The sequence below is a fragment of the Rhodopirellula europaea 6C genome (assembly GCF_000338295.1).
GTDB lineage: Bacteria > Planctomycetota > Planctomycetia > Pirellulales > Pirellulaceae > Rhodopirellula > Rhodopirellula europaea.
This window is the reverse complement of the sequence record NZ_ANMO01000116.1, coordinates 57,672-150,190: the sequence shown is the minus strand read 5'-3', so window position 1 is coordinate 150,190 and position 92,519 is coordinate 57,672. Positions and strand designations below refer to the sequence as shown.

The following is a 92,519-nucleotide window of genomic DNA, read 5'->3' as shown; positions in this document are numbered from 1 at the left end:
CTGCACGACCTCCGCAGTCGGAGTAGAGCGATATACTAGGTGACTAAACTAGTAACAGCTCAAAACCCGATTGGCAGCAGTCGATCAATAATCGGTCGCGGCGCCGCCGGATTCGGCGATCGACACGGTGCTACCTTTGACGGCCTGGCGGACCTGACGCGTCTCGACTTCTTTTTGCAGACGCGCGATCGCCTCCTTGATAGGCATCGATCCGAGGTCGCCTTCGATTCGGTCACGCAGCGCGACCTGGCCCGACTCGGCTTCCTTCGGCCCCACGACGGCCATGTAGTTGACCAAGTCGATTTGGGCGTTGCGAATCTTTGCTTGGACCTTTCCGTCAGATGCATCGACGGTGACTTTGAACCCGGCTTCGTCAAATTGCTTGGCCACCGCGGTCGCGTATTCGACGGACTTGTCCGACAAAGGCAATACGCGAATTTGCTCGGGCGACAACCACATCGGGAACGCGCCAGCAAAGTGCTCGATCAACATCCCGGTGAATCGCTCCAGCGAACCAAACGGTGCCCGGTGGATCATCACCGGTCGGTGAGTTGCGTTGTCGTTGCCTTTGTATTCCAGCTTGAAGCGTTCGGGCAGGTTGTAATCCAACTGCACCGTTCCCAACTGCCACGAACGACCGATGCAGTCACGAACCATGAAGTCCGCCTTCGGACCATAGAACGCCGCTTCACCGGGTTCTTCGTTGAATGACAAACCGGATTGCTCCAGCACGCCTCGCAGAGCACCTTCGGCGTGATCCCAGTTCTCTTCGCTGCCGACGTACTTGCTGCTGTCCGGATCCCGCAGCGACAATTGCACGCGGTAATCGTCCAGCCCAACGGACTCGAGCACGAACTTGGTCAACTCGATCGTTGCCCGGAATTCCTCTTCGACTTGATCAGCGGTGCAGAAGATGTGCGCGTCATCTTGGGTCAGACCACGCACCCGCATCATCCCGTTCAGTTCGCCGGTTTGCTCGTGACGATAGACGGTTCCGAACTCGAACAACCGCAGAGGCAACTGACGATACGATCGTGGCTGGGCACCAAAGATCTGACAGTGGTGCGGGCAGTTCATTGGCTTGAGCAGATAACGCTCGTGATTCAATTGCCAGCGATGCAGCACGTCCTTTTTCGCGTCATTGGATGCCGACGGTTTGTATTCGGGCAGTTTGACGCCAAAGACTTCCGCCGCGGCGATCAACTTGTCTTCGTCGTCCTTGGACAAATCATCTTTGTCCAGTCGAGTGCTCCACGCATCCAACAACCCGCCGACTTCGCTGCCGAACAACGGAGCAAACTGGCTGTCGCGATAGTAGGGGAAGTGGCCGCTGGTTTCGTACATTTCCACACGACCGATGTGCGGACTGTACACCGGGTCGTAACCACGCGAAAGCAATTCGCGACGCAAGAAATCTTCCAGCGTGACGCGAACACGAGCTCCCTTGGGCAACCACAAACACAAACCTTGGCCGACTTCGGGATTGATCGCGAACAGGCCGTGTTGTTTGCCGAGCACGCGGTGATCGCGGCGTTTGGCTTCTTCGATCTGCTCCAGGTAACTGGCCAACTCTTTCTTGTCAAAGAAAGCCGTGCCGTAAACGCGTTGCAACTGACGTCCCGAAGCGTCGCCTTTCCAGTACGCGCCTGCAACGCTCAGCAGTTTGATCGCTTTAATCATTCCGGCGTGAGGAATGTGGGGTCCGCGGCAAAGGTCGACGAACTCACCCTGACGATAAAAGCTGACCGTGGCTTGGTCGCCCAAACCGGTTTCGATGTGCTCGACCTTCAGGTCTTGATCGAGGTCATCGCAAAGTTTGCGGGCTTCATCACGATCCAGCACAAAGCGTTCGAACGGCTCTTTGGCTTTGATGATCTTTTTGATTTCCGCTTCGATCTTCGGAAAATCGTCTTCGCTGATTTTCTCTGGCATGTCGAAGTCGTAATAGAAACCACCCGAGGTGGTCGGTCCGAACGCCAGCGAAACGCCTTTGTAGATTCGCATGATCGCGCGAGCCATCACGTGGGCGGCCGAGTGACGCAGCACATCAAGAGCCGATTCATCACGCGTGGTCAGCAAACGAAGCGGAACCACGTTTTCATCATCGGCGATCTCACCGAGCGGACGGAACGAATCGACAATCGTGCCGTCGACTTCGGCGGCCACGACGCTGCGGGCAAGGCCTTCGCTGATCTCTTTCGCGACGTCCATCGCGGTGGCGTCAGCGGGTTGGGGTTTCAGCGAGCCGTCCGGCAGTCGGACTTGAACTTCGGCGGCCTGGGAAGAAGCGGGGGACGAAGGGGAATCAGCGGACATCAGACAAATTTCTTTCTGAACAAGGATGGGTCGCGAGATACGAAGTCGCGAATCGATTGCCAAGAATAGCGGTTCAGGGGGGGACAGTAGAAGTTCAGTTCGAGTTCGCCTCGGGTTTCACGGCTCTTTCCCAGGCAAAAACACGCGTGACGCGACGCGACGAAGCAAAGTCGCGACATTCCTTCGCACTTCGCAACACATCCAGCTCTATTCAGTTGCGATGCCCCCGAAGGTGGACCAAAATGGAACTCGCCCTCCAAATTGCTCCTCGACCACCCCCGCCTCGCGAATGCCTGCGTCCTTTTCCCCCGTGGTTTCCACCGCGATGAGTCCGATTTCACTCGGTTTTAGCGTTCTCACGCTCCTTCTCGCTTGGATCCTGCCAGCAAACGCGGACGAGGTTTCTTTCCAAGAAGACGTGCGGCCGATTCTTTCGAACCATTGCTTTGCCTGTCACGGTCCCGATGAAAACAACAACGCAGCGGGATTCCGGCTGGACGTCGAGGGCGAAGCCGACCTGGACGAGGTGCTGGTCCGGATCGAATCCGAAGATCCCGATTCGATCATGCCGCCGCCGGACATGCACAAACCGCTGAAGCCCGAGCAGATCAAAATTCTGAAACAGTGGATCGAGCAGGGTGCCCCCTACGAAACCCATTGGGCATTTGTCACACCGAGCAAACCATCCTTGCCCGATTTGGCGCACGACGAGTGGGATGCTCCGATCGATCGATTTGTGCGTTCCAAAATGGAATCCAAAGGGCTGACGCCGCGTCCCCGAGCCGACCGTCGAACGCTGATCCGTCGTCTGTCACTGGACCTGACCGGGTTACCGCCGACAGCAGAAGAGATCGACGCGTTCCTGAACGACGATTCAGAAACCGCTTACCAAGACCTCGTGGATCGCGTCATCGCGAAACCTGCCTTCGGTGAGCACATGGCGCGTTACTGGTTGGACCTCGTCCGGTTCGCCGACACCAACGGGATGCACCACGACCACTACCGCGAGATGACACCGTATCGCGACTGGGTGATTCGGTCGTTCAACGAGAACTTGCCGTTTGACCAATTCATCGTTGACCAAATCGCCGGCGATCTGCACCCCGATCCCAGCGTCGATCAACTGACCGCGTCAGGATTCAATCGATTGCACTTGATCATTGACCGTGGGACAGCATTGCCAGAAGAAAGCTTCGTCAAGAATGTCGTTGATCGAGTTTCCGCGGTCGGCACCGCGTTCATGGGCCTGACCCTGCAGTGTGCCGTTTGCCACGATCACAAATACGATCCCATCTCGCAGAAGGACTTCTATTCGCTCTACGCGTTCTTCAACAACTTTGATGGAGCCCCCGAAACGGGAGGACGTCGAGGCACCGATTTTCTACGCGGACTTCAACCGCCGTACATCGAATTCCCGACGGAAGAACAATCCCAAACACTGGCACGATTGAACGCCGAGATCGCTCGTTTGCAAACGGAAGCGAAAGATCTACAACCCAAGCCGGAACCACCCAAGAATGAAGATGCCGCTGCCTCCAATCCTCAACCTCCCACCGAGAATGTCGAGCAAAGCGAAGAGAAGGCCGAGCCAGAATCATCACCGGAAGAACGCAAGCAGAAACTGCAACAAGTTCAAGCCACGATCGCAAAACTGAACAAGGAACGCGACGGTGTTTTGGTCAACGTTCCCGCAACCCTGGTGATGAAAGAGCGAGCGGAAATCCGCCCGGCTCACATCCTGATTCGCGGTGCCTACGACGCCCCCGGTGAAGTTGTCTCACGCAACACGCCTTCATTCCTGCCGCCGATGCCAGACGGCAACGATCCCGACTCTTTAAAAACACGGATGGATTTGGCTCAGTGGATGGTTGATCCATCCAACCCGCTGACCGCGCGCGTCACCGTCAATCGATTTTGGCAACAACTCTTTGGTGTTGGGCTGGTCAAGACATCCGAAGACTTTGGTGCCCAAGGACAACTGCCGTCGCATCCGCAACTGCTGGATCACCTTGCCATCGAGTTCATCGATTCCGGCTGGGACGTGCAAGGCTTGATGCGTTCGATCGTCAACACGGAAACTTATCAGCAATCCTCAATCGCTCCTCGAGAATCCTTTGTCGCTGACCCGCAGAACCGATTGCTCGCTCGCGGTTCTCGTTACCGACTCGATGCCGAAGTGATTCGCGACCAAGTCCTCTCGGTTTGTGGCCTGCTCAGCCCGACGATGTATGGACAAAGCGTCAAACCACCTCAACCGAAAGGGTTATGGACGATCGTCGCGATGCCGACCTCTTACCCGAACAGCTACGTTCCTGACTCGGGTGAGAAAGCTGTTCGGCGAAGCGTCTACACGTTTTGGAAACGTGGTTTGCCACCGCCGCAGATGACCATCTTTGACGCACCCAATCGCGACAGTTGCATTGCTCGGCGGGAACGCACCAACACGCCGCTGCAGGCTCTCATGCTGATGAACGAACCTCAGTTCTTCAGCGCATCAACGACACTGGCTAAACGATTGCTCGATGATGAATCATTGAACTCAGACGACGGGACCAATCACAAGCGTTTGGCTGCCGCGTATGAAACGATCACTTCGCGACCACCAAACGCTGACGTGCTCGAATCACTTTCGCGATCGCTGGATGGTTTTCAGTCGCTGTACGAGTCACAACCCGCCGAGGCGACCGCCCTCGTGCAACGATGCACGGATCCGTTGGTCCAGTCGGTATCGGCGGCACCCGACCAAGTCCGCTTGGCCGCATGGACAATGGTGGTTCATTCCATCTTGAATTTGGATTGTGTTCGAACGCGGGAATGACGCCACGTTCCCGACCGCAACCCGCCAACGAATTCGAACCACTCTTTCACAAATTTCGCCATGAAATCTTCGCAAAACGCCGCTTTACAAACGCTGACCAACCTATCGGGTCGACGTCAGTTCTTGCAGCAATCCGGCATGGGGCTCGGTGCCGCCGCATTGGGATCAATCGTCGCTCGGGCGCAAGCCAACGAAGCCAAGTCGATCGACAAGCAAGCCGCGGACTTGAAAGCCGGTGAGATGGAAGGTCTGCACTTTCCCGCCAAAGCCAAACGGGTGATCTTCCTGTTCATGGCGGGCGCCCCCAGCCAAATGGATTTGTTTGATTACAAACCCGAGCTCGCCAAGCAGTTCAAGCAACCACTCCCGCCCAGCGTCAGCAACGGGCAACGCGTCACCGCGATGACGCGCGGCAAAGAGCAGATCATCGCACCATCAATGTTCGAATTTTCGCGGCATGGCGAAAACGGGATCCATCTCAGCGAACTGCTCCCGCACCTTGGAACCGTCATCGATGACATTTGCTTGATTCGATCCACGCACACGGATGCAATCAATCACGATCCCGGCAAAACGCTGTTCTGCACCGGATCGGAAATCGCTGGCAAAGCAAGCTTAGGTTCGTGGCTGAGCTACGGCCTCGGTCGGATGAATGAGAACCTGCCCGATTTTATCGTTCTCAACTCAGCGTTTTGGAGCGGCGACAAAGCCAACATCCAAGCTCTCTACAGTCGATTGTGGGGATCCGGTTATTTGCCATCGAAGCACCAAGGCGTTTCCTTTCAGCCATCGGGCGATCCGGTTTTGTTCCTTTCCAATCCGGAAGGCGTAAACCGAGAAAGCCGGCAAAAGATGCTGGACCTGGTCACGGATCTGAATCGTCAACACATGCATCAAAGCGGTGATCCGGAGATCCTGACCACCATCGCTCAACAAGAGATGGCATTTCGGATGCAGGCATCGGTGCCGGAACTGACCGATCTGAGCCAAGAAACCGAAGACACGTTGGCGATGTACGGCCCGGAAGTTCACAAGAGCGGCTCGTTTGCACGCAACTGCTTGATGGCACGCCGAATGGTCGAACGCGACGTTCGATTTGTTCAACTATTCCACCGCGGTTGGGATCATCACTCGCACCTGCCCAAGAAAATTCGTGGCCAAGCGTACGATGTCGATCAACCGTGCGCCGCACTGATTCGCGATTTGCGTCAACGCGGAATGCTCGACGACACCTTGGTCGTTTTCGCGGGCGAGTTCGGACGCACGACGTATTGCCAAGGCAAACTGACGCACAAGGATTACGGTCGCGATCATCATCCTCGTTGCTTCACGACTTGGATGGCCGGCGGCGGCGTCAAAGGCGGTATCACCCACGGCGTCACCGACGACTTCAGCTACAACGTGGTTGAGAACCCGGTTCACGTGCGTGACTTCAACGCAACGATCCTGCACCAACTGGGAATCGATCACGAACGATTGACGTTCCCATTCCTTGGACTCGATCAACGTTTGACTGGCGTGGAAGAAGCCCACGTCATCCACGACATTCTAGCGTGATGCATCAGCCCGTTTCGCGAAGGGTTTGACAAGTCAAAGCGAGCCGACTTAGAACTGCGTCATGGATTTCACCGCGATCGATTTTGAAACGGCAACGCGTCGTTCGGACAGTGCCTGTCAATTGGCGGCGGTTCGCGTTCGCGGCGGGGAGATCGTTGACTCAGCTTGCTGGCTGATTCGACCGCGGCCGTTTGTCTTTTCACCCGCCAACATTCAGATCCACGGCATCACGCCCGGCATGGTGCGTGACGAATCCGAATTTGGCGAGTTGTGGCCGGAGATCCAATCCACGCTGGGCGATGATTGCTTGATCGCTCACAACGCCAGCTTTGATCTCGGCGTGTTGATGGCTTGCTTGGAATCGCACGACCATCCCGTTCCGGACATGCAATACAGTTGCACGCGAGCGATCGCTCGGCGGACTTGGCCACAACAACCTCGGTTTGGCTTGAAGCCATTGTCCGATTGGCTGGGCATTCGGTTTCGCCATCACGATGCTTTGGAAGATTCGATCGCCTGTGCCAAGATCGCTTTGGCCGCGGCGGAAGACTCCGGGGCGACCACATTGGAGGCTTTGGAATCGAAGCTTTCCTTGTCTCGGGGTAGCGCAGGTTCCTGGGGAAAGAAAGGACCGACGTCCAGGCGTGCATCGACCCGGCGAAAATCTTCCTCGCGACGCTCTTCCTCACGGACTCCCGAAGTCGCGATCGCGGGATCGACGATGGCTGGTTCCGCGATTTCGAGTTCGGCGGCTCCATCCGCCTCCTTCGCCCCCGCTCCGACTCGGCCCTGCGGGATCAGCGACAGCGGCGTGGATTTGCAGCGATTGATGATTCGTGCTGACTTCATCCGTCCGCTCGAGGGCCGAAAAGTGGTCTTCACCGGGGTGCTGCGAAAATTGCAGCGGGAGGAAGCCGAAATGCTGACCTCCCGATGTGGCGGAAAATGCCAGACCAGTGTTTCGCGAAAAACGGACTTGGTCGTCGTCGGCGATCCCGATTCGCGAACGGTTCAGGCGAGTCGCACGATGAGCGTCAAAGAAGCCACCGCTCGGCAGCTGGCCGCCGAGGGTGCCCCCGTGAAAATCATGACGGAACACGAGTTTCTGGAAATGATCATCGCGATGTGAACATTCGTCTTACCGACGAATTAGCCGCCAATCTGGGGCTGCAAGGTGGATCCTGCCAAGAGTTCTCGGCGAATCGATTTTGATCGGATCCCCGGTCCTCTGCGCCGAGGCCAAACCGTGTTATCCTTCCCGAAATTTTCACGGCAGGCGTCGTCGAACCTGAGCCCCCACAGCCGGTGGGCTCTCGACCAGATCGCCAGCCATTCGAGCCCCTCCGCCCTCTTTTGGGATCGTTTCCGTGCCGCGTCGCGACGACATCAAGAAGATTCTGCTCATTGGCAGTGGCCCGATTGTTATCGGCCAAGCTTGCGAATTCGATTACTCAGGAACCCAAGCCTGCAAAGCGTTGCGCGAAGAAGGTTATGAGGTCGTGCTGGTCAACAGCAACCCAGCGACGATCATGACCGACCCGGCGACCGCCGACGCAACGTACATCGAACCGCTGACTTGGCAGATGGTCGAAAAGGTCATCGCGAAAGAGCGTCCCGATGCACTGCTGCCGACTCTGGGTGGCCAGACCGGTCTGAACGTCGCGATGGACCTGGACGCCAACGGCGTGCTCGAAAAATACGGCGTCGAAATGATCGCCGCCAACGCCAAGGTCATCGCCAAAGCTGAAGAGCGCGACCAGTTCAAAAAGGCGATGGAAAAGATTGGGCTGGATGTTTGCAAAGGCTTCACCGTCCACACGCTGGCCGAAGCACGCGAAGCACTGGCGGAAGTCGGTCTGCCTGCCGTCGTTCGCCCATCATTCACGATGGGCGGCAGTGGCTCTGCCATCGCATACAACAAAGACGACTTCGATTCGCTGGTGCAAAACGGGCTGGACCAATCGCCCGTCACAGAAGTCTTGATCGAAGAATCGATCATTGGTTGGAAAGAATACGAGATGGAAGTGATGCGTGACCGCGACGACAACGTCGTGATCATTTGCGCCATCGAAAACTTCGACCCGATGGGCGTCCACACGGGAGACTCCATCACCGTCGCCCCCGCACAAACGCTGTCAGACAAAGAATACCAGCGGATGCGTGACGCATCGTTGGCCGTCATTCGCGAGATCGGTGTCGAAACCGGAGGCAGTAACATTCAATTCGCGATCGAGCCTGACACGGGCCGGATGATCGTGATTGAAATGAACCCGCGAGTCAGTCGCAGTTCGGCCCTGGCCAGTAAAGCGACCGGTTTCCCGATTGCAAAGATCGCTGCGAAATTGGCGGTCGGATATCGTTTGTGGGAATTGCCCAACGACATCACGCAAAAAACCAAAGCCTGCTTCGAGCCGACGATCGATTACGTCGTCACCAAAATGCCTCGATTCGCATTCGAGAAATTCCCCGAAGCTGACGCAACGCTGACCACACAAATGAAGTCGGTCGGCGAAACCATGTCGATTGGACGGACGTTTCAAGAATCGTTCCAAAAAGCCCTGCGTGGTTTGGAAGTCGGCGCGTTCGGATTTGGTAGTGACCCAAAGGATCTTTGGGGAACCGAAGATCAACCAAACCGCGACGAAATCCGTGCGAAGTTGTCGACTCCCGGTTCCGAGCGAGTCTTCTACATCCGCTACGCATTCAAAGACGGAATGACGGCGGCGGAGATTCATTCGCTGACCAACATCGACCCGTGGTTCTTGGATCACCTGCAACAACTGATCGAAACCGAAGACAATCTTCGTGCGATCGGCAAGTTGGACGGGATCGACGCGGACACGATGCGAGACGCCAAACGTCGCGGATTCTCGGATCGCCAAATTGCAACGATCACGTCGAAAACGGAATCTCAAGTCCGAGCAAAACGCTTGGAAATGGGCATCCGTCCGGTCTACAAAAGTGTCGACACGTGTGCGGCTGAATTCGAAGCCTTCACGCCGTACTACTACAGCACCTACGAAACCGAAACCGAAGTCCCCGCCAAGGGCGACAAGAAACGGGTCGTCATTTTGGGTGGTGGCCCCAACCGAATCGGCCAGGGCATCGAGTTCGATTATTGCTGCTGCCACGCTTCGTTTGCCCTGCAAGAAATCGGCATCGAATCGATCATGGTCAACAGCAACCCGGAAACGGTCAGCACCGACTACGACACATCGGACATCTTGTTCTTCGAACCGTTGACGATCGAAGACGTGCTGAACATCTGCGATGCGATGCAGCCCGATGGTGTGATCGTTCAGTTCGGTGGCCAAACGCCGCTCAACTTGGCTCGTGGTTTGGAACAAGCCGGCGTGCCGATCATCGGCACCAGCGTCGACACGATCGACACCGCCGAAGACCGTGAATTGTTCAGCAGCCTGATCGACGAACTCGGACTGCGACAACCGCCGTCGGGTATCGCTCGCAACATGGACGAAGCGCGAGTCGAAGCCAAACGCATCGGCTATCCGGCACTTGTTCGCCCCAGCTTTGTGCTCGGCGGCCGCGCGATGGAAATCTGCTACGACCATTCCCAATTCGCTCGCTACGTTGCCGAGGCATTCATCGTCGCCGACGGGCAACCTGTGTTGATCGATCGGTTCCTCGAAGACGCCACCGAAGTCGATGTCGACGCGATCAGCGATGGCAACGATTGCGTGATCATGGGGATCATGGAACACATCGAAGAAGCCGGTGTTCACTCCGGCGACTCGGCGTGCTGCATCCCGCCGTTCAGCCTGACTCAACCGGTTCTGGCCGAAATTCGCGATGCGACCAGAAAGCTGGCCGCACGCTTGAATGTGGTCGGGCTGATGAACATTCAGTTCGCCGTCAAAATGGAAGGCACCCAGCCAACGCTTTACATTTTGGAAGTGAACCCACGAGCCAGCCGCACGGTGCCGTTCGTCGCCAAAGCAACCGGCGTCCCGGTCGCAAACATCGCAACGAAAGTGATGGCGGGCGAAACGCTGCAAAAACTGAACGTCACGGAAGAACCGATTCCACGCCACGTTTCGATCAAAGAGAGCGTGTTGCCGTTCCGGAAATTTGCCGGCGTCGACATTGTGCTCGGCCCCGAGATGCGGAGCACCGGCGAAGTCATGGGCGTCAGCGAATTGTTCTCGATCGCGTTTGCCAAAAGCCAACTCGCGGCGGGAACCGTTCTGCCGGAATCTGGCAAGATCTTCTTGTCGCTCTCCGCCAACCACAAAGAATCCGCCGAATCACTCGGCAAGTCTTTGATCGAATTGGGCTTCGAACTGCTGGCCACCGAGGGCACCGCGGTCCGTTTGGAAGAATCCGGCGTCGCGGTGACCCGAGTGAAGAAGCTGTCCGAAGGTCACCCCAACCTGATCGACTACCTGAAAAACGACGACGTTCAGTTGATCTTGAACACTCCATCGGGCAAGGGAGCTCGGACGGACGAAGGCAAGATCCGAGCCGCCGGTGTGCAACATGGCGTGCCCTGCATCACCACTTTGGCCGCCGCTGAAGCCGCCGTTCGAGCGATGGTCGCCATGCGTGACACACCGATGGAAGTCGAATCGCTGCAACGCCGGTACGCACAAAACGCCTGATTTCAGTGTGAACGTTTCAAGAAACAGCCGCCATTGAGCGGCTGTTTCCGTTCACAGAGGATGCGTCGAGTCATTAACATGGGGGTCTTCTACTCCCATTTTCTCAGGCGACGACGACATGACTCATCGATTGAATGGTTCGTTGACCCTCCTGGTCGGCATGCTGTTATTTGGCATGGCAACATGCGACTCATTGCTGACCACGTCTTCTGCCTCAGCAGCTGAACCGGTTCGTTTCAGCTCGAAGGTTGGCGAAACGGTCACCTACAAAATCAACATTCAGATCGGCATCGGTAAGGACGCTGGCAAGTACCCCGGCACGTTGACTTATCACGTCAAATCCGCCACGCCGGAATTGATCCAACTGAACGTGACGGGAGACCTGCAGGGCAAACACTCCCGCTCCCACTCATTCTTTCGCAGTAGCAGCGACTCGCCTTTGCCGACTCTCGAATCAGTTTCATGCCGGGGAGCCTTGTTGGGCATCACCCCGAGTGGCAAAGTCGAGGTGGTACAACGAGACGAGATGATAGGCCTTCTACTGGGAACGCTTGGGCAACTCGCTATCGCTCCATTGCCTCCAGCCGATGCGGCTCCCGTCAATCAACGCGCAGCCGACAACGGTGCCGATGTTGCAGTGACTTGGGATGAATCCGACACAACCACCATCGCACGCGTCAGCAGCCCCTTTGGAATGACACCGTCGTTCGCCAGCCACGCGGGTCTGAACAACAAAAAGCTTTCCATCGCGACTGAGAAGTGGAAGTACGTCGCTCATCCAGCGGTTCGCAACCGGATGAAGATTGACCACCAATACGAGTTATCCGCTCCTGAATCCGATCCACCGCTGAAGATGCAGGGTGAAGGCATCGCGTTCTTCAACTTGGACGATGGCTTCTATGAACAACTGCAAATCAATCGGGTGATCTTCCAAGCTGAGGATGGTGTGGAAGTGAAGGTTCCCGTTTCCATTTCGCTTGTTCGTGAAACGGAACAGGAACGCGCCGCCAAAATCGCTGCGGCGAAAGAAGCGACTCTCAAACGCACGCGTCCATTCACGGACGCGGAACGCAAGCAGTGGCTGCAAGCGTTGGCCCCGGGTTCGTCTGTCGCTGAGGCTCACCGTGCCATGTCAGAACTGAATTCCAGGAATCAACGACAAGACCCCGAGCTCGCACAAGCACTTTTGAAACGGGCAGAAATCTCCGACAACAACCTGAAATACTTTTACTATTCGGCGGCGGCTCGCTACGACGAATCGATCAAGCAGATGGCGGAAGACCGTCGCGATTACAGCCGCGGGATTGGAACGGTGAAGCGGACCGGTGGCCCGGTCACAACGGCCAGCCGTTTGGTTGTCGGTCAGATTTTGGCCAAATCACGAGAACGGTTCAGCGGCTACGAAGCGGTGGAAGTGAAAGAGATCCACGAACGCAACGAAGTCTCGGTGCAGTCCGTTGGCGGGAATGGCCGCGTCGAACGCGTCAATGTTTCGCTGCTGCGTTACCCGCCCGACACAGTTCAGCAGCCTGTCAACACACGGCCGGTCCCGCGAACTCGGCGTGCCGCTCCGAAACCCAAGGTTGTGGTGAATGAACCGGAAGAGATGGAAGAAGCTGATTCCGAATCTGAAATGGATGCGATCCGAACTTGGACGGACAAAACCGGGAAGTTCAAAATCGAGGCGTCCTTCCTAGCGATCAAGGACGGCAAGCTTCGCCTGAAATCCGCCGACAATAAAACCATCGAAGTCCCGCTGGCAGCACTCTCAGAAAAAGACGCCGACCTCGCCGAACGATTCCAAAAAGAATCCGAAGCCGCCGCCAATCCATTCCAAGTCGTAGCAGAATGACTCGCCGATTTAGGCCCAATGGTCAGGACGTCCGCGGCGAAGGCAATTGAAAAAGTTAAATTGACAATTGTAAATTTCAAATTGTTGGTTGGAGGACAGCTACTTCGGGTTCTGGAGATTTGCTTTTGCCGTCACAACAGATTTCCCAATGATGTTGCACAGTTGGATGCACTCATCGAGAAGCGGTTTGATGCGGTCATCGGAAAGCATCTCCGACTTCAAAATCAGCTTGACCCAAGTTCGCGATTCACGAAGCTCCTTCAACGCGATCCCCAGCTTGTGAACGAAGTCCTTCTTGCTTTCAGCAGCACACGCTTCGGCATAGTTGGGTGCGGGCGAAGTACCACTTCGCACCAGTTGGCCGGCAATGTGCCGCCCCAGGCGGGTCTCCGGCAACGCTTCGACCAATTTCCCGACGCGTGTCGCAAAATCCAGTAGCCGATCTTCTAAATCTTCACCACGCTGATCCATTGGGTCGCTCGCCGGCAGGAGACCAAACAAATTCACAATTTCAAATTGTCAATTTGACTTTTTCAATGACCGCAATCGGCAAGCAAAGCCATCTTCAATTTGCGTGTTGCCTCTCGCGTCTCATGGGAAGACTCCCCCGGAGCCATTGCGACGAACTCGCCCCGGATGGGGCCGTCATCAGTAGCTCAGGGTGGAAGCCCCGAGAACCGGTTTCGGAGACATGGTTCCCAGGGAACTCGACTGGCTTAGAATCTAGGCTCGCGACCGCGAAATGGGGTCGTTTTTCGTCAGCCCTTCTCGTCATCCGTCTGATTTGAATGACTTCCGATCTCACTGCCGCCACCGATTCTCCCGCCGAACCGCCGGATCGTTCGAAGTACCGTCTGTTGGTGGTCGACAATGAAGCTGCCCACGCGCGAGCGATGACGGAGAGTCTGGAGAAGGTCGGCTACGTTTGCGAAGTCGCAACCAGCGGCCCCGATGCGGCCGCCCTGATCCAGCGAGAAACGTTCGACATCATCATCACGGACATGGTGATGAACGACGTTGACGGAATGAAAATCCTCGCCCTGGCAAAGGAACGGCTGCCCGAATGCGAAGTCGTGATGGTGACCGGGCACGCGACGGTTCCGATTGCTGTCGAAGCGATGCAGCAAGGCGCGTTCAATTTCCTTGAGAAACCGATCACTCCCAGTCGCCTCCGGGCAATCGTCGAGAAGGCAGCCGAGAACGTCGAACTGCGACGAACAAACACCGAGTTGATGCAGCGACTCGATGAACGATTCGGTTTCGAAGGCATCATCTACACCAGCAAAAAAATGCAGACGGTCATCGATCGTTTGCGACGCATCGCGGCCACGGATGCTACCGTGCTGATCACCGGTGAATCCGGAACCGGCAAAGAAATGGTGGCACAAGCCATCCACCAAAACAGCCCTCGTAAAAACAAACGCATCGTCGCGCTCAACACACGGGCGGTGTCCGAGAATTTGGTCGAGAGCGAACTGTTCGGCCACGTCAAAGGATCCTTCACCGACGCTGTCTCAGACCGAGAAGGTGCGTTTGAATATGCCAACGGCGGCACGCTGTTTTTGGACGAAGTCGGCGACATGCCGATGAGCACCCAGATCAAGCTGCTGCGAGTGCTGGAAGAAAGCCAAATCACTCGCGTCGGTGGAAACAAGTCGATCAAGGTCAACGTTCGTTTGATCTCGGCCACCAACCGGCCACTCGAAGAAATGATCGACGCGGGAACATTCCGGAACGACCTTTACTTTCGACTCAAGGTGGTGACGATCGAGTTGCCGCCATTGCGGGAACGCCGTGACGATGTGATCGCGTTGATGGACCATTTTCGCAAAATGTTCTTGCGGCGGCATGGCAAATCGTCTGCCCATTTCACTCCCGCGGTGACCAAGAAATTCTTTGCCTACGATTGGCCCGGCAACATCCGCCAGCTTCGAAACTTTGTCGAAACGATGGTGGTGCTGGACACCGACGGGTCGCTCGACGAAGACGATTTGCCGCCGGAGTTGATCGACGACGCACCTCAAGAGGGCGAAGAGTCGCAAGGCCCCGCTTTGATCGAAGGCAACATGAATTTCGTCGGCAGGCCGCTGGCTGAAATTGAACGCTGGGCAATCGAAGAGACGCTGAAACTAACCGGTAACAATCGCGAAGAAGCAGCGAAAATCCTTCAAATCGGCGCTCGAACGCTCTATCGCCGACTCGACCAATACAAAAAAGATGAAGACGAAGCGGAAGCCAAATCGTAGACCATCGTCTCGACAATTCACCGCTTCTCGACCAGCAACTTCCCGTCCTTTCAATCGCTACCGGATCCAAGAATGCAACCTTTGCCTTTCCCTTCGTTGACCCTGACCGCCGAAGCCAAACTCGACCTCGCCAAAGCAGGCGTGCTGGTCCTCGGCGTCGAACCGGCCGGCGATTCAGCGGAATCATCCGACGGCAAAGCAACCGCGAAATGCGTTGCCATCTCGGCGTTGCCTGAATCGCTCGCCAAGACCGTTCAAAACGCGTGCGACTCCGGCGAAGTGAATGGCAAACCGGGTGAGCTGACCAGCTTCGCAACCGGCGACGCTCAAACACCATGGATCGTGCTCGCTGGTCTGGGCGCAAGCGACAAACGAACTCGCGGTGCCGCAATTGAACTGGGGGCCGCCGTGATTCGCAGCTTGGCCAGCAAACCTCGCCAGCAAATCACGTTCGCATTGGGCGATGGTATCACCGCCGACAATCACGATGCCGTCGTTGCCGGTGCGGTCTCCGGGTGCGAAGGCCAACACCTGTATCAACGCGAACCATCCGTCTCGGTTCCCAACGCGATCGCGTTTGTTGGTTACTCAGCCGAAGCCGTTTCGCGAGGCGAAAAGCTCGGCCAATCGATCAATCACACACGGCGTCTGGTCAACGAGCCACCGTCGATCATGAACCCAACCGGCTTCGCTCAATACGCTGAAAAGATTGCCAGCGATTGCGGACTGAAGTGCGAAGTCTGGGATGAGAAAAAACTGGAAGCTGAAAATTGCCGAGCCATCCTGGCGGTCGGTCGAGCATCCACCAGCCCACCGCGTTTGGTGATGCTGCGTCACGACGGCGGTGGCGATGAAGCCCCGCTCGTGATCGTCGGCAAAGGCGTCACATTTGATTCCGGTGGATTGTCACTCAAACCCAGCGACGGGATGGTCGACATGAAGTGCGACATGGCGGGTGCCGCGACCGTCGTTGGCGTGATGAACGCACTTGCGAAACTGAAGGTGCCACGCAACGTCATCGGACTGTGTGGGCTCGCTGAAAACATGGTCAGCGGCGACAGCTACAAACTCGGCGACGTAATCGAAACCCGCAGCGGCAAAACGATCGAGATCCTCAACACCGACGCCGAAGGCCGCGTGGTTTTGGCCGACACCCTGGACGTTGCTGTGCAACAAAAACCCCAAGCCATCGTCGACCTGGCCACGCTCACCGGTGCTTGCATGGTGGCCCTGGGAATCGATGTCGCCGGATTGATGACCAACGACCAAACCCTTTGCGACGCGGTTCAAAACGCAGCGGAATCCGAGTGCGAACCCGTTTGGCAATTGCCGATGTTCTCGCTGTACGACGACAAAGTCAAAAGCAAGGTGGCCGACATCAAGAACGTCGGCGAAGGTCGCTGGGGCGGCGCCATCACCGCCGCGAAATTCCTGGAGAACTTTGTCGCCGACGTGCCTTGGGTTCACATCGACATCGCTGGCCCAGCCTTCGTTGACTCGCCCAAGCCTCATCGTGACGCAGGTGCCACCGGCGTGATGGTACGAAGCCTCGTCCGCTGGATCGAAAACGCATCGTAAGCAGCCACGTCAATTCGTAGCCGCATTCGCCAAGAATTCGGTTCACGACACCCGTAGGCCATGTCCCACATGGCACCCACGCCGATGCTTTGGAACAAAGCGAGGCGTCATCGAAATGCCCTCGCGAGGCCAGCGTTCACCGGCCAAGAACCATCGCCAGGTGGAAACTGGCCTACAGCAGCTTCGAATTGCATAACGCGAATTTTCGCGAGACCGAAAGACTTAGCGGTGCGGCGCAAGCCGCCCGGTGAGAAACCGGAGGGCTCGCGCCCTTCCGCTACTTCCATTCACGCATTCCGCTGCCCTATCAAGCAATCAGCGGCTCAATCACCTTGCCGCCAAACTGGCTGAGCTGTTTGAAGCGGCCGGCGTGATAGTACGTCAGCTTGTTGTCATCGAGCCCCAACAACCGCAGCAACGTGACATGGAAGTCGCGAACGGGCCGCACCTCTTCGACCGCCGTCATCCCAGTCTCATCGGTCGCGCCGATCGTGTGCCCCGCGTTGACGCCTCCGCCGGCCATCCAAATCGTCATCGCGTTGGCGTTGTGATCGCGTCCGTACGCAGTCCCGCCACGAACGCCGTTGTCGGGAGAGCGTCCGAATTCACCGCACCACACGACCAAGGTGCTCTCGAGCAATCCGCGTTGTTTCAAGTCTTGGATCAAGGCTGCGATGGGTTGGTCGACACCTCGCACCAAATTCCCGTGCGCCCGTTCGATGTAATCATGGCTGTCCCAGGTTCCGTTGTACAACTGAACAAAACGCACTCCCTTCTCAACCATCTTGCGAGCCAACAAACACTTGCGTCCAAAAGCATCGGTGGCATCGTTCCCGATCCCATACATAGCGAACGTTTCCTTCGTCTCGCCGGAAAGGTCCATCGCTTCGGGAACTTCCGTCTGCATCCGAAACGCCAACTCGTAACTTTCCAGACGCGCAGACAATTCATCATGCTCGGGATGCTTGGCAGCATGTCGCTGATTCATCCGCGAAAGCAGATCCAGATTCAATCGCTGCCTCGTTCGGCTGACTCCGACCGGTGGCTGCAAATCCAAAATGGGTGACCCTTTGGCTCGCAGCGGCGTGCCTTGATAAAACGCCGGCAGATAACCATTGCTCCAATTCGCCGCTCCACCTTGTGGGTACGAAACCTCTGGCAAGACGATGAACCCAGGCAGACTCTGGTTCTCGGAACCCAGCCCATAAGTCACCCAAGCCCCGATGCCGGGATCGCCGCCGAAACGATTGCCGCAATTCATTTGATACATCGCGGTGGGATGATTGACACTGTCGACTTGGCATCCACGGTAGAAACAAAGCTCGTCCGCGACCTTTGGCAGATGCGTCCAGTTGTCCGCCATCGGCGCACCGCTCTCGCCGTGCCTCGAAAAAGAAAAGGGGCTTTGAACGAAGTAACGTTTGCCGCTTTCCATCGCGGATTTCTGTTGCCCTTGGCGAACAAACTCCTGCAAGTGCAACTGGTTGAGTTTGGGCTTGGGATCGAACGTGTCGATGTGCGACGGACCACCTTCCATCATCAAGAAAATACAGTTCTTCGCCTTGGCCGGAACATGCCCGGGCTTGGGCTGCATCGGTGCGGCTTGGCTGGCCTGATCGCGTGTGGCGTCCGCGGAGGCTTCGTCCGCCAACATCGATGCCAGCGCAATCCCGCCCAGCGACGTTCCCATCCGAAACAAACTTTCGCGTCGTGGCATCACAAACATCACATCCACCTCATCAAGGACGAACCACGCCGAATAACATCAATACACATAGACAAACTCGTTGCAATTCAGCAGCACCAAACAAACGTCCGCCAACGCCCACGTGTGGCGATCCACATCGGCCGGTTGCAAATCGGGTCGAAAGTCCACGTTGGCGTGCAAGCGTTCAACAAACTCAAACTTCTCGCCCGTGTTCTCTTCCACCGCCTTGCGAACCACTTCCAAAGGCGGCCGGGAACGTTCGGGTGGCGACGCCGGAAGAATTTCTTGCACGCGAGACCAGTGTGCCAGCATCTCATTCATTTCTTCGCGCGAAGGTGATCGAGACAACACCAGTTCAAAACACCGGGTGATCGCGTCCTCGTCCGATTCCGTTTCGCGACGCGCCCGATCCGCGAGCGCCAAAGCACGAGAGTGCGTGCTTTGCCCATTGAAGAGGCTGAAGACTTGGGGCGTGACCGTGGAGGCGGAACGTCGCTCACAGGAGAAATCGGGCGACGGCACATTGAACACTTCCAGGAACGGATCAATCAATCCGCGAAGTTTCAACACATAGATGGATCGCCGATGCCGGTCCTGGGGTTTGGGATTGGGAACCCAAGCGGCGGCAAACGTCCCCATGACTTGCCGAGGCTGCAACGCAACTTCCTGATTGATTTCGGGACGACATGGGATCCCGCCCAACACCGGGTTCAGTTCTCCGGTCACGGCCAACATCGAATCCCGCAATTCTTCGGCACTCAACCGTCGCGGCTTGAACCCTTGATAGGGCTGAGTCGATACGTTGGAACTGGAACGACAATACACGTCTGAGTTCATGATCCGGCGATGCATCGCTTTGATCGACCAGTTCTCTTCCACCAGCGTGGCCGCCAACCAATCCAGCAGCTCTGGATGCGTCGGCGGTTTTCCCGTTGCGCCAAAGTTGTTGGCGTTGCCCGCGATGGCGTCTCCGAAATGCCATTGCCACAAACGATTGACGATCACGCGAGACGTCAAAGGGTTTTCGGGTGCCGCCACCCAATTCGCAAACGCGGCCCGGCGTCCTTCAATGGCAACCGGAATGTCCGCCGAGACTTGATTCTCAATCACGCTCAGCACGCCTGGCGAAACCGCCTCGCCGGCTGAAAAGGGATCACCGCCAGTCAAGATCACGCTGGATTCCAGCTCTCCCTTCGTCCACCGATCCTTTGGCATTCGAATCGGACTCATGACCGAAGTTCGCGAAACGGTTCGTCCGCTGTAGACAGCCAAAGCATACGGCTGGTAGCGTTCTTGTTCCCAACGCAAACGTTGCAGTCCCTTTCGTGCGACGCGTTCCTTCCCAAATTGCTCCGGCGTGAACCCGACCAACTTGGGCGGGTAGTCGCTCTCAGGAACTCCCGCCGCTCGCATCGCATTGCGAGCGGATGTGAACAGCGATTTCACTTTCCCCTTGGATCGCAAACGTTTCAGTTCCTCGTTCCAAGCAGCCGGGTCCTTGCCGTTTTCCTGAAACCAAAGTTGCGAGTTATCCAAGAGCACCTGTTCGATTTCCTCAAGCGTTCGCTCGTGAATATGTTTTGAACGATCGAGATAACGTTTCTCATCAAAGCCAGCCCGGTTCTCGTCGTCTAAGAAATCAGCCTTTCGTTCGGCGAGCTGTGTCGTCGCGAAGACAGCTTGGACGGAGTAGTAATCCCGCGTCGGGATCGGATCAAACTTGTGATCGTGACAGCGAGCACACTGCAAGGAATGCCCCAAAAACGTTTCACCGACGCTGTTGGTCACATCGTCGAGGAATCGTTGACGAGCCACCTTGGCGACCTCCATCGAAGTCAACTCCCAAGGTCCCATCCGCAAAAAACCGGTGGCGATCAAACACTCGGGATCGTTGGGATCAATCTCGTCGCCCGCGATCTGTTCTCGAATGAATTGGTCGTACGGCTTGTCTTCATTGAAGGAGCGGATGACGTAGTCGCGATACCGCCACGCGTTCCCGCGTTCGAAATCATTCGCGAATCCGGAGGAGTCGGCGTAGCGAACGACATCCAACCAATCCTGAGCCATCCGCTCGCCGTAGTGAGGTGACTGCAGCAATCGTTCGAGCAACTTTTCAAATGCGACACGGTCGTCGGCCGGATCTTGGAGGAAACGTTCCACCTCCGAAGGCGTCGGCGGCAATCCGGTCAAGTCGTAAGTCGCTCGGCGAATCAGGGTTCGACGATCGGCACGCGGTGCCAGATCGGTCCCGTCAGCCAAGCCGTCTTCGATCAAGACATCGATCGGATTTCGATCCGTCTTCAACGCAGGCTTCTGCACCGGTTGATAGGCCCACAATCCGGTCGGGTCATATTTCCGGTTCGTCCAATGTTCATCAAGCCCACCGGACGTTGCGACAGCGATGCCATCTTCGGCGGACCATTCGCTTTCATAGGCCGCTTGGATCTCGGCCACGCGATCCTCGTCCGGCCAAACCGCACCGGAGGCAATCCAGTCTCGCAGCCATTCCAGTTGCTGCTCTGAAAGTTGCTCAGCTTCCTTGGGTGGCATCTCCGACCAATCATCGCTGGTTCGGGTCGATGCGAGATACAAAGGGCTGTGTTCCGGCTCACCAGGAACAACCGCGGCTTCCCCGCTGTCGCCGCCAGTGTTCAAGCCAGCGAACGAACGCAAATCCAACGAGCCTTCGATCAATTCCGGGTCCTGCCCATGACACCCCAAACACTTTTCGCGAAGCAGCGGTGCCACCCGGCGAACGAACAACGCTTCGGATTCAGACACACGCGACGATTCTGCGATGTCATCGGCAAACATGTGGCCACCCAACAAGATCGCCAGCAACAACAGCGTCAGCGGTTTTCCGAGGGTCGTCAGAATACGAACTCGCATGCGATGTTGGGCCACGGGTGAATGAATCCTTCGCGTCCTGCCAGACGCATCGGGTTTGAGTTTGGGAGGTCAACCGAACTCAACCAGGGTAACCCATGCTGACACCTGATGCTCTATGGAGCCCTGTTCAACCGACGAAAACGCCACTGAAAAACTGGCCCCATTCGACGCTTCGTAAGTTCTGTCCCACACACACGATCGGTCAAACGAGCAAACCACTTTCGCGATTCCAGCGTCACTTTGGCATCACGTTCAAACGACAAGTCCGCCTCGGGGAATACGATGGTTGACCTCGATTGCAATTGTCCCCACACCATTCCGATCATCAGCCACTCCATGCACCATCGAATTTGGATCCTCCTCGCCGCCTGCCTGACGACTTGCGTTTCTGCATCGGCTCAAAACCGCGAAAGAGTGAAAGAATCTCGCCCCAACGTGATCTTGGTTGTGACCGATGACCAGGGTTACGGCGACATGTCATGCCACGGCAACCCTTGGCTCAACACACCCAACCTGGATCGACTCGCGACGCAAAGCGTGCGACTGGAAAACTTTCATGTCGATCCGGTTTGCACACCCTCTCGAGCCGCATTGATGACGGGCCGCTACTGCACGCGAGTGGGTGCGTGGGCGGTCACCGAAGGCCGCCAGTTGCTCGATCCCGACGAAACAACCATGGCCGAAATTTTTCGCGACTCGGGCTATCGGACCGGCATGTTTGGCAAGTGGCATCTGGGTGACCCGCCGCCGTTTGCACCTCGCGAACGAGGTTTTGAAACTGTGGTTCGTCACATGGCGGGCGGCGCAGACGAGATCGGAAACCCGACCGGCAATGATTACTTCGACGACACGTATTACCGAAATGGAACGCCAGAATCGTTCGACGGATATTGCATCGACATCTGGTTCGAGGAAGTGATGGACTTCATCCAGGAGGAATTCGAACAACCGTTCTTCGTTTACCTTCCCACCAATGCGATGCACAGTCCCTACCTGGTTGCCGATCGTTATTCCGATCCATTCGAGCAGCAAGGGATCGAACCCAAGCGTTCCGCGTTCTATGGGATGATTCAAAACTTTGACGAGAACCTTGGCCGACTGCTGAAGAAGCTCGACCAAGACAACCTGCGCGACAACACGTTGCTGGTTTTCATGAGCGACAATGGCACGGCGCAAGGAGCCAGCGAACAAAATCGGAAGGACGGATTCAACGCGGGCATGCGAGGCAAGAAGGGTTCGGTCTACGAAGGCGGGCACCGCGTTCCCTGCTTTGCAAGCTGGCCTGCGAAGTGGGACGGCAATCGCCGAGTCCACCAATTGACTTGCCATCGTGACTGGTTGCCAACCCTGATCGATCTTTGTGATCTGAAGCGACCAGCCGACGTCTCCTTCGACGGGCGTTCGATGGCGGGACTGCTCGGTGGTTCTTCCCAGCAGTGGCCTGAACGAACCCTGATCATAGAACGCCAATCGGACAACGTCGTTTCGGCAACGAAGACGCAGGGCAGGGCACAGCCACCGTTCGCCGTGCTGACAAATCGATGGCGATTGGTTCGCGACGAACTGTACGACATTCGAAACGATCCCGGGCAATTCAAGAACGTCGCCGCCGAGCATCCTGAGGTGGTGCGTGAACTGCGAGCTGCGTACGACGCCTACTTTGAGGACGTTCACGGAAGCCGCAAGGACGTGGTTCGGTTCATCGTCGGAAAGGACACCACGCCCACACTGATCACGGTCCGAGACTGGCACCCGACCGAAGGGAGAGTGATCTGGAAACCGTCTCAATTGCCGGACAACGATCTGCTGATCAACGGTTTCTGGGAAATTGAAGTCGCGGAAGCGGGGCGATACAGCATTGAGCTACGCCGGTTTCCCGATGACGCGTTGGCTCCCATTCAAGCCGACCAGGCTCGCCTTCGCGTGGGTACGATCGAGCAAACACAAACGCTGAAGCCGGAAGAATCATCCGTCACCTTCGAGATCGATCTTCCCGCTGGTCCACATCGATTGCAAACCTGGTTGCGTGACGCGGCCAGCCAGAAAATTCGCGGGGCATACTTTGTGGAATTCACACGCATCAAGCCGAGCGATTTGTCTTCGCGTCGATGAAGGCAAGAGCGCGGAGTGGACGTCTGTTTTCGCCGGGCTTGGAAGCCCAGCGTACTGTTCTCGCTCGCGCCGGGCTTGGAAGCCCAGCGTACTTTGTCCGTACAACGGGCTTCCAAGCCCGTTGAATCAACTACCGACCAACTAAACTCTATCCTCCGCTGCCCCGGTTCCCTCCCCACATCCTCACGTACCCCATGCATCTGGCACCCTCCTTCTCATTTCATTCCATCCACACCCAACGCAGCAGCCGCCTGTGGATGCTCGCAACGCTCATCGCGTGCATTTCCAATCACGCGGCGCCGGCAAACGCGGAAACGCAACCCAAGCCTTCCAAACCCAATGTGCTCTTCATTGCTGTCGACGACTTGGCATCGACGCTGGGGTGCTACGGCGATGTGGTTGCCAAGACACCCAACATCGACCGATTGGCGGCGACGGGAACCTGTTTCCGCCGAGCGTACAACCAACTGCCGCTTTGCAATCCCACGCGAGCGTCGGTGATGACCGGACTGCGTCCCGATCAAATCAAAGTCTACGACCTCGACCGACATTTTCGCGATGAAGTTCCGAACGTCGTCACGTTGTCGCAAGCATTCCAACAAGCCGGTTACTTTGCCGCTCGAGTCGGCAAGATCTATCACTACAACGTGCCGGCCTCGATCGGAACGGACGGCTTTGATGACCCGCCATCGTGGAACCAAACGGTCAATCCCAAGGGACGGGACAAAGACGAAGAACACCTCATCTTCAATGCTGAACCGCACCGGAAGATCAGCGGAGCGCTGAGTTGGTTGGCGGCCGATGGCGAAGACGAAGAACAGACCGATGGCATGATCGCAACGGAGGCGATCCGGATAATGCGAGAGAAGAAGGACGAGCCATTTTTCTTGGGTGTCGGTTTCTTTCGACCACACACTCCCTATGTCGCGCCGAAGAAATACTTCGACATGTACCCGTTGGAGTCATTGCGATTGCCCTTCGCTCCCGCCGGTGATCGCGATGACATTCCTACGGCGGCGTTCGCTCACAATTGTCCGGTTCCCAACTATGGGCTCGATGAACCAACGCTATTAAAGGCGACTCAGGCTTACTACGCGTGCGTGTCGTTTGTCGACGCTCAAGTCGGACGCTTGCTCGATGCACTGGATGAACAGGGACTGGCCGACAACACGATCGTGGTGTTCTGGAGCGATCACGGTTACCACCTTGGGGAACACAACGGAGTCTGGCAGAAGCGAACGCTGTTCGAAGAAGGAGCCCAATCGCCGCTGATCATTCGCGATCCATCGCAAACGGGACACGGGTCCTGCAATCGGATTGTCGAGTTCGTGGACATCTACCCGACGCTCACCGATTTGGCTGGGATTGAGTCACCGAGCGGGCTGGCCGGTCGCAGCTTGAAACCATTGCTGAACGATCCGGTCGCCCAGTGGAACGGCACGGCGATCACGCAAGTCTTGCGTCCGGCGGATGATCGGTTGCCCGAGCAAGTGATGGGATGCAGCATTCGAACGCATCGCTACCGATACACCGAATGGGCTGAAGGCCGGCACGGGGTCGAGCTTTACGACCACCAAAGCGATCCGAACGAATTCGAGAACCTGGCCGAGAATCCGGATGAGCGAGCTCTTGCTGCCATCCGGCGATTGCGTCCTTTACTGCGAGAGAAAGCGTCGGGTGAGATCCCGACGGTTCCGGTCAATCCGGCTCGGTTGTAGAGAGCATCGAGGCAGATATCGCCGGGCTTGGAAGCCCAGCGTACGTTTTGCTGGTCGCCGGGCTTGGAAGTCCAGCGTACTCTCGCTCGCATAATGGGCTTCCAAGCCCGTTGCACTCAACAACTACCGATTCACTCGTCGGTGACGCAGCCTTCGCTGGCGCTCTTCACGCACTTGATGTACTTGTAGAGCGTTCCGCGAGTGGCTTTCAGTGGCGGTGCGGTCCACTTGGATCGACGAGCTTCCAATTCCGCCGCGTCGACTTCCAAATCCAACGAGTTCGTTTCGGCGTCAATCGTGATCGTGTCGCCATCTTCGATCAGTGCAATCGGACCACCGACTTGGGCTTCGGGGGTGATGTGGCCAACGATGAAGCCGTGGCTGCCGCCGCTGAAACGGCCGTCCGTCAGCATCGCAACGTCGCTTCCCAAACCAGCACCCATGATGGCACTGGTCGGAGTCAACATCTCGGGCATGCCGGGTCCACCCTTGGGTCCTTCGTAACGGATCACGACGACGTCGCCCTTTTGAATTTGCTTTTGCTCCAAGGCTGCAAGCATCAATTCTTCGTTGTCATAAACACGAGCCGGTCCGCTGAACTGCAGGCCTTCTTTCCCGGTGATTTTCGCGACAGCGCCTTCGGTTGCGAGCGAGCCCTTCAGGATTCGAATGTGACCTGATTTCTTGATTGGCTCTTCGACCGTCGACACGATTTTTTGGCCGGTCTTCAAACCAGGCAAATCGGCCAAGTTCTCGGCCAGAGTCTTGCCAGTGACGGTCATGTGCTCGCCTTTGATCATGCCCTTTTCGAGCAAGTACTTCATCACGGCGGGCGTGCCACCAACGCTGTGAAGGTCTTCTTGCACGAACTTGCCGCTGGGTTTCAAGTCGGCCAAGAACGGTGTGCGATCGCTAACCGATTGGAAGTCTTCGATCGTCAGTGGCACATCGACACTGCGAGCCATCGCGATCAAGTGAAGCACCGCGTTGGTGCTGCCACCGAGAGCCATCAACGTCACCATCGCGTCTTCGAATGCGCCGCGAGTCATGATGTCGCGAGGCTTGATGTCTTTCTTCAGCAGTTCCAGGATGGCTTGGCCGGCTCGTTTGCATTCCTCTTTCTTTTCAGGATGCTCAGCAGGGATGCTGGCGGAGTAGGGCAGGGCCATGCCCAAGGCTTCGATCGCGGTGGCCATGGTGTTGGCCGTGTACATGCCGCCGCAGGCTCCCGCACCGGGACAACTTCGACGAACGATTTCACTGCGTTCTTCTTCGCTGATTTGTCCGGCGATGTATTGGCCGTAACACTGGAACGCGCTGACAATGTCCAGCTTCTCGTCGCGGTAGCTGCCGGGCTTGATGGTTCCGCCGTAGACCATGATGGCGGGACGATTCAGGCGTCCCATCGCCATCAAACAACCAGGCATGTTCTTGTCGCAGCCGGGCAGGGTGATCAACGCGTCGTACCACTGAGCCCCCATGATCGTTTCGATCGAGTCGGCAATCAGATCGCGACTCTGCAACGAGAAACTCATCCCGTCGGTGCCCATCGAGATACCGTCCGAGACACCGATGGTGTTGAAACGCATGCCGACCATGCCGGCGTCGGTGACACCCGCTTTGACGTCCGCGGCAAGATCCAACAAGTGCATGTTGCAGCTGTTGCCCTCGTACCACATGCTGCCGATGCCGACTTGAGGCTTGTTCATGTCCTCGGAGGACATGCCGGTGGCGTAGAGCATTGCCTGCGACGCACCCTGGCTTTTCGGCTGGGTGATCTTGCTGCTGTACTTGTTCAGTGCATTGGAATCGGATTCAGGCTGAGACGCGGTCATGAGATCGTTTTGGCAGGGGAAAGCGGCCGGAGATGGGTGGCAACACCTTGAAAGGGTCAAAGAGTATGATCGGTGACATGAAAACTACAAAGACGGGGCAGTTCATCTCACGAACACCCCAGACAAAGTTCCCTTCTCCGCCGTTCGGAATTGAGACCGGTTTCAATTCAAAAAAGCGAATTTCGACCATGAGCACACCCCATTTGTTGTCCGCGAAAGTCTCGTTTGCTCATGTCACCACGGCGTTGATGTTGGCGGTCGTCTGGGTGGCGGCGGGGCAGGGCACTCAAGCCCAAGACCAACCCAAATTGGCGACCACGGCGGAGAAACCGAGCGAAGATCTCGGCGTCAGCGATGAAGAATTCAAAACTCGAAGCCGGTCGTTGTTTGACGGCCAAATCCTGGCGGGATTTGAGGGGGATGCTTCGTGGTTCCGGATCGAAGACGAATCGATCGTGGCAGGCCGACTCGACCAACCGATTCCCAAGAACCAGTTTCTGGCCACGACCGAGAAGTTTGACAACTTCGAATTTCGGGCTGAGATTCGAATGCGTGGCGAAGGCCGCAACGCGGGCATTCAATTCCGCTCGCGACGCCCGAAGAAAAGCGACGATGTGCCTCCGCATGAGATGATCGGGTATCAGGCCGACGCGGGTTATTCCGCTGAACGATCCATTTGGGGTGCGTTGTACGACGAATCTCGACGGCGTCGGATGCTGCAACTGCCCGAACCGCCGTTCGAGGTCGAGTGGAAACAACCGGCGGCAGGGCAGGACGCTGCAACCGAAACATCCGAACAAGCCAATCAAGGCTCACAATCAGCGACACCGGAACAAACCGACCGCCCCGAACAAACCGACTGGGTCAAGATGCGGATTGTATGCCACGGACCTCGAATCCAAATCAGCCTCAACGGTGTTCAGACGGTCGACTACATTGAAACCGAAGAAGGCATTCCACAGGTTGGCGTGATCGCGTTGCAAATCCATTCCGGAAAACCCGCGGAAGCTTGGTATCGAAATCTGCGCATTCTTGGACTGGACTGATGGCATCCGACATTCGATTTGTTTACTTCGACCTCGGGAACATCCTGGTCTCGTTTGACCGCAACCTTGCCAGCGACAATGTGGCGGACTTATTCGGTGGAACCCGCGAAGCGTCCGACGAAATCCTTCACGTTGGTGGTTTGCAAAATCAGCTGGAAACCGGACTGATCTCAGAAGAGGAGTTCGCCCAAGCGGTTCGTGATGCTTACGCGACGTTGGTGCAGCCCAATGGGATGGTCGCGACAGGCGACATCATGCGAGCGATTAGTGACATGTTCACACCGATCGAGTCGATGGTTGCCGTTCTGCAATCATTGCGTGAGGCGAAGGTGCCGATCGGAATCCTCAGCAACACGTGTGCGGCCCATTGGAACTGGGTCAACGGCCGAGGCTGGGAAATCATGAGCGGTCCATTTGACGTGCAAGTCGTCAGCTACGAGGCCCAGAGCATGAAACCGGACCGCGTCATTTATGAAACGGCGATGAAGTTGGCCAGCGAGTGCTTGGCAATGCGACCGGGCGAAGGTGACAATGCGGAATTGCGACCGGAAGAAATTCTCTTCGTCGACGATCGCGAGGAAAACGTGGAAGCCGCACTCGCTCACGGATGGAAGGCGGAAGTGTGTTTGGGCGGTGAACAGGCAATTGATGTTTTGCGACGACACGGATTCGATGTCCCTCTCGCATCCACCGCATAGGAAACCGAGTGAAGCACATGGACAATCCACTCTCTCCGCGAAGCACCGCAACGGCTCCGCACATCAACACGGCAACCTCGCACATCGCGACGCCGCCGCTGGACAGTTCGCCCAGAACCGTTGCCGCGATTGACATTGGTGCGACCAGCATCCGGATGGCCATCGCTGAAATCCTGCACGACGGCAGCGTGCGAACCCTTGAGTCATTGCTGCAACCGGTCGACTTGGGTCGCGATGCATTCGAAACGCGACGATTGTCTCGCAAAGGCATCGAACGAGCCGCGGCGGTTCTAAGACGTTTCCGCCGAGTCTTGCGGGAATACGGCATCGACTCAACAAACGACATTCGCGTTGTCGCAACCAGCGCCGTTCGCGAAGCGAGCAACCGCGTGGCATTCATTGACCGAGTTTATGTGGCGACCGGTTTGGACGTCGAACCGATCGACGAAGCCGAAGTGAACCGCATCACTTACATGGGCATCACACCCCAGTTGATGGCTTTGGCGGAAACGGCCGAAAGCAAATCGTTGGTGGTCGAAGTCGGCGGTGGCAGCACCGAGTTGCTGGTCATTCGCGGCGGCAATGTTTTGCACAGTGAGTCGTTTCGCTTGGGGTCGCTGCGATTGTTGCAAACGCTCGATGCATCGGGTGCCCGCGGCGTGCGTTGGCGAGAGTTGCTGGAAACCCACATCCGCCGAATCCTGGTTCGGATCGGTGATCAGGTTCGCACGGACACGCAGCTGCACTTGGTCGCGATCGGCGGCGACATCCGATTTGCCGCTCACCGATTGATCGAAGATTGGGACGAAACCAATCTGGCTCGCGTTCCAGTCGACAAGCTCGAAGAACTGACCCAGCAAATCCTTGAAATGGGCGAAGACGCGGTCGTCAAAAAGTTTGGCGCGACCTTTGTCGAAGCGGAAACGCTCGCCCCGGCTCTGCTGGCTTACACGATGCTGGCACGGCACTTTGACTTGAAACACATCCTGGTCAGCGACATCAATCTGCGAGACGGGTTGCTGGCCGACATCGTTCAGGGCGGCAACTGGACCAGCGAATTTCGTCAACAAATCATTCGCTCGGCGGTGTCACTCGGACGCAAATACCAAATCGACGAGATCCATTCGCGGGCCGTCGCGGAATTGGCTCGCCGTTTGTTTGAAGAGCTCGCCAAAGAACATCAGCTGGACGCTCGCTACGAAGTGCTGTTGTACGTGTCGGCATTGCTGCACGAAGTCGGTTTGTACATCAGCCTGCACAGCAACCACAAACACGCTTACTACATCATCCGAAACAGCGAACTGTTTGGGCTGTCTCAGCAAGAGTTGATGTTGGTGGCGTTGGTCGCTCGGTATCACCGCCGGGCTTCACCACAAAGCAACCACGAAGGATACGGATCGCTTGACCGACACGACCGAGTGGCGGTGGCCAAGATGGCCGCGATTTTGCGATTGGCGATCGCGTTGGATGACACGCGCAGCGGCCGAATTCGCGAAATCAATGTGACGCAAGAAGGCAAGCGATTAGTCATCTCGGCGCCGGGGGTCGACGATGTCTCGCTGGAACAAATCGCAATGCGAAGTCATTCCGGATTGTTCCAAGACATCTTCGGCAAACCCGTCCTACTGAGACCCGAGGTAAAGTGATGCCGGAGCAGCAAGTGTCCGCGAATAACGGCAAGCACTCTCGAACTGCCGCGACGTTTTCTGGCCGTGTTACTGGGATGTCCTGCGGTGCGGGGTTGGCCCATTCTCGCTTGGGATGGGTCTTCGTGTTGATGGCAATCGCAACACCCGCATGGTCACAATCACCTCGCTCTTCACAATCCTTTCTCAATCCATCTCCATCGACCAGCGACAGTTCCTTGGCTCAGCCTCCTCATTTGATTCTGGGCCAAACCGGTTCGTCACGATCTGCCCGCGAAGATCATTACGCGGCTGCACGTCGCAAACTGGTTGAAACTCGAATTCGCACCGCGGGCGTGACCAACGAAGCGGTTCTGAAATCGATTGAGACCACGCCTCGACACGAGTTTGTTCCCGCGGCCGTGCGTGACAAAGCGTACTTCGACATGGCTTTGCCCATCGGCTCGGCACAAACGATCAGCAGTCCGTTCATCGTCGCGTCGATGACCGAAACGCTTGACCCCAAACCGACCGACAAGGTGCTGGAGATCGGCACCGGCAGTGGTTATCAAGCCGCCGTACTCAGTCCCTTGGTTGCGGAAGTCTATTCGATTGAAATCGTCGACGAACTCGGCAGGCGTGCGGCGGGAGTACTCAGCAAACTGGGTTATGAAAACGTCCACACTCGCATCGGGGATGGTTTCCTTGGTTGGCCGGAAGCCTCTCCTTTCGACAAAATCATCGTGACGTGCAGCCCCGAGTCAGTGCCGGTTCCGCTGGTCGAACAACTTCGCGAAGGCGGGTCGATGATCATTCCCGTCGGCGAACGCTATCAACAAACGCTGTACCGGATGACCAAACGTGATGGTGAGTTGGTTCGCGAACCGCTGCGACCGACACTATTCGTTCCCATGACGGGCACGGCGGAGGACGCTCGCCAAACGCTGCCTGATCCCGCCAACCCCAAGGTCGTCAACCAAGATTTTTCCGATCCGCCCGGAACCGACGATCCGGAGGGATTTGTGCCGGGATGGTATTACGGTCGCCAAGTCGAACAGGTCGCACTGCCGGCAGACGGAGCGGAAGGTGCGAAGGATTCCGGGTTGGTACGGTTTGAAAACGAGACCCCCGGTTTGGGATCGCACTTGTTACAAGGCATCGCAATCGACGGAACCAAAGTTTCTTTGATTCGCCTGTCTGCCCGCCTTCGAACCGAGAAAGTCGTGAAAGGGCCTGATCCGGATGCGTGGCCAATGGTCGCGATCAGTTTCTACGACGAGCTACGGCGTGACCTGGGAACGTTTTCGATGGGTCCGTATCGAGGAACCCGCCCGTGGCGTGACGACAGCCGTTTGGTGAGGGTCCCGCGGGCAGCTCGAGAGGGAATTGTGCGAATCGGATTGTTTGGAGCGACCGGGACAGTTGAGTTTGACCACGTCTCCATCGAGAAGATTGACTGAATGTCCAACGGACAAAGCATTCATCTAGGAACAAAGTCGCTTCCGAAAACGGCTCTTTCGAGCTTTTGGCCACCACAACGCAATCCGATTATTTTACCCAGTCTTCTTGATCGGCAACGCCGGTCCGCTATCCTGGCGACGGTGACGGGCCCCCAAATTTGATGGCCCGAACCTTCAATGTGCAATTCAAGCCGTTAAGTCGCTCACATTTGTGGTGGCGACCGATCGGCATCAGCAAGAGTCGCGTCAAAAGGATGGAGAATCGTTTATGAGGTGCATGCATTTGTTGGCATGCCTCACGTTGGCGTTCAGCATGAGCGTCACGGCAGAGGCGGGTGGCTCCTACGGGAGTTACGGCAGTAGCGGTGGCAGTGGCCTGGTCTACGGCAGCAGTGGCGGTAGCAGCGGCGGCGGATTGCTCGCCGGCCTGCGTGCTCGCATCGCAGCTCGCCACGCTGGTTCTTCGGGAGGCTCCGTGGGAGCTTCCTCGGGCGGATCGTCAGGTGGATACACCGCCGCCTACGCATCCTCCGGTGGATCTTCAGGCGGTTCATCCGGCGGATACTCGCGTGGATCTTCCGGTGGTGGACTGGTCGGTCACTTGCGTCAAAAAATCGCTCGCATCAAGGCTCGCCATCACGGCAGCAGCGGCGGTTACGTTGTCAAAGCGAACTACAGCAGCGGTGGCACGTCCTACAGCAGCGGCGGACGTTCGTCCGGCGGCAGCAGTGGCGGCTACTACGCTCCTTCGGTTTCGTATTCGTCCGCTTACTCGGGTGGCAGCAGCGGAGGCAGCTCCGGCGGAGTCAGCTACGCAGCTCCGATGAGCTACGCTCCTGCGATGTCGCACAGCGTTCCAATGATCGAATCGGCTCCGATCTACTCGGCACCGATCCAAGGCGAAACCATCATCGACGGTGGAGTTCCCATGGGTGAGACCATCATCGATGGCTCGATCATCGACAGCGGTGCTTCCTACGAAACTCGCAAGCCTACCTTGGATGACGACGCTGCCTTGTTGACCGTTGCAGTCCCAGTCGAATCGGCTCGCGTGACCGTCAACGGACATGAAACAACCAGCGACGGCATGGTTCGTCAATTCATGTCGCGTGGCTTGAAAGACGGTTACCTCTACACCTACGAAGTGGTCGTGACCTACGACGTCGAAGGTGAAGAACGTACCGACAAGCGAACCATCAAACTTCGTCCCGGCGACATGGAGCGTTTGGTATTCAACCAAACCGAAGCCGCTTCGGATGAAGAAGGCGACGAAGAAGAAGACCAATTCAGCGCGGTTGAAACAACTCAACCCGAAACGGTTGTTCAGCTTCACGTTCCCGCTGATGCAAAAGTCGTTTTGGCTGGCAACGAAACCAATGGCTTCGGAACGGTTCGCACCTTCCGCACCACTCAATTGGCCGCCGGCGAAAACTGGGAAAACTACACCGTTCGCGTGTTGTTGGAATCCAACGGTCGTCAACTGAGCCAAGAGCGGACCATCAACGTTGCTGCTGGCGACACCGTTGAACTGAACTTCGAGTTCGACGACCAAGCCATCGCCATGCGATAGTTGTAGCGTCACCTGATCCATCACGAGGCCGCGTCGAAACATATCGCTTTGACGCGGCTTTTTCGTGCGCGATGCTCACCTGGCTTCCACTCACCATCCACAGGGTGGTTTGAAGACATCGCTTGTCGCAGAAGTTAAACTGGTGCTTGAATCACCCACCTCCTCACATTCGATTGCACATCATGCCAAATAATCAGTCCGACTCATCTTTGAACCGGCGAGGAATGCTCACTCGCGCAGCAGTACTCGCAGCCGGAACCACCGCCGTTACCGCCACCGCTTCGCACGCCCAAGACGCAGCCGGTTCGGCCAAAGCCACCGGAGCCGTGGATGCAAAGCAAGGCCGTTTGAACCAATCGGTTTGCAAATGGTGCTTCCCCAAGATCTCGCTGGAAGACATGGCGAAGGAAGCCGCCTCGATGGGCATGGTCGGAATCGACCTGCTGGATCCGAAGGATTTCCCGACGCTGAAGAAACACGGGTTGGTCTGCACGATGGTGCAGTCGCACTCGCTTCCCAACGGATTGTGCGACACCAAGTTCCACGACGAGTGCTTGGAAAAAATGAACGTGGCGATCGAAGCCACCGCGGCAGAAGGTTGGAAGAACGTGATCTGCTTCAGCGGCAACGCACGCGGGATCGATCGCGAAACTGGCATGAAGAATTGCGTCGACGCACTGAAGAAGATCACTCCGGTGGCTGAGAAAGAAGGTGTGACGTTGCAGATGGAATTGCTGAACAGCAAAGTCGATCACGCAGACTACATGTGCGACAACAGCACCTGGGGTGTCGAGCTGGTCAAACGAGTCGGCAGCGACAACTTCAAGTTGCTGTACGACATCTATCACATGCAAATCATGGAAGGTGACATCATCCGCACCATCCAAAACAACCATCAATACTTTGGTCACTACCACACCGCCGGCAACCCCGGCCGTCACGAACTCGACGACAATCAAGAGTTGCTGTACCCACCGATTGCAAAGGCGATTGCGGACACTGGGTACGACGGGTACTTCGCTCACGAATTCTTGCCCGTGCGTGATCCGATCGCGGGACTGCGCGACGCGGTCGCTCAGTGCATCGTGTGATTGATGCGAACGAGAGGACAGTCGCTTTCTGTCTTTCTTCACCCCGATAGGGATAAAAACGGTTGTGCCCGATCACTCCTGCCGTCGTGCTTCAAAACGGCGGGGCGACCAACGGCGATGAAGCGGTCATCCCTCGTGTCATGGCGGGTGCTTTGACCGTGCGGGCCGGTGAGTCTTTGCGGGAGTAGGTTTCCTTGACCGGTGCTGGCTTGGAAGCGGCTGGCTTTTTAGCCTGCTGCTTCAGCACGCGACTTTCATCGGGAATAATCCGCAACTCCAATCCGGCCAAGTCTTTTTCCTGCATCGCTTTCACTTCACGGGCGAGAGCAATTCGATCTCGCCGAGTGGCTTCGAACGATCGCGAAACGATCTTCTTGGGGGACGTGCCGCCTTTCTCATACAGAGCGATCCGCAATCGCCCGTCGGTCAGGTGCTCTTTGCTGGACCCGACATAAAACTGTCGCCACGATTTTGACTCTTTGTCGTAGGCGGTCAGTAAATAGCGTGAACGCTGAGTCAGCGGACGACGCAGGTATTCTTCAGGCGTGATCGGATCCGCGATCAAATCGCGAACCTCGCGAATTTGCAGGTATCGACGACGGAACGTTGTGTTGGATTCAACCAACGTGGAATCGGGATAGGTCAGCTCGATTTCTGTATCTGGTTTGAACATGGTTTGTCTCCTTCGGGACCGAGGAAGCATTGGCTCAGCAACATTGGCCTCTCAGTGCGCCTTGCATTGCATTGTTCGCGAGTGCCCTGACACGTTTGGTCAAAATGCGGGAATTTGAACGTTTCACTTGGTCACTCTGCGATTTTCGGTCCGGTTTGTTCCGCTCGCGGAAACTTTGCGGCACCTCGCCAAACGCGTTTGCTAAGATGGGCACATCCCGCCTACTCCCCCGCTTGAGTCCATCCATGATTCGCGTCTCCCGTCCCGCCGGTTTCTCCCGTCCGTCAAAATCGTTTCTTTGCTGTCTCATGACTGCAATCGTGGCGGCGGCGATCCCAACGTTTGGATTGGCTGAGTCGTGGCCGCAATTCCGAGGGCCACGAGGCGACGGAATTGTCACCGAAGGCAATCCACCGGTTCAGTTCGGCGAAGACAAGAACCTCACTTGGAAGACCGATCTGGAAGGCAAGGCGTGGTCCTCACCCGTGATCGCCGACGGAACGATTTGGTTGACCTCCGCTGTGGAAATCGTCCCCACGGAAGACGAGCGCGTTGAATTGCTAAGGAAGACCGAAAACGAAGAACGGCAATTCAAGCAACTCGCGATCGCGAAAGCCATCGAACTCAAAGTCTTCGCGGTTGATCTCGAAACTGGGAAGCTGAAACAAACGATTGAGCTGACTACCGTTGAGCAGCCCGACGCCATTCATTCGCTCAACAGCTATGCATCGCCGACACCGGTGATCGATGGCAACCGTGTGCTCTGCCACTTCGGAACCTTCGGGACGTTCTGCATTGATCGCACCAACGGCAAATTGATCTGGGAGCGGACTCTGCCGCTGAAGCATGCCGTAGGCCCGGGCAGTTCCCCCATCATTCACGACGGGAAAGTCATCCTGATTCAGGATGGTTTGGAGCGGCAATACGTGACCGCTTTGAACGCGGAGACAGGCTCGACGGAATGGGAAACCGATCGTCCGCCAATGGACGCACCCACCGGTGACCAGAAGAAGGCTTACTGCACACCCATTGTCGTCACCGACTCAAACGGTCGCGAGCAATTGCTTTGCATGGGTTCGCAGTGGATGGTTTCGTACAACGCGAAAAAGGGCGAAGAGTTTTGGCGCCTCTATCACGGCAAGGGATTCTCAGTTGTTCCCCGGCCGGTCTTTGATGGAGAAGCGGTGTACTTCTCGACCGGTTTTGGCAAACCACAACTGTGGGCGGCCAAAGTCGATGGCTCTGGCGACGTCACCGATTCTCATGTGCTGTGGACGGTGAAGAAGAGCATCCCAGCGAAACCGTCTCCAATCGCGGTCGACGGATTACTGTTTGTGGTCGACGACAACGGAGTCGCATCGTGCATCGATAGCGAAGACGGCACCAACGTTTGGTCCAAACGACTGGGCGGAAAATTTTCTGCCTCGCCGATATTGGCAAATGGTCGAATGTACTTCTGCAACCACGATGGCGAAGTGTTCGTCATCAAACCGGGCACAGAGTGTGACATCGAAGTGACCAATCAGATTGACGGGCAAATCATGGCATCCCCCGCTGTGATCGGCGACGCGTTGATTTTGCGAACCGCGACATCGCTCTACCGATTCGATAGGTAGAGCCTGGCGGGTACGTTGCTTCGTGGGACCGGTGTGCTCAGTTTGGCTTGGCGATGGGGGTGACTCGTTTTGCCTTGCAGTTGTTTTCTTCGAGGCGACGAGCCGTTTCTTCGCGATAAAGCTGGGTCGTCGTTTCGTGAGCTTCGCCCGACTCTTTCTTTCGGTTGAGCAGTTTGCTCGCGATGATGGGGTGAGTGAAACCGTGAACAGTTTGGATGAATGCAGGATTCATGGGATCGAAATCTAGGTTTGCTTTGAGACTGAAGTAGATGGTCGCCGAGAGTGCTTGTTCTCTCAGCGGTGAAAACGGTTGTGAAAAGATGCACGTCGCGTGCCGAAGACGACCAAAATGCTTGGGTATGTGACAATGAACGCGTGTGGCCAAATCATCCGCTTTGTCTTCCCGTTGAACGGGCAAAGATCCAGAGCCTGTTGGGCGCAGAATGTTTCGGTTGTATCGATGTTTCAGTTGTATCGATCAGACGAGACAAAACGGGCGGAAAGCTGCTCGGACGTCGGATCACGCCAAAATGACTCTTTGATCGCTTCGACCACGGTTTCTACGGCCTAGGAATGAGAACCGATCACGCAAAACACCAAGTTTTCGTGTTTCAATTCCTTTGCCCCATGACCCTCTGAGCTTTGAATCGCACCATGAAAACGAGATTGTTTTCACCGCGGCGATTTCAAAGGAATGCGTTTCAAATGGATGGATGAGCCATCACGCCAGGATTCGTTCGCCGAGCGTTCCCTCACACTCCTGGGCTCGTTTGAGTACCAGGTGCTTCAATTACGAACGATGAGCGACCCGATTGATGCCACTTTTCTAAGCAGGGCTCTCGCCGTCATTCAGTCCATTCGCATGGACGCGGCCGATCTAGAACGGGCGACAATCGCGGCAGAAGCTCGCGTCATCCAAACATCGTTGCAGCAGATTGCCGAACAGGAACAGTCGCCCAGACCGGAAGCGGTCCGCAAAATTTTGCGGCAAACACATCGGATGCGGCAGTTGATCGAAGCCAGCACCAACAATCCGGAACTGCCGGACGCCCCGAAAACCACCCAGAACGCCGGCACGGACAAAACACCGGCCCCCAAACGAGTCCGCCCGCAATTCACGGCCCCCCCCGCGGCCAAGCGACTCGAGGACCTGATGGGCGAAATTTTGCTCCGTCTCGATGACTGCTTGGCGGTGGAACCGAAACCGGATGATCCCGCCCCCACCGGAGACTCCGATTTGTCGTCACCTGACGATGAAGAATTGAAGATTCCCAACGACGACGTGATCGAAAAGTGAAATTCGCGGATTGATTGCGGTTCCGCCTCGTCCTCTTCGCCTAATCGGCCAGCCTTGTTTTCAGGGAGTTTTGGGGCCGAACCGGCGTCCTGAATTGCATCCCAACACCCTGTAGCGGGTCTTCTCGCGACAATCCCCCGCAATCGAACGATCGGGTCGTCAACGCCGCTTCCGAAAACATTCCGTCACGGTATGATTTTCGGACATGACTAAACACATTTTTGTTACCGGCGGCGTTGTCAGTTCTCTCGGCAAAGGCCTGACCAGTGCATCCATAGGCATGGTTCTCGAACGCCGCGGACTGCGGGTTCGAATGCAGAAACTGGATCCGTACATCAACGTTGATCCGGGGACGATGAGCCCCTACCAACACGGCGAGGTTTACGTTTTGGACGATGGGTCCGAAACCGATCTCGACCTCGGCCACTATGAACGATTCACTTCGGGCAAGCTGAATCGCGATTGCAACTACACCACCGGCCAGATCTATCTGTCGGTGATCGAAAAGGAGCGGCGTGGCCAGTTTCTTGGCAAAACCGTTCAAGTCATCCCGCACGTCACCAACGAAATCAAACGTGTCATCAAACGCATGGGCGGCGATGACGTGGACGTGGTGATCACCGAGATCGGTGGCACGGTCGGTGACATCGAGAGCCTGCCTTTTCTCGAAGCGATTCGTCAGTTCTCGCTCGATGCCGGTCGCGAAAATTGCTTGTACATGCACCTGACTTTGGTGCCGTACCTGAAGGCCGCTGACGAACTGAAGACTAAACCGACGCAGCACTCCGTTGGTCAATTGCGTGAGATCGGAATCCAACCGGACGTGCTGGTTTGCCGCTGCGAACAATCGATCAGCCGCGATGACCGGGACAAGATTGCTTTGTTCTGCAACGTCGAACCGGAAGCGGTCATCGAAGAAAAGGACAAAGACTTCTCGATCTACGAAGTCCCATTGTCGCTGGTCGATAACAAGCTCGACGAATTGATCGTCAAGAAGCTCGGCCTGACTTCGGCGGGCAGCTTGGACATGACGCCGTGGATTGACTTGCTGCATCGACTGCGAAATCCACGTCACGAAATTTCGATCGCGGTGGTCGGCAAATACGCCGAGCACAAAGACGCGTACAAATCGATCTACGAATCGCTCGATCACGCGGGCATGCACCATGACGCGCAGATTCGCATCGGGCGCATCCAAAGCAGCGACATCGAACGCGAAGGTGCCGAGCGGTTGCTGAGCGGATTCCACGGCATCCTTGTCCCGGGTGGCTTTGGCGAACGAGGCGTTGAGGGCAAGGTCCAAGCGATCCAGTTTGCTCGCGAGAGAAACGTGCCGTTCTTTGGCATTTGTTTGGGCATGCAAACCGCGGTTATCGAATACGGCCGCAATGTGTTGGGACTCGAAAAAGCACACTCAACCGAATTTGACAAAGACACACCGCATCCGGTCATCTGTTTGTTGGATGAACAACAAAACGTGATCGACTTGGGCGGCACAATGCGACTGGGCAGCCAGCCGTCTCAATTGGTCGCCGACTCAAAAGCCATCCAGGCGTACGGCCGCGAAGAGATCGAGGAACGACACCGACACCGCTACGAATTCAACAACGAGTATCGTCAAGCGTTTGAAGACGCTGGCATGCGATTCACCGGATTGAGCCCCGATGGTGGGTTGGTTGAGATCGTCGAGATCGATTCGCACCCTTGGTTCCTGGCGGCTCAGTTCCACCCGGAATTCAAAAGCAAGCCTTTGAAATCACACCCGTTGTTCACCGATTTTATCGAAGCAGCGATCAACCGTCGCAAACAACGCGTAACCGAAGAAATTGCCTCGGAGACAGAGAAGCCAACCGCTTCCTGAACCGATACAGTCTCCTCCCCCTCTTTACCTGATTTGCCATGACAAACTCTGATCCAAAAGAAAACGAAACAGACGAGTCGCCCCAAATCGTGGTGGACTCGGATTGGAAAGAACAAGTCGCCAAAGAGAAAGAAACTCTGGCCAACCAAACCGAAACTGAGTCCGACAGCGATTCTGTGGCTGAAACCAACGAAGCCGCCGCAGAATCCGCGGGATCCAAGCTTCCGCCGGCCAGTTTCGAAGTCTTGGTTTCAATGTTGTTCACTCAGGGGATGAGCTCACTGGGCCAAATCCCCGTGCCCGGCCAAGAAGAAGGCCGTGTCGACAAACCGATGGCGAAACATTCCATCGACACGCTCGAAGTGCTTTCGGAAAAGACCAAAGGCAACTTGTCCGACGACGAATCGAAAATGTTGACCGAAGCGACGCACGCGTTGAGGATGGCCTACGTCAGCACACGCGGTTAGAGTGAAACGCTGGTTTCTCGGATTCGCTTCTCGCACTCGCTATCTGCTGCCATGCCATCCACCGTTCGAACTCCGTTGTTCGGCCATTCGCGTTTCCTCCGCGTCGCTGGCTTGTTGCTAGCGATCATCGCGGCCTCGAACGGGCCGGAGCATCGCCTGGTTGCTCAGGATGAGCCCGTTGAAGATTCGGCGGCCGTTGCTCTTTATGCAGACGCAGCCAACTTCCAAACCAACGGTGCGATCGGATTGGCGGTCGACACCTGGAAGAAATTCCTGAAGGAATACCCGAGCAGCCCGCTGGCATCCAAAGCATCGCACTACTTAGGTGTTTGCTACATGCAGCAAGACACGCCCGATTTGAAGGCCGCCGCTGAAGCCTTCAAAGTCGCTTTGGAAGACACCAAGTACGACCTTCGCGAAGAAAGCTTGTCCAACCGAGGTTGGTGTCTCTACGCAGCTGCCGGGACGGGTGAAGAAGCGGATCCGAAATTGCTCCGCGAATCGATCGCGACCTACGACACGCTGATCAAGGACATCCCTGATTCACGGTTACTCGACCGGGCGTACTTCTATCGAGGCGAAGCTCAATACGCGCTCGGTGAACTGGACAAAGCCATTGAGTCCTACAACGCGATGATGAAACTGGACGACATTGTGAGTTCCGCGCTGCGATGTGACGCTTTGTACGCTCGAGGCGTCGCGTTGGAGGAACAAAAGAATTACGACCAAGCCCAATCCTCCTACCAACAGCTGCTCCAAGCATGCGCCGACTCGGACTTGGTGGTCGATGTCGAGATCCGCATGGGCGACATGCATTTGTTGCAGGGCGAAATGCAGCAAGCCGTCAAGCGTTTTGATTCGGTCGCAACCAACGCCGATGCAACCGCGGAAGACAAAGCCTACTCCTTTTTTCGCCAAGGCTACGCGTACGCCCAAGACCGTGATCCCGCGAAAGCGTCCGCGTCATACGAAAAGCTTCTGACACAATTCCCGCAATCACCCTACGCTGCCGCGGCAACGCTGGCTTCCGCTCAAACGCTCTATCAAGCGGGAGACTTAACTGGTGCCGCTTCGCGATTCCGCGACGTTTTGAAAGGGACCGACCCTGTCGCCGCGACTGAAGCGGCACACTGGCTGGCTCGAATCGATCTGGGCATCGCCAATCGCGACCCTGCCAAAACTGCGGAAGCGGCCAAATCCGCCTACGATGTCGCGTCGGAAGTGATCGCCAAAGGTCCACAAGGCAACTTTGCCGTCGCCCTCAAACTGGATGCAGCGGAAGCATTGTCGCTGCAACCTGACCGTTTGAACGACGCCTTTGAACGATACCAGTCAGTCGCAAACGAACATTCGGACCATCCCCTCGCACCACGCGCGCTCTACAACGCAGCGTTCGTCGCACTTCAACTTGGAAATACCGAACAAGCCGTGAAGCTGGCTGACACGTTTGAATCCAAGTTTTCAGATGATCCACTCGCACCGGACGCATTGTTTGTTGGTGCGGAGGCTTTGCTCGCATCCGGCGACGCGTCCTCCGCGGCCGAGCGTTACCAAACGTTGATCAGCAACACCAAACACCGCGATCATCCCCAACGTGCAACATGGATTTTGCGTGGAGCAACGGCTTGGAAAGCGGCCGGCGAACCGGCAAAGACAGCCAAGTTGGTTCGCGAAAACCTAGAGGCGATGAACACGCCGGAGCAGAAGGCGGAAGCATTGCTGCTGGCCGGCCAAGCAGAATTGTCCAGCGGAGATGCCGCTCAAGCTGCCCAAACATTCCAGGCCAGTCGAGAGGCCGCACCTCAATGGGCCCGATCGGACGAAGCCTTTCTGATGGCCGGTCAATCGCAACTGACGGCAGGAAATCGCAAAGCGGCCGAAGGCATCTGGAAAGAACTCATCCGCAGCAACGGCGAAAGTCGCATGGCCGATCAAGCCCGCTACAAACTTGGGCAATTGGCCAACGGCGAACAGGAATACGCAGCCGCCATTGAATACTTCGAACCGATTCTGACATCCAAACGAGATGCTGGCTTGCTGCCTTTTGCCCGCTATGCCAAAGGCATGGCTGAACTGCAATCGCAACAACACGAGCAAGCCGCCAAGTCTTTCTCAGAGCTGATTGATCAAAACCCCGATCACGCCCTGAGCGACGATGCGTTGCTCTCGCGAGGCATTGCCTACCGACACTTGAATCGAGACGCCGATTCGCGAAACGACTTGAACGCGTTCTTGGAAACAAAGCCAACCGGCAACAACCTCGGACACGCGCTGTACGAACTGGCGTTGCTGGATCAAAACGCATCGCAAACCGTCAAAGCAGCTGAATCCTTGCAACGGATTGTCGACGAAGTCCCTGACTATCCCGACATGGACAAGGTACTTTACGAACTCGGTTGGTCACTTCGTGAAAGTGGACAAGAGGATCAGGCTCTCACCAAGTTTGAACAACTGATCGCGAAGTACCCAGACAACGCATTGGTCGCCGACGCGGCTTACTTTGTCGGGCAAGACCACTATCGCAATTCGCAGTGGGTCGAAGCGGCGGACGCATTTCAAATCGCAGCCGACAAATCCAATGATTTGGATTTGAAAGAGAAATCGCTGTATCGGTTGGGATGGTCCTTTTACAAGCAACAGAAGTACGCCGAAGCGGAAGCCGCCTTCAAACGCCAATACGTCGAAGTGCAGCAGGGCGGTTTGCTGCTGGATTCGATGATGATGATTGGCGAATCACGTTTCAAACAGGAACAGTACGAAACCGCTCTGCGGGCTTACACCAAGGCACGCGAGAAAATCGAAGCCGACAATGATTCCGCGAAAACGGTCCGTGACAAAGCCGAACGCCAGGTTCGCGAATTGATTCTGCTGCACGGAGGCCAGAGTGCCGCCCAATTGGGTCAATATGAGGACGCGATCGGATGGTACGACGCTCTCCGAGAACGATTCCCAGCCACGACCTATCTTCCCCAAGTGTTCTACGAGATCGGATTCGCCGCCCAAAACGCAGGAGATGACGAAAAGGCATTGAAATTTTATTCCGAGGTGGCGGACAATTTCCGGAGCGAGATTGCCGCTCGAGCTCGGTTCATGATGGGTGAAATTTACTTCGCGAATAAAACGTTCGACAAAGCGATTCCAGAATTTCAGCGAGTCATGTTTGGATTTGGGGCGGACAAGGCGGACCCAGTCATCAAGAATTGGCAGGCTAAGAGCGGGTTTGAAGCGGGTCGGTGTGCGGAACTGCTCCAGCAGTCAGCGCAAACGGATGCTGCCAAAGCAAAGGCAGCCGAGTTCGCCAAGGATTTTTACCAGTACGTGATCGATCAACACCCCGGGCATGAATTGGCCACCAAGGCCAAGCAACGGGCGGAGGCACTGAAAGCACCGTGAGATTCCTTTCCAACGACCGCAGACGACGGCGCACGACATTGGTCATCGCTGTCTTGTGGGCCGCATTGTTGATCACCGCGGTACCGGAACAGTTCCAGTCACAAACCGTGTCGGCTCAAGACGCTGCGGAACCAGCCGGTGCGACAGGGGGCATCGTTGATGCTTCTGACATCCAATCCGTGATGAACGACGAACCGATCCAACAACCAGGATCTGATCAACCATCAGGGATCGACCTGCTGTCGTTGATCGCACGCGGCGGTCGGTTCATGATCCCGATCGGATTGATGAGCATGTTGGTTGTGACACTGTCGGTTGAACGAACGTTGTCGCTTCGCACGGAAAAGATTTTGCCTCGGTCGCTCGTCAACCAAATCAGCGACTTGGCCGCGACGCACGAAACGTTTCCGCCCAGTACCGCCCAAGAGATTTGCGTCGAAAACCCTTCGCCTGCCGCTCGCGTGATTTCAGCGATGCTGATGCGGACCGGCCAACCACTCGGTGACATTGAACGCACTGCCAGCGACGCTCTGCAACGCGAAGCGGATCGTTACGCCGGTCCCGTTCGTTGGCTGACACTTGCCGCTGCGGCGACACCCTTGATGGGTTTGCTTGGCACGGTGTGGGGCATGATCGTCGCCTTCCATGAGTCCAGCACACTGACCGCTGATCGCAGCCGCAGCGAACAATTGTCAGAAGGGATCTACACGGCACTCGTGACCACGCTGGCTGGACTGGCCGTTGCCATTCCCGCCGCCATCCTGGCTCAGTATCTCGAGAACCGCATCGCTAAGTTGTTTCATCGCATTGAGGAGATGGCATTCACCATCGCTCCCGGTTTGGTGCGGTTCGTCGGTCGATCCCGAATGGACGCCGAAGGACAATTGCGTCCGCTCGACAACGGTGCGCCACCGCCGATGGCCATCCATTCGCCGCCTCCCGTCACCACTTCGTGATCGATCATGGCTGTACAACTCAAACGATCCAACGTCGCCGGGACACTCAGTCTGACCCCGTTGATCGACGTGGTTTTCTTGTTGCTGATCTTCTTTCTGGTGACCAGCGAGTTTGAAGACGAGGAACGTCAGCTCGACATCGTGCTGCCCTCGGCAACAAGCGCCGTGCCGATGACCAGCAAACCTCGCGAGGTCGTGGTGGATATCAACGCGGACGGAACGGTCTTCCTCCGTGGAAAAGCTACCCCGCTGAAAGAGCTCGAACTACTGCTTCAAAAAGCCGTCGCGAGCAACCCGACCAACCAAACGGTCGTGATCCGAGCCGACCAAAACGCCAGCTTCCAACCGGTCGTGAACGTGATGGATGTGTGCAATCGTACCGGAGTGAGCGACTACTCGGTTTCCACCAAAGATGGGCCGGCAGGCTGATCCGTTGAGCAAAGATCCTACCTTCTTTGACGAGATTTCAGATCCCGATGACGAGCGCATGTGGCCGCTCGACGTCGCGTTGATTTCGTTGACCGGTTTGATCCTGTACATCATTTTGGGTTATCTGTCGTTTGACGATCCGCGTCCGATGTACAACGCATGGACCTACGTGATCGCGGTGCCGCTAATTGGCGCCGTATCCGCGTTCACGCTCCATCAAATCGCTTCGAAGTACGTTCAGAAGTCATTCCAGCTCGGCTTCCTCTTCAGCATCTTCATCCACTTGCTGCTGGTCGTCTTGGCAGTGCAGTGGATGATCTTTCCGCACTACTTTCCGGAGGCATTTGCCGGGGTCAAACCGGACCGATCACCGATTCGCAAAACGGTTCCCGAATACCTGTTTCAAAAGCCCGACGAGTCCAATGCGGTGACACCGGATTGGTCGCAGCCCGTCGACGCAGAGACAACGTCGCAGGTCATCCCTCTCGAACAACGACAGATGCCGCCGGTGAAACGCTCGGCACCTCGACTGGAAGTTCCGCGCCCCAACGTTGAGCAACCACGAGAACCAGAAAAGTTTTTGATGGAACGCGTGCAGCCAGAAATGGCAAAGCCGCAACCATCCGATTCGCCATCTCGATTGGCTCGACGTCGCCAACCAACCGAGCCTGCTCCTCAATCGCAATCGGCACCGCAAGCACCCGAAATAGATACGTCTGTCGCGCCGTCGGCGGATCAATCACCGGCAGAAAAATCAACGTCCGCGGCGGCGAAGCGACAACGCAGCGGAGCGTCCATCGCCATGTCGGCCGACATGGCACCAACACCCAGCCGCGACCCCGCCCCGGCACCCGTGCCGACGATGCGTGCGATGGCGGAGTCGTTGCCAACTGTTGGTTCGGCAGGGCTGGCTCGCGAACGAAGCCAACGACAAAGACCGACCAGACAATCCGCGGCGGGAGCCGCTCCAACTCCGCCGACCGTTTCCATCGCGAAGATCGAGGTCGACGCTGAGCGGATGCTGACACCAGAACTTGCACCTGTTCAGCGAACCAGCCAAGCGGTGGGCGCAAATGTGACTTTGTCGCCCGGTGAATCCGCGATGGCGGCACTCGACAACGCTCCCACCACGGGGCAGGGCGATCTACCGCAAGCGGCCCGCTTGGCCACGATGGCCGGAATTCCGGACGCGACCAACCAAGCACTCAGCCGTCCTCGATCCGCCAAACGACGCAGCGTCGGACAACGCAGTGGTTCAACAGGACCGGGTCCTGATTCGGGGGCAATCGCAGCGATGCTCGCCGATGCCTCCGCCGACAACACCGAAGGAGAAGCATCTGACGCGGCGACGGATCGCGATCTCAGCGACGATCGTCGTTCGCGCGACTCAGCCCGCGCTACAGAGTCTTCGCTGAACGAATTGGCGATGACCGCCGATCCGGTGTTCGACCTGAACGCTCCGGAGGGTCCGGCTGGGCTATCGGTCGAACGCGCCGAAAAGGCCGGTATCGTCCCATCCGATGAACCGGTGGAAATCGCGGCTTTGGACCTCACCCGTGGTCCACGCCAACGACGTGACGTCGGCGGCCCGGTCACGCCAGCAGGAATGTCCATCGCGGCTGTGGAACAATTCAGCCGGCGAGTCCAACGTACCAACGGTGGCGCCGCACCAGCTCCCGCCGGGATGGTCGGCCCGGCCACCGAAGAAGCAATCGAACTTGGCCTCGCGTATCTCGCTTCCTTGCAAAACGAAGACGGCAGTTGGTCACTTCAAGGGCACGGCGAAGCGGTAATGCTGCAGTCGGACACCGCCGCGACGGGCATGTGCTTGCTCGCGTATCAAGGTGCCGGCTACACGCACCGCCAACATCAATACGCACCGGTTGTCGCCAAGGGACTGAAATTTCTAATCGACAATCAACGCACCAATGGTGATTTGTATCGTCGCGAGAACCCACTGAGCGATCAAAACGTCGCGTTCTATTCTCACGGCATCGCGTCGTTGGCGATGTGCGAAGCGTATGGCATGACGCAAGACAGCGAACTGCGTGAACCGGCTCAGATGTGCCTCAATTACATCGAAGCAACTCAGCACAAACAACGCGGTGGCTGGCGATACACGCCTCAGGTCAGCAGCGACACGAGCGTCACCGGTTGGATGATGATGGCACTCAAAAGCGGCGAATTGTCTGGCCTTGAAGTTGAGCCGGATACCTATGCCGGAATCAATCGTTGGCTTGAACTGGCCAAAGCCAGCCCAACCGAACGCGACCGATACCGATACAACCCGTTCGCTCCCAACACTCCCGCGCAGGCCCACGGACGACGCCCATCGCCCACCATGACTGCGGTTGGCATTTTGATGCGGATGTACTCGGGATGGAGCCGCGAGAACGAAGACATGCAGTCAGCGGCCGACTACATCGCCAAGTTCCCGCCCAGTATTGGGACCAATCGGGCTCCACAAAGAGACACGTACTACTGGTACTACGCCACTCAAGTCATGTTCCACATGGGCGGCGAGCACTGGGACAACTGGAACCAATACCTCAATCCAGTCTTGATCGACAGCCAGATCAAACAGGGACCGGAAGCGGGCAGCTGGGATCCTGAACTGCCCGTGCCGGATCGATGGAGTGCTCATGGCGGACGCTTGTACGTCACTGCCATGAACCTACTGAATCTTGAAGTTTACTACCGGCACTTGCCTATCTACGAAGAAACCGGCGCTCAACCAGAGCTGTAAAACTCAGCGTGATGCGGGTCGTCCACCGCGTCCGCGATTCTTCTTTGAACCGCCGGACTTGCCCGCTTCGCTGCCGGCTGACTTGCGTCCCACGGTGCTTCCGCGGCCGCTGACGCTGCCTTCGGCTCGCCCGCGACGGCGACGACCACCGGGTTTGGCTCCGCCACCTGAACCACCTTGTGCTCCCGTGCCGGAACGCGAGCGACCACCGCCGCTTCGTCCGCCACCACCGGATCGACCACCCGAACGTGAGCCTGCTTTGTCACCGGATCCTGGGTCTTGCAACGGTCGCGGTTGGCAACCGGGCAACCCCGTCGCGACAGGAATCTGCAGTTTGATTTCACGCTCAATCGCGATGAAGAATTTGGTCTCATGACCGCCGCAAAACATCACCGTCTCGCCTTCGCGTCCCGCCCGTCCCGTCCGACCAATCCGGTGAACGTAGGCTTCGGGGGTGTTGGGCGTGTCGTAGTTGATCACGGTTTGGATGCCATCGATGTCGATCCCGCGAGCGGCCACATCGGTTGCCACCAACACATCGAGTTCATCGTTTTTGAATTTATTCAGCGTTCGAACGCGGTTGGCTTGAGTCTTGTTGCCATGAATCGCTGCGGCCTTCACTCCGGCTTTGACCAATCGCCTGGCAACCGCATCGGCACCGTGTTTGGTGCGAGTGAACACCAAAGTCGAGCCGGTAGCCTTGGTTTCGACAAAGTGACTCAGCAATCGCGGCTTGTCAGCTTGAGCGACAAAGCAGATTGATTGTTCGATCCGTTCGACAGTGGGTTTTTGCGGGGCGATTTGAATCGTGACCGGCTCGACCAAAATTTCGTCGGCCAACTTTCGAATCGGTCCCGGCATGGTCGCCGAGAACAACAGATTCTGCCGATCACGAGGCAGATACTTCAAGATGCGTTTGACATCAGGCAGAAACCCCATGTCCAGCATGTGGTCGGCTTCGTCGAGAACCAAGATTTCGACATCATTCAAATCGATGAAGCCTTGGTTGACCAAATCCAACAATCGCCCGGGCGTGGCAACCAACGTGTCGACGCCAGATTGCAATTCACGAACTTGTGGGTTTTGGTTGACACCTCCGAAAATGACCGTGCTGCGAAGCCGTGTCTTTTTGCCGTAGATCCGAAAGTTCGCTTCGATCTGAGCCGACAACTCACGGGTCGGTGAAAGCACCAATGTGCGGATGGGTCGGCGTCCGGGCCGTCGACCACGCCCCTTGGATGGCTCGCGACGTTCTTGATCGTCCTCCCACATGATCTGCAGGATCGGCAAGGCGAAAGCGGCCGTTTTGCCCGTGCCGGTTTGAGCGGCACCGAGGACATCGTTGCCGTCAAGGATTTCGGGGATGGATTGAGCTTGGATGGGGGTCGGAGTTTCGTAGCCGGCTTGCTCGAGGCCTTGCAGCAAAGGGCCAGTCAGCCCCAGATCTTCAAATTTGTTCAAAACAGGGTCCAAGGTGGGAATCGATTCACGTGAAGCGTGAGCCGTGCAATCAGCGAGCCCGTTGAACCACTTCCTGGTCGCTCAAGAACTCGCCCCAGGACCAAGATGGTGTTCCCCTCGTTCACAACCATGTGAGCGATACAGGGACCCAATGAACCCGGATGCGTTGACCGCCAAGTCGCGAAAAAAATCGTCGCGGGCGGTTTGTTGCAAAAGACTAGCTATCCGCCCCCAAAAGTCCATTGCAAATCGGCTTTCACGCAATGGAATGCGAGTTTCTGCCCCCCAGCGATCCGATGAAGGAGAATCTGTCACTCGCCTAATCGTCCGACCACCGATCGAGCCCGCTTGGCAGCCGCTCCGAGGGTGGCGGACTCGGATTCAGCGAGCTCTTGCAAGACTTTTGTCGTGGAGGGATCGATCAGAGGCAATCGCCCGAGCATCGTCGCGGTCCAGTAAAGCTGATCGGCGGCCAGAGGACTCCAGCTTTCGCCGTCCTCGCCTTCGTACAACACCGTCTCCAACAATCCCGCCATCTCTTCTTCCTCGTCAGCGGTCGGCTCTACCGATCCAGACAAAGCCTCCACTGCCCAAGTTCGAACCTCTTCGTCGTCCGATTGCAACGCGAGCAGACAATCGACGGTCTTCCCGTGGACGTTTTCTTGACGAGCCAACGATTCCAGCTCGCTCAGGGACAATTCATTCGCACTCATCGGGGTCGCTTCAGCTCAAGATTGTTTACGGTGAAGGGGATTCAACCAGGCACGCGTTGAGAAATTCCATCGTGTGCATGACCCGGGGTGCCGGATGGGCTTCGGTCGCCATCGAATTCAGATGTGTTTGCAGTTGCGTCAGGCATCCGATGTTTCCGCTGACGACAATCGGAGCCCCGGTTGCCAAAACGGCTTTCGCCTTCCGACGCCCGAGTTCATCCGCCGTTTCAGGTTGATCCAAGTTGTAAGTCCCGGCTGAACCGCAACACAAGTGCGACTCGCCAACGTCCACCAACTCAACATCCGGAATGCGACAGAGCACCTCACGAGGCTGCAGCCGCACGCCCTGCGCATTGGCCAAGTGACAGGCATCGTGATAGGCCACTCGCACAATGGCTTCGGCCTCATGAACAAACGATGGTCGCTTCAATCGGAGCCGATCTGCATGCTCGCACACAACCACCGAAACATCCTTCACCGTTGCGGCCAAAGCCTTTGCTTGCGATTCGACATCCGTCCCCCGCAAGATCATCCCGTACTCTTGCATCCCCGATCCGCAGCCAGCCGCGTTGGTCACAATCGCGTCGATCGGTTGCTGATCGCTTGAGAATGCTCGAACGTTGTTGCGAGCGAACTTGGCCGCGCGTTCACCATCGCCCACGTGCCAGGCAAGCGCCCCACAACAACTCTGCTCAGGCGGGACAACCACTTCCAATCCAATGTGCCGAAGCACCGCGATGGTGGCGACATTGATTCCAGGTGCCAGGACCTGTTGTGCGCAACCGGCCAGCAATGCAACTCGTCCAACTTGCTCACCGGATGCGGCGTAGTGATCTTGCAGCGGTTTCGCGGTCGGCAACGAGCTTGGCAACAACTCCAACATCGGTCGCAACACCGAAGGCAACAACGCGGAAAACTTCTTGCCGATCACTCCCATCCGTGCAGCGAATCGAAAGCGATTGGGATACGGCAGGGTTTGAGCGGTCAGCCAACGTTGCAATCTCTGCGGCCAAGCGGCCGAAACGCGATCTCGAACGAGCGATCGGTAAGGACTGAGCAGATGTCGATACGAAACACCCGATGGACAGGCTGGCTCGCAAGCCAAACATCCCAAGCAAGCATCCAGATGAGGTGCAGCTTTGTCGGCCGGCATCGCGCCTTCCAAGACTTCCTTCATCAAGATGATGCGTCCGCGAGGCGAGTCGGATTCGCGTTGCATCACGTCATAGGTTGGACAAGCCGACAAGCAAAAGCCACAACGAATGCACGTGCTGACAGCTTCCGCCATCGCATCCGCATTGGGGCCAGAACGATCCAAGGGAATGTCATGCTGCATGGCGATCAAGCCTCCAAGCGTTTTGTGTGCAGGGGCTCGCCAAACAAAAGCGGCGCGAAGCATCGATGAGGATCAATCGCCTTCGCCACCCGCACGACCACTTCGTCATGCCGCCACATACCGATTTGCGTTCCATGCGTCGAAGCGTCACCGGCGTTGAGCAACAAACCGGCCAGACCATGTTCGATCAACCAAGAGTTCAAAATTTGCAAGTCGCCCGCACCTGTGACGAACAAGACATTGCCAGCCAAACCAAAGTGCATCCTCCATCCCAGCTCAGTCAGCTCACTGGGAAATGTCTGAACAACGGTTTCAATTTGTCGCGGGGTCATCGGAATGCGAACCGAGACTTCTCCTTCGACGTGCAACAATTTCGACCACGACTTTTCGGCATGATCTTCGGACAACCTTCGCACTTCCGCCTCGCCGACGTTGCGTTGAACTCGATCCATGATGGACTCCGCCACCGCCTCCGGTCCGGGTACTCGCAACACGATGGACCAATCGTGCAGATCCGTCATTCCTGGCTGGCACAACTCAATCGCATCCAATTCCACCGGCAACCGCGTGAGCGTTTGCATGTGCAAGGTTGCCGACGCGAGGTCGCCGCACCTCACGACCCAAGTGTTCGGTTCGACCGATTGAGGGAAAACTTTGAATGTCAGCCGCGTCAACACGCCCAATCGCCCAAGGCTTCCCACCATCAGCTTTGGAAAGTCGAACCCAGCAGCGTTCTTGACCACCGGTGCGCCGGTATGAACTTCGTTGCCCAAACCATCCAAGAAGGACGCAGCAAGAATAAAATCACGCAGGCCACCGTATCTCCAACGACCGGGACCGCTCCAACCCGAGGCAACGCAACCACCGATCGTCGCACCCAAGGGGGCTCGCGGTGGGTCAAAGGGCAGAGTCTGACCGTTCTCCGAAAGCGCCGCCATGATTTCTTCCAGAGGCGTTCCCGAGGCAACCGAAATGGTGAACTCGGATGGGTCGTACTGGAGGATGCCCGAAAGGTTCCGCGTGGAATAGCGTTGCGTGGAGACAGGTTCCGAAGCCGCAGACTCGGCGCTATTCAGTCGAGACAAACCGGGTTTGCTACACCCACCAACGGGAATCAAATGCGTCGACGATGATGACGCCTTCCAATCCCGAATCAGATCGGTCCAGTGCCGTAACGATTCAGGAGCTTCCACGTCGGGCACCGCAGACGCGGGAGTCATCTCGGATTCACTCACGGAAGATCACCCCCGCTTTTTCCAATGGATGCAATCCCGATGTGGACAGAGCAGGGGACTCCGCATCCGGAAACATCTTGCCGCGATTGCAGATCTCATGCGGGTCCATCTCCGCTCTCACGCGGTGCATCAAATCGATCGTCGGCTCGTCAAACATCTCGGCAAAAACGCCACGCTTCTCGATCCCAACGCCATGCTCGCCCGTGATTGATCCGCCCATCTCGATGCACAACCGAAGAATCGCATGAGCAAAATCATTGGCCGCATCAAAAGCACCCGGAATCTTTCCGTCGTACATGATCAACGGGTGCAAGTTGCCATCGCCAGCATGAAAGACATTCGCGACCGGCACACCACACTCACGACTCATCGATTCAATTCGTTCGAGGGCTTCGCCCAAACAGCGCCGCGGAACGACACCATCTTGCACGATGAAGTCAGGGCTCAGTCGACCGGCCGCTGAGAAGACCGACTTGCGTCCCTTCCAAATCGCCAGCCGCTCCGCATCATTGGCGGCGATCTCCACCGCAGATGGTTGAGTGCCCGCGATCACCTCCGCCAGAATTTCTTTTTCCATCGCGACACGTTCAGCGGAACCTTCCAGCTCAACGATCAGCACGCTATTCGCGTTCTTGGGATAGCCACACGCCACGGCGGCTTCGGCGGCGCGAATCGACATTGCGTCCATGATCTCCATCGCACCAGGCAACAAATTCGCGGCGATAATCGCACCAACCGCATTCCCGGCGGCGCGGATGTCGTCGTACCCAACCAACACCGTGTGGAAGACCTCCGGCAGCGGCAGCAATCGTAGAGTGGCTTGCAACGCGATCCCCAACATGCCTTCGTTGCCGCACAAAAAACCGGTTGTATCCGGACCGGCGTGCTCCAAGGAAGAACCACCGATACTGGTCACGGTTCCGTCGCCGAGCACCACATCCATCGACAACGTGTGACCGGCGGTCATGCCGTATTTTAGGCAGTGAGCGCCACCGGAATTGAATGCGATGTTGCCGCCAATCGTGCAAACGGATTGGCTGGAAGGATCCGGTGCGAAGTACAACCCGTGTGGGCGAGCGGCTTGAGAAACGGCAAGGTTCACCACCCCGCACTGAACCGTCGCGGTTCGTTCGACGGGATCAACGTGCAAGATTCGGTTCAGCCGATTCAGCGCGATCACAATCCCATCGCGATGTGGCATTGCGCCACCGGAGAGGCCCGTGCCGCTGCCTCGTGCGACCACCGGCACGTGATGTTCGTAACACCACCGCACCGCGGACACGACCTCGTCAGCGGTCTCGGGAAAGACCACCCCGCGAGGTCGAGCGGTGTATGCGAGCAACCCGTCTGATTCAAAAGCAGCCTGGGCCGCCGGATCGGTTCGAAACCGATCGGCAGGAAACAGCTCTGCCAAACCAGTCAGGTCGCTGGCTTTCACTTCACGTCTTTCCAGCTGCGAGTTGCGGCACTGTCGAGCACGGCGTCACAAACTCGCTGCGTTTCCAGTGCATCGCGGAAAGTTGGAGCGGCGGGTTGGTCCGACTCCAATGACTTCAAGAAGTCAGCGACTTGGTGCACGAAGGTGTGCTCATAGCCAATCTGCAATCCGGGAACCCACCAGTTCGCCATGTAAGGCTGATCGCCATCGCTGACGTGAATGCTGCGCCAGCCGCGGACGATGCTGTCGTCGTTGTGGTCAAAGAATTCCAAACGATGCAGGTCGTGCAAATCCCAACGAAGCGAACCGTGCTCGCCGTTGATTTCCAGCGTGTACAACGCTTTGTGACCACGAGCGTATCGGGTCGACTCGAACAACCCGAGCGAACCGTTGTCGAAGTGACAATGGAAAGCACACGCGTCATCAATTTTGACGGGAGTCTTTTCACCGGTTTCGGAGTGAACGCGTTCTTTGACAAACGTTTCCGTCACTGCCGAAACATCTTGGATGCTGCCGTTGAGCCACAACGCGGTGTCGATGCAGTGGGCCAGCAAGTCACCGGTCACGCCACTGCCAGCGGCTTCCGCATCCAAACGCCACGTTGCCGCACCGCCTTGAGGAACGTCCGCGTTGATCGTCCAGTCCTGCAGGAAGTTGGCGCGGTAGTGGAAAATCTTTCCGAGTCGACCTTCGTCGATCATTTGTTTCGCCAACGTCACCGCGGGGACTCGGCGGTAGTTGTACCAAACCATGTTGCGAACGCCGGCCTTTTCGACCGCTTCGCACATCTCGATGCCTTCGGCGGTGTTCATCGCCAAAGGCTTTTCGCACAAAACCATCTTGCCGGCTTCCGCGGCGGCGATCGAAATTTCTTTGTGCAAGTTATTGGGGACGCATACGTCGACGGCGTCGATGTCGTCGCGTTCGAGCAACTTTCGCCAATCGGTCTCGACCGACTCGTAACCTTGTTGCTCGGCGAAGGCCTTGGCCTTTTCTTCGTTTCGAGCGCAAACCGCTTTCAAAACAGGATGGTATTCCAGATCAAAGAAGCGAGGTGCCTGGCGGTATCCGTTGGTGTGCGTTCGGCCCATGAAGCCGTAGCCGATCAGGCCGATGTTCAGAGGTTTCATTCGTCGATTGGGGAATAGTAGGAAATTGAATATGAATGGAGGTCAGGTAACCTTCCGCCGCAACACTGATCGCGACCGGAAGGTGGGCGTCCTGACACTTTGTCGATTCAGCAGTGCGGCATGAGTCGCACTGTTTCACATTAATGTCGGTTCAATAAGAACGAATCACTCGTTCCAACCGTGAGCATCTTGAACGCTCAGCATCGCCGCCAAGATGTCGTTCCAAGTGCTTGGTTGATGCATGACATCGTTCGGGAACATGCATCCGTCCCAGCAAATGTGCTTGCAGGTTTGCAACACGTCGCCGTGTTCATCACGCAGCCAGTGGCCCGCGTCGGTGGCGATGTCCAATTTGCCGTTGGGATCGTTTGGCAAACAGTGACGTCCGGTTTTGTCGTGGCTTCCCGTTCCGTGCACGGTTGCATCGTTTTGTGCAACGTGGAAGTCAATCGTCCAAGGTCGCAGGGCATGCGTCAGCTCTTTCAACGCCGCGGCCTTCTTCTCTTGATCGGCCCAGTCGAAGTCCTGCGGCAGGATCGCATCTTCAGGAGCGTTGTAGCCAAGCAAGTACAACAACGTGTGTGCCATGTCAGCTTGGAAACCGAAACGCTCGGGGTGACCGACGCGTTCCAGCAAGTCGACCATCTTCTTCCAAGAGTGCATTCCACCCCAGCAAATTTCGCCTTCGGCTGCGAGACGCTCGTCGTACTCTTCGGCGATGTCCGAAGCAGCCTTGAACGTGTCGGCGATCTTGCTTTGGTTGGCATCGGGATCTTTCACCCAATCGGCCACACCCATCGCGCTGTCCAAGCGAATGCATCCATAGGGACGCACGCCAAGCTCACGCAGCTTCTTGCCAATCTCGCATCCCTTGCGGACTTGTTTCAAGAATGCCTCGACTTCTTCGGGACTGCCGCCCGCACTTCCGCCGCCGGTTGGTTCCCAAACGGGGGCGACCACGGTTCCGATGTTCAACGATCGGCTGCGAACCTTGTCGGCCAAAGCTTCTAGTTCCGCGTCATCGGCGTCGATGGAAACGTGAGGCGAAAACAAAAACAAATCGACTCCATCGAATTTCCGCCCGTCCACTTCCGCCGCAGCGGTCAGGTCAAGCATTTCGTCCAAGGGAATGATGGGGTTGGCATCATCGTCGCCCTTGCCGACCACTCCGGGCCAAGCAGCGTTGTGCAATTTTGGAAATGAGTTCGGGTGCTGGCTCATCGTCGGGAAGTGCCTTTGAACAAAGTGGGATCGCGGTCAGGTTGAATCGCAAGTTTAGACGGGAAGTATCGGCCATATCACCGAAGTGCCTGAAGCGGCATTTACGTGAATGGGGCGTCGGATTTTTTCGTTCCCGCGTCACTAGCGTGGACATTGCGACCGCTCGTTGCAAGAACCCCTCGGCGATCCGGCGACGCGAACGACACCACGCGCCCGCCAATCCGACAGAATTCGTCATAAAGCGGCTCGAACTGAAAGCGGTTTCAGCCCATCGTGGCTTGGCCGCTCAGTCGGATTGCTGTGATTTGCCAACACTCCTCGGCAATCAACGCCCGAGATAAGCGTCCAATTGATCAGCTTTTCGCATCAGATACGGAACATGCTCGTCAGTCGCCTGCACAAGCCGTTGCAGTTGACGCAATTGATCCTGAAATTCTTGATTGAATTTTCTTTGCTGGTCATCCCGCCAGCTCTGTTCCAACTGGTTCATCTGCGCCGACAAGCCCGTTCCACGTTGCCGCAGCTCTTCCGCAAACCGAGCCAACTGCGATGCAAACTGGCGAATTTGATCCGGATCACCGATAGCTTGATTCATGAAATCGCCTGAAGAGATTGTTGATAGAACTGCAAACTCGCACTGAGCCCATGACGGTCGGCCAAATCGATCAGCAACTTCAAAGCAGCCGAACGAGTTTTCGCGGGACCGACGACCGCGCGGCGAATCGACGCTTGCCGCAACGACTTCATCGCCGCCATGTCTTGGCTGAGTAGCAACTGGCATCGCCCGGTGAGCAGGTAAGCTCCCGGCGAATGGGTTTCTGAATCCAGCAAAGGCTCCAACTCATCAATCGCTTCGTCGTATCGTTCCAGGTCATAGAGAGCTTCCCCCAATACCATCCGCAAATACGTCAGCGATGGATCGCGGTTCAACCGAGCCCGGCAAACCTTCAGCCGGCAATTTCCCCAATCCGCGGTCGCGCGTTCAAGCTCGTGATCCGCGGATGAATTGCCCAGTCGAGTCGCCAAGTCACGGACCTCGACCAATTGCTGCACCGATCGAGCCAATTGGGCTTCTTCAAGTTCCCACAGCAACGACGAATCATCCGGAAAAGTCTCATGGGCCTGCCGCAGAATTTTGGCTGCCTGCAACGGCCGATTTTCTTCGCGGTAGATCGTGGCCAGTTCCAGATAGCTGTCACGATCCGTCGGGCACGTCTTCAGATGATGTTCGAGTTGCTGACGCCGCGTCGGCCCAGCAGTCGCCTCGCTTCCTTCATTGGTGGGAACAGCGGTCATGAGAAACGCTCTCGAGATGAGAATCATGTAGCGGGCGATAGGCCGGCAAACCGGTGTTGAACCGAAACTGACGTCGCCAGAAGAGACCACTCAGTATGGATGACGCGAGCCCAGATTGCAAAATCGCCGCCCCCCAGTTTGGTTTACTGGTTCGTTTAGGATGGGAATGGGCTATCATGACTAACCCGTTCGTCGGTTGTCTCGGCCGCGATCGCCCCCGCCGCGGTCCCCCCGCACCCTATGCCCCGATTCGCGTTCCCTCCTAACCACAACGCGGCCATGCATTCCATGCGACTCACACTGATCCTTCTTGTTGGCTGTTGCTGCGCCACAAGTCACGGATCGGATTCTCTTCAAACCGTCTTTCAAGACACGGTTCAACCGTTTCTGCAACAGAATTGCTTGCAGTGTCATGACGACCAATCTGCGGAAGGTGACCTCGACCTCAGTGCGGACCGAAACATCGACGATGTCGTGAAACGGTTCCGTCACTGGGCGGTTGTCTTGGACCGTTTGGAAGTCGGCGACATGCCTCCGGAAGATTCCGACGTCCAGCCTTCCGCCGCACAACGCGACGCGGTGATCGCTTGGATCGAATCCGTCAAAGCGGCAGAAGCAAAACGAACCAGCGGCGATCCCGGGTTGGTGCTCGCCCGGCGACTCAGCAGTGCCGAATACGATCGCACCATCCGCGATCTCACCGGCGTCGACATTCGTCCCGCAGCGGACTTTCCCATCGACCCAGCCAACGAAGCCGGCTTCGACAACTCCGGTGAGTCGCTGACGATGTCTCCCGCATTGCTCAAAAAATACTTGCAGGCAGCTCGGCGCGTTGCCGAGCACATGGCGATCACGCCTTCGGGACTGGAGTTCTCTCCTCACCCTGTAATCACGCCCACTGATCGCGACAAATTTTGCGTCAACCGAATCATCGATTTCTATCGTCAGCAAAACACCGAGATCTCCGACCACTTGTTTGTTGTCTGGAAGAACCAGCAGGCTTCGTCCGCAGCCTCGTTGGATGAGCAATGCCAACAACATGGAGTCAGCGCAAAGTACTGCCGAGTGCTAGACGACTTGCTCCAGGCGGAACAGGACGATGACGAACAACCAGCCATCGGTCCCATTGTCGCCTTAAAACAGATGTGGAATGAGGTTGCTCAAAATGACCTCACCGAATCCGAAGCTCGAGCACACTGCGACGCCATCGCCGAATTCATTGAGTCGCTACGTGAATCCTTGATTCCTGATGTCCCCAACCTGACCGCACCGGATATGAATCCGGGATCGCAATCGTTGGTGCTTTGGAAGAACCGGCAGTTCGTTGCGAATCGTCGGCGATTCGCGAAAGACCAACTGCCTCCACTTCCGGAACTGATGAAGAGTTTCGATCCCAGCCGGTTTGAGATTCCCTCGCAAGACGCCGTGGTCACGGCCATGACCGTGCCGGAATCAGAAACCGACCAGGAGACTTTCTCGCATGAGCTGGATCGATTCTGCAGCGTGTTTCCGGACCAGTTCTTAGTGTCCGAACGGGCCCGGGTGTACCTGGACCAAAAGAAGGAAAAGAAGCTCAAGGGCCGCTTCTTGAGCGCCGGTTTCCACAGCCAAATGGGATACTTCCGCGACGACGCTCCCCTTTGCGACTTGATGTTGACCGACGACCAACGCGAAACGCTCGATCGCCTTTGGTTGGAACTCGATTTCGTGACTTCCGCTCCCATGCGTCAATACGCGGGCTTCATCTGGTTTGACCGAACCGACTCCAAATTCATGCGTGACCGCGAATTCGATCGGTACCGCGCTGAAGACAAGGACTGCATCGCGGAAGAGAAGGTCCGTGGTTTGTGCGATGCCTACACAAAAAAAGCCGAACGCGTTGGAGCGAGCCCGAAAGCTCTCGCGGCGATCCGGCGGTACTTCGACGACATGTCGAAAACCTTTCGCTCGCTCGAAGAAATCCGCGAGCAATCTGAACCCGTTCAGCTCGAAGCAATGTTGCAGTTTGCCGAACGAGCCTACCGCCGGCCGCTCAAACAATCTGACAAAGATTCCCTGCTCGCGTTCTATCAATACTTGCGAACCGAGGGCGAACTCGACCACGAAGAATCCATTCGCGATTGCGTCGTGCGGATTTTGATGTCGCCCCATTTTTGCTACCGCGTTGACCCCACCAATCAATTGGCCGCCTCTGACCCGATTGACTCGAAATTGCCATCCGGTGTCGAGCCACTGGACTCTCATTCGTTGGCGAACCGGTTGAGCTACTTCGTTTGGTCGAGCATGCCGGACGAAGAACTGATGGAACTTGCGGCACAGAATCGCCTGCAAGATCCAAACGTTCTCGCCGAGCAAACACATCGGATGTTGAGCGACATTCGCAGCCAAGGCTTCGTTCGCGAATTCATGGGCAACTGGTTGAACTTTCGACGCTTTGATCAGCACAACGGAGTCGACCGCGAAAAGTTCCCCACGTTCACGGATGACCTGCGACAGTCGATGCTGGAAGAACCTCTGCGATTCTTCACCGACCTGATCCAACGAGACGGATCAGTGCTCGATCTGCTGTACGCGAAACATACGTTCGTCAATCGAGATCTGGCGACACACTACGGCATCGACGAAAAACGCTTTGACTCGCTGCTGCAAACGTCGGACTCCGAAGACGGTTGGATTCAGCTGCCCGACGCCAATGAGTACGGCCGAGGCGGTTTATTGCCGATGGGCGTGTTTTTGACTCGCAATTCGCCAGGACTGAGAACCAGCCCCGTGCAACGAGGCAACTGGGTTGTCCAGCGAGTCCTCGGCGAGCACGTCCCGGCACCTCCTGCCGAGGTTCCGGAGTTGCCCGAAGACGAATCCAAACTCGGTGACCTGACCATCCGCGAAGCTCTCGCTCGGCACCGTGAGCACCCCAGTTGCGCGGGATGCCACGAGAGAATCGACTCGATGGGATTGGTTTTCGAAGGCTACGGTCCCGTTGGTGAAATGCGAGACGCGGACCTGGGCGGACGTGCGATCGACGCCAGCGTCGTGTTCCCCGATGGCAGCCAAGGAATCGGCATCGATGGACTGCGAGACTACATTCGCCGCGACCGTGAAAAAGACTTCGTCGAACATCTTTGTCGCAAGCTTTTGGCCTTCGCACTTGGACGTTCCTTGCAGCTATCAGATGAATCCTTGATCGCTGAGATGCAGACCAACTTAGAAGCCAACGACTATCGTTTTCAGTCCATGATCGAAACGATCGTGACCAGCCCCGCGTTTCGCAACAAACGCGTTCAACTCGCCTCCGTCGACAACGCTCCTCATTCAGAAACGGAACCTTCTCCATGACTCACGCTGTCAATCGACGAACATTGCTGCGCGGTGCCGGTGTGGCCATGGCTTTGCCTTGGTTGGAATCGATCCCGGTTTGGGGCCGCGAAACGATGGTTGGAAATGATGCCGCCGAAACCCCACAACGCTTTGCCGCGTTGTTCATGGGTTGCGGGATCAATGCGGATCACTGGTGGGCCAAAGGTTCCGGCAAAGACATGGAGCTGGGCAAAAGCCTGGCTCCCATGGAATCGCTCAAACACAAGATGAACTTCATCACCGGACTGTTCAACGAGAACGCGACCGGGGTGGGCATTCACCCGGGGCAAACCGGCAACATTCTTTCGGGTGCTTCGCTCAAGAAAGGATCCGAGCTTCGCGGCGGCATCAGCATGGACCAAGTGCTCGCGAATCATTTCCAAGATCAAACGGCGGTTCCAAGTTTGGTTCTTGGGTGTGAGCAACCGGTCACGGGATACCACGAGACCAATTTCTCGATGGCGTACAGCTCCCACATTTCGTGGCAAAACGCGACTTCGCCGGTGCCGATGGAGGTCTACCCATCGCTCGCGTTTGACGCACTGTTCGATAATCAGGGCAGTCGTCGCAACGAAAGCATTCTGGACCGAGTGGGTGAAGACGCGGCGTCTTTGCGACGACAAGTCAGCGTGTCCGACCGAGCCAAGTTAGAAGAGTTTTTGAGCAGCGTTCGTGAGGTGGAGAAACGTGCGGCGTCGATGCGAGCTGCGCACGCGAAAGCGAGTGATCGAGCGAAAGACCAAGGCAAACCAATCCATGCAATGAAACGTCCCGACGACGGGTTGCCAGAAGATATCCGAGAGCACATGCGATTGATGTGTGACATCGTTGCGTTGGGTTTTCAAACCGACAAAGCTCGTGTTGCGACGCTGTTGCTTAACCGTGATTTGTCGGGATTGTTCTATCCATTCCTGGACGTCAAATCGACGCACCATTCGGCTTCGCACAGCGATCGCTCGGATGCCTACGAACGGATTTCGCGATACTACTGCAGCCAGTACGCGTACTTGGCCGGCAAGCTGGACGCGATGGCGGAAGGCGACGGCACGGTGTTGGACCATTCATGTTTGTTGTTCCTTTCCAGCATGTGGTCAGGCAACGCTCACGATTCCAGCAAACTGCCGGTGCTGTTGACCGGTGGCTTGTCAGGAAACATGGAAACCGGTCGTGTGTTGGACTACCTCGAAAAATCCGACGACGACCGACGGCTTTGCAGCATGTATCTGTCGATCATGGATCGCATGGGAGTGCCGATGGAAGAGTTCGGCGACGCGGATCAATCACTCGCCGGTCTGTGATTCACTTGCCGCTGTACCAAACGCCGCGACGCCATTGGTGCAGTTGCAAACGACGAAGGAAGTCCTCGGGCAAAGCCGGCAAGGCTTCCGTCGCCACGTTCAATGCGACTTGTTCGACATTTCGCATACCGACAATCACGGTTTGAACCGCCGAGGGTGACATGGCGAACTGAATCGCGGTCGCGGCCAATGCATAGTGTTCGTCCAACCCGAACTCTTTCAAATCATCGCGAATGGCATCGACTCGCTTCGCCGTCCGCTGCATGCGATCGCCGGCGAAGTAACCGGACCGGAAGTCGTCCTCCGGGAACTGGTGATCGGCCGAGTACTTGCCGGTCAGGGCACCTTCGTCCAATGAAACGCGAACGATCACTCCGGTCCCCGTTTCTTCTGCAACGGGCAACAACTGGGCCGCGGGTTCTTGTTCAAAGATGTTGAACACGACCTGAACCACGTCGACCAATCCATCTCGCATCAACTGGATCACGCAGTTCTGATCTTGCTCGGGCGTGCACAAGCCAATGCGGTTGATCTTGCCTTCCTGACGAAGCTTTTGCAGCACGAGCAGTGGCTGCGGATCATCGTTCCAAGCCGACGTCCACGAGTGCAGTTGCAACAGATCAAGGCATTCGACACCGAGGTTTCGCAAGCGTTCTTCGACGTTCGCTCGGATGTAGGCGGCACCGTATCGATCTTGCCAGCGGCAATACGGGCTAGGCGGCCACGGGCCTTCCGAAGGTGGCGTTTTAGTCGCCACATGAATCTTTTCGCGGATCGCGGCGGGCAGCTGTTTCAAGAACTGACCGATGACTTGTTCACTGCGGCCATCCCCGTATCCGGGAGCAGTGTCGATGAAAGTGATCCCGTGTTCGATGGCGTGCTGAAGTGCAGCGAGGGAAGCCTCGTCGTCTTGAGCGCCCCATTGTCCACCAAGAGCCCACCCCCCGAATCCAAGTCGCGAAACGGGAAAACCATCATGACCAAGGGGGACTTGTTTCATAGCAAACGTTTCACGTGGTGAGATTCGCGGGTGGAAAAAGGAAGGGTCTGGAAAGCGATGACGATTATCGGGTCGGTCCGTCTGCCTCAAAAGGAACTTGCCGGCTTTCGAGATGAACCGGACCGATCGTCTCAACTGGAATCACGGTTGCGTCCGAAATCCTTTCTCAGCGGCGAACCGAGGGTCTCGGTCGGCCCGGTAAGCAGAATCCTTGGCAGGTGCAGTGGTGCGAAATTTGTCTAACATCCCGCGTTTGTCGATCGTCGTCCCTCATGGTGGTGATGGCGCGGCTTTCGAATCCTCGCTCGCAAGCGTATTGCAGCATCGCCCAGATGGGTGCGAGGTGATTGTGCCTCATGACGGGACCTATGACGACCCGTTTGATTTGGGCGAAGAAGTTCGTTTCGTCGACAGTGGTTCGACCAGCGTCCTGCGCCAGATTTCCGAAGCCGCTGAATTGGCGATGGGCCGATTCGTGCACGTCGTCGCGGATGGCCACGTCGCCACGGAAAACTGGACCGACGCAGCTCTCGCACAATTCGAAGGCCACGAAACCGGTGTGGTCGTGCCCGTGGTCCGTGACTCGGAAACGCAACGCATCGAGCACGCTGGCTGGCGAACCACCGCTTCGTCCGCCTGCGGCCCAATCGGATTTGGCGACAAACAAGTCGCTCGCAAAGCCGCCGCTCGCGTCGAAGGAGCCTTTCTGGCCGCGTCGTTCTGGCGTCGTGATCTGCTTCGCAGTTTGGCGATCAGCTATCGCGGTACCGACACGATCGAAGCATCGCTTGCTTACGGTCACTTGACCACGCAAGCAGGTTGGCGATGCGTCGTTGCCGAAGACAGCGTGATGAGCATCGACTTCGAAACCGAAGTGCTCGACTACGACCTTCGCATCCACCAAAACCATCGCCGCCTGCAAGCCATCTCGGATCACTTCCGCGGCGGTGGATCAGCTGGTTGGGGTCGCGGTATCCAACGGTTGCTCACAACCACACTGGCCGGCGGACTTCGTCCATCCAGTTTGATCTCGGGCCTTCGACGCATGACCGCTCCGTTGGCCGGAAACGCGATTTCGCGTTCCGTGCAAACATCCGGCGTTCTGTCCGTGGATGACAATCCCGAAACGTTACCGATGACTTCCGTGCATCGCGAACCGCTTCGGCGTGCGGCTTAGCCGGACGGGTTGCGTACCGGCTCAGCCAACTGCTTGTACGATGGTCTTCCAAGACCGTCGCTCGGGTTTGGCCGGGCTTAGAAGCCCGGCCCACGGCTCATTCGGGAACGATCCGCAGCACCAAGTTGTTGCGGTGAATCACGTTTTCGTACGGACGATGCCCGAGGATCCATTCGATTTGCTCGCTGGGTTTTCCAGCGATGCGAGCCACTTCGTGGCTGCGGTAGTTTGATAGCCCACGTCCGAACTCTTCGCCGTCGGGACCGACTAAGCGGACCACATTCCCGTGCGCGAAGGTCCCTTCGACACGTTGGATTCCAATCGCCAAGAGACTGCGGCCGTGCTTTTGAATGGCGTCCACCGCGCCTTGGTCGAGGAACAACGTTCCCGCAACATTGGCGGAGCTGCCAATCCAACGTCGACGTCCTTTCAGCGAACGCTTCGGAGGCACAAACAGTGTTCCGACGGCGTCGCCCGCGAAAATTCGGTCGAGTACGTAATCTTCGGTACCGGATCCAATGATGGTGGGATGCCCGTGCGAGTTGGCCAGCTTTGAAGCTCGAAGCTTCCCGCCCATGCCACCTTTGCTGACCGCCGACACTTGATCGTCAACCAACGCCATCACACCGTCGTCCACATCGTGAACCATGTGAATTGGCTGGCTGTCTTTTTCGTCGGGGTGTCCGTCGTACAGCGCGGAAACATCCGTCAACAAAATCAGCATCACATCGTTGAAAAGTCCCGCGACTTGCGCGGCCAAACGATCGTTGTCGCCGAAGGTCGTCTTCAATTCCGAAACGGCGACCGAGTCGTTTTCGTTGACGACCGCGATCGCGCCCAGCTCATCAATTCCGTTGAGCGCGTTTCGCACGTGCAAGTAACCACTGCGACGACGAAGGTCGTTTCGGGTTAGCAAAACCTGAGCGGCGTGCCGGCCTCGTTTCTGCAACGACTTTTCGTAGGCACCGATCAAGTCGGCTTGCCCGATCGCAGCGATCGCCTGCAACGACTTCAGGTCGGTTGGACGCTGCGGCAAACCCAGCTTGGCGACGCCGGCGCCGACGGCACCGCTACTGACCATGATGGTTTGACGTCCGGTGTCGGCGATGCGGCAAAGTTGTTCCGCCAGTCGATCCACGCGTTCGAGATCGAGTTTGCCGTCCGATGTAGTGAGAACTCGCGTGCCGACCTTGACCACCACGCATTGGGTTTCGTCGATGATCTGACGCCGAATGGCGAGATCGTTTGCTTCTGAGGATTCGTTCAATTTGTTGATTGCAATTCAGCCAGTTGGTGCATGTCGTCTTTCAAACTGCCGTACAGAGATCGGTAGACAGGAAAGAGCTTGTTGTAAGTGAGTTTCGCGGAACGATCCGCTTTGGTTTCGGCAGCCACTTCGATGGTCGCTTGGCATGCCTGCGCGATGTGCTTGTAAGCACCATCGCCGACCGCGGCGAGCAAGGCGACGCCGAAGGCTGGTCCCTGCTCGACCTTCAAGGTCGTGATCTTCTTGCCGAACACATCGGCTTGCATCTGACGCCAAAACACGTTCTTGCTGCCGCCACCGCTGGCGCGGATTTGGCGAACAGGAACGCCGAGCGACTCGATGATTTCCAGGCTGTCACGCAGTGCAAATGTGATGCCTTCCATCACCGCTCGGGTCATTGCCGCTCGATCATGGGTGAGATTCATACCAACGAATGCACCGCGAGCGTTTGGATCCGCGTGCGGTGTTCGTTCACCGTTCAGGTAGGGCAAAAATAGCATCCCGCCGCTGCCGGCGATTGCCTTTTCAGCTTCCGCCGTGGCGGCTTCGAACCGCTTCGACGCGGGAATACCAGCCAAACCTTGGACGACTTGATCTACCCACCATTGCAGCGAACCGCCGCTGGTCAAGTTCACCCCCATCATGTGCCACTTTCCGCGAACGGCGTGACAGAACGTGTGGAGTCGCCCGGACGCATCGACGTTGGGTTCGTCGCTGTGGACGAACATCACACCGCTGGTTCCGATCGACGTGCTCAGCAAACCCGTTTTCACGATGCCGTTGCCAATCGCTCCGGCGGCGCAGTCTCCCGCCCCCCCGACAACCTTGCATTCTGTGGTCAGCCCGAGAGCCTTCGCGGCTTCTTTGGTCAACGTACCCGTGACGTCTTCGGACTCGACCACGCGAGGCAGAAGGTCGGTGGACAAATCCAATTTGCCAAGCAAAGCCTTCGACCAATCGCGGTTTTTCACGTCCAAAAACAACGTGCCGCTGGCGTCGCTGACTTCGGTGACATAGTCGCCCGTCAGTCGCCGGCGGATGTCGTCCTTGGGCAACAAAACTTTCGCGAGTTTGTCGAAGTTGCGTTTCTCGTTATCTCGCAACCAAAGCACTTTGGGAGCCTGAAACCCGGTCAAAGCCGGATTGGCGACCATGCCGATCAGTTTTTCACGTGAGCCAGCGGCCGACGTGATTTGATCGCACTGATCCGCGGTGCGTTGGTCATTCCACAACAATGCCGGACGAATCACATTGTCATCACGGTCCAGAAAAACCGAACCGTGCATCTGTCCCGACAAACCGATCGCTTTCACGTCAGCCTTGTCGACACCTGATTTTTTCATCACCGCTTTGACGGTCTTTTTTGTCGCCGCCCACCAGTGCTCAGGATCCTGTTGGGTCCAACCCGGTTTGGGTTGTTCCATGGGATATTCAGCATTCGCCTCGGCAACCACCTGGCCGGTTTCGTCGATCAGCAGGGTCTTCGTGCCGCTGGTGCCAATGTCGATGCCAAGATAATGAGCCATATTGCGCTGCTTCAGTACGGTGAAATCAAAGACGAGGGGGATAAGAGCCGCTCCGATAAAGCGAACTGGCGGGCAGTATAACGCGTACTTGCGTTTTCAACCACGCAACCAACATTCAGAACGACGTCCCACGAGCCCCCACGATGTCTGCGAAAACTCGCCTCGCGAAGATTGAATCTGCCGATCGGGATGCGTCCCCAACTGCCTCGTTCGCCGATGGCGGCCCGAACCAGAGTGGCGACATTTCGCCTTCCAGCCAATCGAGTGAGCCCAATCGCGGCCAGCCTTCTGTGCTGCAACGACGGCAGTGGTTGGGTTGGACGTCGGCCGCCGGAGTCGCCGTGTTGGCCGGTTGCCGCGAAACTTCCGTGAGCGACGAATCCGAATCCGCCCCCACCGTTCGCACTGACGTTCCACTGCGTGTGATTTGGACAGGAACCGAGGCCGACGCCGACACCTTGCGTCGAACATGGCAATCCATCAGCGAACAACCACTGAAGATCACCGTCATCGCTCCGCCGAGCACCTCTGCCACCAGTGCATCGTCGGAAACTTCCGGGGACGAACCGTCCATCTGGGACGCCGCGGCAAAGGCGGATGTGATCGCGTATCCGCTCAGCCAGCTCGGCGAATTGGTTTCGCGTGACCTCGTCATGCCACCGCTGAAGTCGGACGCCAGCTCAAACGCAGACACAGAATTCACCGTGAACAAAGCGGATCCGCCCGCAGTCCGCGTGGCGACGACCTATGGACGAGAATTGCGAGCCAAGTGCCTGGGTGGATCATTGCCAGCGATGCTGGTCGGCGAAAAGGCGACGAGCAAGGTTTCCTCATCGTCGACCATCACCTGGGAAGCATTCGAGCAACTCGCCTCGGAATTCCCCGGTCAGGTTGCCGAGCCCACCGCGGAAGGTTGGGCCGGTGTTTCGTATCTGTGGCGATTGGCCTCCGTCCTCAGCGCCACTTGGTTGTTCGATCGCAACACGCTGGAACCGTTGCTGACGCGGCCGGAATACGTCGATGTCCTGCGGCAAATGGCAGCCACCGTCAAATACGGCCCCGAGTCACCGATGACTCCCGGCGAAATTTTTCGCAACGTCGGCTCCGGCAAACTGGTCGCTGGGATCGGCTTTCCACAAAACCAAACCGAACGGAATGCGGACGACGAAGCCGCTGCGACCAGTAATGTCCAAGTCGCCGCGTTCCCGATCGTCCAGTCCGATGTGGTCGATGCCGACGGCGAGAAGCTGGAACGAACCGGACGCGTCGTGTTCGCACCGCAAACCATCGTTGGATCCCTCGCCGCATCCTGCCGACAAACCGCGGCGGCCAGTCAGTTTCTGAAATGGTTGGCGGGAGGCGAAGGCAGCGAACCGTTGTATCGCTCGATCCCTGGATTGCAGCATCCGACGTCCAGTTCATCCATCGATGATGCGGCGGGCGGGAACTACCAGCCGTGGCTTCGGTCAGCTTGGCAAAATCCAAACGTGATGCCACCACTGAACTTGGTCGGCGGCGATCGATATCTCGCGGCCTTGGACAGCGAAGTTCGCAAATGCTTGACAGGCGGACAAACTCCTGAGGACGCTTGCGCCGCGATTTCCAAATCCTGGTCCGAACTGCACAAAGAGTACGGCGTCACCAAACAAAAGCGTTCATGGCAGCAGGCCCTCGGACTTCTTTGACAACCGACTGGCATGTTATGGCGAACGCATTGGTTTGGTTTCGAAATGATCTTCGAACCATTGACCACGAACCTCTTCTTCGCGCATCAACTGCCGACCGTTGCTTTGCGGTTCACTGCATCGACCCGCGACAGTTTGAAACGGTCGAACTGGGATTCCATCGCACCGGACCATTTCGTGCGCGGTTCCTAATCGAATGCCTCACTGACCTGCGTTCGCGGTTGAGGTCGCTCGGCGGAGAATTGATCGTTCGAGTCGGCCGTCCCGAAACAGTCTTGCAGGATCTTTTGCCTTCCCTGTCAATCGACTCGGTTCACTTTCACTATGAACCGGGAACCGAAGAAGCCAGCACCGCCGAATCCGTTCAACAACTGTGCGACCGGCATGGCGTCTCGACTCACGTTGCCTACGGCGACACTCTGATTCATCCCGATGACTTGCCGTTCGAAATCGCGGACACGCCCGGTCTTTTCACCGACTTTCGCAAGGAAATCGAAAAGCAGTGTGAGGCTCGATCGCCGCTCGACGAACCCGCTCGATTCAACGGTACGTTGCCCGAGGACGTGAGTGCCGGAGACATTCTAGCGTTGGAATCACTTGGGCTATCAACACCACCATCCGATGCACGTTGCATGAATCAGTTTCCCGGCGGGCAAAACGCGGGACAGCAACGGATCGAGGATTACATCTGGAACGAAGATCGCTTGCGGATCTACAAAGAGACTCGCAATGGAATGCTGGAGCCGAACGACTCATCGAAGTTCTCACCTTGGCTCGCTCACGGTTGCGTTTCGCCACGAATGATCGCGGATCAGGTGCGTCGCTACGAAGAAGAACGCGTCGAAAACAAATCGACCTATTGGATGATCTTCGAACTTCTCTGGCGTGATTACTTTCGATGGATCTCTCGCAAACACGGTGCAACGCTTTTTCGTGCCAGCGGCCTACGCGGTGTGGATGTCGATTGGAAATCGGATCGAGATTTGTTTGGGCGTTGGCAAGAAGGAACGACCGGTTACCCGTTGGTCGACGCGAATATGCGGGAGCTACGGACGACCGGATACATGTCCAATCGTGGTCGCCAAAACGTCGCCAGCTTTCTGACGAAAAACCTTGGTCTTGATTGGAGGTGGGGGGCCCAGTGGTTTGAGTCGCAACTGGTCGACTATGACGTCGCCAGTAACTACGGCAACTGGAATTATGCCGCAGGTGTTGGCAATGACGCTCGCGGATTTCGGTTCTTCAATATCACCAAGCAGTCTCGAGACTACGACAAACAAGGTGAATACGCCAAACACTGGTTACCCGAACTTCGCGACCTCAGCGAGACCGAAATTCACGAACCGTGGAAGATGTCACCGGAACGTCAACGGGAAGTCGGTGTCACGATCGGAGAGGACTACCCGCATCCGATCGTCGATCTCTTTGACTCCGCGAAGGAAAACGAAGCCATCTACATTCGGGCCAAAGCGACCAGTCACTAACCGGCTTCGCGGTTCAAGCAATCGTTGTCCTCGCCCGACGATTCAATATTCGAATCGCTTGAGGTTTGGAAACATGGCCTCCAGTTTTTTGGCGGGTCCCTCTTCCAAACCGAGGTTGGTGACGAACAACGTCTCCAATTCCTGCAGTGGTTTCAGCTGGGGCAGAGCGTCAGGAGCGACGCTGGTCTTGCCCAAGTGCAGCAACTTCAAATGAGGCAGAGAGACAATCACTGGGATCGCTTCTTCGGTGATGGCGGGGCAGTTGTCGATGTTCAAAGCGGTGAGCGAAGTCTTTCCTTCGAATGCCTTCAGTGACTCGTTGTCAATCTTGGTGAGCCAAAGATTGACCTTCTCTAAACCCTCAATATTCGCGATCGCGGGCATTCCTTCGGGACCAAAGTCGGTTTCTGCGAGCTCCAAATCTTCCAGCGGCAACTTCGAAATCGGCTCAAACGCCTCGCCCGTGATTTTGGTGCCTCGCAGGTTGAGTTTCGTCAATTTGGGCAGCGTTGAAATAGCAATGAGTGTTTTGTCGGTCACCGGTGAATTCATCAACGAGATATCTTGTAGCTCGTTCAACTCAGCCAACACACTCGCGCCGTCATCGGTGACAGAAGTGTCCTGAAAGGTGACCGCGATCAAGGCAGGCAAACCAGAGATCGATTTTGCTTTCGCGTCATCAAACTCCTTGCCATAAATTCGCAAACGTTTCAGATTGGGCAGGGCGGCCAATCGCAAAACCGTTCCGTCCGCCCACGCCGCAGCGGGCATGAACAACTCGCTGACCGTGCTGGTTTTGGAAAGCAGCTTCACCGCGTTGTCCAAATCCGACTCGGCGACTTCCCGAAGATCGACGACCACGACGTCGTCGCCTCGCAACTTGGTCTTGGCACCCGCGATATCATCCCAGGCCGCGGCCAAGTTTGCTTCAGCCAAATCATCCGCGGCGGATTGCTCGGCGGGTGGAATCGGAATCGTTTTGGTGCTGCTGACTCCGCAACCGAGCGTTCCAATGAACAGGCTGCCGACCAGCAGGCTTTGTGCGAGCCGAACTTGTGTGAAATTCATCGGAACTCCGGTGAGTGAATTGTGAAACGTAATTGGATGTTGTTGAAATCATGAACCACCACGATCCAGATGACTTCGACGATGCGAGCAACGCGCGACGCGACGAATGGAGCAACGAGGGTTCGACCGGCGATCTTGTGCCGGAGTGGCAGCGATTGCTCAACGATGACCCGTTGCCGCAGGACGACAACTGGGACTCGCCCGAACCGACAGTCACGGACGCGGCGTTGGATGGCGTTTACGTCTGCGACAATTGTGGGGAGGAGATCGTGATTCCGCTCGACATCGCCGCTGGACGTGACCAACAGTATGTCGAAGATTGTCCGGTGTGTTGTAGCCCCAGCGTGATTCATGTCCATTTTGACGATTCCGATCACGCCGACGTGTGGGCGGAAGCCGAACAAGATCGCTACTGATTACCACTCCAGCCTCACGCTCCTTTGACACCATCCCCTGATCCGAAACATCATGAAAATCCAAACCTGGCTCACGCCCAACGCCGCCGGTCAATCCGAACGAGCCCCCGCTTCGGTCGCCGTGGTCATCGACGTTTTGCGAGCGACGACGGTTGCCGCGACCACGCTGTCCGCCGGAGCCAAATCGATTACGACCTGCGGCGAAATCGAAGAAGCTTTCGCGATGAAAACCGCTGCGGATCCCGAGAACACGCCGCTGTTGTGCGGCGAACGGGGCTGCCAACCGATCGTGGGATTCGACTACGGAAATTCCCCGGGCGAGTATTCTCCCGCCGGTGTGGGTGACCGCGATTTGGTGCTGACGACCACCAATGGAACCGCTGCGATCAAGGCGGCCGAAGAATGCGAGCAGATGTGGCTGGCCAGTTTCGCGAACTTGTCCGCCGTCATCGACCGCTTGGTGAAATGGAATGCCGCCAACCCCGATGAAGAGGGCTTTGCCAGAATCGTCTGCGCGGGAACCAATGGATGTGTGACCACGGAAGACGTGCTTTTGGCTGGGGCCATCATCGCAATGTGCCATCAACGGCTGGCAGATTCACCGCGTTTTTATGATGGTCCTATCGAGCTTTTGAACGATTCGGGCGCGATCGCACTCTCAGCGTGGCAGCACTGCATCACGCACGATGGCGTCAACAGTTCTGAAACACTCGCCGAACGGTTGAAACTGACCCAAGGAGGCAAAAACCTGATCGCCGCCAATTACGCTGGCGATTTGGTCGATTGCGGTAGCATTGATGTCTTCGAACTGGTTCCAACCAGGGATCAACGCTCCCCCGCCCGGTTCGTGGCGGGCTGATCCAAGACCACATTCGCCTCGAAAACGCATTCAGTTTGCTGGTTTCTTCGACTAAACTCAATCGTTGCGAAAACGACTTCCGATCCACTCACTTGTTCCATTTGTCACACTATGACGCTTGATTTGAAACGCTCTCTCCGCCCACTCGGCATCGCTGCCGTCTGCTCGATGGCAGCTGGGTCGATCCTTCCTTCCGGTACACCGAATTCGGTGCATGCCCAAGAAACCGCAGTCGAATCCAGCCAAGCGTCGACGGTTGGGATTTCAAGCGAAAAACCCGCCGAAGGACCATCGGTGGATCTGGGCGATGGTCGATTCATGGTTTCCTACACGGAAAAAATTCCGGGCACCGATATCACGTTCGAGATGATCCCGGTTCCCGGTGGCAAGTTCACGATGGGCAGCCCCGAGGACGAAGATCCACGTGCGGAAGACGAAGGCCCAACCGTTGAGATTAACGTCTCGCCAATGTGGGTCGCAAAGACCGAAACGACTTGGGCGATGTACAAGGAATACATGCGAATGTACGCCGTGTTCAAATCGTTCGAAGCCGAAGGCGTCCGCACCGTGGACGAATCGAACCAGGCCGACTCGATCACGGCACCGACCGAATTGTACGACCCCTCGTTCACTTACGAGTACGGCGAAGAACCAGAACAACCCGCCGTGACGATGACGCAGTACGCCGCCCAGCAATTCACCAAATGGTTGAGCCTGATCACGGACAACCAGTACCGTTTGCCAACCGAAGCTGAATGGGAATACGCCGCTCGCGGTGGAACCCAGACCGCTTACAGCTGGGGCGACAGCGCCGACGACATCGAAGAATACGCTTGGTACTTCGACAACTCATACGACGGCCCGGCTCACGTCGGAACCAAAAAGCCTAACCCGTTTGGTTTGCATGACATGCACGGCAATGCAGCCGAGTGGACCGTCAACGAGTATTCCGAAGAAGGCTACCAGTGGTTAAAGGAATCGCCCGTCGACAATGCAATCGACGCAGTTCGTTGGCCAGAAAATCCTTGGCCGTGCGTCGCCCGCGGTGGCAGCTGGGAAAGTGATCCACCGGAACTTCGCAGTGCCGCTCGACTGGCATCCGACGATGACGAATGGAAGAACGAAGATCCAAACTTCCCCAAGAGCCCTTGGTGGTTCACCGACGATCCTTCTCGAGGAGTTGGCTTCCGCTTGTTCCGTTCATTGGAACCACTCGATCGCGAAGCTCTCAAGAACTTCTGGGAGCCAACCGCCCTCGAAACGGTAGACGATGTCGAGAGCCGTATCTCCGGCGGTCGCGGCGGATGGGGCTTGGTCGACAAAGACCTGCCCGAAGCCGCCAAAGAATGATTCGGTAGTAAAAGCAAATTGCACAGCGTGAATCTCACGCCGTGCGACGCAAGGCCCGAGTTCGCTCGGGCCTTTTTCATGCGCTCAGTCATGCTCCATTTCCGAGCATCGGCTCAGCCTCAGCGATTCACTTGCCACTGGACTTGGTCCGAGGCGTCACGTGCGTCGTAAATCGCTTTCGTCGTCGGCCACTGGTCTTCTTTCGAGTCCTGAATCGTCAACGCATACGGCGCACGCCACGCGGCCAACGCATCCACGTCGCCGTACTTCACGATGCCGGGAACAAAGTGCTCGTCATCTTGATGAAGCAGGTCCGCGAAACGGAATCCGCTGACGTCAATCGTCGCATCAGCGAGGAAGGGGCCGGCGATGGCCGCCGCCGGTAAGACGTATGCTGCGGAACCTTTGGGTGCCACTAAGCTCACACCTCCCGGCGGGTTTTGGAAGGCGGAGACGACAGCCAAAACATCGCCGCATCGCGTGGCGGCCAACGGCCGGTTGTAACCGAAGGTGAACGCCGCCGACGCACGCCGTGGCTGCGGATTCGTTCGCTGCTTGCCTTCGGGAGCGTCCGTCGGAATCGCGGCAATGTCGATCACAATGATTGTTTTTGACTTTTCTAGCTGAGCCGCAAATGCGTCCGACCATTCTGGAAAGTCCGTCGTCTCGTCGGTGGCCGAGTGCACCCAGAGAACCGTTCCATCGGAGGAGGCATCGCCTTCCGACTGCGAGACCCATTTTCGAATTGGGATCTCACGCCGGCGAGTCTCATCGGTCACGACTCCAGAGACCAACGTCGCTCCGGAATCATGCTCGACGGGATCCGAGTACGACACGGACACGCTGGAGGTCTCTGGCATCGGTAAATCAAACAGTGTTGCGAGTGCAGGGCGGATCGTTTGATCAAAACCTTTTTCGGTCGCCGACTGCCCAAGACAATCCTCCAGCAACTGCTGACTCTGATCGTTCCACCAACCCAACACGGCTTGTTCGTGCTTCGGACCTCGCTGAACCGGTGCCGGATGGTCGTCGTTCCAAACCGCACCCTCATCATCAGTGATCGCGGGAAAATCGGTTTCGACGATGGGAGTCTCCAAACCAAGATTCAGATGCTCGTTCATCCATCCATACATAATCCGGCGAGTCACATAGTTGTAATTGTGTTTGAATTGCACCAATGATTCGCACAACACGTGATCGGGTTGGTCCATCATCGAATACAGTTGTTTCAGTTCGGGATACCCATCCGACATCATCTCGATCGTCCAATCGTCCGCAGCCGTCATTCCCATCGGCTTGGGTGCCATCAACGCCGCCAATTCCACGTTGCCCGTGCCAATCCGAAGCAAGCATGCGTTCTCGCAGGCACATCCACCTTGCATCGATGTCGACACCATTCCATTGGGAAAGCTTGCCGCAATTCGCGGTTCCAGTGCATCCAAAAGAATCGTTTGAGTCCCGCCGCCACTGCCGCCAGTGACCGCCAAGCGATCCGGATCGACCTCATCCAGGGACGCCAGAAAATCGAAGGAACGCAACGCATTGTAAGTCTGCAGACCAAGAATCGACTGCAAGCGAGCTTCGGCCGGTGTACTGAAAAACAACTCCGGATCGGAACCAGCGGGAACGCTTTCCTCAGGCCGAGTCGCGTGTCGACGGTGAGCGAACTCGTAGCTGAGCTGCACGGAATCCGCGTACCCAACCATGTCGAAGATGAACGACACACATCCCATCCGAGCCAACGTCGCACATCGAGCCAGCTTGGGATGACTGCCCGACTCCATGTACATTTCGTCGCCGTTTTCAATCAGCTGCTTCATCTTGTCAGCATCGTTGCGCATCATCCGGCCACCGTGCCCGTGTGGGCAAAGAACACCAGGACGCTTTCCATCCGCGTTCAATCCGCGGGCGACGCTGTCTCCTGTCGGGCGAAACAACAATCCAGTCACGAAGTGCCCGGGCAGACTCTCGAAGTAAACCTTTTCGATTTGGAAACCATCGCGTTTCACCACGGAATGAATGGTCGCCCCAATCGCCGGTCGAGGCAGCATTGGGTGCAGGCCGGTTGCCATCGCGACCCGCGTCCGCAATTGTTCCGCCCGTGATTCCCATTGCTCGAGTGTTTCGGGAACGTCAAACGGAAAATGCCCATCGAGTGTCTTCAGCTCAGGCAATGCATCGGAAGCGACTGGTAAATCTGCGACCGTTTCTTCCGCTCGCACGATCGCGACCGGCAGCAACACGCAACCGACAAGCAGAGCAGCGAGCCCGCCTCGAAACGCCGGATGCAAAACGAGTTTCTTTGTCCGTAGAATTTTCATGTGGGATTCGTCGGTAGGAGGGATGCTGAACAGCGGAGGGAAATCTTGCATTGAGTTTAGGATTCCAAAGCCGACGCGATGCGATTTCGCATCCGTCCGACCGTCGGGAACATCGCCACCACGCCCAATAAGGCGACGAGGCCGCACAACAAATTGACTGGCGATCGAGTCAGAAACATCATCACGAAGTTGATCGCCGCAGTGCCTTCCATGACGGCCTGCCCGATCAACCGAGCCGTTTGATCGGTCTGGCAAAAACGACTCAGCGGCAAAGGCATGGGTTCTCGTTCAGGCCATTGGGACCAAGTGCGAGCGGAAGCGACTGCGCCATCGGCGGATTTCAATTCCGTCGCAGCCGCCGATCGCAACATGGCAGGCACGAGAAACGCGACCACCACATTGGCCACCAACGCGACCACACCAATTAAAACGAAGATCGTTTGATCCTCCTCTGGTGGCTCGTCTCCGCCGATCATCCAGAGGATCACTCCCATGAACACACAACCCATTGTCAGTCCAAACGTGATCACCATTCCTTGAAACGCCCAACCGGCCAAGGTTGTGCCACTTGAATTGCTCGAATTGTCCAGGTCAGAATGCGGCATGTTCGGAGTGGAAGAAGGATCTGAATTCATTCGTCTTGTCGGGTGCGATAAGGTGTTGCAGTGGATCATGATGTCGAGGACACAACACCAAGTCTAACCCTCAGCCAACTCGCCTGCATTGCGTCTGTACTACACCGATCACTTTGACCTGCCGTTGCCTGACGGCCACAGGTTTCCGATGACCAAGTACCGTCTCTTGAGACAGCGGATCGTCGAATCCGATCATCATCGCGACGACGCACTGATCGTCCCTCAAGCGGCAACCGACGAGCAACTTCTTCATTGCCACACACCGGACTATGTCCAGCGGGTTCAGTCGGGAACTTTGACCAAGCAAGAAATCCGGCGCATCGGATTTCCATGGTCCGAGAAAATGGTGGAGCGTTCACGCCGAAGCACCGGTGCCACGATCTCAGCGGCACGGGCGGCCCTCGAGGAAGGAGTCTCCGCCAACCTCGCCGGTGGCACGCACCATGCGTTCGCCGGCGAAGGCGAAGGCTACTGCGTGTTCAACGATGCCGCGGTCGCGATCCGAACACTTCAGTCCGAGGGACTGATTCAGCGAGCCACGATCATCGATTTGGACGTCCACCAAGGCAACGGGACCGCGTCAATCTTGAAAGATGTCCCTAGCGTTTTCACCTGTTCGGTTCACGGAGTCAAAAACTTTCCCCTGCGGAAAATGCCGAGCGACCTGGATGTCAGCCTTCCCGACGGAACGGGGGATGACGACTACTGCGACGCATTGCGATCCGTCCTGGCGAAACTCGAAAAACATCAAAGTGATTCAGGTCGATTTGACTTGGTCATCTACCTCGCCGGTGCCGATCCTTTCAAGAACGACCGGTTGGGTCGACTGTCGCTGACAATGGAAGGATTGCGACAAAGAGACGAGATGGTGCTCCAGTGGTGTCGTCACAACGATTTGCCGGTGGCAATCGCCATGGCTGGGGGTTACTCTGTAGAAGTCAAAGAGATCGTTGACATTCACTCCCAAACCTTACATATCGCCAAAGTTTGGTCACTGTCCCGTTGAGCTTCGTTGATGTCGTCGATCACGCAAATCTTGCAAAGTAGTCAAAACGGTGACGCTGCCAAAACCGACCAGATGTTCTCGTTTTTATACGATGACTTGCGTCGGATGGCGGGGCGGTTTCTTCAATCTGAACCCCGGCGAGAACGCCTGAGCAGCTCGTCCCTGGTTCACCAAGCCTACGTGCGGATGGTCGACCAAGACCATGTTGATTGGCAGGGCAAGACGCACTTCTTCGCAATCGGTGCGACGGTGATGCGACGGATCCTGGTCGATCACGCTCGGCGGACCCAAGCTCAAAAGCGTGGCGGGGGTTGGATTCGGCGTCAGCTGGATGACGAAGTCACTTTTTTGTTGGACCAGGATGATGACGTTGTCGCACTGGATGAACTGCTGCTGCAACTGGCGAGCCTGAGTCCGCGCCAAGCCCGAGTGGTCGAACTGCGATTCTTTGGTGGGCTGGGCATGAAAGAGATTGCCGCCGAACTCAACCTTGGACTTCGCACCGTCGAAAAAGAATGGGCCATGGCTCGCGCTTGGATGCGACGCGAGCTTCGCGACCCAGACGAAGAGAGCCGAGAAGAAGCTGACTCAGGAGAAGTCGACTCAGCACCCAAGGCCGATGACGTGCCCGCCGACGATCAATCGCCCACCTCATGATGGATGCGGATCGTTACCAACGTGTCCGCGACCTGTTCTGGGAAGCCGAAGAGATCGAAGAGGACGCGAGAGAAAAATTCATTCGCGACCAAGCTTCCGGCGACGAAGAACTGATTCGCGAAGTCCTTTCGCTTCTTGCCGAACACGATCCCAACGCGGCTCGTGTGGAAGGCGCAGCGGCACGGCCAAAGCCTGGCAATGGTTCGGTGCCCTTTGGGACAGGACTGCCAACACCTCGCGAAACGACGGAATCGGAAGTTATAAGGGCGATCCGTTCCATGTCGGAAACCGCCTCCGGTGCAAAGTCGGATTACAGTGCGGATCTTTCGCGTAGCTCCACCCCTGGTTCGATGCCTAGCAACGCCAGTGCGGGACACACCGTGCACGCCGCGCAGCGAACCCATGCGATGCCGCGTCACGATGCGAACCGTCCGCAACCGTCTCGCAATCGACAACGAAAAACACTGACCTCGATTGGACCAATCAATCGAGCAAAGCAACACAACTGGGTCGTTTGGCTGCTCACCGCCGTCACGATCGCGTGCATCTGGGTGGTCGCCGCATGGGTGGACCGCCGTCTGCAACGACAAGCCGATTCGTCCATCCAGCGTTCACTTTCGTTAGCGTTGAATCTATCCACGATCAAAGTGGAACAACTGCTGAACCGCGACAAACAATTCGCCATCGACTTGGCTCGTCAGCCTGGAGTTCGAAACGCGATCCGATCACGGTCTCAAAATTTGTCACCAGCTGAACTTGCCGACTCGATCGACGATCAGACACAGCAATTCACCGACGCCGTTCGCAACGTGAACGCCGATCGACCTGAACTTGAGTCGCACGATCTTCCGACGTTCCAACCGCCTGACGTCATCTTCTTCAGTCGAGACCTTCAACCCTTAACCATTGTCTTCGGCAACGATCGCGGCCGCGCCGTGACCGATGAAGCCAATGTCCAACTCCCGCCTGATGGGGCGGCTGATTTGGCTCGAGCACTCAGTGGACGGACCGTGCTCCATGCTCCATCGCCTCTGGCAACCTTGCTCGGAAAAACGCTCGCCGACGAACTGGATCATGCGGTGTCCAATCCATTGGCGTGGATCGTTCCCATTCACGAACAATCATCCACCGAAACTGAAAAACAGAACTCGCTTCGACCGGATGTACTCGGCGCGGCTGTCATCATTCCGCCGAACACGAATCGTTGGTTGAATGAAACGCTTGCCTTTATAAGCCACGCGAATTCGGTCGATGCCTACATGGTCGACCGCGAGGGTTTCATGCAAACTCGCAGTGTGAATTTGCCCGAACAGATCGCACAGTCGCTGGGAGCTAGATTTCGCGTCACTGAAATTGCCACCCCGTCCGAAGCGGAAGAACGTCTGAATCAGCTCGTCGCCCAACTCGACCGCCTGACCGAATCGGCAATGCTGAATCCAAACGGTGAATTGCCGATCGGTCGCACGATTCACCCACTTACAATTGCGGCAGCATCGGTTTCACACAGCCCCGAACCTCAAGTGAGTGGCCAGACTTACCGCACCTACACCGGCAAGGACTGCGTCGGTGTATGGCGGTGGCTGCCCGAGTTTGGAATGGGACTGATCATCGAGAGTGATTCCCATCAACTGACCTATCCGTTGGCGTCGACTTGGCCGTGGGCTTTATTGCTCTCGGTCGCATCGCTGCTTCCAATTTTGGTTGCCAAACGCCTGTCCAAAAGCCCGGCACCATCGGCTCTGAAACAACCACTTGGACGCTATCACATCCATGAGGAACTCGGTGCCGGCGGAATGGGAGTCGTTTATCGAGCCAGCCACACGGAACTGGGACGCGAGATCGCATTGAAAGTGCTGCGGGTCGACCGGCAAGACGACGATGACCATCGCCGGTTTGACCGCGAAGCACGTTTGGCAGCAAGTTTGCGCAGCCCTCACAGCGTGACGATTTACGATTACGGGCACAACGAACACGGCGAAGCATTTTGCGTGATGCAACTGCTCGACGGTCTGACGTTGTCCGAAATCGTCGCCCGAAGCGGTCATCAGGAACCGGCTCGAGCGATATGGATCATGCGTCAGGTTTGCCAAGCCGTTCTGGAAGCTCATTCCCAAGGCCTGATGCATCGCGATCTCAAACCACAAAACATCATGCTCAGCTTTGACACCATTGTGGGTGACTGGGCGGTGGTGTTTGACTTTGGATTGGCCAAACCGCTCGAGCCCAATCAGGGCGTCTTCCAAACCGCCGAAACCGTTTGGGCGGGAACCCCGATGTACATGGCACCCGAACGATTCCGTGCCCCCTCGGTGATGGACCCGCGAAGCGATGTCTATTCACTGGGTTGTGTCTTATACTTTTTGTTGTCGGGTCGTCCGCCGTTTGCCGAATGCGATCCCGAGTCCATGTTCGCGTTGATTTTGACGCAACAACCGCTCGAGATTGAAACGCATCGCGGCGAGCCGGTCGAAGACGAATTGAATGCACTGGTGCAAGCCTGCATGGCCAAGGACAAACACGACCGTGTGGGCTCCATTGCGGATCTGATCCAGCGGTTGGATGCACTCGCACCGCGGTATCCTTGGACACAAGAAAACGCACGCCATTGGTGGCAACGTCACGCCGATGAAGAACTCGCCAAAAAGCTTTGAACTCATGCGACGATGGTGGACACAACTTTGGCGACGTCCACGATCTTGGGTGATCCTCGTTCTCTTCGTTGCCGTTGCCGATGCCATGACGCCACCGGACTGGGCGGTCGTGGTTGCTCATCTGATTTTCTTGCCGCTGGCCTGGCGAGTTCTCCACCGTCGCTTCATCACCTGGATGACAGCGATTCAAAGCGTTGCCGTCGCCGCGGTGGGTTTGTTCCATGTCTTTGGCCCAATCGCCCAACGTTTCGCGGGCGAGGTTGGTGCGGAACCTTTCGCCTGGATCGAACCAGTCCGCCTCTGGACATTTTTCGCGTTGATGGCCACAGGCTATTTTCACATCTACTTGCAAGGCCGTTTGCGCACACGGCTGAAACACCAGCGGATGCTCCAGCACCGAGTCCATCGGCGATCGTTGCAGATCCGGCGAGTCAACCGAGCCCTGCGTAACGAAGTCACGCGACGGCAAGAGACTCAGCATCGTCTGGACCAGAGCGAAACAACGTTCCAATCGCTGATCGATCGCATGCACCTGCAGGTCGCACGCAAAAGCGCCGAAGGCGTGTTCACCTACGCCAATGAACAGTTTTGCGCCGACATCGGAATGACTCCCGTCGATGTGATCGGCAGTACCGATGCGGAACTTTTTGGTGATTCCATCGGTGCCAAATATCGCGCCGATGATTTGTCGGTGATGTCGACCGGACAAGCCGTCGACAAAGTGGAAGTGCACCCGGGCCCCGATGGTCGCATTGGTTTTGCCCAAGTCTTCAAAGCGCCGGAGTACGATCAAAACGGGCAGTGCGTTGGCGTTCAAATCATCTTTTGGGACATCACCGAAAAACATCGCAACGAGATTGCCCTTCGAGACAGTGAGGCTCGAAAGAGAGCGTTGTTCGATGCCGCCGGTGACGCGGTCCTGTTGATCGATGACCAACGTGCGATTGTGGAAGCCAACCCTTCGGCCAGCGAACTCCTACAAGCCGGTGGCGGACGATTGGTTGGGCGTCCCCTCAATGATTTGATATCGCCGGTGTCCGATCAGTGGAGTGGATTGCCACTGGCCGAACGCCATCAACTACGACTCCGACGCGGCGATGGCAGTTCGTTTGAGAGCGAGGTGTCCATCCACCACATTCCGGTCGGTGACGCGACCGGCCAAGCCGTCATCATTCGCGACGTCACGTTGCAACGGGCCGCGTTTGAAGCGATGCGGGAAGCGAAAGCAGCCGCTGAACAAGCCAACCGTACCAAGACGCAATTCATGGCGGGCATTTCACACGAATTGCGGACACCACTCGGCGGCATCCGAGGACTGACGGATTTATTGGGTCAGCAAACCCTTCCCACGGCAGCGCGTCGTTACGTCAACCTCATTGCTCAAAACACAGAATTGCTTCGTGATGTCATTGAAGACATCCTCGACTTCGCCGCCATCGAAGCCGGTCGCGTTGCCATCGATCCGGTCCCAGTCGATCTGCATGAGGTCGTCGGTGACGCCTTTGGTTGCCTCGCCGTTCGCGTTGCCGACAAACCTGTTCGCTTGTGCTTGTCGATTGCTCCCGACACACCTCGACGAGTGATCGCCGACCCAAAACGCATTCGCCAAATCGTGATCAACTTGGCTGGCAACGCGATCAAGTTCACCAATCGAGGCGAAGTTAGTTTGCGACTGAGTCCCATCGGCGACGCCCCTGAGTCAAACGGCAACGATGGCAACGCACTCGGAATCACAACCAGCGAATCCGCAAGCGACGTTCCGATGGCGTGGTTTGAACTGACCGTGTCAGACACCGGCATTGGTATCGCTCCCGAGAATCAATCGCGAATTTTTGACGCGTTTGAACAAGCCGATCGCGGCACCAACAAGCAGTTCGGCGGAACGGGATTGGGCCTGGCAATCGCTCGCGGTTTGGCTCAACGAATGGGTGGCGACATCACCGTGACCAGCCAAGTAGACCTGGGCAGCCAATTTCAGTGCGCCCTTGCATTGCCACTGGATACGAACCCGAAACATGCAGAAAAGAAGCGAACTGTTCCGGCCACCGATGGCGCCACAGCGGTGGTCTCGGTTGGCAACACAACCATGCAAGATGCAATCGCGGAAACGTTGCTGCACTGTCGCTGGCCAATTCGCACGCCATCGATGCTGGAACCCGAATGCGTTCACCTCCATTGGATCCTCACGGACCAAACCGCGGACGCCGCCTTCCGCATCCGAGCTCGTAAATCGAGCGACCGAGTCCTCTGGGTCACCAGAGCCGGTGAACCTACGCCCAGGCGTGCCAAGCGTGAAGACGCGGTGGTGATCGAACCGCTGCATCCCGACGAACTTCGCCGCTGGTTGGCAGGGAAACCGCTTTTGCAATCGAGCCGCGGACAACGCAAACGCCGCCGAGGAAACAAACTTTCGACAACGACCAAGAGCGATCCAACCACTTCGAAATCACAGGCTCCCGGCGCCGCGTTGCTTACCAATTCACAATCAACCAACGAAACGATCAACGCTTCACCGACCGACGCCGGCCAGGGATACAAGTTGCTCGTTGTTGACGACAGCGCCACCAATCGTTTGGTGATTCATGACCAATTGGTTGCTTCGGGCCATCGCGTCCAAACCGCGGACTCAGGAGAAGCGGCCGTTGAGCGATTGGCATCCAACACCTTCGACTGCGTCCTCATGGACCTGCAGATGCCGAACATGGATGGAACCGAAGCGACCCGAATCATTCACCAACACGCCTCACAAGCGGGCAAGACTCCGCCACCAATCATTGCGTTGACCGCTCATGTCACCGACCAGCATCGTCAGCTTTGCCGCGAAGCGGGAATGGATGGCTACATCACCAAACCGGTCGACCTGGATCTCTTACTGACGGAAATTGAACGGGTCCTTGGTGTTTCTCAGTCCTCGGAATCGGATGCAATGCTGCCGCCGACATTGTCGCAGGCCACGAATTCACAAACGCCCTCCAACCTGAACATCGCGAATTCACGTTCCGAAGACTCATCGTCTTCCACCGAAACGGCGTCCAACGACACAGGCGTCGCGACGGAAGACAACCATCAATGGGATTGGCGTTCGCAATTGTCGAAGCATTGCGGCGGTGATTCCGAGACGATGGATTCCGTTTGCGATGCGTTCTTGATGGAAGTCCCTTCGTTGCTGACCAATCTTCAACAAGGTGCCAAACAAGGCGACGCGAACAAACTGAGATCGGCATCCCATACGCTGAAATCATGTTTACGTTACTTCGCGCCAAAAGAAGACGTGGCGATGGCCGCTGAAGTCGAATCCGCTATCCAGGATTCCGAGTGGGTGGAGCGACTGAAAGATATCACCAATGATCCCAACACCCACCATGCCGATTCGCCAGAATCCAAAGCCATCGCGGATCTTCAAAGCAAAGCAACCGATTGGGTCTCTCGCATTCGCGAATCGGTCAAGCAACGCTAAAATGTTCGCTTCCAATGCGATGATGATTGTCCACGACGATCTTCCTCTCCTCTTTTGATGAATGACTTCTTCAGCGAGTGCCCCCATGAAAGCCGCCTTCATCACCGAAACAGGACCTGCCGACACTCTTCAAATCGGTGAACTGCCTGACCCTGCTCCGGGTCCCGGCCAAGTTGTGATTCGAGTGTACGCCTCCGCAATCAATCCGATCGACACTTACATCCGGAACGGCACCATCGCGATGGAATTGCCGCAACCGTTTGTTCCCGGATGCGATGCTGCCGGCGTGGTCGAAAGCGTCGGCCCGGGTGTCAAGCGATTGTCTATCGGTGATCGGGTTTGGTGCACCAACCAAGGCTTGCTTGGACGGCAGGGCACTCTGTCCGAATTGATTGCGGTCGATGAACACTGGACATTCAAATTGCCTGAACCGGTGCCGTACGAAGACGCCGCCGCGTGTGCATTGGTTGGAGTCACCGCTCACCTTGGTCTCTTTCGTGAAGCCCAGTTGGAACCAGGCGAAACAATCCTGATCATCGGCGGCAGCGGCGGTGTTGGTTCCATGGTGGTGCAAATGGCGGCTGCAACCGGTGCTCGCGTGATCACAACTGCCGGCAGTGAAGCGAAGGCCCAAGTCTGCCGCGATCTCGGTGCTGAAGAAGTGATTCTTTATAAAGATGAATCCATCGCGGATCGCACCAAAGCATTCGCTCCCGACGGAGTCAATGTGCTCTGGGAGACGCGGCGTGAGCCAGACTTTGACATGGCAATCGATCTGATGGCCGGTCGGGGACGCATGGTCTTGATGGCGGGACGCGATGCCAAGCCCGCATTCCCCGTGGGTCCGTTCTATGTCAAGGAATGTTCGCTGCACGGCTTTGTGATGTTCAAAGCCACCCCGATGGAAATGAAAAACGCCGCCGAAGACATTTCCCAGTGGTTGGCGTCCGGCAAATTGTCCGCGAACATCAGTGCTCGATTCAGCCTGGACGAAGCCGCCCAAGCACACGCCTTGCAAGAATCCGCGACGCTCGAAGACAGCAGTCAGCTGGCGGGCAAAATCATTGTCAAACTCAACACCTGATCATCCTCATGTCATCCCCCATTCCCAACTTTGACGCCGGAGTCCCGTGTCCCAAGACCGGTCAAACATTGCTGCCCGCCATCGCCCAAGACGCCACGACAGGACGAGTGTTGATGCTGGCGTGGATGAATCGCGAAGCTTGGGACGAAACCATCTCGGGCAACCGAGCGGTTTATTTCAGCCGTTCGAGAGGCAAACTTTGGCGGAAGGGTGACACCAGCGGCCACGCTCAAGTCGTGCGAGAAATCCGAGTGGACTGCGACGCCGACACGATCCTGTTGTCCGTCGAACAAACCGGAGCAGCCTGCCACGAAAACTACGAAAGCTGCTTCTTCCGTCGCGTCGATCCCGATGGCACAACCCACATCACCGAAGAACGCATCGCTTAGATGAGGTGCATGGCGGGTGATAGGCCATCTGGGAGAGGGTGGACTTCAGGGTGAAGGGCATTGGCGAGAATTTCTAGGCTGTCGACCAATCGTGGGCCTGGCCGACTGAAGTAGGCCGAACCGTCGACCACGTAGACACGTTCTTCGCGAACACACTTCATATCGGACCATCCGGGATAGCCACGTAGAATCGGCACGTCTTCCAATGTTCGCGACACGCTGAAACCGCAACACGCGATGAACAACACGTCCGGATCCGCTTCTCGCATGCGGTCCCAAGAGGTGGTCTCGGAACGCTCACCGGCCTCGCCCACACATTCGTGGCCGCCGGCTTGTCGCACCAACTCCGGACTCCAATGACCGGCACTGAACGGAGGGTCGATCCATTCCAACAACATCACGCTCGGTACCTTTGTCTCGGGCCGTGACAACAAATCCTCCGAGCGTTTTCGTACTCGAGCGACTCGTGATTGCAATTGGTCAATCAGAGCTGTCGCCCGGTCCGGACAACCTGCGGCTTCACCAACCAAGGTGATGCAATCAAACATCTCCGACAAAGAAGTCGGCTCCAGGTTCACGACGCGAGGCTGTCCGGGCAAGGAGCACGCCGCCGCGTTGACCTCCGATTCAGCCACCGCGCAAACGTCGCACAAAGCTTGAGTCACGATCAGATCCGGCGCCAGCGATTCCACCACCGGCATATTCAGTGAGTACAAAGCTCGCTCGGTCTGCAATCGCTCTCGCACCATCGTGTCGATCTCACCGCTGGTCGCATCATGCGGAATCAACGTCTGAGTGACCTTCGCAAGACGATCAACACCGGATGGATAATCGCACTCATGTGTGACACCTACCAATTGGTCCTGCAGTCCCAACGCGCAGATGATTTCGGTCGCACTGGGCAGAAGTGAAATGATGTTCATGAAACGTTTGCTGAGGCGGAAGTGGCTTTGAAAGCACCTTATCAGGCCGGAGCAATCTTCCCACCCGTGATGCTCATCTGTTCGCGGCACTTGCTTGGCAACTCTCCAGCAACGATGATCAGAGCCCCCTCACGCGATCTTACGCGGGAGGATCCCACCCCAACAGCATCCCAACGAGCGATTCATCATGCTTCACCCCCTCGATCCGATAGCAGTCTTTCCAGCAAAGAAGCGTATCGCTTCATGGATTCGGTCGTGCTCCTGTCTTTGGATGCTCGCCGCAGTTTTCATTGCCTCGACCGCACTGAGTGCAAACGCAGACGACGAATCGCTGCGAACGGTTCAGGATGACGTGCCACAGGGCGAAATCACGAAGGGAGTGTTCGACACCAGCGAGATCTATCCGGGGACTCGGCGAGACTACGCCGTCTATGTTCCGTCGCAATACGATCCCGAATCACCGGCGAACTTGATGGTGTTCATGGATGGAATGAACTACGCCAAACCAAACGGTGCGTTCCGCGTTCCGATCGTCCTGGACAACTTGATCGACAACGGTTCCTTGCCTCCGACGATCGCCGTCTTTGTCAATCCAGGCACCATCCCGGCCACCAAACCCGGTGCCAAGAACCGTAGCAACCGTTCATTCGAATACGACTCTTTGGGTGATCGTTATTCGAACTTCCTGATCAACGAATTCCTCCCAGTTGTACTGAAGGATTTGAAAGTCTCGACCGATCCCAAACGCCGCGCCATTGCGGGCATCTCTTCCGGTGGCATCTGCGCCTTCACCGTGGCTTGGGAACGGCCAGATCAATTTGGCAAGGTACTCAGTCACATCGGCAGCTTCACCAACATTCGTGGCGGTTGGGCCTATCCCGGTTTGATTCGCAAAACAAAGTCAAATCCGAAACCCATCCAAGTCTACTTGCAAGAAGGCCGCGATGACCTGAGCAACCTACATGGCAACTGGCCGCTGGCAAACCGCGACATGGCCGCTGCACTTCAATTCGCGGGCTACCAATACAAGTTTGTCATGACCGAAGGCGGACACAGTGGTCAGTGGGGCGGCAAAGAACTGCCCAGTGCCTTGCAGTGGTTGTGGAACGACGAAGCGGAATCCACAGTCACCCCGCCGTCATCCACCAAACCCAAGTGGGAACCACACCCGCTCGCGATCGTGAACGAAAACGTTCCGCAAGGCAAAGTGGAATCGATGCCGCCTTGGCACTCAGAGATTTTTGACAACACCATTCGAGACTGGTCCATCTACGTTCCGGCTCAGTACGACGCGAGCAAACCAGCGGCATTGATGGTTTTCCAAGACGGTGAGCGGATGCGTGACCCAAAGGGTCGCTGGCGTATCCCAACCGTGTTCGACAACTTGATCGCAAGCGGTGACATGCCGCCAACCATTGCGGTGTTTCTCAATCCGGGGCACGACAAATCCAAACCTCGAAAGGGCCGCAAATCTTCCAACCGAGGTTTCGAATACGACAGCTTGGGCGATCGGTACAGTCGATTCTTGTTGGAAGAGATCCTTCCCGAGGTTGAAAAGAAATACAACCTTTCCAACGATCCCAACATGCGTGCGATTGGCGGATCCAGCTCCGGTGCGATCTGTGCCTTCACCGTTGCATGGGAACGCCCCGACCAATTCCGCAAGGTTTACTCCAATGTCGGCAGCTTCGTGAATTTGCGTGGGGGAGACCTTTATTCGTCTTTGATCCGAAAGACCGAACCCAAACCCATTCGCGTCTACATGTCAGATACCAGCGGTGACAACGACAACCCGTTTGGTCATTGGCCGATTGCCAATCAACGCATGGAATCATCTTTGTCCTACATGGGATACGACGTTCGCCTGGATTGGGCAGAAGGTTTTGGGCACAACGCTGACTTCGGCAGCATGCAGTTTCCCGAGGCAATGAAATGGTTGTGGCGCAGCGAAACACACACACCATCCATCGACACTTCCGATGACCTTCGTGGCGACCTGACGCTCTTGAATCTTCTTGTCCCAGGTAAGTCATGGGAAGTCGTCGCTGAAAACCTTGGATTCTCTGATGCTCCCTGCAGCGACGCAGACGGTAATTTTTATTACTGCGACATGCGTGCTCCGGCAGTGGTGCGAGTCGACGCGAAAGACCAAAGCAAATCGGTCATCGCGAAGGAAGCCGTCAGCGGATTGATGTTTGGTCCCGGCAATCTGCTCTACGCCTGCCAAGGATCCAAGAAGCGAGTGATCTCAATCGATCCAAAATCAGGTGAAGTGAAGACGATCGCTGAAAACGTTGCCCCCAACGATCTCGCGGTTTCAGACGAAGGCTATTTGTTCATCACCGAGACCAGAGCTCACCAAGTGACTCGAATCGACATCAAGACGGGTGAAGTGACCGCGGTCGATGTGGGCATCACCCGTCCCAACGGCATCGCACTGTCCAACGACGGCGGCACGCTGCTCGTTTCGGATCATGGTGGACCATCGACATGGACATTCCGAGTCAACAAGAATGGTGTGCTCGATGCAAAGATGCCAACCATGCCGATGCGATTGCCGATCGATCCCAAGGGCGATTTCAATTTCAACGAACCACCCCAGTACATCCAAGCGTCCAAGGGAGACGGCTCGGCGGTTGACAAGATCGGCCGCTTCTATGTCACCAGCGAACTGGGCGTGCAGATCTTTGATCCCACCGGTCGCCCCTGCGGAGTGCTTCCCAAACCCGATTCGGATCAACCTTTGACCAGCTGCGTGCTGGCCGGTCCGGAACACTCACACTTGTACGTGACGAACGGTACGACCATCTATCGGCGTGAGCTGACCGTCGAGAAGTGATCTTGGTTTGATCCCGTCCCTTCAAGGCATCCAGGCAGGATTCCTTGAAGGGGTCTTATCGGCGACTTGTTCGTCCGTTCAGGCGGACAAATTCTTGGGAAGCAGTGCTCGCAAAAATTGAGGCATCATGCCCATGTAGCAAGCACACTTCGGGCACACCGTGGACTGATCGCTGACCAAGTACTCGCACCGCGGACACGGCCGGTGTGATTCTGGATTCGCTTGATTCGCGTCCGGCTGGGTTTCAGTAGCGGGAGCCACCGCGGTCTCACCTAGAATTCGCATGACGCCGGTATCGGACAGCGTGTCGCGTACGGGGGGTTCTTCAGGAACCGTGAACGCTTCTTCCCACGGAATGGTGACTGCGACACCACATTTCGGACAGGGCAGAGTCTTGCCGGACAGCGCCCCGGCGGCTCGCAAATGGTGCCCATTGCTGCAAGTGATTGATTTTCGATTCATTTTTTCCTCCTGTTGGTGAAACCGTGTGAGTCTCCACTCACGGCAAGGCTTCAATGCCGATACGGGTAGGAGGTTCCGCCAAATTGAGCCGAAAATTGGTTTCACGTCGGTTTCATCACCGCCCCACGTTTCCGCCGGAACCTTTGACGGGGACTGGGGTTTCAGTCGGTGAACGTTCATGTCCGAGAAGGAAAAGATGTAATGCAAGATCGACTGCTATTGGTCGAAGACGACACCCATTTGGCAGCGATGGTGAGTGACTTCCTTCATGAAAATGGATTTCATGTTGAGGTCGAAAACGATGGCAAACTCGCTGCTCAAAGAATCGTCCACGACCGATTTGATGCGATTGTTTTGGACATTGGATTGCCCAGCATGAACGGGATCGATGTGTGTCGATCGGTGCGCAATCAATTCTCGGGCCCAATCATCGTCCTGACCGCACGCGGCGAAGAAATCGATGAAGTTGTCGCTCTAGAAGTGGGTGCGGACGATTTCATGAGCAAACCGGTTCGTCCGCGTGCGTTGCTGGCCCGGCTAAAGAACCATCTTAAAAAATCGGACGCTCAACTGACCGACGAAGATCGAATCATCGTTGGTGATTTGGTTGTAACGCCCGCCCGACGACAGGTCACCATTGCGGGCGACCCGGTCGACATGACCACCGCGGAATTTGACTTGATCGAATACCTAGCACTTCGTGCGGGATCAGTGGTCGCTCGCAAGGACATCTATGTTGATTTGCTGGGGCTGCCCTACGACGGACTCGACCGTTCGATTGACCTGCGTGTCTCACGAGTTCGACGCAAACTAGGCGATGACCCCAATCAACCCACGCGAATTAAATCGGTCCGCGGGGTTGGATACCTGATGGCAAAGTAGTGCCGCTCGACGAGCCAGTTGGGCATTCGTCCCGGGCTACGAAGAGACAAGATCACTTGGCCGTCGCGTGTTGCTCCATTCTCTTCGCCAGCTCTTTCGCGTGCTCACCCAACAGCATGGTGAAGTGATCACCATCGGTTTGCTCAACAAGCACTTCGCTATCCAGGTGAGAAGCCCAATCCAGGTGATCGGTCCAACGTTCTCCTGAAGAACCTTCCAAGGCCGTCGTCTTCGCCGGAAGAATCAACTGCACACTTGGACTGGAAGGGTCGATCTCATACGACTTGATGAACTGCACGTGCTGACGGCTGGTATCGATCAACTTACGAACCATTTCTGCCGATGCGGACTGGGTGAGGACTCCGGCACGCTGGGCTTCTTCCAAGACACGCTGCCAGATTTGATCGGTCCCACGAGCGTCCTCCAACTCTTCCGCCGACAAGTGCATGTCTGTCCCAGAGAATGCATTGGAGAACTGGATCAGATCGGCGACGAACTGCACATCATCATTCGGATCCACATTGCGGTAGATCGATGGAAGAGGCGTGTCCAACAACGTCACCGCGACGTTGTCTCGGCCTTCGTTTTCCAATCGGCGTGCGAGTTCAAGAGCAAAGACACCGCCCGCAGACCAACCAATCAGACGCAACTCATCATCGCCGAATTGTTCTTGCACGAGCTCAACATACTCTTGCATCATGGCATCCAAAGACGCCGGCG

Annotated in this window: 64 protein-coding genes (1 of these 64 only partly in view); 39 read left to right on the top strand and 25 right to left on the bottom strand. The window is 56.7% G+C overall.

From position 1 onward, the window contains the following. Nucleotides 1–84: 84 nt before the first annotated feature. Entirely contained in the window at nt 85–2,316 is a 2,232-nt protein-coding gene (thrS, locus tag RE6C_RS11890; protein ID WP_037252912.1) for a threonine--tRNA ligase, read from the bottom strand. Between the two features lie 310 nt (nt 2,317–2,626). Between thrS and RE6C_RS11885 the strand changes: the two genes are divergently transcribed. The 5 genes from RE6C_RS11885 to RE6C_RS11865 all read left to right on the top strand — a co-directional run bounded on the left by RE6C_RS11885 (nt 2,627) and on the right by RE6C_RS11865 (nt 13,162). Further along, nucleotides 2,627–5,134 carry a DUF1553 domain-containing protein gene (locus RE6C_RS11885; protein WP_008656858.1) on the top strand — a complete coding sequence of 836 codons (2,508 nt, stop codon included), beginning with the start codon at nt 2,627–2,629 and terminating at the stop codon, nt 5,132–5,134. Nucleotides 5,135–5,194: 60 nt separating this feature from the next. Next, nucleotides 5,195–6,691, top strand: a complete 1,497-nt coding sequence (locus RE6C_RS11880; protein WP_008656857.1) for a DUF1501 domain-containing protein — start codon at nt 5,195–5,197, stop codon at nt 6,689–6,691. A 61-nt stretch (nt 6,692–6,752) separates the two neighbouring features. Then, a complete protein-coding gene (locus RE6C_RS11875) occupies nt 6,753–7,820 on the top strand; it encodes an exonuclease domain-containing protein (protein ID WP_008656856.1) in 1,068 nt (355 codons plus the stop codon). A gap of 238 nt (nt 7,821–8,058) precedes the next feature. Beyond that, nucleotides 8,059–11,310: a carbamoyl-phosphate synthase large subunit gene (carB, locus tag RE6C_RS11870; RefSeq protein WP_008656855.1), complete on the top strand. Its 3,252-nt coding sequence runs from the start codon at nt 8,059–8,061 to the stop codon at nt 11,308–11,310. 118 nt (nt 11,311–11,428) lie between these two features. Continuing rightward, nucleotides 11,429–13,162, top strand: a complete 1,734-nt coding sequence (locus RE6C_RS11865; protein ID WP_008656854.1) for an SHD1 domain-containing protein — start codon at nt 11,429–11,431, stop codon at nt 13,160–13,162. A 99-nt stretch (nt 13,163–13,261) separates the two neighbouring features. Here the strand turns inward: RE6C_RS11865 and RE6C_RS11860 are convergent, their stop codons facing one another. Beyond that, entirely contained in the window at nt 13,262–13,633 is a 372-nt protein-coding gene (locus tag RE6C_RS11860; RefSeq protein WP_008656853.1) for a four helix bundle protein, read from the bottom strand. A gap of 317 nt (nt 13,634–13,950) precedes the next feature. On the opposite strand from RE6C_RS11860, the gene RE6C_RS11855 reads away from it, so the two are divergent. Both RE6C_RS11855 and RE6C_RS11850 read left to right on the top strand, forming a co-directional pair. After that, nucleotides 13,951–15,408, top strand: coding sequence for a sigma-54-dependent transcriptional regulator (locus RE6C_RS11855; RefSeq protein ID WP_008656852.1), 1,458 nt, complete (start codon nt 13,951–13,953; stop codon nt 15,406–15,408). Nucleotides 15,409–15,480: 72 nt separating this feature from the next. Continuing rightward, complete coding sequence (locus RE6C_RS11850) at nt 15,481–16,986, top strand: leucyl aminopeptidase (protein WP_008656851.1); 1,506 nt, start codon at nt 15,481–15,483, stop codon at nt 16,984–16,986. Between the two features lie 307 nt (nt 16,987–17,293). Here the strand turns inward: RE6C_RS11850 and RE6C_RS11845 are convergent, their stop codons facing one another. Beyond that, complete coding sequence (locus RE6C_RS11845; RefSeq protein WP_008656850.1) at nt 17,294–18,721, bottom strand: DUF1501 domain-containing protein; 1,428 nt, start codon at nt 18,719–18,721, stop codon at nt 17,294–17,296. Between the two features lie 30 nt (nt 18,722–18,751). Beyond that, complete coding sequence (locus RE6C_RS11840; protein WP_008656849.1) at nt 18,752–21,598, bottom strand: PSD1 and planctomycete cytochrome C domain-containing protein; 2,847 nt, start codon at nt 21,596–21,598, stop codon at nt 18,752–18,754. A 267-nt stretch (nt 21,599–21,865) separates the two neighbouring features. On the opposite strand from RE6C_RS11840, the gene RE6C_RS11830 reads away from it, so the two are divergent. Together RE6C_RS11830 and RE6C_RS11825 are read left to right on the top strand one after the other, a co-directional pair. Beyond that, entirely contained in the window at nt 21,866–23,695 is a 1,830-nt protein-coding gene (locus RE6C_RS11830) for an arylsulfatase (RefSeq protein ID WP_008656847.1), read from the top strand. A gap of 257 nt (nt 23,696–23,952) precedes the next feature. Beyond that, complete coding sequence (locus RE6C_RS11825) at nt 23,953–25,413, top strand: sulfatase (RefSeq protein WP_008656846.1); 1,461 nt, start codon at nt 23,953–23,955, stop codon at nt 25,411–25,413. Nucleotides 25,414–25,544: 131 nt separating this feature from the next. Here RE6C_RS11825 and ilvD read toward each other — a convergent pair whose 3' ends face one another. Then, nucleotides 25,545–27,248, bottom strand: a complete 1,704-nt coding sequence (gene ilvD / locus RE6C_RS11820; RefSeq protein WP_008656845.1) for a dihydroxy-acid dehydratase — start codon at nt 27,246–27,248, stop codon at nt 25,545–25,547. A 188-nt stretch (nt 27,249–27,436) separates the two neighbouring features. On the opposite strand from ilvD, the gene RE6C_RS11815 reads away from it, so the two are divergent. The 6 genes from RE6C_RS11815 (at nt 27,437) to RE6C_RS11790 (ending at nt 34,738) form a co-directional block, all read left to right on the top strand. Continuing rightward, the gene (locus RE6C_RS11815) at nt 27,437–28,294 is read left to right on the top strand and encodes a 3-keto-disaccharide hydrolase (RefSeq protein WP_236618139.1); all 858 of its coding nucleotides are present in this window, start codon (nt 27,437–27,439) and stop codon (nt 28,292–28,294) included. Beyond that, nucleotides 28,294–28,992: an HAD family hydrolase gene (locus RE6C_RS11810; protein WP_008656842.1), complete on the top strand. Its 699-nt coding sequence runs from the start codon at nt 28,294–28,296 to the stop codon at nt 28,990–28,992. The genes RE6C_RS11815 and RE6C_RS11810 overlap by 1 nt, the downstream gene beginning before the upstream one ends. A gap of 17 nt (nt 28,993–29,009) precedes the next feature. After that, complete coding sequence (locus RE6C_RS11805; RefSeq protein WP_008656841.1) at nt 29,010–30,638, top strand: Ppx/GppA phosphatase family protein; 1,629 nt, start codon at nt 29,010–29,012, stop codon at nt 30,636–30,638. Further along, nucleotides 30,638–32,077, top strand: a complete 1,440-nt coding sequence (locus tag RE6C_RS11800; RefSeq protein WP_039961832.1) for a protein-L-isoaspartate(D-aspartate) O-methyltransferase — start codon at nt 30,638–30,640, stop codon at nt 32,075–32,077. The genes RE6C_RS11805 and RE6C_RS11800 overlap by 1 nt, the downstream gene beginning before the upstream one ends. Before the next feature lie 277 nt (nt 32,078–32,354). Beyond that, a complete protein-coding gene (locus RE6C_RS11795; RefSeq protein WP_039961848.1) occupies nt 32,355–33,647 on the top strand; it encodes a TIGR03000 domain-containing protein in 1,293 nt (430 codons plus the stop codon). Between the two features lie 182 nt (nt 33,648–33,829). Beyond that, nucleotides 33,830–34,738, top strand: a complete 909-nt coding sequence (locus RE6C_RS11790; RefSeq protein WP_039961847.1) for a hydroxypyruvate isomerase family protein — start codon at nt 33,830–33,832, stop codon at nt 34,736–34,738. A gap of 91 nt (nt 34,739–34,829) precedes the next feature. Here RE6C_RS11790 and RE6C_RS11785 read toward each other — a convergent pair whose 3' ends face one another. Further along, nucleotides 34,830–35,411 (bottom strand): hypothetical protein, encoded by a 582-nt coding sequence (locus RE6C_RS11785; RefSeq protein WP_008656836.1) that lies wholly within the window; start codon nt 35,409–35,411, stop codon nt 34,830–34,832. Between the two features lie 245 nt (nt 35,412–35,656). On the opposite strand from RE6C_RS11785, the gene RE6C_RS11780 reads away from it, so the two are divergent. After that, entirely contained in the window at nt 35,657–37,027 is a 1,371-nt protein-coding gene (locus RE6C_RS11780) for an outer membrane protein assembly factor BamB family protein (RefSeq protein ID WP_081605630.1), read from the top strand. 37 nt (nt 37,028–37,064) lie between these two features. Here RE6C_RS11780 and RE6C_RS32840 read toward each other — a convergent pair whose 3' ends face one another. After that, on the bottom strand, nt 37,065–37,259 hold the full coding sequence (locus RE6C_RS32840) for a hypothetical protein (RefSeq protein ID WP_236618138.1): 195 nt from the start codon (nt 37,257–37,259) through the stop codon (nt 37,065–37,067). Between the two features lie 567 nt (nt 37,260–37,826). On the opposite strand from RE6C_RS32840, the gene RE6C_RS11770 reads away from it, so the two are divergent. The 7 genes from RE6C_RS11770 (at nt 37,827) to RE6C_RS11740 (ending at nt 48,176) form a co-directional block, all read left to right on the top strand. Continuing rightward, nucleotides 37,827–38,324, top strand: a complete 498-nt coding sequence (locus tag RE6C_RS11770; RefSeq protein WP_236618137.1) for a hypothetical protein — start codon at nt 37,827–37,829, stop codon at nt 38,322–38,324. Between the two features lie 205 nt (nt 38,325–38,529). After that, nucleotides 38,530–40,185, top strand: a complete 1,656-nt coding sequence (locus RE6C_RS11765; RefSeq protein ID WP_008656830.1) for a CTP synthase — start codon at nt 38,530–38,532, stop codon at nt 40,183–40,185. Between the two features lie 38 nt (nt 40,186–40,223). Further along, nucleotides 40,224–40,652 (top strand): DUF1844 domain-containing protein, encoded by a 429-nt coding sequence (locus RE6C_RS11760; RefSeq protein WP_008656828.1) that lies wholly within the window; start codon nt 40,224–40,226, stop codon nt 40,650–40,652. Nucleotides 40,653–40,703: 51 nt separating this feature from the next. After that, nucleotides 40,704–44,045: a tetratricopeptide repeat protein gene (locus RE6C_RS11755; RefSeq protein ID WP_008656827.1), complete on the top strand. Its 3,342-nt coding sequence runs from the start codon at nt 40,704–40,706 to the stop codon at nt 44,043–44,045. Nucleotides 44,046–44,083: 38 nt separating this feature from the next. Then, nucleotides 44,084–45,001 (top strand): MotA/TolQ/ExbB proton channel family protein, encoded by a 918-nt coding sequence (locus RE6C_RS11750; RefSeq protein WP_008656826.1) that lies wholly within the window; start codon nt 44,084–44,086, stop codon nt 44,999–45,001. A gap of 6 nt (nt 45,002–45,007) precedes the next feature. After that, on the top strand, nt 45,008–45,430 hold the full coding sequence (locus tag RE6C_RS11745) for an ExbD/TolR family protein (protein ID WP_008656824.1): 423 nt from the start codon (nt 45,008–45,010) through the stop codon (nt 45,428–45,430). Continuing rightward, nucleotides 45,414–48,176, top strand: coding sequence for a membrane protein (locus tag RE6C_RS11740; protein WP_008656823.1), 2,763 nt, complete (start codon nt 45,414–45,416; stop codon nt 48,174–48,176). The genes RE6C_RS11745 and RE6C_RS11740 overlap by 17 nt, the downstream gene beginning before the upstream one ends. A 3-nt stretch (nt 48,177–48,179) precedes the next feature. Here RE6C_RS11740 and RE6C_RS11735 read toward each other — a convergent pair whose 3' ends face one another. The 9 genes from RE6C_RS11735 to RE6C_RS11690 form a co-directional block, all read right to left on the bottom strand. After that, a complete protein-coding gene (locus tag RE6C_RS11735; RefSeq protein WP_008656821.1) occupies nt 48,180–49,649 on the bottom strand; it encodes a DEAD/DEAH box helicase in 1,470 nt (489 codons plus the stop codon). A gap of 299 nt (nt 49,650–49,948) precedes the next feature. Then, the gene (locus RE6C_RS11730; RefSeq protein WP_008656820.1) at nt 49,949–50,350 is read right to left on the bottom strand and encodes a hypothetical protein; all 402 of its coding nucleotides are present in this window, start codon (nt 50,348–50,350) and stop codon (nt 49,949–49,951) included. Nucleotides 50,351–50,375: 25 nt separating this feature from the next. After that, nucleotides 50,376–51,695, bottom strand: a complete 1,320-nt coding sequence (locus RE6C_RS11725) for a heterodisulfide reductase-related iron-sulfur binding cluster (protein WP_008656819.1) — start codon at nt 51,693–51,695, stop codon at nt 50,376–50,378. After that, nucleotides 51,692–52,906: an FAD-binding protein gene (locus tag RE6C_RS11720; RefSeq protein ID WP_236618134.1), complete on the bottom strand. Its 1,215-nt coding sequence runs from the start codon at nt 52,904–52,906 to the stop codon at nt 51,692–51,694. Before RE6C_RS11720 ends, RE6C_RS11725 begins: the two co-directional genes overlap by 4 nt. A 7-nt stretch (nt 52,907–52,913) precedes the next feature. Then, nucleotides 52,914–54,359, bottom strand: coding sequence for an FAD-binding oxidoreductase (locus tag RE6C_RS11715; RefSeq protein ID WP_008656815.1), 1,446 nt, complete (start codon nt 54,357–54,359; stop codon nt 52,914–52,916). Next, complete coding sequence (locus RE6C_RS11710) at nt 54,356–55,489, bottom strand: Gfo/Idh/MocA family protein (protein WP_008656814.1); 1,134 nt, start codon at nt 55,487–55,489, stop codon at nt 54,356–54,358. Before RE6C_RS11710 ends, RE6C_RS11715 begins: the two co-directional genes overlap by 4 nt. Nucleotides 55,490–55,654: 165 nt before the next feature. Further along, complete coding sequence (locus RE6C_RS11705; RefSeq protein WP_008656813.1) at nt 55,655–56,710, bottom strand: sugar phosphate isomerase/epimerase family protein; 1,056 nt, start codon at nt 56,708–56,710, stop codon at nt 55,655–55,657. A gap of 325 nt (nt 56,711–57,035) precedes the next feature. Further along, the gene (locus RE6C_RS11695; protein WP_007326182.1) at nt 57,036–57,305 is read right to left on the bottom strand and encodes a WXG100 family type VII secretion target; all 270 of its coding nucleotides are present in this window, start codon (nt 57,303–57,305) and stop codon (nt 57,036–57,038) included. Continuing rightward, nucleotides 57,302–58,006 (bottom strand): tetratricopeptide repeat protein, encoded by a 705-nt coding sequence (locus RE6C_RS11690; protein ID WP_008656809.1) that lies wholly within the window; start codon nt 58,004–58,006, stop codon nt 57,302–57,304. The genes RE6C_RS11695 and RE6C_RS11690 overlap by 4 nt, the downstream gene beginning before the upstream one ends. Nucleotides 58,007–58,246: 240 nt before the next feature. Here RE6C_RS11690 and RE6C_RS11685 point away from each other — a divergent pair, with 240 nt between their 5' ends. Beyond that, nucleotides 58,247–61,342, top strand: coding sequence for a DUF1592 domain-containing protein (locus RE6C_RS11685; RefSeq protein ID WP_052034949.1), 3,096 nt, complete (start codon nt 58,247–58,249; stop codon nt 61,340–61,342). After that, entirely contained in the window at nt 61,339–62,661 is a 1,323-nt protein-coding gene (locus RE6C_RS11680) for a DUF1552 domain-containing protein (RefSeq protein WP_008656807.1), read from the top strand. The genes RE6C_RS11685 and RE6C_RS11680 overlap by 4 nt, the downstream gene beginning before the upstream one ends. 1 nt (nt 62,662) lies before the next feature. Here RE6C_RS11680 and RE6C_RS11675 read toward each other — a convergent pair whose 3' ends face one another. Continuing rightward, nucleotides 62,663–63,661, bottom strand: a complete 999-nt coding sequence (locus tag RE6C_RS11675) for an aldo/keto reductase (protein ID WP_008656804.1) — start codon at nt 63,659–63,661, stop codon at nt 62,663–62,665. 226 nt (nt 63,662–63,887) lie between these two features. Here RE6C_RS11675 and RE6C_RS11665 point away from each other — a divergent pair, with 226 nt between their 5' ends. After that, the gene (locus RE6C_RS11665) at nt 63,888–64,838 is read left to right on the top strand and encodes a glycosyltransferase family 2 protein (RefSeq protein ID WP_039961830.1); all 951 of its coding nucleotides are present in this window, start codon (nt 63,888–63,890) and stop codon (nt 64,836–64,838) included. 97 nt (nt 64,839–64,935) lie between these two features. Here RE6C_RS11665 and proB read toward each other — a convergent pair whose 3' ends face one another. After that, nucleotides 64,936–66,105 (bottom strand): glutamate 5-kinase, encoded by a 1,170-nt coding sequence (gene proB, locus RE6C_RS11660; RefSeq protein ID WP_008656798.1) that lies wholly within the window; start codon nt 66,103–66,105, stop codon nt 64,936–64,938. Then, nucleotides 66,102–67,631: a xylulokinase gene (gene xylB / locus RE6C_RS11655; protein WP_008656797.1), complete on the bottom strand. Its 1,530-nt coding sequence runs from the start codon at nt 67,629–67,631 to the stop codon at nt 66,102–66,104. The genes proB and xylB overlap by 4 nt, the downstream gene beginning before the upstream one ends. A 143-nt stretch (nt 67,632–67,774) precedes the next feature. On the opposite strand from xylB, the gene RE6C_RS11650 reads away from it, so the two are divergent. Further along, the gene (locus RE6C_RS11650) at nt 67,775–69,316 is read left to right on the top strand and encodes a type 2 periplasmic-binding domain-containing protein (RefSeq protein ID WP_008656796.1); all 1,542 of its coding nucleotides are present in this window, start codon (nt 67,775–67,777) and stop codon (nt 69,314–69,316) included. Then, a complete protein-coding gene (locus RE6C_RS11645) occupies nt 69,289–70,800 on the top strand; it encodes a DASH family cryptochrome (RefSeq protein WP_236618132.1) in 1,512 nt (503 codons plus the stop codon). The genes RE6C_RS11650 and RE6C_RS11645 overlap by 28 nt, the downstream gene beginning before the upstream one ends. 42 nt (nt 70,801–70,842) lie before the next feature. Here the strand turns inward: RE6C_RS11645 and RE6C_RS11640 are convergent, their stop codons facing one another. Beyond that, a complete protein-coding gene (locus RE6C_RS11640) occupies nt 70,843–71,868 on the bottom strand; it encodes a leucine-rich repeat domain-containing protein (protein ID WP_008656792.1) in 1,026 nt (341 codons plus the stop codon). Between the two features lie 50 nt (nt 71,869–71,918). Between RE6C_RS11640 and RE6C_RS11635 the strand changes: the two genes are divergently transcribed. From RE6C_RS11635 to RE6C_RS11625, 3 genes are all read left to right on the top strand, one after another. Beyond that, a complete protein-coding gene (locus RE6C_RS11635) occupies nt 71,919–72,284 on the top strand; it encodes a CPXCG motif-containing cysteine-rich protein (protein ID WP_236618131.1) in 366 nt (121 codons plus the stop codon). A 52-nt stretch (nt 72,285–72,336) separates the two neighbouring features. Beyond that, a complete protein-coding gene (locus RE6C_RS11630; RefSeq protein ID WP_008656788.1) occupies nt 72,337–73,143 on the top strand; it encodes a 2-phosphosulfolactate phosphatase in 807 nt (268 codons plus the stop codon). Between the two features lie 111 nt (nt 73,144–73,254). Beyond that, the gene (locus tag RE6C_RS11625; RefSeq protein WP_008656785.1) at nt 73,255–74,493 is read left to right on the top strand and encodes a formylglycine-generating enzyme family protein; all 1,239 of its coding nucleotides are present in this window, start codon (nt 73,255–73,257) and stop codon (nt 74,491–74,493) included. A 119-nt stretch (nt 74,494–74,612) separates the two neighbouring features. On the opposite strand, the gene RE6C_RS11620 is transcribed toward RE6C_RS11625, so the two are convergent. Both RE6C_RS11620 and RE6C_RS11615 read right to left on the bottom strand, forming a co-directional pair. Further along, nucleotides 74,613–76,814 carry an acetylxylan esterase gene (locus tag RE6C_RS11620; RefSeq protein ID WP_039961845.1) on the bottom strand — a complete coding sequence of 734 codons (2,202 nt, stop codon included), beginning with the start codon at nt 76,812–76,814 and terminating at the stop codon, nt 74,613–74,615. A 56-nt stretch (nt 76,815–76,870) separates the two neighbouring features. Next, nucleotides 76,871–77,449: a hypothetical protein gene (locus tag RE6C_RS11615; protein WP_039961829.1), complete on the bottom strand. Its 579-nt coding sequence runs from the start codon at nt 77,447–77,449 to the stop codon at nt 76,871–76,873. A 148-nt stretch (nt 77,450–77,597) separates the two neighbouring features. Here RE6C_RS11615 and RE6C_RS11610 point away from each other — a divergent pair, with 148 nt between their 5' ends. The 6 genes from RE6C_RS11610 (at nt 77,598) to hisI (ending at nt 86,693) form a co-directional block, all read left to right on the top strand. Beyond that, nucleotides 77,598–78,455, top strand: coding sequence for a histone deacetylase family protein (locus RE6C_RS11610; RefSeq protein WP_236618129.1), 858 nt, complete (start codon nt 77,598–77,600; stop codon nt 78,453–78,455). A gap of 9 nt (nt 78,456–78,464) precedes the next feature. Then, complete coding sequence (locus tag RE6C_RS11605; protein WP_008656776.1) at nt 78,465–79,112, top strand: ECF-type sigma factor; 648 nt, start codon at nt 78,465–78,467, stop codon at nt 79,110–79,112. After that, a complete protein-coding gene (locus RE6C_RS11600; protein WP_008656773.1) occupies nt 79,109–81,763 on the top strand; it encodes a serine/threonine-protein kinase in 2,655 nt (884 codons plus the stop codon). Before RE6C_RS11605 ends, RE6C_RS11600 begins: the two co-directional genes overlap by 4 nt. Nucleotides 81,764–81,767: 4 nt before the next feature. Continuing rightward, complete coding sequence (locus RE6C_RS11595; RefSeq protein WP_008656771.1) at nt 81,768–85,220, top strand: hybrid sensor histidine kinase/response regulator; 3,453 nt, start codon at nt 81,768–81,770, stop codon at nt 85,218–85,220. Nucleotides 85,221–85,305: 85 nt separating this feature from the next. Further along, a complete protein-coding gene (locus RE6C_RS11590; protein WP_008656769.1) occupies nt 85,306–86,304 on the top strand; it encodes an NADPH:quinone reductase in 999 nt (332 codons plus the stop codon). An 8-nt stretch (nt 86,305–86,312) separates the two neighbouring features. Then, nucleotides 86,313–86,693 carry a phosphoribosyl-AMP cyclohydrolase gene (gene hisI, locus RE6C_RS11585; RefSeq protein ID WP_008656760.1) on the top strand — a complete coding sequence of 127 codons (381 nt, stop codon included), beginning with the start codon at nt 86,313–86,315 and terminating at the stop codon, nt 86,691–86,693. Here hisI and RE6C_RS11580 read toward each other — a convergent pair. Next, nucleotides 86,690–87,616, bottom strand: coding sequence for a cobalamin-binding protein (locus RE6C_RS11580; RefSeq protein WP_008656759.1), 927 nt, complete (start codon nt 87,614–87,616; stop codon nt 86,690–86,692). The genes hisI and RE6C_RS11580 overlap by 4 nt on opposite strands. Before the next feature lie 271 nt (nt 87,617–87,887). Here RE6C_RS11580 and RE6C_RS11575 point away from each other — a divergent pair, with 271 nt between their 5' ends. Continuing rightward, nucleotides 87,888–90,455 carry an alpha/beta hydrolase-fold protein gene (locus RE6C_RS11575; protein WP_008656758.1) on the top strand — a complete coding sequence of 856 codons (2,568 nt, stop codon included), beginning with the start codon at nt 87,888–87,890 and terminating at the stop codon, nt 90,453–90,455. 78 nt (nt 90,456–90,533) lie between these two features. Here RE6C_RS11575 and RE6C_RS11570 read toward each other — a convergent pair whose 3' ends face one another. Then, nucleotides 90,534–90,917: a hypothetical protein gene (locus tag RE6C_RS11570; RefSeq protein WP_008656754.1), complete on the bottom strand. Its 384-nt coding sequence runs from the start codon at nt 90,915–90,917 to the stop codon at nt 90,534–90,536. Between the two features lie 201 nt (nt 90,918–91,118). Here RE6C_RS11570 and RE6C_RS11565 point away from each other — a divergent pair, with 201 nt between their 5' ends. Next, nucleotides 91,119–91,799, top strand: coding sequence for a response regulator (locus RE6C_RS11565; RefSeq protein WP_236615971.1), 681 nt, complete (start codon nt 91,119–91,121; stop codon nt 91,797–91,799). Nucleotides 91,800–91,851: 52 nt separating this feature from the next. Here the strand turns inward: RE6C_RS11565 and RE6C_RS11560 are convergent, their stop codons facing one another. Beyond that, on the bottom strand, nt 91,852–92,519 hold the end of the coding sequence (locus RE6C_RS11560) for a type I polyketide synthase (protein ID WP_008656752.1). The gene runs 6,748 nt beyond the window's last position; the window shows 668 of its 7,416 coding nt (coding positions 6,749–7,416); its start codon lies beyond the right edge, outside the window; the stop codon is at nt 91,852–91,854.

Coding starts and splice junctions, on each gene's coding strand:
- thrS (WP_037252912.1), bottom strand. CDS start 2,316: ATGTCCGCTGATTCCCCTTCGTCCCCCGCTTCTTCCCAGGCCGCCGAA.
- RE6C_RS11880 (WP_008656857.1), top strand. CDS start 5,195: ATGAAATCTTCGCAAAACGCCGCTTTACAAACGCTGACCAACCTATCG.
- RE6C_RS11875 (WP_008656856.1), top strand. CDS start 6,753: ATGGATTTCACCGCGATCGATTTTGAAACGGCAACGCGTCGTTCGGAC.
- RE6C_RS11865 (WP_008656854.1), top strand. CDS start 11,429: ATGACTCATCGATTGAATGGTTCGTTGACCCTCCTGGTCGGCATGCTG.
- RE6C_RS11860 (WP_008656853.1), bottom strand. CDS start 13,633: ATGGATCAGCGTGGTGAAGATTTAGAAGATCGGCTACTGGATTTTGCG.
- RE6C_RS11855 (WP_008656852.1), top strand. CDS start 13,951: ATGACTTCCGATCTCACTGCCGCCACCGATTCTCCCGCCGAACCGCCG.
- RE6C_RS11850 (WP_008656851.1), top strand. CDS start 15,481: ATGCAACCTTTGCCTTTCCCTTCGTTGACCCTGACCGCCGAAGCCAAA.
- RE6C_RS11830 (WP_008656847.1), top strand. CDS start 21,866: ATGGTTGACCTCGATTGCAATTGTCCCCACACCATTCCGATCATCAGC.
- RE6C_RS11825 (WP_008656846.1), top strand. CDS start 23,953: ATGCTCGCAACGCTCATCGCGTGCATTTCCAATCACGCGGCGCCGGCA.
- ilvD (WP_008656845.1), bottom strand. CDS start 27,248: ATGACCGCGTCTCAGCCTGAATCCGATTCCAATGCACTGAACAAGTAC.
- RE6C_RS11815 (WP_236618139.1), top strand. CDS start 27,437: ATGAGCACACCCCATTTGTTGTCCGCGAAAGTCTCGTTTGCTCATGTC.
- RE6C_RS11810 (WP_008656842.1), top strand. CDS start 28,294: ATGGCATCCGACATTCGATTTGTTTACTTCGACCTCGGGAACATCCTG.
- RE6C_RS11805 (WP_008656841.1), top strand. CDS start 29,010: ATGGACAATCCACTCTCTCCGCGAAGCACCGCAACGGCTCCGCACATC.
- RE6C_RS11800 (WP_039961832.1), top strand. CDS start 30,638: ATGCCGGAGCAGCAAGTGTCCGCGAATAACGGCAAGCACTCTCGAACT.
- RE6C_RS11795 (WP_039961848.1), top strand. CDS start 32,355: ATGCATTTGTTGGCATGCCTCACGTTGGCGTTCAGCATGAGCGTCACG.
- RE6C_RS11790 (WP_039961847.1), top strand. CDS start 33,830: ATGCCAAATAATCAGTCCGACTCATCTTTGAACCGGCGAGGAATGCTC.
- RE6C_RS11785 (WP_008656836.1), bottom strand. CDS start 35,411: ATGTTCAAACCAGATACAGAAATCGAGCTGACCTATCCCGATTCCACG.
- RE6C_RS11780 (WP_081605630.1), top strand. CDS start 35,657: ATGATTCGCGTCTCCCGTCCCGCCGGTTTCTCCCGTCCGTCAAAATCG.
- RE6C_RS32840 (WP_236618138.1), bottom strand. CDS start 37,259: ATGAATCCTGCATTCATCCAAACTGTTCACGGTTTCACTCACCCCATC.
- RE6C_RS11770 (WP_236618137.1), top strand. CDS start 37,827: ATGAGCGACCCGATTGATGCCACTTTTCTAAGCAGGGCTCTCGCCGTC.
- RE6C_RS11765 (WP_008656830.1), top strand. CDS start 38,530: ATGACTAAACACATTTTTGTTACCGGCGGCGTTGTCAGTTCTCTCGGC.
- RE6C_RS11760 (WP_008656828.1), top strand. CDS start 40,224: ATGACAAACTCTGATCCAAAAGAAAACGAAACAGACGAGTCGCCCCAA.
- RE6C_RS11755 (WP_008656827.1), top strand. CDS start 40,704: ATGCCATCCACCGTTCGAACTCCGTTGTTCGGCCATTCGCGTTTCCTC.
- RE6C_RS11745 (WP_008656824.1), top strand. CDS start 45,008: ATGGCTGTACAACTCAAACGATCCAACGTCGCCGGGACACTCAGTCTG.
- RE6C_RS11740 (WP_008656823.1), top strand. CDS start 45,414: ATGGGCCGGCAGGCTGATCCGTTGAGCAAAGATCCTACCTTCTTTGAC.
- RE6C_RS11730 (WP_008656820.1), bottom strand. CDS start 50,350: ATGAGTGCGAATGAATTGTCCCTGAGCGAGCTGGAATCGTTGGCTCGT.
- RE6C_RS11720 (WP_236618134.1), bottom strand. CDS start 52,906: ATGACTCCCGCGTCTGCGGTGCCCGACGTGGAAGCTCCTGAATCGTTA.
- RE6C_RS11710 (WP_008656814.1), bottom strand. CDS start 55,489: ATGAAACCTCTGAACATCGGCCTGATCGGCTACGGCTTCATGGGCCGA.
- RE6C_RS11705 (WP_008656813.1), bottom strand. CDS start 56,710: ATGAGCCAGCACCCGAACTCATTTCCAAAATTGCACAACGCTGCTTGG.
- RE6C_RS11695 (WP_007326182.1), bottom strand. CDS start 57,305: ATGAATCAAGCTATCGGTGATCCGGATCAAATTCGCCAGTTTGCATCG.
- RE6C_RS11690 (WP_008656809.1), bottom strand. CDS start 58,006: ATGACCGCTGTTCCCACCAATGAAGGAAGCGAGGCGACTGCTGGGCCG.
- RE6C_RS11685 (WP_052034949.1), top strand. CDS start 58,247: ATGCCCCGATTCGCGTTCCCTCCTAACCACAACGCGGCCATGCATTCC.
- RE6C_RS11680 (WP_008656807.1), top strand. CDS start 61,339: ATGACTCACGCTGTCAATCGACGAACATTGCTGCGCGGTGCCGGTGTG.
- RE6C_RS11675 (WP_008656804.1), bottom strand. CDS start 63,661: ATGAAACAAGTCCCCCTTGGTCATGATGGTTTTCCCGTTTCGCGACTT.
- xylB (WP_008656797.1), bottom strand. CDS start 67,631: ATGGCTCATTATCTTGGCATCGACATTGGCACCAGCGGCACGAAGACC.
- RE6C_RS11650 (WP_008656796.1), top strand. CDS start 67,775: ATGTCTGCGAAAACTCGCCTCGCGAAGATTGAATCTGCCGATCGGGAT.
- RE6C_RS11645 (WP_236618132.1), top strand. CDS start 69,289: ATGGCAGCAGGCCCTCGGACTTCTTTGACAACCGACTGGCATGTTATG.
- RE6C_RS11640 (WP_008656792.1), bottom strand. CDS start 71,868: ATGAATTTCACACAAGTTCGGCTCGCACAAAGCCTGCTGGTCGGCAGC.
- RE6C_RS11635 (WP_236618131.1), top strand. CDS start 71,919: ATGAACCACCACGATCCAGATGACTTCGACGATGCGAGCAACGCGCGA.
- RE6C_RS11630 (WP_008656788.1), top strand. CDS start 72,337: ATGAAAATCCAAACCTGGCTCACGCCCAACGCCGCCGGTCAATCCGAA.
- RE6C_RS11625 (WP_008656785.1), top strand. CDS start 73,255: ATGACGCTTGATTTGAAACGCTCTCTCCGCCCACTCGGCATCGCTGCC.
- RE6C_RS11620 (WP_039961845.1), bottom strand. CDS start 76,814: ATGAAAATTCTACGGACAAAGAAACTCGTTTTGCATCCGGCGTTTCGA.
- RE6C_RS11615 (WP_039961829.1), bottom strand. CDS start 77,449: ATGAATTCAGATCCTTCTTCCACTCCGAACATGCCGCATTCTGACCTG.
- RE6C_RS11610 (WP_236618129.1), top strand. CDS start 77,598: ATGACCAAGTACCGTCTCTTGAGACAGCGGATCGTCGAATCCGATCAT.
- RE6C_RS11605 (WP_008656776.1), top strand. CDS start 78,465: ATGTCGTCGATCACGCAAATCTTGCAAAGTAGTCAAAACGGTGACGCT.
- RE6C_RS11600 (WP_008656773.1), top strand. CDS start 79,109: ATGATGGATGCGGATCGTTACCAACGTGTCCGCGACCTGTTCTGGGAA.
- RE6C_RS11595 (WP_008656771.1), top strand. CDS start 81,768: ATGCGACGATGGTGGACACAACTTTGGCGACGTCCACGATCTTGGGTG.
- RE6C_RS11590 (WP_008656769.1), top strand. CDS start 85,306: ATGAAAGCCGCCTTCATCACCGAAACAGGACCTGCCGACACTCTTCAA.
- hisI (WP_008656760.1), top strand. CDS start 86,313: ATGTCATCCCCCATTCCCAACTTTGACGCCGGAGTCCCGTGTCCCAAG.
- RE6C_RS11580 (WP_008656759.1), bottom strand. CDS start 87,616: ATGAACATCATTTCACTTCTGCCCAGTGCGACCGAAATCATCTGCGCG.
- RE6C_RS11575 (WP_008656758.1), top strand. CDS start 87,888: ATGCTCGCCGCAGTTTTCATTGCCTCGACCGCACTGAGTGCAAACGCA.
- RE6C_RS11570 (WP_008656754.1), bottom strand. CDS start 90,917: ATGAATCGAAAATCAATCACTTGCAGCAATGGGCACCATTTGCGAGCC.
- RE6C_RS11565 (WP_236615971.1), top strand. CDS start 91,119: ATGCAAGATCGACTGCTATTGGTCGAAGACGACACCCATTTGGCAGCG.